The sequence below is a fragment of the Devosia sp. LjRoot3 genome, from assembly GCF_964252865.1.
Lineage (GTDB): Bacteria > Pseudomonadota > Alphaproteobacteria > Rhizobiales > Devosiaceae > Devosia.
The window spans coordinates 113780-224588 of sequence record NZ_CAXUPK020000005.1 but is presented as its reverse complement, the minus strand read 5'-3'; the positions used below and the strand labels follow the sequence as shown (position 1 = coordinate 224588).

General features: G+C 61.6%; 120 protein-coding genes and 1 tRNA gene (2 of these 121 cut by a window edge). 59 read left to right on the top strand and 62 right to left on the bottom strand.

The features are described from left to right. From ACSQ2A_RS18425 to ACSQ2A_RS18410, 4 genes are all read right to left on the bottom strand, one after another. Positions 1-365, bottom strand: the 5' portion of a protein-coding gene (locus tag ACSQ2A_RS18425; RefSeq protein WP_436073404.1) for an SDR family NAD(P)-dependent oxidoreductase. The gene continues 391 nt to the left of window position 1, outside the view; 365 of the gene's 756 nt are visible here — the first part of the coding sequence; the start codon lies at positions 363-365; its stop codon lies beyond the left edge, outside the window. A gap of 103 nt (positions 366-468) precedes the next feature. Next, a complete protein-coding gene (locus ACSQ2A_RS18420) occupies positions 469-936 on the bottom strand; it encodes a CYTH domain-containing protein (RefSeq protein WP_436073403.1) in 468 nt (155 codons plus the stop codon). Between the two features lie 2 nt (positions 937-938). Further along, positions 939-1823, bottom strand: a complete 885-nt coding sequence (locus tag ACSQ2A_RS18415; protein ID WP_436073402.1) for a CHAD domain-containing protein — start codon at positions 1821-1823, stop codon at positions 939-941. 4 nt (positions 1824-1827) lie between these two features. Then, positions 1828-2364: a methylated-DNA--[protein]-cysteine S-methyltransferase gene (locus tag ACSQ2A_RS18410; protein ID WP_436073401.1), complete on the bottom strand. Its 537-nt coding sequence runs from the start codon at positions 2362-2364 to the stop codon at positions 1828-1830. A 76-nt stretch (positions 2365-2440) separates the two neighbouring features. Here ACSQ2A_RS18410 and ACSQ2A_RS18405 point away from each other — a divergent pair, with 76 nt between their 5' ends. Further along, entirely contained in the window at positions 2441-3112 is a 672-nt protein-coding gene (locus ACSQ2A_RS18405) for an RluA family pseudouridine synthase (RefSeq protein WP_436073400.1), read from the top strand. Here the strand turns inward: ACSQ2A_RS18405 and ACSQ2A_RS18400 are convergent, their stop codons facing one another. After that, complete coding sequence (locus ACSQ2A_RS18400) at positions 3113-3391, bottom strand: hypothetical protein (protein ID WP_436073399.1); 279 nt, start codon at positions 3389-3391, stop codon at positions 3113-3115. Beyond that, positions 3391-3771 (bottom strand): RidA family protein, encoded by a 381-nt coding sequence (locus ACSQ2A_RS18395; protein WP_035083308.1) that lies wholly within the window; start codon positions 3769-3771, stop codon positions 3391-3393. Before ACSQ2A_RS18395 ends, ACSQ2A_RS18400 begins: the two co-directional genes overlap by 1 nt. A 79-nt stretch (positions 3772-3850) precedes the next feature. Between ACSQ2A_RS18395 and ACSQ2A_RS18390 the strand changes: the two genes are divergently transcribed. From ACSQ2A_RS18390 to ACSQ2A_RS18380, 3 genes are all read left to right on the top strand, one after another. Further along, positions 3851-3935, top strand: a tRNA-Leu gene (locus tag ACSQ2A_RS18390). A 29-nt stretch (positions 3936-3964) separates the two neighbouring features. Further along, complete coding sequence (locus tag ACSQ2A_RS18385; protein WP_436073398.1) at positions 3965-4642, top strand: spermidine synthase; 678 nt, start codon at positions 3965-3967, stop codon at positions 4640-4642. Between the two features lie 133 nt (positions 4643-4775). Then, complete coding sequence (locus ACSQ2A_RS18380) at positions 4776-5642, top strand: hypothetical protein (protein WP_436073397.1); 867 nt, start codon at positions 4776-4778, stop codon at positions 5640-5642. A gap of 220 nt (positions 5643-5862) precedes the next feature. Here the strand turns inward: ACSQ2A_RS18380 and gpt are convergent, their stop codons facing one another. Continuing rightward, positions 5863-6369: a xanthine phosphoribosyltransferase gene (gpt, locus tag ACSQ2A_RS18375; protein ID WP_436073594.1), complete on the bottom strand. Its 507-nt coding sequence runs from the start codon at positions 6367-6369 to the stop codon at positions 5863-5865. A gap of 71 nt (positions 6370-6440) precedes the next feature. Next, positions 6441-7211 (bottom strand): competence/damage-inducible protein A, encoded by a 771-nt coding sequence (locus ACSQ2A_RS18370; protein WP_436073396.1) that lies wholly within the window; start codon positions 7209-7211, stop codon positions 6441-6443. A 121-nt stretch (positions 7212-7332) separates the two neighbouring features. On the opposite strand from ACSQ2A_RS18370, the gene map reads away from it, so the two are divergent. Together map and radC are read left to right on the top strand one after the other, a co-directional pair. After that, positions 7333-8163, top strand: coding sequence for a type I methionyl aminopeptidase (gene map, locus ACSQ2A_RS18365; protein WP_295411695.1), 831 nt, complete (start codon positions 7333-7335; stop codon positions 8161-8163). A gap of 35 nt (positions 8164-8198) precedes the next feature. After that, positions 8199-8891: a RadC family protein gene (radC, locus tag ACSQ2A_RS18360; protein WP_295412262.1), complete on the top strand. Its 693-nt coding sequence runs from the start codon at positions 8199-8201 to the stop codon at positions 8889-8891. Here radC and ACSQ2A_RS18355 read toward each other — a convergent pair. From ACSQ2A_RS18355 to dgt, 3 genes are all read right to left on the bottom strand, one after another. Next, positions 8883-10142, bottom strand: coding sequence for a GNAT family N-acetyltransferase (locus tag ACSQ2A_RS18355; protein ID WP_436073395.1), 1260 nt, complete (start codon positions 10140-10142; stop codon positions 8883-8885). The two genes, radC and ACSQ2A_RS18355, sit on opposite strands and share 9 nt — an antisense overlap. 118 nt (positions 10143-10260) lie before the next feature. Further along, positions 10261-10998 carry a cytochrome c biogenesis CcdA family protein gene (locus tag ACSQ2A_RS18350; protein WP_295411693.1) on the bottom strand — a complete coding sequence of 246 codons (738 nt, stop codon included), beginning with the start codon at positions 10996-10998 and terminating at the stop codon, positions 10261-10263. A 463-nt stretch (positions 10999-11461) separates the two neighbouring features. Beyond that, the gene (dgt, locus tag ACSQ2A_RS18345; protein ID WP_436073394.1) at positions 11462-12805 is read right to left on the bottom strand and encodes a dGTP triphosphohydrolase; all 1344 of its coding nucleotides are present in this window, start codon (positions 12803-12805) and stop codon (positions 11462-11464) included. Positions 12806-13020: 215 nt separating this feature from the next. Here dgt and rpe point away from each other — a divergent pair, with 215 nt between their 5' ends. Genes rpe through ACSQ2A_RS18325 form a run of 4 tightly spaced genes read left to right on the top strand, consistent with a single transcriptional unit; the run spans position 13021 to position 16027 of the window. Next, positions 13021-13701: a ribulose-phosphate 3-epimerase gene (gene rpe, locus ACSQ2A_RS18340; protein ID WP_436073393.1), complete on the top strand. Its 681-nt coding sequence runs from the start codon at positions 13021-13023 to the stop codon at positions 13699-13701. A 30-nt stretch (positions 13702-13731) separates the two neighbouring features. After that, positions 13732-15063 carry an adenylosuccinate lyase gene (purB, locus tag ACSQ2A_RS18335; protein ID WP_436073392.1) on the top strand — a complete coding sequence of 444 codons (1332 nt, stop codon included), beginning with the start codon at positions 13732-13734 and terminating at the stop codon, positions 15061-15063. Next, entirely contained in the window at positions 15060-15611 is a 552-nt protein-coding gene (locus ACSQ2A_RS18330) for an RBBP9/YdeN family alpha/beta hydrolase (protein ID WP_436073391.1), read from the top strand. The genes purB and ACSQ2A_RS18330 overlap by 4 nt, the downstream gene beginning before the upstream one ends. Beyond that, entirely contained in the window at positions 15608-16027 is a 420-nt protein-coding gene (locus ACSQ2A_RS18325; RefSeq protein ID WP_436073390.1) for a GNAT family N-acetyltransferase, read from the top strand. Before ACSQ2A_RS18330 ends, ACSQ2A_RS18325 begins: the two co-directional genes overlap by 4 nt. 56 nt (positions 16028-16083) lie before the next feature. Here the strand turns inward: ACSQ2A_RS18325 and ACSQ2A_RS18320 are convergent, their stop codons facing one another. Beyond that, a complete protein-coding gene (locus ACSQ2A_RS18320; RefSeq protein ID WP_295411688.1) occupies positions 16084-16407 on the bottom strand; it encodes a DUF1476 domain-containing protein in 324 nt (107 codons plus the stop codon). 230 nt (positions 16408-16637) lie between these two features. On the opposite strand from ACSQ2A_RS18320, the gene purC reads away from it, so the two are divergent. From purC to grxD, 13 genes are all read left to right on the top strand, one after another. Further along, a complete protein-coding gene (purC, locus tag ACSQ2A_RS18315; protein ID WP_056307427.1) occupies positions 16638-17402 on the top strand; it encodes a phosphoribosylaminoimidazolesuccinocarboxamide synthase in 765 nt (254 codons plus the stop codon). 17 nt (positions 17403-17419) lie between these two features. Beyond that, positions 17420-17662, top strand: coding sequence for a phosphoribosylformylglycinamidine synthase subunit PurS (purS, locus tag ACSQ2A_RS18310; protein WP_056307425.1), 243 nt, complete (start codon positions 17420-17422; stop codon positions 17660-17662). A 260-nt stretch (positions 17663-17922) separates the two neighbouring features. Next, entirely contained in the window at positions 17923-18990 is a 1068-nt protein-coding gene (locus ACSQ2A_RS18305; protein WP_436073389.1) for an acyltransferase family protein, read from the top strand. Positions 18991-19192: 202 nt separating this feature from the next. Then, positions 19193-19861 (top strand): phosphoribosylformylglycinamidine synthase subunit PurQ, encoded by a 669-nt coding sequence (purQ, locus tag ACSQ2A_RS18300; RefSeq protein ID WP_436073388.1) that lies wholly within the window; start codon positions 19193-19195, stop codon positions 19859-19861. A 33-nt stretch (positions 19862-19894) separates the two neighbouring features. Next, complete coding sequence (locus tag ACSQ2A_RS18295) at positions 19895-20506, top strand: DJ-1/PfpI family protein (protein ID WP_436073387.1); 612 nt, start codon at positions 19895-19897, stop codon at positions 20504-20506. After that, on the top strand, positions 20503-22728 hold the full coding sequence (gene purL, locus ACSQ2A_RS18290) for a phosphoribosylformylglycinamidine synthase subunit PurL (RefSeq protein ID WP_436073386.1): 2226 nt from the start codon (positions 20503-20505) through the stop codon (positions 22726-22728). The genes ACSQ2A_RS18295 and purL overlap by 4 nt, the downstream gene beginning before the upstream one ends. An 81-nt stretch (positions 22729-22809) precedes the next feature. Then, positions 22810-23403 (top strand): hypothetical protein, encoded by a 594-nt coding sequence (locus ACSQ2A_RS18285; RefSeq protein ID WP_436073385.1) that lies wholly within the window; start codon positions 22810-22812, stop codon positions 23401-23403. Between the two features lie 88 nt (positions 23404-23491). Then, positions 23492-23725 carry a BolA/IbaG family iron-sulfur metabolism protein gene (locus ACSQ2A_RS18280; RefSeq protein WP_035083355.1) on the top strand — a complete coding sequence of 78 codons (234 nt, stop codon included), beginning with the start codon at positions 23492-23494 and terminating at the stop codon, positions 23723-23725. Between the two features lie 5 nt (positions 23726-23730). Next, positions 23731-24054 (top strand): DUF6665 family protein, encoded by a 324-nt coding sequence (locus ACSQ2A_RS18275; RefSeq protein ID WP_436073384.1) that lies wholly within the window; start codon positions 23731-23733, stop codon positions 24052-24054. Further along, on the top strand, positions 24051-24452 hold the full coding sequence (locus ACSQ2A_RS18270; RefSeq protein ID WP_436073383.1) for an HIT family protein: 402 nt from the start codon (positions 24051-24053) through the stop codon (positions 24450-24452). The genes ACSQ2A_RS18275 and ACSQ2A_RS18270 overlap by 4 nt, the downstream gene beginning before the upstream one ends. Continuing rightward, positions 24430-25071, top strand: a complete 642-nt coding sequence (locus tag ACSQ2A_RS18265; protein ID WP_436073382.1) for an HAD family hydrolase — start codon at positions 24430-24432, stop codon at positions 25069-25071. The genes ACSQ2A_RS18270 and ACSQ2A_RS18265 overlap by 23 nt, the downstream gene beginning before the upstream one ends. 20 nt (positions 25072-25091) lie before the next feature. Next, positions 25092-25631: a hypothetical protein gene (locus tag ACSQ2A_RS18260; protein ID WP_436073381.1), complete on the top strand. Its 540-nt coding sequence runs from the start codon at positions 25092-25094 to the stop codon at positions 25629-25631. A gap of 110 nt (positions 25632-25741) precedes the next feature. Beyond that, on the top strand, positions 25742-26077 hold the full coding sequence (grxD, locus tag ACSQ2A_RS18255; protein ID WP_295411678.1) for a Grx4 family monothiol glutaredoxin: 336 nt from the start codon (positions 25742-25744) through the stop codon (positions 26075-26077). Between the two features lie 33 nt (positions 26078-26110). On the opposite strand, the gene ACSQ2A_RS18250 is transcribed toward grxD, so the two are convergent. Next, a complete protein-coding gene (locus ACSQ2A_RS18250) occupies positions 26111-27082 on the bottom strand; it encodes a GNAT family N-acetyltransferase (protein WP_436073380.1) in 972 nt (323 codons plus the stop codon). A 129-nt stretch (positions 27083-27211) separates the two neighbouring features. On the opposite strand from ACSQ2A_RS18250, the gene ACSQ2A_RS18245 reads away from it, so the two are divergent. Both ACSQ2A_RS18245 and ACSQ2A_RS18240 read left to right on the top strand, forming a co-directional pair. Further along, positions 27212-28429, top strand: a complete 1218-nt coding sequence (locus tag ACSQ2A_RS18245) for an MFS transporter (RefSeq protein ID WP_436073379.1) — start codon at positions 27212-27214, stop codon at positions 28427-28429. A gap of 122 nt (positions 28430-28551) precedes the next feature. Continuing rightward, positions 28552-29808 (top strand): multidrug effflux MFS transporter, encoded by a 1257-nt coding sequence (locus ACSQ2A_RS18240; protein ID WP_436073378.1) that lies wholly within the window; start codon positions 28552-28554, stop codon positions 29806-29808. 41 nt (positions 29809-29849) lie between these two features. On the opposite strand, the gene ACSQ2A_RS18235 is transcribed toward ACSQ2A_RS18240, so the two are convergent. From ACSQ2A_RS18235 to ACSQ2A_RS18225, 3 genes are read right to left on the bottom strand one after another with little or no spacing between them, the layout of a single operon-like run. Further along, positions 29850-30479, bottom strand: coding sequence for an ATP-dependent Clp protease proteolytic subunit (locus tag ACSQ2A_RS18235; RefSeq protein ID WP_436073377.1), 630 nt, complete (start codon positions 30477-30479; stop codon positions 29850-29852). A gap of 54 nt (positions 30480-30533) precedes the next feature. Further along, complete coding sequence (locus tag ACSQ2A_RS18230; RefSeq protein WP_436073376.1) at positions 30534-30872, bottom strand: SRPBCC family protein; 339 nt, start codon at positions 30870-30872, stop codon at positions 30534-30536. Further along, positions 30869-31183: an ArsR/SmtB family transcription factor gene (locus ACSQ2A_RS18225; protein WP_436073375.1), complete on the bottom strand. Its 315-nt coding sequence runs from the start codon at positions 31181-31183 to the stop codon at positions 30869-30871. The genes ACSQ2A_RS18230 and ACSQ2A_RS18225 overlap by 4 nt, the downstream gene beginning before the upstream one ends. Positions 31184-31278: 95 nt before the next feature. On the opposite strand from ACSQ2A_RS18225, the gene ACSQ2A_RS18220 reads away from it, so the two are divergent. Further along, a complete protein-coding gene (locus ACSQ2A_RS18220) occupies positions 31279-32472 on the top strand; it encodes a pyridoxal-phosphate-dependent aminotransferase family protein (RefSeq protein WP_436073374.1) in 1194 nt (397 codons plus the stop codon). On the opposite strand, the gene ACSQ2A_RS18215 is transcribed toward ACSQ2A_RS18220, so the two are convergent. Continuing rightward, positions 32469-33281 (bottom strand): inositol monophosphatase family protein, encoded by an 813-nt coding sequence (locus ACSQ2A_RS18215; RefSeq protein WP_436073373.1) that lies wholly within the window; start codon positions 33279-33281, stop codon positions 32469-32471. The genes ACSQ2A_RS18220 and ACSQ2A_RS18215 overlap by 4 nt on opposite strands. Before the next feature lie 6 nt (positions 33282-33287). After that, positions 33288-34142 carry a tRNA 2-thiocytidine(32) synthetase TtcA gene (ttcA, locus tag ACSQ2A_RS18210; protein WP_436073593.1) on the bottom strand — a complete coding sequence of 285 codons (855 nt, stop codon included), beginning with the start codon at positions 34140-34142 and terminating at the stop codon, positions 33288-33290. Between the two features lie 178 nt (positions 34143-34320). On the opposite strand from ttcA, the gene ACSQ2A_RS18205 reads away from it, so the two are divergent. Further along, on the top strand, positions 34321-35727 hold the full coding sequence (locus tag ACSQ2A_RS18205; RefSeq protein ID WP_436073372.1) for a peptide transporter: 1407 nt from the start codon (positions 34321-34323) through the stop codon (positions 35725-35727). A 182-nt stretch (positions 35728-35909) separates the two neighbouring features. Here ACSQ2A_RS18205 and rpsD read toward each other — a convergent pair whose 3' ends face one another. The 6 genes from rpsD to ACSQ2A_RS18175 all read right to left on the bottom strand — a co-directional run bounded on the left by rpsD (position 35910) and on the right by ACSQ2A_RS18175 (position 41886). Continuing rightward, positions 35910-36527, bottom strand: coding sequence for a 30S ribosomal protein S4 (rpsD, locus tag ACSQ2A_RS18200; protein ID WP_436073371.1), 618 nt, complete (start codon positions 36525-36527; stop codon positions 35910-35912). A gap of 175 nt (positions 36528-36702) precedes the next feature. After that, on the bottom strand, positions 36703-37941 hold the full coding sequence (locus tag ACSQ2A_RS18195; RefSeq protein ID WP_295411669.1) for an MFS transporter: 1239 nt from the start codon (positions 37939-37941) through the stop codon (positions 36703-36705). A 69-nt stretch (positions 37942-38010) separates the two neighbouring features. Further along, positions 38011-38823, bottom strand: coding sequence for an RNA methyltransferase (locus ACSQ2A_RS18190; RefSeq protein ID WP_436073370.1), 813 nt, complete (start codon positions 38821-38823; stop codon positions 38011-38013). 19 nt (positions 38824-38842) lie between these two features. Then, positions 38843-40282: a diguanylate cyclase gene (locus ACSQ2A_RS18185; RefSeq protein WP_436073369.1), complete on the bottom strand. Its 1440-nt coding sequence runs from the start codon at positions 40280-40282 to the stop codon at positions 38843-38845. 196 nt (positions 40283-40478) lie between these two features. Next, positions 40479-41054, bottom strand: coding sequence for a GNAT family N-acetyltransferase (locus ACSQ2A_RS18180; RefSeq protein WP_295411666.1), 576 nt, complete (start codon positions 41052-41054; stop codon positions 40479-40481). 268 nt (positions 41055-41322) lie between these two features. Then, entirely contained in the window at positions 41323-41886 is a 564-nt protein-coding gene (locus ACSQ2A_RS18175; protein ID WP_436073368.1) for a GNAT family N-acetyltransferase, read from the bottom strand. A gap of 90 nt (positions 41887-41976) precedes the next feature. Between ACSQ2A_RS18175 and ACSQ2A_RS18170 the strand changes: the two genes are divergently transcribed. The 3 genes from ACSQ2A_RS18170 to ACSQ2A_RS18160 all read left to right on the top strand — a co-directional run bounded on the left by ACSQ2A_RS18170 (position 41977) and on the right by ACSQ2A_RS18160 (position 44083). Next, a complete protein-coding gene (locus ACSQ2A_RS18170) occupies positions 41977-42420 on the top strand; it encodes a GFA family protein (protein ID WP_436073367.1) in 444 nt (147 codons plus the stop codon). After that, positions 42417-42752 carry a TfoX/Sxy family protein gene (locus tag ACSQ2A_RS18165; RefSeq protein WP_436073366.1) on the top strand — a complete coding sequence of 112 codons (336 nt, stop codon included), beginning with the start codon at positions 42417-42419 and terminating at the stop codon, positions 42750-42752. Before ACSQ2A_RS18170 ends, ACSQ2A_RS18165 begins: the two co-directional genes overlap by 4 nt. 119 nt (positions 42753-42871) lie before the next feature. Beyond that, positions 42872-44083, top strand: coding sequence for an NADP-dependent isocitrate dehydrogenase (locus ACSQ2A_RS18160; RefSeq protein WP_035083395.1), 1212 nt, complete (start codon positions 42872-42874; stop codon positions 44081-44083). A 70-nt stretch (positions 44084-44153) separates the two neighbouring features. Here ACSQ2A_RS18160 and ACSQ2A_RS18155 read toward each other — a convergent pair whose 3' ends face one another. After that, a complete protein-coding gene (locus tag ACSQ2A_RS18155) occupies positions 44154-45839 on the bottom strand; it encodes a vWA domain-containing protein (protein ID WP_436073365.1) in 1686 nt (561 codons plus the stop codon). Between the two features lie 167 nt (positions 45840-46006). Here ACSQ2A_RS18155 and ACSQ2A_RS18150 point away from each other — a divergent pair, with 167 nt between their 5' ends. Then, complete coding sequence (locus ACSQ2A_RS18150; RefSeq protein ID WP_436073364.1) at positions 46007-46996, top strand: glycerophosphodiester phosphodiesterase family protein; 990 nt, start codon at positions 46007-46009, stop codon at positions 46994-46996. A 92-nt stretch (positions 46997-47088) separates the two neighbouring features. Further along, positions 47089-47973 (top strand): DMT family transporter, encoded by an 885-nt coding sequence (locus tag ACSQ2A_RS18145; protein ID WP_436073363.1) that lies wholly within the window; start codon positions 47089-47091, stop codon positions 47971-47973. 111 nt (positions 47974-48084) lie between these two features. Here ACSQ2A_RS18145 and alaS read toward each other — a convergent pair whose 3' ends face one another. From alaS to recA, 3 genes are all read right to left on the bottom strand, one after another. Further along, on the bottom strand, positions 48085-50724 hold the full coding sequence (alaS, locus tag ACSQ2A_RS18140) for an alanine--tRNA ligase (RefSeq protein ID WP_436073362.1): 2640 nt from the start codon (positions 50722-50724) through the stop codon (positions 48085-48087). 259 nt (positions 50725-50983) lie between these two features. After that, the gene (locus ACSQ2A_RS18135) at positions 50984-51328 is read right to left on the bottom strand and encodes an endonuclease domain-containing protein (protein ID WP_436073361.1); all 345 of its coding nucleotides are present in this window, start codon (positions 51326-51328) and stop codon (positions 50984-50986) included. A 133-nt stretch (positions 51329-51461) separates the two neighbouring features. Next, the gene (gene recA / locus ACSQ2A_RS18130; protein ID WP_295411658.1) at positions 51462-52538 is read right to left on the bottom strand and encodes a recombinase RecA; all 1077 of its coding nucleotides are present in this window, start codon (positions 52536-52538) and stop codon (positions 51462-51464) included. Between the two features lie 278 nt (positions 52539-52816). Between recA and araD1 the strand changes: the two genes are divergently transcribed. From araD1 to ACSQ2A_RS18105, 5 genes are all read left to right on the top strand, one after another. Then, positions 52817-53809, top strand: coding sequence for an AraD1 family protein (gene araD1, locus ACSQ2A_RS18125; RefSeq protein WP_436073360.1), 993 nt, complete (start codon positions 52817-52819; stop codon positions 53807-53809). A 75-nt stretch (positions 53810-53884) separates the two neighbouring features. Next, positions 53885-54907 (top strand): aldo/keto reductase, encoded by a 1023-nt coding sequence (locus tag ACSQ2A_RS18120; protein WP_436073359.1) that lies wholly within the window; start codon positions 53885-53887, stop codon positions 54905-54907. A gap of 58 nt (positions 54908-54965) precedes the next feature. Further along, positions 54966-55319, top strand: coding sequence for an ArsR/SmtB family transcription factor (locus ACSQ2A_RS18115; protein ID WP_436073358.1), 354 nt, complete (start codon positions 54966-54968; stop codon positions 55317-55319). A 10-nt stretch (positions 55320-55329) separates the two neighbouring features. Further along, on the top strand, positions 55330-55818 hold the full coding sequence (locus ACSQ2A_RS18110) for an SRPBCC domain-containing protein (protein WP_436073357.1): 489 nt from the start codon (positions 55330-55332) through the stop codon (positions 55816-55818). Between the two features lie 2 nt (positions 55819-55820). Further along, positions 55821-56465 carry a glutathione S-transferase family protein gene (locus tag ACSQ2A_RS18105; RefSeq protein WP_436073356.1) on the top strand — a complete coding sequence of 215 codons (645 nt, stop codon included), beginning with the start codon at positions 55821-55823 and terminating at the stop codon, positions 56463-56465. An 89-nt stretch (positions 56466-56554) separates the two neighbouring features. On the opposite strand, the gene ACSQ2A_RS18100 is transcribed toward ACSQ2A_RS18105, so the two are convergent. Further along, positions 56555-56950 (bottom strand): DUF2237 family protein, encoded by a 396-nt coding sequence (locus ACSQ2A_RS18100; RefSeq protein WP_436073355.1) that lies wholly within the window; start codon positions 56948-56950, stop codon positions 56555-56557. Between the two features lie 250 nt (positions 56951-57200). Next, on the bottom strand, positions 57201-59771 hold the full coding sequence (gene cckA / locus ACSQ2A_RS18095; RefSeq protein ID WP_436073354.1) for a cell cycle histidine kinase CckA: 2571 nt from the start codon (positions 59769-59771) through the stop codon (positions 57201-57203). Positions 59772-59979: 208 nt separating this feature from the next. Between cckA and ACSQ2A_RS18090 the strand changes: the two genes are divergently transcribed. Both ACSQ2A_RS18090 and ACSQ2A_RS18085 read left to right on the top strand, forming a co-directional pair. Next, a complete protein-coding gene (locus ACSQ2A_RS18090) occupies positions 59980-60513 on the top strand; it encodes an AAA family ATPase (RefSeq protein ID WP_436073592.1) in 534 nt (177 codons plus the stop codon). Between the two features lie 73 nt (positions 60514-60586). Continuing rightward, positions 60587-61321: a CPBP family glutamic-type intramembrane protease gene (locus ACSQ2A_RS18085; protein WP_436073353.1), complete on the top strand. Its 735-nt coding sequence runs from the start codon at positions 60587-60589 to the stop codon at positions 61319-61321. Here the strand turns inward: ACSQ2A_RS18085 and ACSQ2A_RS18080 are convergent. From ACSQ2A_RS18080 to ACSQ2A_RS18050, 7 genes are all read right to left on the bottom strand, one after another. Next, on the bottom strand, positions 61318-62007 hold the full coding sequence (locus tag ACSQ2A_RS18080; RefSeq protein WP_436073352.1) for a permease: 690 nt from the start codon (positions 62005-62007) through the stop codon (positions 61318-61320). The genes ACSQ2A_RS18085 and ACSQ2A_RS18080 overlap by 4 nt on opposite strands. Positions 62008-62016: 9 nt before the next feature. Then, a complete protein-coding gene (gene flhB, locus ACSQ2A_RS18075) occupies positions 62017-63102 on the bottom strand; it encodes a flagellar biosynthesis protein FlhB (RefSeq protein ID WP_295411648.1) in 1086 nt (361 codons plus the stop codon). 3 nt (positions 63103-63105) lie between these two features. Then, positions 63106-63876, bottom strand: coding sequence for a flagellar biosynthetic protein FliR (gene fliR / locus ACSQ2A_RS18070; RefSeq protein ID WP_295411647.1), 771 nt, complete (start codon positions 63874-63876; stop codon positions 63106-63108). Further along, complete coding sequence (gene fliQ, locus ACSQ2A_RS18065) at positions 63876-64142, bottom strand: flagellar biosynthesis protein FliQ (protein WP_295411646.1); 267 nt, start codon at positions 64140-64142, stop codon at positions 63876-63878. The genes fliR and fliQ overlap by 1 nt, the downstream gene beginning before the upstream one ends. A 197-nt stretch (positions 64143-64339) precedes the next feature. After that, entirely contained in the window at positions 64340-64834 is a 495-nt protein-coding gene (locus ACSQ2A_RS18060; RefSeq protein WP_295411645.1) for a flagellar hook-basal body complex protein FliE, read from the bottom strand. Positions 64835-64854: 20 nt separating this feature from the next. Beyond that, positions 64855-65265 carry a flagellar basal body rod protein FlgC gene (gene flgC, locus ACSQ2A_RS18055; RefSeq protein ID WP_295411644.1) on the bottom strand — a complete coding sequence of 137 codons (411 nt, stop codon included), beginning with the start codon at positions 65263-65265 and terminating at the stop codon, positions 64855-64857. A 15-nt stretch (positions 65266-65280) separates the two neighbouring features. Further along, positions 65281-65688 (bottom strand): flagellar basal-body rod protein FlgB, encoded by a 408-nt coding sequence (locus ACSQ2A_RS18050; RefSeq protein ID WP_295411643.1) that lies wholly within the window; start codon positions 65686-65688, stop codon positions 65281-65283. A 176-nt stretch (positions 65689-65864) separates the two neighbouring features. Between ACSQ2A_RS18050 and ACSQ2A_RS18045 the strand changes: the two genes are divergently transcribed. Both ACSQ2A_RS18045 and fliP read left to right on the top strand, forming a co-directional pair. Then, positions 65865-66518, top strand: a complete 654-nt coding sequence (locus tag ACSQ2A_RS18045; protein ID WP_295411642.1) for a flagellar biosynthetic protein FliO — start codon at positions 65865-65867, stop codon at positions 66516-66518. A gap of 73 nt (positions 66519-66591) precedes the next feature. Continuing rightward, positions 66592-67275, top strand: coding sequence for a flagellar type III secretion system pore protein FliP (gene fliP / locus ACSQ2A_RS18040; protein WP_295412254.1), 684 nt, complete (start codon positions 66592-66594; stop codon positions 67273-67275). A gap of 52 nt (positions 67276-67327) precedes the next feature. Here the strand turns inward: fliP and ACSQ2A_RS18035 are convergent, their stop codons facing one another. Beyond that, a complete protein-coding gene (locus ACSQ2A_RS18035) occupies positions 67328-67927 on the bottom strand; it encodes a hypothetical protein (protein WP_436073351.1) in 600 nt (199 codons plus the stop codon). 135 nt (positions 67928-68062) lie between these two features. On the opposite strand from ACSQ2A_RS18035, the gene ACSQ2A_RS18030 reads away from it, so the two are divergent. After that, on the top strand, positions 68063-68197 hold the full coding sequence (locus ACSQ2A_RS18030) for a hypothetical protein (protein WP_436073350.1): 135 nt from the start codon (positions 68063-68065) through the stop codon (positions 68195-68197). A gap of 130 nt (positions 68198-68327) precedes the next feature. Here ACSQ2A_RS18030 and ACSQ2A_RS18025 read toward each other — a convergent pair whose 3' ends face one another. The 7 genes from ACSQ2A_RS18025 to ACSQ2A_RS17995 form a co-directional block, all read right to left on the bottom strand. Beyond that, positions 68328-69161 carry an aldo/keto reductase gene (locus ACSQ2A_RS18025; RefSeq protein ID WP_436073349.1) on the bottom strand — a complete coding sequence of 278 codons (834 nt, stop codon included), beginning with the start codon at positions 69159-69161 and terminating at the stop codon, positions 68328-68330. A 78-nt stretch (positions 69162-69239) separates the two neighbouring features. Beyond that, positions 69240-70874, bottom strand: a complete 1635-nt coding sequence (locus ACSQ2A_RS18020; RefSeq protein WP_436073348.1) for a carboxylesterase/lipase family protein — start codon at positions 70872-70874, stop codon at positions 69240-69242. Between the two features lie 63 nt (positions 70875-70937). Beyond that, positions 70938-72017: an ABC transporter ATP-binding protein gene (locus ACSQ2A_RS18015; protein ID WP_436073347.1), complete on the bottom strand. Its 1080-nt coding sequence runs from the start codon at positions 72015-72017 to the stop codon at positions 70938-70940. A 27-nt stretch (positions 72018-72044) separates the two neighbouring features. Next, entirely contained in the window at positions 72045-72872 is an 828-nt protein-coding gene (locus ACSQ2A_RS18010) for a carbohydrate ABC transporter permease (RefSeq protein ID WP_436073346.1), read from the bottom strand. Next, positions 72869-73783 carry a carbohydrate ABC transporter permease gene (locus ACSQ2A_RS18005; protein WP_436073345.1) on the bottom strand — a complete coding sequence of 305 codons (915 nt, stop codon included), beginning with the start codon at positions 73781-73783 and terminating at the stop codon, positions 72869-72871. Before ACSQ2A_RS18005 ends, ACSQ2A_RS18010 begins: the two co-directional genes overlap by 4 nt. A gap of 61 nt (positions 73784-73844) precedes the next feature. Continuing rightward, positions 73845-75140, bottom strand: a complete 1296-nt coding sequence (locus tag ACSQ2A_RS18000; RefSeq protein ID WP_436073344.1) for an ABC transporter substrate-binding protein — start codon at positions 75138-75140, stop codon at positions 73845-73847. A 26-nt stretch (positions 75141-75166) separates the two neighbouring features. Next, a complete protein-coding gene (locus tag ACSQ2A_RS17995) occupies positions 75167-77515 on the bottom strand; it encodes a family 78 glycoside hydrolase catalytic domain (RefSeq protein WP_436073591.1) in 2349 nt (782 codons plus the stop codon). Between the two features lie 86 nt (positions 77516-77601). On the opposite strand from ACSQ2A_RS17995, the gene ACSQ2A_RS17990 reads away from it, so the two are divergent. Next, positions 77602-78687, top strand: coding sequence for a LacI family DNA-binding transcriptional regulator (locus ACSQ2A_RS17990; RefSeq protein ID WP_436073343.1), 1086 nt, complete (start codon positions 77602-77604; stop codon positions 78685-78687). 90 nt (positions 78688-78777) lie between these two features. Here the strand turns inward: ACSQ2A_RS17990 and ACSQ2A_RS17985 are convergent, their stop codons facing one another. Further along, a complete protein-coding gene (locus tag ACSQ2A_RS17985; protein ID WP_436073342.1) occupies positions 78778-79032 on the bottom strand; it encodes a hypothetical protein in 255 nt (84 codons plus the stop codon). A 38-nt stretch (positions 79033-79070) separates the two neighbouring features. Between ACSQ2A_RS17985 and ACSQ2A_RS17980 the strand changes: the two genes are divergently transcribed. After that, a complete protein-coding gene (locus tag ACSQ2A_RS17980) occupies positions 79071-79370 on the top strand; it encodes a hypothetical protein (RefSeq protein ID WP_436073341.1) in 300 nt (99 codons plus the stop codon). 220 nt (positions 79371-79590) lie between these two features. After that, positions 79591-80295 carry a DUF6065 family protein gene (locus ACSQ2A_RS17975; protein WP_436073340.1) on the top strand — a complete coding sequence of 235 codons (705 nt, stop codon included), beginning with the start codon at positions 79591-79593 and terminating at the stop codon, positions 80293-80295. A gap of 2 nt (positions 80296-80297) precedes the next feature. On the opposite strand, the gene ACSQ2A_RS17970 is transcribed toward ACSQ2A_RS17975, so the two are convergent. Continuing rightward, positions 80298-81578, bottom strand: coding sequence for a S8 family serine peptidase (locus ACSQ2A_RS17970; RefSeq protein WP_436073339.1), 1281 nt, complete (start codon positions 81576-81578; stop codon positions 80298-80300). Positions 81579-81704: 126 nt separating this feature from the next. Here ACSQ2A_RS17970 and ACSQ2A_RS17965 point away from each other — a divergent pair, with 126 nt between their 5' ends. The 3 genes from ACSQ2A_RS17965 to ACSQ2A_RS17955 all read left to right on the top strand — a co-directional run bounded on the left by ACSQ2A_RS17965 (position 81705) and on the right by ACSQ2A_RS17955 (position 83599). Beyond that, positions 81705-82205, top strand: a complete 501-nt coding sequence (locus ACSQ2A_RS17965) for an RNA polymerase sigma factor (protein ID WP_295411628.1) — start codon at positions 81705-81707, stop codon at positions 82203-82205. Positions 82206-82216: 11 nt separating this feature from the next. Further along, complete coding sequence (locus ACSQ2A_RS17960; RefSeq protein ID WP_436073338.1) at positions 82217-82933, top strand: anti-sigma factor family protein; 717 nt, start codon at positions 82217-82219, stop codon at positions 82931-82933. 126 nt (positions 82934-83059) lie between these two features. Beyond that, complete coding sequence (locus tag ACSQ2A_RS17955) at positions 83060-83599, top strand: GNAT family N-acetyltransferase (protein WP_436073337.1); 540 nt, start codon at positions 83060-83062, stop codon at positions 83597-83599. A gap of 113 nt (positions 83600-83712) precedes the next feature. Here the strand turns inward: ACSQ2A_RS17955 and ACSQ2A_RS17950 are convergent, their stop codons facing one another. Next, positions 83713-84888, bottom strand: coding sequence for an MFS transporter (locus ACSQ2A_RS17950; RefSeq protein ID WP_436073336.1), 1176 nt, complete (start codon positions 84886-84888; stop codon positions 83713-83715). A gap of 15 nt (positions 84889-84903) precedes the next feature. Then, on the bottom strand, positions 84904-85938 hold the full coding sequence (locus ACSQ2A_RS17945) for an aldo/keto reductase (RefSeq protein ID WP_436073335.1): 1035 nt from the start codon (positions 85936-85938) through the stop codon (positions 84904-84906). Positions 85939-86026: 88 nt separating this feature from the next. Here ACSQ2A_RS17945 and ACSQ2A_RS17940 point away from each other — a divergent pair, with 88 nt between their 5' ends. Beyond that, the gene (locus tag ACSQ2A_RS17940) at positions 86027-86932 is read left to right on the top strand and encodes a LysR family transcriptional regulator (protein WP_436073334.1); all 906 of its coding nucleotides are present in this window, start codon (positions 86027-86029) and stop codon (positions 86930-86932) included. A 100-nt stretch (positions 86933-87032) separates the two neighbouring features. On the opposite strand, the gene ACSQ2A_RS17935 is transcribed toward ACSQ2A_RS17940, so the two are convergent. The 6 genes from ACSQ2A_RS17935 to ACSQ2A_RS17910 are packed head-to-tail and all read right to left on the bottom strand — an operon-like array spanning position 87033 to position 93592. Continuing rightward, positions 87033-88865 carry an ABC transporter substrate-binding protein gene (locus ACSQ2A_RS17935; protein WP_436073333.1) on the bottom strand — a complete coding sequence of 611 codons (1833 nt, stop codon included), beginning with the start codon at positions 88863-88865 and terminating at the stop codon, positions 87033-87035. A gap of 58 nt (positions 88866-88923) precedes the next feature. Further along, complete coding sequence (locus ACSQ2A_RS17930; RefSeq protein ID WP_436073332.1) at positions 88924-89814, bottom strand: ABC transporter ATP-binding protein; 891 nt, start codon at positions 89812-89814, stop codon at positions 88924-88926. Beyond that, a complete protein-coding gene (locus ACSQ2A_RS17925; protein ID WP_436073331.1) occupies positions 89811-90635 on the bottom strand; it encodes an ABC transporter ATP-binding protein in 825 nt (274 codons plus the stop codon). The genes ACSQ2A_RS17930 and ACSQ2A_RS17925 overlap by 4 nt, the downstream gene beginning before the upstream one ends. Further along, a complete protein-coding gene (locus tag ACSQ2A_RS17920; protein ID WP_436073330.1) occupies positions 90632-91471 on the bottom strand; it encodes an ABC transporter permease in 840 nt (279 codons plus the stop codon). Before ACSQ2A_RS17920 ends, ACSQ2A_RS17925 begins: the two co-directional genes overlap by 4 nt. Positions 91472-91475: 4 nt before the next feature. Then, positions 91476-92474 (bottom strand): ABC transporter permease, encoded by a 999-nt coding sequence (locus ACSQ2A_RS17915; protein ID WP_295411618.1) that lies wholly within the window; start codon positions 92472-92474, stop codon positions 91476-91478. A 2-nt stretch (positions 92475-92476) separates the two neighbouring features. After that, positions 92477-93592 carry a glycoside hydrolase family 172 protein gene (locus tag ACSQ2A_RS17910; RefSeq protein ID WP_436073329.1) on the bottom strand — a complete coding sequence of 372 codons (1116 nt, stop codon included), beginning with the start codon at positions 93590-93592 and terminating at the stop codon, positions 92477-92479. 359 nt (positions 93593-93951) lie between these two features. On the opposite strand from ACSQ2A_RS17910, the gene ACSQ2A_RS17905 reads away from it, so the two are divergent. After that, positions 93952-94956: a LacI family DNA-binding transcriptional regulator gene (locus ACSQ2A_RS17905; RefSeq protein ID WP_436073328.1), complete on the top strand. Its 1005-nt coding sequence runs from the start codon at positions 93952-93954 to the stop codon at positions 94954-94956. A gap of 72 nt (positions 94957-95028) precedes the next feature. Here ACSQ2A_RS17905 and ACSQ2A_RS17900 read toward each other — a convergent pair whose 3' ends face one another. From ACSQ2A_RS17900 to ACSQ2A_RS17880, 5 genes are all read right to left on the bottom strand, one after another. Next, the gene (locus ACSQ2A_RS17900) at positions 95029-98376 is read right to left on the bottom strand and encodes a hypothetical protein (protein WP_436073327.1); all 3348 of its coding nucleotides are present in this window, start codon (positions 98374-98376) and stop codon (positions 95029-95031) included. Between the two features lie 280 nt (positions 98377-98656). Continuing rightward, the gene (locus ACSQ2A_RS17895; RefSeq protein ID WP_436073326.1) at positions 98657-99709 is read right to left on the bottom strand and encodes a MotE family protein; all 1053 of its coding nucleotides are present in this window, start codon (positions 99707-99709) and stop codon (positions 98657-98659) included. Then, positions 99706-100155 (bottom strand): DUF6468 domain-containing protein, encoded by a 450-nt coding sequence (locus ACSQ2A_RS17890; RefSeq protein ID WP_295411613.1) that lies wholly within the window; start codon positions 100153-100155, stop codon positions 99706-99708. Before ACSQ2A_RS17890 ends, ACSQ2A_RS17895 begins: the two co-directional genes overlap by 4 nt. 14 nt (positions 100156-100169) lie before the next feature. Then, complete coding sequence (gene fliM / locus ACSQ2A_RS17885; protein ID WP_295411612.1) at positions 100170-101336, bottom strand: flagellar motor switch protein FliM; 1167 nt, start codon at positions 101334-101336, stop codon at positions 100170-100172. After that, the gene (locus ACSQ2A_RS17880) at positions 101336-101860 is read right to left on the bottom strand and encodes a flagellar basal body-associated FliL family protein (RefSeq protein WP_436073325.1); all 525 of its coding nucleotides are present in this window, start codon (positions 101858-101860) and stop codon (positions 101336-101338) included. The genes fliM and ACSQ2A_RS17880 overlap by 1 nt, the downstream gene beginning before the upstream one ends. 290 nt (positions 101861-102150) lie before the next feature. Between ACSQ2A_RS17880 and flgF the strand changes: the two genes are divergently transcribed. The 9 genes from flgF to ACSQ2A_RS17835 all read left to right on the top strand — a co-directional run bounded on the left by flgF (position 102151) and on the right by ACSQ2A_RS17835 (position 109596). Then, a complete protein-coding gene (flgF, locus tag ACSQ2A_RS17875; RefSeq protein WP_295412250.1) occupies positions 102151-102888 on the top strand; it encodes a flagellar basal-body rod protein FlgF in 738 nt (245 codons plus the stop codon). 15 nt (positions 102889-102903) lie between these two features. Beyond that, positions 102904-103689, top strand: a complete 786-nt coding sequence (flgG, locus tag ACSQ2A_RS17870; protein WP_295411610.1) for a flagellar basal-body rod protein FlgG — start codon at positions 102904-102906, stop codon at positions 103687-103689. 12 nt (positions 103690-103701) lie between these two features. Further along, entirely contained in the window at positions 103702-104649 is a 948-nt protein-coding gene (gene flgA, locus ACSQ2A_RS17865) for a flagellar basal body P-ring formation chaperone FlgA (protein WP_436073324.1), read from the top strand. Positions 104650-104664: 15 nt separating this feature from the next. Next, complete coding sequence (gene flgH, locus ACSQ2A_RS17860) at positions 104665-105402, top strand: flagellar basal body L-ring protein FlgH (RefSeq protein WP_436073323.1); 738 nt, start codon at positions 104665-104667, stop codon at positions 105400-105402. Between the two features lie 211 nt (positions 105403-105613). Further along, the gene (locus tag ACSQ2A_RS17855) at positions 105614-107113 is read left to right on the top strand and encodes a carboxypeptidase M32 (RefSeq protein ID WP_436073322.1); all 1500 of its coding nucleotides are present in this window, start codon (positions 105614-105616) and stop codon (positions 107111-107113) included. A gap of 412 nt (positions 107114-107525) precedes the next feature. Beyond that, entirely contained in the window at positions 107526-107963 is a 438-nt protein-coding gene (locus ACSQ2A_RS17850; protein ID WP_436073321.1) for a curlin, read from the top strand. Positions 107964-108018: 55 nt separating this feature from the next. After that, on the top strand, positions 108019-108396 hold the full coding sequence (gene csgH, locus ACSQ2A_RS17845) for a curli-like amyloid fiber formation chaperone CsgH (RefSeq protein ID WP_436073320.1): 378 nt from the start codon (positions 108019-108021) through the stop codon (positions 108394-108396). A gap of 225 nt (positions 108397-108621) precedes the next feature. After that, positions 108622-109029, top strand: coding sequence for a curlin (locus ACSQ2A_RS17840; RefSeq protein WP_436073319.1), 408 nt, complete (start codon positions 108622-108624; stop codon positions 109027-109029). A gap of 147 nt (positions 109030-109176) precedes the next feature. Next, positions 109177-109596 carry a YciI family protein gene (locus ACSQ2A_RS17835; protein ID WP_295411603.1) on the top strand — a complete coding sequence of 140 codons (420 nt, stop codon included), beginning with the start codon at positions 109177-109179 and terminating at the stop codon, positions 109594-109596. A 167-nt stretch (positions 109597-109763) separates the two neighbouring features. Here ACSQ2A_RS17835 and dksA read toward each other — a convergent pair whose 3' ends face one another. Both dksA and ACSQ2A_RS17825 read right to left on the bottom strand, forming a co-directional pair. Beyond that, positions 109764-110180 (bottom strand): RNA polymerase-binding protein DksA, encoded by a 417-nt coding sequence (gene dksA / locus ACSQ2A_RS17830; RefSeq protein WP_295411602.1) that lies wholly within the window; start codon positions 110178-110180, stop codon positions 109764-109766. A gap of 231 nt (positions 110181-110411) precedes the next feature. Beyond that, positions 110412-110809 carry the 3' portion of a flagellar assembly protein FliX gene (locus tag ACSQ2A_RS17825; RefSeq protein WP_295411601.1) on the bottom strand. 22 nt of this gene lie beyond the right edge of the window, so only the last 398 of its 420 coding nucleotides appear in the window; its start codon lies beyond the right edge, outside the window; it ends in the stop codon at positions 110412-110414.

Below are 110809 nucleotides of genomic sequence, written 5' to 3'. Positions count from 1 at the left end.
TAGAAGACGGAGTTGAGATTGACGTCGATGACCTTGTGCCAGTCTTCGAATGTGTAGTCCCCGGCTTTGGCAGCCTTGCCGCCGATACCGGCATTGTTCACTGCGAGATTGAGCGAACCATAGGTGTCGATGGCGAACTGCACGGCCTTTTCGACCTGATCGACCTTGGACACATCGACCGCAACCGCGGCTGCTTCGCCGCCAGCGGCCTTGACCGCATCAACGACAGTCTGGGCACCATCGAGCTTGAGATCGGCCACCACGACCTTGGCTCCGCGCGCCGCGAGCTGCTTGACCACGGCTTCGCCGATGCCAGAAGCACCGCCCGTTACAAACGCAACCTTGCCTGCAAAATCCTGGGACATAGCATTCTCCTGTTGGTTCCCCTGGAGATATGCGCCCATTGCGACAGCACAACCATGATCGAGATCAAATGCGCTGAACGAACTGTTCAAGCGGAATTCGCAGTTATTCGGGAATTCCGGGGGTTCGCGACAGGCTGGCATTGGCGTAGCGATCGTCATCCGACACTTCGCGGCCAAGCCACGCCGGCAGATGGACATGCTCATCGATCGAGCCCATCTCGACCTCGGCGAGGACAAGGCCGGCATGCTGGCCTTCGAAGACGTCGACTTCCCAGGTATGAGCCTCGAAGGGCACCTGGTAGCGGCGCTTCTCGATGATGTTGGGCTTTGCCATTTCCATCAGTTCGCGCGCATCTTCGAGCGGAATGGCATATTCGAATTCGGCGCGGGCGATGCCTTCGGGCTTGCCTTTGAGCGTGAGGACGGCCTCGCGGTCGTCATAGATGCGTACCCGAACGGTGGCCTTGGCGCTGGTCGACAGATAGCCCTGCTGCAGGCGGGCCGAGCTTTCCACATTCGACTTCCAGCCGTCGCCGGATATGAGGAATTTGCGCTCGATTTCCTGGGCCATATTCAGGTGTCCTTTGGAAGCAGCTTCCAGAATTTTTCGAACCGGGCGACCAGTTCGGCGGGGCTTTCGACAGTCAGTTGCCGGCCTAGGGCGAAGGCCTTGCCGGCGAGGACTGCCTTGCGCTCGTCGATCACCTTTGCCAGCGACTCGTCAAGTGGGCCGGCAAGCGCGGTAAGGCGCTCGGTCAGTACGGCCAGGTTGTGATGATCGCCGAGATACTCGCCCATCGTATCGCATTGATCCCGGCGCGCGCCCAACCTGTCGGGGGCGCAGTCTTCGAAGAGACCGACATGGAACCAGTGGCCCTTGGCGTCCTTGCGCCAATCGTGAAAGGCCTCGTCGTGGCCCGTCCGTTCCGCTGCTTTCATGCGCTTGCGGAGGTGCGCATAGGTATTGCCGAGGCCGGGCGCGAGCAAGGCAAAGCCCCTGCCCTTGACGGTCCAGCGCTCGATGCGCTGCTGCGCCGCAACCATGGCATCACCAAAGCCGATGAGCAGCGCCGCCCGATCCTGCTCGCTGGCCACCTGGCGCGCGTTTTCCTCGAGTTTCCGGCGCAGTCGCTCGGTCGTTTCGGCTGAGACTGCCTTCAGCGCGCCTTGCTTTTCGAGGGCAACGAAGGTTTCGAGAATGACGGCAGCGTCGCGAGCAGCTGAGAGCGCATCGGCGGCATTGCCAAAGGCCGCGTTCTCCTTGTCAAAATGGGGAAAATTCGGACGCACTAGCCGCAGCAAGCCGCGGATCTTCTTGCAGCGCCGCCGCAGCCCATGGACGGTTTTGTCGAAATCACCGTCCGCCCGGCTCTCCACCAAAGCGGCCTCGACCTGCTCGGCGGCAATTTTGCGCACCTGACGGGCTACTCGGCTGCGCTGGCTGAAAGAGAACCCCATGGCTTCAGAAGACGAACCGCATCTGGCCGGGGGGAGCGCCGAGGCTGACACCCTCCAGCGCCAGCATGGTTCGCTTGGTCGACGTACCGCCGGGAGCAGAAAAGCCCCCTGCCTTGCCGCCGGCCGCAAGAACGCGATGGCACGGGATGATGAGCGGGATCGGATTGGCCCCCATTGCCTGGCCGACAGCGCGCGACAGGCCGACATCGCCCAATTGCCGGGCTATGTCGCCATAGGTGCTCGTGGCGCCCCAGCCGATGGTGAGAAGGATCGCGTAGCATTGCCGATGAAAATCGGGCACGCCTTCCAGATCGAGGGGCGTGGCGGAAAAATCGATCTGCTGGCCATCGGCATAGTCCTCGATTTGATCGAGGACAGCGGCAATGGCGCGATCTGGGGTGCCGGGTTCCGCACCCAGTTTTGCAAGACGCTCCTGCACCTCCGCCGGCTCGCCGCCGGGCAGGAAGACGCGCCGAATGCCGCGGTCTGTCCAGACCAGGGCAAATTCGCCGAGCGCAGTTGCGAAAGTGGTGCTGTGCATGAGGCCATCATAGCGCGCAGGCCGGGGCGCGGCAAACGCTTGGTCAAATGGCAAAACCTCTGCTAGAGGGGCGTCCATGCCCGGTCCCATGCCCACATTGCTCGACTATTTCCCGCCCACCGATCCCTATCTCAACGTCCTCCACGTGGACGACGACATTCTGGTGGTCGACAAGCAGAGCGGGCTTCTCAGTGTCCCCGGCAAGGACCCGAGCCTTTGGGACTGCATCGAATATCGCGCGCGGCAGAAATGGCCGACGGCGGGCATGTGCCATCGGCTCGACAAGGATACGTCAGGCGTTTTGGTGATGGCGCTCAACAAGCGTGCCCATGGCCGCATCGGCAGCCAGTTCGAGCACCGGCAGACGACCAAAAGCTATGTGGCGCGGGTTTCAGGCGTGATCGCCGAGGACAGGGGCGTCATCGACCTGCCGCTCGCGACCGACTGGGAAAACAAGCCGCGCCAGCGCGTCGACTATGAAAATGGCCGCCACGCCAAGACCGAATGGGAAGTCATCGAGCGCGAGGCCAATGCGACGCGGGTAAAGCTCGTGCCACTGACCGGGCGCACGCACCAATTGCGCGTGCACATGAAGGCGCTGGGCCATGTCATCCTCGGCGACGCCTTCTATGCCGAGGGCGATGATTTCAAGGCCGCGGACCGGCTGCAGCTCCATGCGGCGGAACTGGGCTTCACCCATCCCACCACGGGCGAATTCATGACCTTCGTGGCGCCGATGCCGTTCTGATCAGTCTTCAAACGCCACTTCGATGCGCTGGAAGAGGCTGCCCTCCTTCATCGTATCGAGCCACTTGCGGAAATCGGGCACATCCTTGAACCCGGCGCGCTTGGCGTCGGCATCGGTAACGTCGTCGGCACTCATGTCGGTGATCGACTTGATGGACAGCAGGCCCAGCTTGGTCTTGAGCGTGCCGCCGGGCTTTACGGTGGGACGGTTCCAGCGGCGGAAGATGACGTCGACCTTGCCAGCCTTGATGTCTTCCAGGAGAGCGAGTTTGAGGAGCATCAGTCCAGTACCGCCGTGGCTGTGATTTCGATTTTCAGGCCCTTCGCCAGCAGTTCCTTGACGACCACGGTCGCGCGAACCGGAAACGGCTGCTGGGTGAAGAATTCGCGATAAACGGCATTCATGCCGGCCGCATCGGCGCTGTCGGTGAGGAAAATCTGCACCATGACCAGATTGGCCAGCGTGCCGCCGGCGGCCTTGACGCCGATCTCGATATTCTGGATGCAGCGGCGGGCCTGGGCCTCGATGCCGCCTTCGACGATGTCGCCGGTGACCGGGTCTTCGGCGATGGCGACGAGCCAAACATGCTTGCCGGCGCGCACGGCGTCATTGATCGGCGCGGAGGATGGCGCGATGCCGGTTTCGATGCGTTCGATCATCTCGTCTCCGGGGTTGAGAATCGTCTGGGCGCAATTGTCTTGCGCATCGCCTTGTGACAAACACGGGCCACCGAGCCAAGCGGGCGTGGTGAAACTGGTAGACACAAGGGACTTAAAATCCCTCGGCTAACGCTGTACGGGTTCGATTCCCGTCGCCCGCACCATCCCTCACACAGCAAGTTTCGAGACGCTCATGAGACCGTGGATACATCTCGATACGGCAAATGTTCCGGGCGACAAGACGCAGCTCAAACTGATGCAGCGCGGCGACGAATTCTCCATCATGCTCGGCACCAATGAGTTGATGAACAGCCGCCTCAGCGGTTCGGAAGAAGCTCTCGCAACGCTCAGCGCCGAGCGCATCGGCGGCAGGGCAAAGGCGCGGGTTCTTATCGGCGGCCTCGGCATGGGTTTTACCCTGCGCGCGGCGTTGGGGTGCTTTGGGGCGGATAGCGAAATCGTCGTGGCGGAACTAGTGCCCGAGATCATTGCCTGGGCTCGCGGTCCGCTGACCCCAGTTTTCGGCACCTGCCTCGATGATCCGCGGGTGAAAATCATCAATGACGATGTCGGCAAGGTGATCGCTGCGGGCAAAGATGCCTACGACGCCATCCTGCTCGATGTCGACAATGGGCCGGATGGAGTGAGCCGGGAGCAGAACGACCAGCTCTATGGGCTGGCGGCGCTCCGGAAATCTTGGGCGGCGTTGCGCCCGGGGGGCGTGCTGGCGGTTTGGTCGGCCCATCCTAGCGCGCCGTTCACCAAGCGACTGGCTGCGGCGGGTTTTGCGGTGGATGAGGTGAATGTGCGGGCACGCAGCGGCGGTAAGGGCGCGCGACATGTCATTTGGCTGGGGACGAAGGGGCGGTAGGCGGTCTTGGTGAACGCGCCGATGGAGCTTGTTGTCGCCACTCTCGGAATCGCAAAACCGACCCTACTCAGCACTAGGCCAACTAACACTATCGTGCGAGGGTGCTCATATTGAGTGCATGAGGGCAGAGTAGTTGGTCGATTTCTGGGGATGGCTTAACTCGCTCCCTACGGCTCTTCAGCCGCAGGTGTTTACCGCCGCGACCCAATTCAGCATCTTTGTTCTCGGATTTCTAACCATACTTGGAACTGCTTGGGCAAATAGGCGCAATACCTTAAAGGCCGCGCGTGACGCCCAGAAGCTCGAAATCTACAACTTGGCGCTTGGAAAGATACAGACCGCCGCGGATGCCCAAAGAAAAGTCAGTTCGTACCTGACCAGAGCCAATATGGCGATCCGAGTGCACGCCGACCTCGTACAGCAAGGCATCCCTTCGTCCATTCCCTCACAGCGGTTCCCCGAGTTTTCGAGCCTTCACTTTGAACAAGGACGAGCCGCTGGTGAGGTGCATTTATTTCTAGAAGAATGGGCAATTATTGACCCGCGTCTCGAGGCATTTCGAATGGCGTTCGGCTTCCAGAGTCACACCGTGAGCGTGGCGTTTGCTGCATTGAGCAGAACGCTAATGACGCAGCTTCCTACGGATAACCCGCAGGGTGGCACCTTCCCCTATGCGGCTTCTCAAGGTCGGCATATCGACGACCTTGGAATCCTTGTCGAAGCGTATCAGCGGGAGAGTGGCCTCGTGGGAGCCTACCTCGGGGATTTGAATGTGGAACTACAGCAACTCTTGCTTGGACATTTGTTCAAAGGCCGAATTGTGAGGCGCGACGCGCCCGACCCCACCCAGTTTGCTATAAGACTGGATCGTCACCGGGAGATCATCCGGCACTTTCAGTCGACCGAGTTCTTCAAGAATGGTGCTCGGCTTGATAGCGAACTGCGAGCGGCCCATAGACCGAAAAGGTTGAGCTGGTGGCAACGGCTGCTGCAAACGTAGGCCGCTAACTCCCGGCGCTGAACTGGCGCCGCAGAAATCAGGAGAGCGACAGGGTACCGTTTCTGCTGCCACCGAAGCTACGCGCGATGCCGTACGAACTTGTGCTGTACGCGCGTGCCACTAGTCGCACGCATTGCGTTCCACCCCGCCATATCCCGCCCCCGCTTTGATGCGGAGGCAGGGTCTCATGGCCGCTTGGGGCGGGGATAAGTGGGATAGATCAGTCGGTGCCGCCGGAGATCGGGGCGACGTAGGCGACGTCGAGGTCCCAGGGGAAGAAAATCCAGGTGTCCTGGCTGACTTCGGTAATAAAAGTGTCGACGAGTTCGCGGCCCTTGGGCTTGGCGTAGACGGTGGCGAAGTGGGCGCCGGGGAGCATTTCGCGGACGACGCGGGCGGTGTTGCCGGTGTCGACCAGGTCATCGACGATGAGTATCTTGCCGCCGTTCTTGACGATGTCGAGGACGGGCCGGCTGATTTCCTTCAAAACCTTGATGCCGCTCTGGTTCTGGTGATCGTAGCTCTTCACCGCGACGGTTTCGACCGTGCGGATATTGAGTTCGCGGGCGACGATGGCGGCCGGGACGAGGCCACCGCGGGCAATGGCGACCACGGCGTCAAAAGTGCCCATGCCGGCGAGGCGCCAGGCGAGCGCGCGGCTATCGCGGTGAAACTGGTCCCAGGTGACGGGAAACGACTTCTGGTTGGGATTGCTCAACGCATTGATCTCCGGAGGGGCGGCGGGCGCCAAAAACGGGTTTGGGCACCGTCCTTATCAAAGGACGGGCCGGACGCCAATCATTCCCCGTCGGGAGGCGCGATTCCGGCCTTTGCGTGGGCCGCAGCGACCATGGCGCGGACCTTTTCCCCAGCTTCCGCAAGCAGGGCCTCGTCGGAGGAGCGCAGGACCAGTTCGGTCATGACGCGATCCTTGCCCATCTGGGGATAGGAGCCCATTTTCACATCGGGATATTCGTTCTGCAGCGCGGCGAGCGGCCCGCCGAGCGTGCCTTCGCCGACGGCAGCTTTCACCGTGATGGACTGGACCTTCTTGCTGCCCTTGAGCGTGGGCGTCAGGGCTTCGAGCATGGCGCGCATGATGACGGGTACGCCGGCCATGACATGCACATTGCCGATGCGGAAGCCGGGGGCGGCGCTGACGGAATTGACGATGAGATCGGCGCCTTCGGGAATGCGGGCCATGCGCAGGCGCGCTTCGTTGACCTCGGTGCCGGTTTCCTTCCAGCGCGCTTCGAGCATGGCGCGGGCCTGGGCGTTGATCGGCAGGGCGACGCCAAAGGCTTTGGCGATGGCGTCGGCGGTGATGTCGTCATGCGTCGGGCCGATGCCGCCGGTGGTGAAGACATAGGTGTAGCGCTGGCGCAGGGCGTTGACGGCCTCGACGATGGACTCTTCGACGTCGCTGACGACGCGCACTTCTGTCAGGTCGATTCCCAGATCCGTGCAGAAATCGGCGACGGCGCCGATATTGACGTCCTTGGTCCTTCCGGACAGGATTTCATCGCCGATCACCAAAAGGCCGGCTGTCACACGAGTTTGGGTCGACATTGATTGTTCCGGTTCTATGAAGAACGAGGAATGCCCCCGGCCTTGTCCGCCGTCAAGCTGGTGAAGCTCTTTCAATCGGACGAGCAACTGACTAGATTTGGGCATTCCCTTGGAGTCCTTGATGGTTACCTACGTCGACGCATCCGCCAAATCTCGCCGTACCCCCGGAGTTATCCCGCTGCATGGCGAGGATGGCTTTGCGGGCATGCGCAAGGCCGGGGCGCTGACGGCCCAGGCGCTCGATATTCTGACGGAGTATGTCGAACCCGGCGTGCCCACGGCCAAGCTCGACCAGATTGCTTATGAGTTCGCCCGCGACAATGGCGCGGTGCCGGCGACGCTGTTCTACAAGGGGTATCGGCACTCGGTCTGTACCTCGATCAATCACGTGGTCTGCCACGGTATTCCCGATGACCGGGGCCTGCGCGAGGGCGACATCGTCAATGTCGACCTGACACTGATCGTCGATGGCTGGTATGGCGACTCGAGCCGCATGTATCCGGTGGGCGAAATCTCGCGGAAGGCCGAGCGGCTGATCGAAGTGACCTATGCCGGGCTCGAAGCGGGGCTGGCGGCGGCGAAGCCCGGTAATACGACGGGCGATATCGGCGCGGCTATTCAGGCTGTGGCTGAGGGCGAACGCATGAGCGTCGTCCGCGATTTCGTGGGCCATGGCGTCGGCCGCCTGTTCCATGACGAGCCAAATATCCTGCATTTCGGGACGCCGGGTACGGGTGTGCCGCTGAAGCCGGGAATGATTTTCACCATCGAGCCCATGATCAATCTGGGCAAGCCGCACGTGAAAATCCTTTCGGATGGCTGGACGGCGGTGACGCGCGACCGGACGCTGTCGGCACAGTGCGAGCACTCGATCGGCATCACCGAAACCGGCCACGAGATTTTCACGCTCTCACCGGGCGGCCTCTTCAATCCACTCGCAACGCGGAAGTAGTCTTGAGCGACAAGCCCGAGAGCAGACCCAATGGCATGGCGGAAGCGCCGATAAAGCCGCACTATCTTGGGCATCGCGAGCGGGCGCGTGAACGCTTCAATACAGTGGGCGGCAATGCGCTGGCCGATTACGAACTTCTCGAGCTTCTGCTTCACATGATCTTGCCGCAGCGGGACACCAAGGCGCTGGCCAAGGACCTGTTGGCGCGTTTTGGGTCCGTCTCGGAAGTGCTGGGGGCGTCCCCTGCCCGGCTGGCCGAGGTCAAGGGCCTGGGCGAAACGTCCATTACTCATCTCAAAGTGGTGCAGGCCGTAGCGCAGCGCTTTGGGCGTGATCAGATCGATGTCGAAAAGCCGATCCTGTCGTCATGGTCCGAGCTGATCGACTACTGCCGCAGCGCCATGGCCTATGAGAGCGTCGAGCAGTTTCGCATTCTGTTTCTCGACAAGAAGAACAGGCTGATCGCCGACGAGGTGCAGCAGGTTGGCACGGTAGATCATACGCCGGTCTATCCGCGCGAGGTGATCCGGCGGACGTTGGAACTGTCGGCTTCAGCGCTGATCCTGGTGCACAATCATCCATCGGGCGATCCATCGCCCTCGGCAGCCGACGTGCGGATGACGCGGGAAATCGCTGAGATTTCCAAACAGATGGGGATTACGCTCCATGACCACATCATCATCGGGCGCGCCGGGCACGCTTCGATGCGGGGGCTCAAGCTAATCTGACGGCTGCTGCTGTTGCTGCTGGCGGCCAAAAAGCTTGTCGGTGAACTGGCGGAAGTGGCGCAGCGCTGATTTCACGCGCGGGCTGGCTTTGGCCTGGGCGCGGAGCTTCTGGAACTGCTGGTGGAAGCCGACTGACAGACGGCCTTTCACGGTGAGGCCGATATAGTGCTGGCGGAGCGGCGTCTGCACATTGCACCAGTGGCGCTTTTCGTCGGTGAAACCGGAGCCCATGTCGAACATGGCAAAGCCGGAATCGAACACGGTCTGCATGACGCGCAGCAGGCATTGCTTGCCCGGCGAACCCGCCTGAATGGCCGGGTCGTCGCTCATTGAGGAGATGAGGCAGAACATGCGGTTGCCGTGCACGACATTGTAGCGCACCGCGACGATCTCGCCATTGAGGCGGAGGATGTGGAGACGGATGTCGAGGCCGGAGCCGGGCTGCATGGCCTTGTGGTAGAAGTCGATGAGATTGTCGCAGACAAAGGTGTCGCGGATGCCCTGCGCGTGGAAACGCGCTGAACGCTGGCGGAACATGACGTCGATGGCAGCCTTGCCGGCCACCGGATCGGTAACCAGATCGAAACCGATTTCACCGAGGGCGGCGAGACGGTCGCCCTGCTGCCGATCGTGTTTGCGGCGGCTGCGGCTGCGCTGGAGCTTGTCGCAGTCTTCCCAAGAAGAAAATTCCGAGCGGTAGAGGGTGTCTACTTCCAGGGGCGAACCGAGTTCGTCGAAAAGACCACCAAAACCGGTGATTTCGCCCGGAATGGCGCGAAGATAGACGGCGTCAGCGTCGTTCAGTTGGCCGATAATGGTTTGCCAGAGCTGCGCACGGCCCTCTGGCCCGAGCAGCGCCAGCTTGTGATAGTCTGAGATCGGCGCGTAGCAACCAACCTGCGAGCGCGGGAACCAGGTGTAGACGGTGATGCCCATCTGGCGGCGACGATGCAGCGGCAGAAGGGCGACCGGCTCGCCGTCTACTTCCCCGACGACGAAGCACTGATCCTTGGGCGCAATGCCGCGATCGGCGATCCAGAGGCGGATGAAGTCAAAACTCTGTCCGGGGGATTCGACGCCATCGGCCGTGAGGGAGCGCCAGACGGCTTCGACCTCGCCGATGTCATGCGTGCGGCGGGCAGTCATGGCAGAGCCAAGACGCGCCGAAGTGCCGGCCTGAAGACCGGCCGCTTCGCCGTTTTCAGCGAGCGCGCGCAACAATGGCTGGTTTCCCACGTCGGCCGTGTCCATCTTCCCCGTCCAAATGACGCCGCCAGTCTTGGCGCATTGGAGTAAATCGGGGCTGAAGATCGCGCAGAAATTGTTCTCAGACCTGCGGAAAGTTTTGGACGGTTAATGAAACCCTGCCTCAGCCGAAGTTCGCCAGCACAGGGAAGGTTTCGAGGAACCAGTAGGAAATGCGGGTGAAGTTACCGGTGAGGAACAGGATGCCGGTGACCACCAACAGACCGCCCATGACCTTCTCCACCGTATGAAGATGGCGCTTGAACGACTGGAAAAAGGTCAGGAAGGGGCCGATGGCGATGCCGGCGAGGAAGAAGGGAATGCCGAGGCCGAGCGAATAAAGACCAAGGAGCGAAGCGCCTTCCCAGGCCGTTTCGCGGCTGGCGGCAACGGACAGAATGGCGGCAAGCACCGGGCCGATGCAGGGCGTCCAGCCGATGGCGAAGGCAAGGCCGAGGAGAAAGCCGCCGAGCGGACCAGAGGCGACGCCGGGACCATTGTGGCGCATCTGCCGGTCAAGAAAGCCGATGCGATAGACCCCGAGGAAATGCAGGCCCATGGCGATGATGACGACGCCGGCAACCGGCGTCATGATCGGCAGGAGCTGGCGGAAAACCTGGCCGAAGGCGGTCGCCGTAGCGCCCAGCGCTATGAAGACGACCGAAAAGCCAAGGATGAAGAAGAGCGAGGTGATGGCGACCTTGAAGGTCAGCTTGCCCGCACCGGTATCGGCCTCGGCCCGCAATTGGTCGAAACTGGCGCCGCTCATATAGGTGAGATAGGGCGGCACAAGCGGCAGGACGCAAGGGCTGAGAAAGCTCAGGATGCCCGCACCAATGATCAAAGGCAGAGAGAATTCCACGGCGACGCTCCAAAGTCCGGCATCTGTGTAGCGCGGCGGCGGCATAAAGCAATTGGCCTTCCCGTCGCATCGCACGGAAGTGAGCGGCGGTTGGCCGTCGGAATCAGATAGGGCATGACAGCTCGATTCGATGGGCATAGGCTCACCCTGTCGCTGTCCTTGCCGTGGCTTCAGCGACGACAGTCAAATGCCCTGCAAGAGGTTCAAGCTGCTGCCACAAAACCGAAGGTGACCGCAGTGAGTTCATTTTCAGTTTTGACGATCAGTTGCCCGCATTGCGGCCATACCAATTCAATCACGACCGATAGCCTGCCCTTGGGCACCGTCCTCGGCTGCTCGCACTGCCGACGGGAAGTCGCCCAGTGGCAGGGGGAAACTACCGGATTTCAGCCTGTGCCCTTGCCGGACCGGAGCGCGCCGGACAGAGTACCGCGCCATGTGTCCGAAGCGGCGACGCTCTAAGCTAATGCCCTGACAGCATTTTGGAGATGCGCAGGGCATAGCGATCGGTCATGCCTGACGTGTAGTCTGCCAGGGAGTGCAATGCCTGGGCGGGCGTCGCCAGGTTGCGCAGGTCGAGATCGAGGGCACGTACCAGTTGCTGCGAACGCGATCCTAGGCGCTCGGCGTTCCAACCTGCCACGGCGAGATCTTCAAAGACCGGCAGAATGCCAGACATGACATTGTAGATGATCCGGCGGCCGGAGATTTCGAGTTCGGTTTTGCGGCGGGCAGTAAAGATGTGGTCGGAGGACAGTTTACGCATGTTCTCGAAGATCGGCGCCATTTCGCAGACTTCCGTAAGCGCGCCGGAGAATGTGCCCGCGAGAATTTCCTGGTGGTGAGCCTTGAATGCCTCCACGCAGCTCTCGATGGCCTCGCCGATGGCCATGGCTCGCAGCATGGCCACATGCTCGGCCTGGCTTCTGTCTCCGGCGCTCGCATCACGCGGCTTGGCGGCCGTCACCAATATGTCGACGACCTCCTTGTAGGAGAGCTCGCCGGTGGTGAAGGCGTCCTCGATATCGACGATATTGTAGCAAATGTCGTCTGCGGCCTCGACGACGAAGACCAGCGGGTGGCGGCGCCACCATTTTTGGTCGCCGACATGCTCCTCGGGCAGCCCGAGGGTGGTTGCGACATCTGCGAATAGCGCCTCCTCGCTGCTGAAAACGCCGAATTTCTTGAGGCCTACATAGCTGGCGTCGCCCTGGGCCTTGACCGCGGCTCGGGTCCTGGCGGTCACGGGATATTTCATGAAGGCGCCGAGCGTTGCCTTGGAGAGGCGCATGCCGCCATCGTTGCGGCGCATTTCGAGGCGCGTGAGGATACGAAAGCCCTGGGCATTGCCTTCGAAGGCGGTGAATTCGGGCCTTAGATCGGCCTCGACATCACCGGCCAGGCCCCTGCCCGCGGCAAACTGCTCAGCGAACCAGGCGCCCATGGCGTCTTCGCCGGAATGGCCGAACGGTGGATTGCCGATGTCATGCGCAACACTGGCGGCCTGCACGATATTGGCGAGGTTGTGTTCCTCGCCGGGCTTGAGGAACTGCTGCTCGACCAGCCAATGCCCGATACGCATGGCGAGGGACCGGCCGACGCTGCTGACCTCGATGGAGTGAATCAGGCGATGGTGCACATGGTCGTGCTCGTAGAGCGGCTGAACCTGGGTTTTGTTGGCGAGGCGCCGGAAGGGTGCGGAGAAAATGATGCGATCATGATCCTGCACGAAAATCGACCGGCTGGCCTGGGAAGAGGGCTTCTTGTCGCCGAGACGGTCCTCGGAAATCAGGCGGTTCCATTCCATGGCAGGTCCTCACGCAGGCGGGCAGCTATGGATATGAACCGCCAGGGACGCTGGAGTCCTGCCGAAGCTCGGTCTTTTCAACAGCTATGCGCCCGTGCGGATATGGAACCGCCGTTGCCACGAAAGGCTAGATAGAGTCCGCTTGCCCAAGCGCGCCTGCCGCCCTATAGCCAGACCGATTGCCTGAAAACGCTCTGTCGCTGAGGTGCCTCCTGATGTCGGCCCGTCCTCTTCGCATCGCTCCTTCGATCCTCTCCGCGGACTTTTCGCGGCTGGGAGACGAAGTGGCAGCCATCGTCGCCGGCGGCGCGGACTATATCCATATCGACGTGATGGACGGGCATTTCGTCCCCAATATCAGCTTTGGCGCGCCGATCATGAAGTCGATCCGTGGTGTCACCAACAAGGTGTTCGACTGCCACCTGATGATCGCGCCCACGGACGCCTATCTGGCTGATTTCGCCAAAGGCGGCGCGGATATCATCACCGTGCATGCTGAGGCCGGACCGCACCTTCATCGGTCGCTGCAGGCCATTCGCGGGCTTGGCAAGAAGGCCGGCGTGGCGCTTAACCCAGCGACGCCCGTTTCGGCGATCCAGCACGTGATCGACAATGTCGACCTGGTGCTGATCATGAGCGTCAATCCCGGCTTTGGCGGCCAGAGCTTTATTCCTGAGTCGATCAACAAGATCAGGCAGGCCAAGGCGCTGATCGGCGGGCGCGCTATCGATCTCGAGGTCGATGGCGGCGTGAGCGCGGAGAATGCGCGAGAAATCGTCGATGCCGGGGCCAATGTGCTCGTGGCCGGTTCCGCCGTTTATGGCGGCAATGATCCCAAAACCTATGCCGGCCGCATTGCGGCCATTCGTGATGCGGCGACCGGCCGTATCGCATGACTCCACTTTTGAACTGCCGAGGCTAAACCCATGATTCCGCGCTATTCCCGTCCCGAAATGGTTGCCAACTGGTCGGCCGAGACCCGTTTTGCCATCTGGTTCGAGATTGAAGCCCATGCCACGAGCAAGCTGGCGGAACTGGGCGTCGTGCCGAAGGAGAGCGCCGACAAGATCTGGAACGTGATGAACGCCCGCAAGGCGGAGATGGGCGACTATGGCTTTGACGTGGAGCGTATCGACGAGATCGAACGCACGACCAAGCACGACGTTATCGCCTTCCTGACGCATCTTTCGGAAATCGTCGGGCCGGATGCGCGCTTCGTGCATCAGGGCATGACCTCTTCGGACATTCTGGACACGACGCTGTCGGTGCAGATGAAGCGGGCGGCGGACATTCTGCTCGCCGATATCGACGCTTTGCTTGCCGCGCTCAAGCGCCGGGCCATGGAGCACAAGAAAACCATCACTATCGGCCGCAGCCACGGCATCCACGCCGAGCCGACGACTTTTGGCGTGAAGCTGGCCGAAGCCTATGCGGAATTTACTCGCAACCGGGCCCGCCTTGTTGCCGCGCGCGATGAGATCGCGACGGCGGCGATTTCTGGGGCCATCGGCACCTTTGCCAATATCGATCCGCAGGTCGAAGAGTATGTGGCCGAGAAGCTCGGGCTTTCCGTCGAGCCGGTGTCGACGCAGGTGATCCCGCGCGATCGCCACGCCATGTTCTTCGCGACGCTCGGCGTAATCGCTTCGTCGATCGAGCGCGTCGCCGTGGAAATCCGCCACCTGCAGCGCACCGAAGTGCTGGAAGCCGAAGAATATTTCTCGCCGGGCCAGAAGGGCTCGTCGGCAATGCCGCACAAGCGTAACCCGGTGCTTACGGAAAACCTCACTGGTCTTGCCCGCCTCGTGCGCGGCATGGTGGTGCCGGCGCTGGAAAACGTGGCGCTGTGGCATGAGCGCGATATCTCGCACTCTTCGGTCGAGCGCATGATCGGGCCGGATGCGACGGTGACGCTGGACTTTGCGCTGGCACGCCTCACGAGCGTGATCGACAAGCTCGTCGTCTATCCCGAAAACATGCGCAAGAATCTGGACCTGCTTGGCGGTCTCCATAATTCGCAGCGCGTGCTGCTGGCGCTGACTCAGGCCGGCTATAGCCGCGAAGATTCCTATGCTGCCGTGCAGCGCAATGCCATGAAGGTCTGGGAGCACCGGGGTGACCGCACCGGGCTTTTCGCCCAAAATCTCAAGTCCGATCCTGAGGTGACGCTGAGCGACGCGCAGATCGACGACATGTTCGACGACGGCTATCACCTCAAGCATGTCGACACGATCTTCGCCCGAGTTTTCGGCGCATGAGGATTGTTGACACCGACATCCTGATCCTGCCGGGTCTTGGCAATTCCGGCCCGGGCCACTGGCAGGTGCGCTGGGCAGAAAAGATGTCGACGGCCGCCATTGTCGAGCAGGCCGACTGGGATGAGCCCGATCCGGAAGACTGGATCGATACCATCATCCAAGCCGTCAAACTGGCCAAGCGGCCCGTTGTTCTGGTTGCCCATTCGCTCGCCTGCATCGCTCTGGTGCAGGCCGCGTCGCGTTTCCAGGAAGGCGTCGTGAAGGGCGCTTTGCTGGTTTCCCCGCCCGACGTCGAGCTTAATCCGGACGTGCCGGAAGAGGCCAAATGCTTCGGGCCAGTGTCGCGCGATCCCCTGCCCTTCCCGTCGCTGCTGGTGATTTCCTCGACTGACCCGTTCTGCTCTCTGGAGCGGGCCGCTGACTATGCGGCGGCCTGGGGTTCGGATTTCCATCAGGCGGGCGACGCCGGGCATATTAATGTCTATTCGGGCCATGGCCCTTGGCCCGAAGGCCTGATGATGTTTACGCGGTTGATGCAACGCCTATGACTGACGCCTATTCCCTTGCGGCCGAAATACCTTCCGTCGATGACTATCTGCGACTGCGCATTGTCGCCGGGCTGAGCCCCAAGACGCACGAGGGCGCCAGCATTGGCCTGCCCAATAGCTGGTTCGGCGTCACGCTGAAGTTCGAGGGCAAGGCGGTTGGAATGGGCCGTGTCATCGGCGATGGCGGGACGGCGTTCCAGATCGTCGATATCGCCGTGGAGCCAGCCCATCAGGGTAAGGGGTTGGGCAAGCGTATCATGACGGCGTTGATGGACAGGCTGAACAATGAGGCTCCTGAGGGCGCCTATGTCAGCCTCATCGCCGACGGCGACGCGCGGCATCTCTATGCCAAATACGGCTTCGAGCCGGTCATGCCTGCCTCGATCGGCATGGCGACACGCGTCAAACCCGCCTGAAAACAAAAAGGGAGCCGACAAAGCCGGCTCCCTCCGAATCTCTTGTGTCGGCCAGATCAGCCTTCCGCGGCGATCTGCTCGTTAGCGACGGTCACCAGGGTCGCCATCTTCTGACGAATCACGTCGTCGCCGATGGAAATGCCCTTGGCCTTGAGGTCGCTCGAAACCTTGCGGAACACGTCCTCATCGCCGGCTTCCTCGAAATCGGCAGCCACAACTTCAGCGGCATAGGCCTTGGCTTCGTCGCCCGAAAGGCTCATCAACTCTGCCGCCCAGATGCCGAGCAGCTTGTTGCGCCGTGCCTCGGCCTTGAATTTCTTTTCAGAATCGAAAGCAAACTTGGCTTCCTGGCCCTTCTGACGCTCGTCGAACCCGCTCATGGTCTCTCCCATATGGCTTTGCCTGCCGGTCGCCCGGCCGTTCTCCACCGACATAGGCGGTTGGAACACGCAAATCAACGGAAAGCCGCGGGGATGCGACCTTGTGTGGCGGTTACCACAGTCTGCTGCGGCGCCAATTGGGCCGACACGAAAGAGCTTGCAATTCCGTGCCATTCTGGCGCATGAAGCGCGCCTAAACGGTGCACTTTTTCACGGCAGCGGAAACCCCCATGAATCGTCGACGCAAAATCTATGAGGGCAAGGGCAAGATCCTTTTTGAGGGTCCTGAACCGGGCACTCTGGTCCAGTATTTCAAGGACGACACCACGGCCGGAGACGGCGCTCGTCTTGAGATCATCGACGGCAAGGGCGTGCTGAACAACCGAATCTCCGAATTCGTGTTCACCAAGCTCAACACCATGGGCATCCCGACCCACTTCCTGCGCCGCATCAACATGCGCGAGCAGCTGATCAAGGAAGTCGAGATCATCCCGCTCGAAGTGGTCGTGCGCAATTACGCCGCCGGCTCGCTCTGCAAGCGCCTGGGTCTCGAAGCGGGCACGCAGCTGCCCCGCTCGATCATCGAATTCTACTACAAGGACGATGCGCTCAAGGATCCGATGGTTTCGGAAGAGCATATCACCGCTTTCGGCTGGGCCACCCCGGCCGAGCTCGACGACATCATGAGCCTCGCCATCCGCGTCAACGACTTCCTGACCGGGCTGTTCATGGGCGTCGGCATCCAGCTCATCGACTTCAAGATCGAATGCGGCCGCCTCTATGAAGGCGACCTGATGCGCATCGTGCTGGCTGACGAAATCAGCCCGGACAATTGCCGTCTGTGGGACATCAAGACTCGCAACAAGATGGACAAGGATCGCTTCCGCGAAAACCTCGGCGGTCTCGTCGAAAGCTATCGCGAAGTGGCCCAGCGCCTCGGCATCCTCGTTGAAAACGACAATGCGCTGACCACCGGTCCGCGACTCGTTCAGTAGCTTTTCGGGAAGACACCATGAAAGCGCGCGTTACCGTCACGCTCAAGGCTGGCGTTCTCGATCCCCAGGGCCAGGCCATTGAAGGCTCCCTGGCCTCCCTCGGCTTTGGCGGCGTCAAGGGCGTCCGCCAGGGCAAGGTTTTTGATCTCGTTCTCGACGGCACCGATGTGGAAGCCGCACGGACGCAGTTGACCGGCATGTGCGAGAAGCTGCTCGCCAATACCGTGATCGAAAACTACCAGATCGAAATCTCTAATTAACGCTTAATTGCGATAACAGATTACGCGCCGCAGATGGCGCAGGACCGTATGCACATGCGTAAGACCCAGATTGCTCTCTCAGTAATGTTTTTCGCCTCGATCGGCCTGCTTTTCGCAGCTTACGCCTCGGTTCCCGTCTGACGGACGGCCTTAGGGCATTTCTTACCAAGCCAACAATTGTCTAGAAGCTGACTGCTGGCCTTAACCGGCTGGTGTCGAGCGTTTGCTATCGTGCGCCGAAATCGCATGGGAGCGCGACAATGGCCGTGGGCAAGCAAAGACTTGATTGGGTTGATATGGCCAAGGGCCTGTCGATCTTTCTCGTCGTCATCATGTATTGTGCATCGAGCGTGGGTGAGGATACCGGCCAGACCGGTTTCCTGCACTGGACCATCGCCTTTGCCATGCCCTTCCGCATGCCCGAATTCTTCCTGATTTCGGGGCTGTTCCTGAGCCAGGTCATCGACCGGCCATGGCGTGCCTATACCGATCGCCGGATCGTCCACTACTTCTATTTCTACGCGCTCTGGGCGGTGATCCACATCGTCTTCAAGGTGGCGCTTATCGGCCGCGATCCCGTGGGCGCGCTGAGCTATCTCGCCTGGGCGGTAGTCGAGCCCTATGGCGTGCTGTGGTTCATCTACATGCTCGGCATCTTCGGGCTCACGAGCAAGCTGCTACACCAGTTCAAGGTGCCGCATTGGGCGGCGCTGTTGGTGGGGGCGGTGCTGCAGATGGCAGCGGTTCATACCGGCAGCTACCTCATCGACCAGTTCTGCGCCTATTTCGTCTATTTCTACGCCGGCTATGTCTTTGCGCCGCAGATCTTCCGGATCGCCGATTGGTCGTTCGGCCATGTCGGCGCAGCGCTTGGCGTGCTTGCGGCATGGGCGGTCGTAAATGCCGTTCTCGTCTTCACACCGGGCTTCCGTCTCGATCCCGTGCATATCCAGATGGGTTGGGGCGCCCTGCCCGGCGTTCATCTTCTGGCTGCGCTGGCCGGCTCAGTGGCCATCTGCATTGCTTCGGCGCTTCTGGTTCGCCTGCCTTGGATGAATTGGCTGCGCTGGATGGGCACCAAATCTCTGGTCGTCTACGTGGCGTTCGTCCTCCCCATGGGCATTGCGCGCACCCTGCTGCTTGCCGTGGGCATCGAGGAGCCCAACCTCGTGAGCCTCATCATCATGGTCGTCGCGATTGGCTCGCCACTGGTGTTGTGGTGGATCACGGAAAAGGTTGGCTTTGGCAAGTTCCTGTTCGAGCGTCCGGCCTGGGCGCATCTGCCGGGTTCGCAATCGGCCAGGCCCGTGGCCGCGCCCGCCGAATAGGAGCCATTCGCCGACAAGATACAAAATCCCTGCGAAAGCGGGGATTTTGCTTTAGGCACATGCAGATGCGCGGGGGCAGACGGCGCGGCCCGCGATGCAGCGCTGTCACAAAGTCATGGGGAATCCCCCAGCCCCCTTGCCTTTTCGAGCAAGACTGATCACAAGGGCCTCGCATCAGTTCAGACACAGCAAGGATCGCCCGATGAAGGCCGCCGTCATCGTGTTTCCCGGACTCAATCGCGACCGCGACATGATCGCGGCGCTGACCAAGATCGGGGGCGTGGCGCCTGCCGAGGTCTGGCATCAGGACGCCGACATCCCTGATGTCGACCTGATCGTCATCCCGGGTGGTTTTTCCTACGGTGACTATCTGCGCTGCGGCGCCATCGCTGCCCGGTCTCCGATGATGGACAAGATCCGCGAACGTGCCGCCAAGGGCGTGAAGGTTCTGGGTGTCTGCAATGGCTTCCAGATCCTGATCGAGGCAGGCCTGCTGCCGGGCGCCCTGATGCGCAACACCTCGCTGAAATTCGTCTGCCGCGAAGTGAAGCTCGAAGTCACCAATACCGACAACGTCTTCACCAATGGCTACACCAAGGGCCAGATCATTCGCTGCCCGGTGGCTCACCATGACGGCAACTATTTCGCCGATGCCGAGACGCTGGCGACCCTTGAAGGCGATGGGCGCGTTGCCTTCCGCTATGCCGAGGGCACCAATCCCAACGGCTCGATCAACAATATCGCCGGCATTCTCAACGCGGAAAAGAATGTGCTCGGCCTGATGCCCCACCCGGAGAACCTCATCGAGGCTGCACATGGCGGCATTGATGGGCGCGCGCTGTTTGCGGCGCTCCTCGACAAGGCGGCCTGAGGCCAACGGCCTCAATCGCAGTGGGAGAGCAGCATGGTTGATGCAAACAATCCACTCAATGTCGGCATCGTCGTTTTTCCCGACGTCGAGGAACTGGACTTCGTTGGCCCCTGGGAAGTCTTCACCATGGCCGCGCAGCTGGGCGCACCTCTCAAAGCCTTCACGCTCGCATGGCCGGAAAAGGCACTGCGCTGCGCCAAGGGCCTGCGCATCGAAGCCGACTACGACTTTTCCGATGCCCCACACGCCGATCTGGTGATTGTGCCGGGTGGCAAGGGCACGCGTACCGTCATCATGGATGACGCGTTCATCGATACTCTGCGCGACTATCTGGCCGCGGCTAAGTGGCAGGCGTCCGTCTGCACCGGCGCAGCCCTGCTGGGCCAGACCGGCTTCCTTGATGGCAAGCGGGCGACGACCAACCACGCCGCCATGGACTGGGTCCGCAGCATGGCCGTCAAAGCCTACTTCTCCGCTGACGAACGCTATGTCCGCCATGGCAGCGTCGTCACCAGCGGCGGTGTTTCCGCCGGCATCGATATGTCGCTGTGGTTCGTCGGCCATCTCTTCGGCCACGACCTTGCCCATGAGACGCAGCGCGCCATGGAATATTACCCCGAGCCCCCCTACGGAACGACCCGATGACCCTTCGTAACGACATCGAAATCACCCCGCAGCTGGTCGCCGACCACGGGCTCAAGGCGGATGAATATCAGAAGATTCTCGACCTGATCGGTCGCGAGCCGACCTATACCGAGCTCGGCATTTTCTCGGCGATGTGGAACGAGCACTGCTCTTACAAGAGCTCGAAGAAATGGCTGCGCACGCTGCCGACCCAGGGGCCGCGCGTGATCCAGGGGCCGGGGGAAAATGCCGGCGTCGTCGATATTGGCGATGGTCAGGCAGTCGTCTTCAAGATGGAATCGCACAACCACCCGAGCTTCATCGAGCCCTATCAGGGCGCGGCGACCGGCGTGGGCGGTATTCTGCGCGACGTCTTCACCATGGGTGCCCGCCCGGTCGCGGCGATGAACGCGCTGCGCTTTGGCGCACCTGAGCACGAAAAGACGCGGCACCTGGTGCACGGCGTCGTGGCCGGCGTTGGCGGCTATGGCAATTCCTTCGGCGTGCCGACTGTGGCCGGCGAAGTCGAGTTCGACGCGCGCTACAACGGCAACAACCTCGTCAACGCCTTTGCTGCCGGCCTCGCCGACACCGACAAGATTTTCTACTCCAAGGCCGAAGGCGTCGGCCTGCCGGTCGTCTATCTCGGCGCCAAGACGGGCCGCGATGGCGTTGGCGGCGCGACCATGGCCTCGGCCGAGTTCGGCGACGACATCGAGGAAAAGCGCCCGACCGTGCAGGTCGGCGACCCCTTCACCGAAAAGCGCCTGCTGGAAGCCTGCCTTGAGCTGATGGCGACCGGTGCCGTCATTGCCATTCAGGACATGGGTGCTGCTGGCCTCACCTGTTCGGCCGTCGAAATGGGCGCCAAGGGCGACCTCGGCATCGAGCTGAACCTCGACAAGGTGCCGGTGCGCGAAGAGCATATGACGGCCTATGAAATGATGCTCTCCGAATCCCAGGAGCGCATGCTCATGGTGCTGCATCCGGAAAAAGAACCGGAGGCCCGCGCTGTATTCGAAAAGTGGGCACTCGACTTTGCCACCGTCGGCAAGACCACCGACGACCTGCGTTTCCGCGTACTCTGGCAGGGCGAGGAAGTCGCCAATCTGCCGATCAAGGAACTCGGCGACGAGGCTCCAGAATATGATCGTCCTTGGGTCGAGCCGAAGATTCCGGCGGCGCTCGCAGCCAATGACGTGCCGCAGATGGACGTTGCCGATGCGCTTCTGAAGCTCGTTGGCGGCCACCAGTGCTCGTCGCGCCGCTGGGTCTACGAGCAATACGACACGATGATCCAGGGCAACAGCATTCAGCGTCCGGGCGGCGATGCCGGCGTGATCCGTGTGCTCGGCCATGACAGCAAGGGCCTCGCGTTTACCTCGGACGTCAATCCGCGCTATTGCGAAGCCAACCCCTATGAGGGCGGCAAGCAGGCCGTGGCCGAATGCTGGCGTAACCTCACCGCTACCGGTGCAGAGCCGCTGGCAGCGACCGACAACCTCAATTTCGGCAATCCCGAGCGCCCGGAAATCATGGGCCAGCTGGTGAAGGCCGTGGGTGGCATTGGCGATGCCTGCCGTGCGCTCGATTTCCCGATCGTGTCGGGCAATGTCTCGCTCTACAACGAAACCAATGGCCGCGGCATTCTGCCGACGCCGACCATTGGCGGCGTTGGCCTCTTGCCCGATTGGCAGAAGAGCGTCCGCATCGGCTTTACCGAAGCCAACCAGCCGATCCTGCTCATCGGCGGTCCGGCCCTGCGCGGAACGCATCTCGGTCAGTCGATCTATCTGCGCGACCTCTTCGATCGCCGCGATGGCGATGCCCCGCATGTGGACCTTGCTGCCGAACGCAAGACTGGCGACTTCGTCCGCAAGCTGATCCGTTCGGGCGTGGTTACCGCTTGTCACGATCTGTCGGATGGCGGCCTCGGTGTTGCCCTGGCCGAAATGGCGATTTCCGGCGGCATCGGCGCGACTGTCGTGGATGTCGAAGGCCACGATCCGCTGCTGCAGTATTTCGGTGAAGACCAGGGCCGCTATCTCCTGACGCTCAACCTCGATCCGCAGGGCGAGGAGATTGTTGCGCTCTGGGAAGAGGCAAAGTCGCTTGGCATCGAGGCGCCGTGGATCGGCACGACCGGCGGTACGGACCTCGTTCTGGGCAAGGCCAAGCCGGTTTCGGTGGCCGCGCTGACATCGGCCCACGAAGACTGGTTCCCCAACTATATGTCGGCTTGATTAGCGCTTAGCCGGCGCCTGCCATATGATCGCCGCTCTTTGGTACGCCAAAGGGCGGCGTAGTATTTTCTGGAGCGTCTGATGAGATCGAAGCGTTTTCTGGCGATCGTCGTGGGTTTGGGCGCAGCAGCCATGCCGGTTGCAGCGCTTGGTCAGAGCGTCAACGTCACGCGCTCCATCTTTGCCGACCAGCCCTACACGCTGATCTATCCCGAAGCGATGATCGCCGCTGGCGGTGCCGGCGAGCCCCTGACGATCAACCATCCCGACGCGCCGCTGCAATGCGATCTTAGCGTTGTGCCGGTGGAGGACGGAGACTGGACGGCCGACTCAGCACTGTCGAGCCTCGACACCACCGCCGTGGCCACCGCGTGGTCCGAAACATTCCCCGGCTTTGTCCTGGGCAATACCGGCACCACACAATATCAGGACGCGACGGCGCTCATTTACGAAGGCACGAGCGAAAGCTCGCCTATGAACGTACCTGTGACGCTGGTGCACACCGAAACGGTCGCCTCGGGCCGCGGCTATGCGCTCGACTGCATCTACGCCACCTCGGTTGCCGAGCAGATTCGCCCGGTCGTCGATTTCATCGTGGCCAATTTCGCTACACGCTCTGACGCAGAATGCTGCATCGGCGCCACCGCCGAAACGGAGTCGGCCCCGGCGCAATAGCACCGGCCCGATATTGAAGCTGCCGCACTCGCGTGCCATATCAAGGACATGCGCCGGAAACGGCAGAAACGAGCACGGGAGACTGCACATGCCAATGGACGCCACCGAGATCGAGCGCCGCATCAAGGCTGCCCTGCCCGATGCTGAAATCGAAATTCGCGACCTTGCCGGCGACGGCGATCACTGGGCAGCCTCCGTGATTTCCGAGAGCTTTCGAGGCAAGACTCGCGTGCAGCAGCACAAGATGGTCTATGACAGCCTGCAGGGCGACATGGGCGGTGCACTGCATGCATTGGCCCTCCAAACCAGCATACCCGAATAAGCTGAATGTCAGGCCTGCGCGAGTCGCTCGACCTGATCCGCATGGTTCGGCCCGAGGCCGGTACTGCGGCAATTGACCATGAAATTGCGGCCGAGCGGGCCAGCTCGCTCGGCGCGGCAGAAGCCAGAGTCATCAAGACGCTGAAGGCATTGGCCGAAGCATCGGCCAATCGAGAGGTCGTCCTCGACGATGCTCGGGACGCCGTGTGGTCCTATTTCGTGCAACGCGAACTGGTCGGTTTCCGCCGGCATGCGGACGTTATTCTAGCGCTCGCCATTCCCGGCGACGTTCTCGTCGGGCTCGGAGCCAGGCCGGCGCGGCGGCCATGACTGAACCGGGTTGCAGGTTCTGCCGGGCCAATGGCCTCTTGTCCGACAGCGCTGTGCTCGAAACGCAGTATTTTTATGTCCTCGCCAGCCGTGATCCCGCCTTGCAGCGCGCCGGCATGATCGTGCCTCACCGCCATAGCGAAAACCCCTTCGAGATGACGCCTGAGGAATGGGCCGACTTCGGCCCGGCGCTCGCGGCCGCTCGTGAGCATTTCTCGAGCCATCAGCCCGATGGCTACACTTTGGGCTGGAATGTCGGTGCGGTTGGCGGACAGAACGTATTCCACACGCATCTTCACATCATCCCGCGCTTTGCGGGCGAAGCGCTCGAGGGCAAGGGCATCCGATATGCGTTCAAGCAGCAGGGGGCAAAGCATGACACGCGCGGTGATCTTTGATGTCGATGGTGTGCTTGTCCACGGCTACCACGCCCGCCCCGACCTGCACGAAACCTTCGATGACAAGCTCCGCGGCCTCGGCATCAACGCGGACCGCTTTCAGCGGGAATTCATCCACGACATCTTCATGAAGCGCGTGCTTATCGGCGAGGTCCCCATGGTAGAAGCACTCGACCGGCGCTTGCGGGCCTTTGGCTACAAGGGTTCAACGATGACCGTGCTCGATCTCTGGATGAGCCATGACTGCTTTCCGAACTCGACCATGATCGAGACCGTCCAGAAGCTGAAGGCGCATCCGGAAATCAGGCTCTATCTGGCCACCAATCAGGACCACAGCCGCGCGCAGTTTCTTTGGCAGTCCCTGGGCCTCAAGGACATTTTTGAGGACATGTTCTACTCGGCCCGATTTGGCCGGACCAAAGCGCATAAGAAGTTCTACGAGATGGCAGAGGAAAGGATGCCGTCCTCCGAACTGCCACCCTTGTTCTTCGACGACACACCAAAAGTCGTTGACGCAGCACACAAACATGGCTGGGAGGCAGTTTTGTTCGATACAGTCGCAGACTGTGCCAACCACCCCTGGATTGCCGCGCGGCTCAAGACGACCGCGCCGGCCTGAACCAGCCCTTGGAGTTGACGATGATCCGCCTGGCCCTTGCCGCCGCTGCATTTGCTGCGTTCGCCGTGCCCACATTTGCCCAGGAAGCCCTGTGCTTCCAGAACGGGAATTTCCTCGTCATCGCCCAGGAGCGCTCCGAGGACGTCGGCATGAACATCCTTGCCCGCGCTCCGGCCCGCGGCAAGATCAAGTGCGAGTATGCCGAGCGTGAGGGCGATTTCCTCGTCAATCCGGACGGAGAACCGCTTTGGTATCAGGGCCTTGCGGGCAACTATCTGGTACTGACCCGCTCGACCGGGCCTGACGGCGATATTGTCATCTATGACCTTGCCAATCAGAACCTTTTCATCGACGAACCGGCCGATGACGAAGTGACAGTGGCTGACGAGACCGTGACTTACTGGCAGCGGACCAAGGCGGGAACGGCCAAGAACTGCCCCGAATTTGGCGAGTACACAGCGAACGGCCTTGGGGCGATCATTGCCGAAGAGCGAGTGCTTGATGTCGCCTCCGGCGAAGTGACGGCAACCGGCGAAAAGCGCTGCACCGCGACACAATGACAAACATCGCCATCCGCCGATGGCCGATCTCGACAGCGCCACAGTCCTGTCCTATTTAATGACTGAGTTCCGCCGGGCCTTGACCCCGGTTTACTGAAAGGCTCCTCCCCATGACCGATATCAACGCCTTTATCGATGAGAAGGTGAAGAACAACGACGTGTTCCTTTTCATGAAGGGCACGCCCGATTTCCCGCAGTGCGGCTTCTCCGGCCAGGTCGTTCAGATCCTGAACTATCTCGGCATCGACTATGACAGCGCCAACGTGCTCGAAAGCGCCGAACTGCGCGATGGCATCAAGGCCTATTCCAACTGGCCGACCATTCCGCAGCTCTATGTAAAGGGCGAATTCATCGGCGGCGCCGATATCACCCGCGAAATGTTCCAGTCGGGCGAATTGCAGACGCACCTGCAGCAGGCCGGCATCGCAGTCAAGCAGAGCGCCTGATCGCTCGCTTGTCGGGAATTTGAAGGCCCTGCCCTAGCCCGGCGGGGCCTTTTGCTTTTCGAGGCGGGCGACGGCAGCAAGCATCCGCGGATGCTTCACAAGATCAGCCAGTGCCCAATTGTGCACCAGCCAGGACGGGCTGCCGTGCCAGCGGTCGTCAACAAGGCGATCAATGACGTCGAGCGCAAGGTCTGCCTCACCTGCGCAGGCAAGCGCACAGGCGGCATGAAATCCGAGCCAGACGATCTCATCCCGTCCGGCGAGGAAGTGCTGGGCGAGACCTAGCCACTCCCCGGTTGTCAGATCGCCGCAGTTTTCGGCCGGCAGCGAAGCGCTGAAGGCTGTGGTGGGAATGGGCTCCCCGGCGCCCACGCTACGGGCAAGGGCGATAGAACCGCGGTTGGAGGCGTGGCAATGCCAACCCATGTGGCAGACACCGGCAGCGCTGGCCGCCAGGAGGGTCGCCCTAAGCGCGTGGCCGGCAAGTCCACGACGGCGATGATCAGCGTGTGTCCAGACGCCGATCTCGGCCCGGTTGCCCAGAATGACATCGGGCAGGCAGCGAGAGACTTCTTGTTCGCCAAAGAAGACGCGGTGGCCAAAGTTGGCCGCCTCCCGGACGATCCGGTAACCCGCGGGCAAAGCCTGCGGGGGCGAGACATCAAGTGGCAACGAGAACACTAGCCGAGGATGCCGAAGCAAATAGGCACTGGGCAGCGCCGATGGCACTGGCTCTGTGCCGGTGACGTGGAGATAGACCCAATCGTCGAGGTGATCCGCCAATGCCTGAGCGACATCAGGAGACAACTCAGCACCGCCAAGCAGATAGGTGCCCTCTGGCCCATCGAGCACAGCAAGCGTGGGTTGCTCCACATCATCGACGTGTATCGCCCCTTCGGCCATCCCTTCGATGACGGCGGCAATGCTGAGGTGGATTTCACCGGCCGCCGCCGAGAGGGTTCTTAGTCGCCTGTAGTTCTTGGGGTGAAGCTCAACAAGGTTCATGCGTTTTGTTCCCACCCCCACCGGACAGGGTCAAGTCATCACGGGAACTGATGGAGCCCATTCGAGAATATCGCTTTGCGTGATGACGACCCGGGCGTACTAAAAGACTCTATCGTCCGGATGATCCCCATGAATACTTCCGCCCTTCGCCCCGCAGTACCGCTGCTCGTGCTGATCATCGCCGGCTGCATCGTGGCAGCCATCGGCAATGGCGTCCGCACCAGTTTTGGCCTCTTTACCCTGCCAATGACAGGTGACCTCGGGCTGACGCGCGAGAGCTGGGGCATGGCCATGGCAATCCAGAATCTGGCCTGGGGCATCGCCCAGCCTTTTGCCGGCGCCTATGCCGACCGCGTCGGCACGGGTCGCACCATCGCCATCGGCGCGGCAATCTATGCCATCGGCGTTCTTGGCATGGCGTTTTCCCCCAATGCCGGCTGGCTCACCCTGACGGCGGGCATCATCACCGGCGTCGGCATTGCCATCTGTTCATTTTCGGTGGTCATGGCCGCCTTTGGCCGGTCCGTACCGATGGAAAAGCGCTCGCTGATATTCGGCGTCGCCACGGCGGCTTCGTCCTTCGGCCAGTTCGCCTTCGCGCCTGTCAGCCAGGGCTTCATCAATGCATTCGGCTGGCAATCCGCCCTCATCTATCTCGCCATGGCATTGCTGCTCGTCATTCCCCTGAGCTACGCCTTGCGCGGGCGCACCGAAAACCCGGTCGGTCACGCCGACTTGCCTTTCATGCAGGCGCTCGCCAGGGCCTGGGGTCATGGTTCGTACCGCCTGCTTGTCATCGGTTTCTTCGTTTGCGGCTTTCACCTCGCCTTCATCAACGTCCACATGCCCGCCTATCTCGTGCAATGCGGACTCTCGCCTGAAGTCGGCAGCTGGACGATCGCCGTCATCGGTCTTTTCAATATCGTCGGCTCGCTGCTCGCCGGCTATCTGGGCGGCAAATGGCCCAAGCAGCTGCTTCTGGCGTCCATCTATTTCCTGCGCGCCGTGGCGATCGGCCTCTTCCTGCTCATCCCGGTGAGCGAAATCACCGCCTATGCCTTTGCGGCCGCCATGGGCCTTCTATGGCTTTCGACCGTGCCGTTGACCGCGGGCCTCGTAACCCTGTTCTTCGGCGCCCGCTATATGGGCCTGCTCTATGGCGTGGCTTTCTTCAGCCACCAGCTCGGCTCCTTTGTCGGCGTATGGCTTGGCGGATTCGCATTTGACGTGACCGGCTCCTATGCCCTGGTCTGGTATCTCGGCATCGTTCTGGGTCTTGCCTCCGCGGCGCTGCATATCCCGATCAACGAACGCAGTGTGCCGAGCTTTGCCCTCAAGCCCGCCTGAGGACAAATTTCCAATTATCGTCATTTGACGATATAGACTTGCCAATGCGGCCGGACAGGTTCATGGTCCGGCCGTAATTCTGCCGCCCCTCCCCCTGGGCGCCCCTATTCTGAGCAATAATCATGTCCGACCATTTCACTCGGGTGCTTTCGCGCCCCGAATTCATTGCCCTTATGGCCGCGCTGATGGCGCTCAATGCCCTTGCCATCGACGTCATGCTGCCGGCGCTGCCCTATATGGGCGAGGCCCTGGGTGTCGCCAACGAGAACGAACGCCAGTTCGTCGTCTCCTCCTACATGCTGGGCATGGGTATAGCCGTGCTCGCTTTCGGCCCGCTGTCTGATCGCTTCGGCCGCCGCGCGCCGCTGCTTGTCGGCATGGGCATCTACATCGTTGCCGCGATCGCTGCGATTTTCGCGCCGACCTTCGGCGCCCTGCTGCTGCTGCGCTTCATCCAGGGCATGGGCGCGGCCAGCGTGCGCGTGATCACCATGTCCGTGGTGCGCGACCGGTATTCCGGCCGGGAAATGGCCGAAGTCATGTCGCTGACCTTCATGGTGTTCATGGCCATTCCGATCATCGCGCCCGGTGTTGGTCAGATCCTGCTGCTGACTGGCCCCTGGCAGACGATCTTCATCTTCATGGGTGTGCTCGCCGCCGCCTTCTGGCTCTGGACCTACAAGCGCCTGCCGGAAACGCTGGCTCTGGACAAGCGTCGCCCGCTGACCTTGTCGGGCATCGCGACGAGCTTCAAAATCGTCTTCACCAACCGCCCGGCGATTTCCTACGGCCTGGCCGGCATGTTCCTGTTCGGGGCGCTGTTTGGCTTCATCAGCTCAAGCCAGCAGATCTATGTCGACATCTACGGGCTCGGCGTCTACTTCCCGGTCGCCTTCGCTGCCATGGCTGGCCTGATGGCGGTGTCGTCCTTCACCAATTCGCGCATCGTCCGGCGCCTCGGGATGCGTCGCCTGTCCCATGGTGCCATGCTGTCCTTCACCGTTTTCAGTGGTATCTGGCTGGCTCTGGCGCTTGCGGGTTTCATGCCTCTTTGGCTGTTCTTCCCGCTGCTTGCCGTCATCATGTTCAGCTTCGGCTGGGCCTCGTCGAACATGAATTCGCTGTCCATGGAGCCGCTGGGCGCCGTGGCGGGCACGGCATCCTCGGTCTTCGGTTTCATCCAGACCGTGGGCGGCGCGTTGATCGGCGGCTATACCGGCCAGCATTTTGACGGCACCACCGTGCCGGCGGCAACGGGTTATTTCGCCATGGGCGTGCTGGCGCTGATCTGCATTCTCATTGCCGAGAAGGGCAAACTCTTCGGCGTTGGTGAGCAATATGCCCATGCCAAGGGCGAACCCGTGATGGAAGCCCACTAAGCAACAAGCCACCCGGTTTCGCCGGGTGGCTTTTTTCTTGGCTAGTTTGCCGGCTCGGCGCTCGGCAGCGCCAGTTGGCTGCGGTCGGAATAGACGTGATCGACAAGGCCCCAGGCCTTGGCGTCCTCCGGGGCCATATACCGATCGCGCTCCAAGGCGGCTTCGACCTCTTCGTATGTCCGTCCACAATGCCTGGCATAGATGTTGTTGGTCAGGCGCTTGAGCCGCATGCTCTCTTCGGCATGGATCATGATGTCGGTAACCTTGCCCTGATAGCCGCCTGAGGGCTGGTGCATCATGATCGACGTATTCGGCAGGCTGGCGCGCTGGCCAGCTTCGCCCGCGGCGAGGATGAGCGTCGCTGCCGAGGCGGCCATGCCCATGCAGAGCGTGCCGACCGGAGCCTTGATGAACTGCATTGTGTCGTACATGGAGAGCGCCGCAGTTACGACGCCGCCGGGCGAGTTGATATACATGTAGATCGGCTTGGTCGGCGCTTCGGCCTCGAGGAACAGCAGCTGGGCACAGACCAGCGAGGCCATATTGTCCTCGACCTCGCCATTCACAAAAATGATCCGCTCGCGCAGCAGCCGAGAGTAAATGTCGAAAGCCCGTTCGCCGCGGCTCGATTGTTCCACGACCATGGGGACGAGTTGCATCATGTCGCGCATAGGCGACCTCCGTTCGGTTGGAGATTTGAAATTATTCGGCGGTGCGTGTGGGCCTTAGGCGGCCAGCATCATCACCGGTTCATTGCTGTTGGCCGGCACTGGCAGTGCCATCGGCGCATGCGTCAGGCGAAACCAGGTGCCGCCGTCTTCGCGTGGCGAAATCTCGAAGGTGACGAGACTCTCTTCGGGTTCCGCCGCCACGCCTTCGCCCGGCTCGCGCCAGCGATAGGTGAGGCTCCGGTTTTCATCGGATGCCACCACGGAAATCTCCGCGTCTGCCGGTGGCTGCAGCCAGCGTTCGAGATATTCGGGGATGGAAAGCGCCCGCCAGACCTTTTCAGGCGGAGCATCGAGGGCAGTTTCGAACACCAGCGTGTCGGCGTCGTCCTTCATTGGTCCATCTCCCTGAGCAGATCCCTAAGGTTGTCGATGCGGCTCGGCCAGAAATCGCGATAGCGGGCCAGCCAGCCGTGCAGAGGCGCAAAGCCGTCGGGATCGACGCGATAGTGTGCGAACCGTCCCTCGCGGCGTTCGCTGATCAGTCCCGCGCCCTTGAGCACGGCGATGTGCTGCGACATGGCCGGCTGCGAAATGGCAAAGCCCTCGCGCAGGTCGGTCGCCGTCAACTCATCGCCGGACAGCCGCTCGAGAATCGCGCGGCGCGTCGGATCGGCCAGGACTTTGAATATCTCTGCTTCGTTCATGCATATACATAAGCATAGACTTATGAGTCGTGACAAGAGGGTTGCGGGCCGCCCGGTCCACGCTAGGCTGGGGCATCTTCCCTCCGGATTCTCCCATGACTGGTCGCACCTATCTCGCCATTCCCGGCCCTTCGGTCGTTCCTGAACGCGTGCTCAATGCCATGCACCGCGCTTCGCCCAATATCTACGAGGGCGAAGTGGTGGGGATGATGGACACGCTGATGGCCGACCTCCGGCGCGTGGCGATGACGCGCCACAACGCGGCCATCTATATCGCCAATGGCCACGGCGCCTGGGAGGCGGCCAATGCCAACCTGTTCTCGCGTGGCGACAAGGCATTGCAGGTGGCGACCGGCACGTTCGGTTGGGGTTGGGCCAGCTCCGCCCAGCGCATGGGTGTGGATGTCGAAGTGCTCGACTGCGGCAAATCCGGCGCCGCTGACCCGGCGCTCGTAGCGCAGCGGCTCCGAGACGACAGAGAGCATAGCATCAAGGTGCTGATGGTCACGCATGTCGACACGGCCTCTTCGGCCAAGAACGACGTGCCTGCCATGCGCAAGGCTCTGGACGAGGCGGGTCACCCTGCCCTCCTCGCCGTCGATGCCGTCGCCAGCCTTGGCTGCGACGAACTGCGCATGGATGACTGGGGAATCGATCTGCTGGTCGGCGCCAGCCAGAAGGGCCTGATGATGCCGCCGGGGCTGGCCTTCCTCTGGTTCTCGGACAAGGCGCGGCAGCGCTGCGCCAATGGCGATCTCAGGACGCCTTATTGGGATTGGGAACCGCGTACGGTCGGCGCCGAGTTCTGGCTGTATTTCGGCGGCACGGCACCGACACATCATCTTTTCGGCATGCGCGAAGCGCTGACGATGATTCTCGATGAGGAAGGCCTCGAAAAGGTCTGGGCACGCCATGCGCGCCTTGCCCGCTCGGTCTGGACCGCCATGGACGCCTGGAGTGCCGACAATGCCGACATCGGGCTCAACATCGCGTTGCCGAGCGCCCGCGGCCATTCAGTGACGGCCGCACGGCTCGCCAATGGCGGCGCCAAGCGGTTGCGGACATGGCTGGAAACGGAGGCCGGCGTAACGCTTGGCGTCGGCCTCGGCATGGCCAAATCGGACGAACCCGCCTATGGCGACTTCTTCCGTATCGGCCATATGGGACATGTGAATGCCCATATGGTCCTGGGTGTACTTGCGAGCATCGAGGCCGGTTTGACAGTGCTCGACATTCCGCATGGCGCCGGGGCCGTAGAGGCTGCGGCTAAGGCTTTCGGAAGCGCCTAGACGACAAAAATCTCGCGCCGCAGCTCGTCCCAGTTCTCCTTGCTCGGCGCTACGAGCAGGCCGCCATCAATGTGGCTGGCCTTGTATTCCGATCCATCGAAGCGGGCGACATGGGCGCCGGCTTCGCGCATCATCAGCGCTCCAGCGACATGGTCCCAGGGCATGAGCTTGTTGTACATCAGGAAATGCGCGTGGCCGCCTGCGGCCATGCGGTATTCGTGGCCGGCGCAGCGGTAATTGGCGAACATTTTTACCTTGGCCAGATTGCCCAGAACCTGACTGCGCACCTCTGGCGGCAGATAGGAAACCGAAGCGAGGCCACCCATTTCGGCAAGCGCGGTCGGCTCGGCGAATTTCTGGCGCACGCGACGTCCGTCGGGGAAAACGTGCCACGTGCCGCAGCCGCGCTCGGTCATCAGGAAATCGTCGCCCATTGGATCGTAAATGACGCCTGCGACGGTCTCGCCATTCTCGACCACCGCCGCCATGACGGCGAAGAGCGGCAGGCCAGAAGCGAAATTGTAGGTGCCGTCGACCGGGTCGACATAGATCACGGTGCGGTCTGCGAAGTGCCCGTTGAGGAGGTTCGGATTGGCGGAGACAGCTTCCTCGCCGATCACCACCGTGTTGGGCGAATGCGCATTGATTGCGGCGGTAATGGCGCGCTCGGCGCTTTCATCGGCTTCGGTCACGAGGTCGAAGGCATTGGCCTTGGAGCGCACCGTGCCATCGTCGAGCCGGCGGAAGCGCGGCATGATTTCGTCCTTGGCGGCCTGTCGGAGGATGGCGGCCAAGCGTTCGATATTCATGCGTCTCTATTCCTTCTGATTGAGGGTCAGACCCGCGAAATCGAAAAGCTTCGGGTCGAGCATATGGCTGGGATTGATGTTGCCTAGCGCACGGATCATGACGTCCTTGCGACCGGGCATGCGCTTTTCGATGTCGGTCAGCATGGCCTTCATGGCATTGCGCTCAAGACCTTCCTGCGAGCCGCAGAGATCGCAAGGAATGATCGGGAATTGCATGGCGTCCGAAAACTTCTGCAGGTCTTCCTCGGCGCAATAGATCAGCGGCCGCAAGACGGCGAGATCGCCTTCGTCATTGACGAGCTTTGCCGGCATGGCCGCGAGCTTGCCGCCATGGAACATGTTCATGAAGAAGGTTTCGAGGCTGTCGTCGCGATGATGCCCGAGCACCAGGGCAGTGCAGCCCTCTTCGCGGGCGATGCGATAGAGATTGCCGCGGCGCAGGCGCGAGCAGAGCGAGCAGTAGGTCGCGCCGGCCGGCAGCTTGTCGGTCACGATCGAATAGGTGTCCTGATATTCGATGCGGTGCTCGATCCCCAGCCCTTCGAGGAATTCGGGAAGGATATGCTTGGGGAAATTCGGCTGGCCCTGATCGAGATTGCAGGCGAGCAGTTCGACCGGCAGCAGGCCGCGCCATTTGAGGTCCAGCAGCAGCGCGAGAAGCCCGTAGCTGTCCTTGCCGCCGGAAAGGGCGATCAGCCACTTCTCGCCTGGGCGTACCATGGCGAATTTTTCCAGCGCCTCGCGTGTATTGCGGATCAGGCGCTTGCGCAGCTTGTTGAACTCAACCGAGCGCGGCGCATTCGCATAGATCGGGTGCGCGCCGGATTCGCTGTCATCAGCGGGCGTGGCGGGGGCTTCCATCACCGCGGTCATGGCGAAACTCTCTCTGAAATCTTTACGTAGCTGATAGCGCCTCAAGACGCAGAGGGGAAGCGAAAGCGAGTTAGGCAAACCTTACCAAACCTTAACTTCCCGTCCTTGTTTTACGCCTATTGCCACAGTTAGATGACACATCCTCCTGACACCCTGGAGTCTCCCGGTGTTCCGCTCTTTTTTCCCAGTACCCAAGATATTCTTCTCGTCGGCGATCATATGGATGCTGCTGACGACGCTGATTTTCCAGTTCGCCGGCGAACCCGTGCGCAACGTCATCAGCATCGACCGCTTCCTGTCGCCAACGATCTGTTCGCCCGACCAGGTGCCCGCGGCCGAAACGCCGGTTGCTCCAGCGCCAGATGCCCTGCCCGTGCCGGAAGGCGGTCCGCAGGCGACCGATCCCAACGCGCCGGCTCCAGTCACCCAGCAAGCCGCTGCACCGGCGGCGACCGCAACTGCCGTAGCCAACTGCGTCGTCGAGGACACCAATTTCCTCAATGGCGCACGCATCTGGGAATACTGGTACATCCTGCTTTGCACCGCGGTCTTCTGTGCCTTCTGGTACTTTTACAAGCGGAACCAATGGTACTGGTGGAGCGTCGTTGGCAGCTCGGTTCTATTCCTCGCCACCTATAGCCAGGTGCAGCTCAGCGCCTTCGTGAACGACTGGCAGGGCAATTTCTTCAACGTGCTGCAACGGGCCCTGAACGAGCCGGGAGCGGTCAGCCCTGAGGAATATTGGCCCTATGTGATCACGATGATGGCGGTGCTGCTGCCCAACATCATCTTCCTCGTCATCCTCGCCTTCTTCAACTCGCACTACGTGTTCCGTTGGCGCAAGGCGATGACATCCTACTACATGGAGTATTGGCCAAGACTGCGCGAGACCGAAGGCGCTGCCCAGCGCGTGCAGGAAGACACGATGCGCTTTGCCTCCATCGTCGAAGACCTCGGCACCAGCTTCCTCGGCTCGCTGCTGACGCTCGTCGTGTTCCTGCCCATTCTCTGGACTCTCAGCCAGTCGGTAACGGAAATCCCGATGATCGGTGCTGTGCCCGGTAGCCTTGTCTGGGTGGCACTTGTCGTTGCCGCTTTCGGTACTGCGCTTCTCTGGGGTGTCGGCATCAAGCTGCCGGGGCTCAACTTCGAAAACCAGAAGGTTGAAGCGGCACTTCGCAAGGAACTCGTTTATGGCGAGGACCACGGCGACCGTGCCGACCCGCCGGCATTCCGGGAACTCTTCGCCAATGTGCAGAGAAACTATTTCCGGCTCTACTTCCACTACACCTACTTCAACCTGGCGCGTTACGCCTACCTGCAGGTGGCCGGCTATGTGCCGCTACTAACGCTCTCACCCTCGATTCTGGCCGGCACGATTACGCTCGGCGTTTACCAGCAGGTGCAGAATGCGTTTGGTGAAGTGGCTGGCTCGTTCCAGTTCTTCGCCCGCGCCTGGACGACGATTATCGAATTGCAGTCGATCCACATGCGTCTGAAGCTTTTCGAGAGCTACATCCCGCAGGACCAGGAACCGATCAAGGAAGAGCTGAGCAGCGCCGCCACGATCTAGTCGCGAGCGGCCTGCTAGCCGTTATCGTCACCACCGGGCTTGTCCCGGTGGTCCCAGCGAAGGCGAGATTGATTACCGAGACAAGCCCGGCAATGACAACTGGTTTGGGGGGCTGGTGTGCAAGCCTCAAAACAAAAAAGGCCGCCCCGAGGGGCGGCCTTTCAGTTTCAAACTCGTTTCGCTTAGCGCGAGTAGAATTCGACAACGAGGTTCGGTTCCATCTGGACCGGGTACGGCACGTCCGACAGAGCGGGCACGCGGCCGAAAGTGGCGACCAGCTTGTTGTGGTCGACTTCCACGTAATCCGGCACGTCGCGTTCGGCGAGCTGGACGGCTTCGAGAACGACGGTGAGCTGCTTGGAGCGTTCACGCACTTCGATCTTGTCGCCGACCTTGACCTGGTAGGACGGAATGTTCACGCGCTTGCCGTTGACGAGAACGTGGCCATGGGACACGAACTGACGGGCGGCGAAGACGGTGGCAACGAACTTTGCACGGTAGACGATGGCGTCCAGGCGGCTTTCGAGCAGACCGATCAGGTTTTCGCCAGTGTCGCCCTTACGGCGGTTGGCTTCGTCATAAAGACGACGGAAACCCTTTTCGGTGATCGAGCCATAATAGCCCTTCAGCTTCTGCTTGGCGCGCAGCTGCAGACCGTAGTCCGAAAGCTTGCCCTTACGACGCTGACCGTGCTGGCCGGGGCCATAGGCACGTGCGTTGAGAGGGGACTTCGGACGGCCCCAGATGTTTTCGCCAAGACGGCGGTCAATCTTGTACTTTACAGAATGACGCTTCGACATCGCGTATCCCTTTCTTTGTTAGAATGGATCGCGCCCTCCTTTGCCCTTGTCTCCAAGAGCCGACAGATTCCTAAAAATTCAGGAGATCCCGGGTGCGCCTATAGACCCTAAGGTCGGATAGGTGGGCGCTTGATAGTGTCCAAGTGCCATCAAGTCAAGCCAAAGGCCCGGTTTTCTAGGCCATTCGCTTGTCGATATGCCGCTGCTCGCGCAGTTGCGGGAAGATGCGGCTCCAGACCACCGCAACAATCATGGCACCGAAGCCGCCGATGACCACTGCGGGCACCGGACCGAGCAGATGCGCCACTGTGCCGGCGCGGAATTCGCCCAGTTCGTTCGAGGCGCCGATGAACACCGAATTGACCGCATTGACGCGGCCGCGGACCTCTTCGGGCGTCCAAAGCTGCATGATGGTTTCGCGGATGGTGACGCTGACCATGTCCGAGGCGCCAACCAGCGCAAGGGCGGGAATGGACAGCCAGACGGTCGTCGAAAAACCGAAAATCACCGTGAAGGCGCCGAACAGGCCGACGAACAGGAACAGGATCTTGCCGGCATGGTCGCGCACCGGGAAGCGGGTCAGGTAGAGTGCCATGAGAATGGCGCCAATGCCCGGCGCGGCGCGCAGCAGCCCGAGTTCAACCGGGCCGGCATGCAGGATGTCCTTGGTATAGACCGGCAGCAGCGCCACGGCCCCGCCCATCAGCACCGCAAACATGTCGAGCGAAATGGCGCCGAGCACCACCTTGTTCGAGAAGATATAGCGGAAGCCGCCAAAGATGGTTTCAAGGCTCGTCGCCTGATGCGACTCGCGTTGGACGGGCTTGGGGATCAGCAGCACCGTCACGACAGCGCAGAGCAGGAGCACCGCGCCGGTGCCAAAGGCGAAGGTCGGCGAGATACCATAGAGCAGGCCACCAGCGGCCGGGCCGGTGATCGAGGCAAACTGCCAGGCAGAGGCATTGACGGTAATGGCGTTGGAGAGAGCCTGAGGCGGCACCAGATTGGGCGCCAGCGACTGCGCAGCCGGCCCCCAGAAGGCGCGGGCCGTGCCGAGGAAGATCAGCACTACGAAAATCGGCCAGACCTCGTGGGCTTCAGCATTGACCAGGGTCAGGAATGCCAGGGCACAGATCAGCTCGACCGAAAGGCAGATCGCCATGATGCCGCGGCGATTGAAGCGATCCGCCGTCAGCCCCGTGACCAGGATCAGCAGCAGCGCCGGCAGGAACAGGCAGAGCCCCACCAGCCCCAGCAGGAAGGCGTTGCCGGTAACGTCATAAATCTGCCAGGCGATGGACACCGACATGATCTGGACCGCAAAGCTCACCAGCAGCGTGGTGAGCCAGAAAAAGCGGAAACCGATATAGGTGAAGGCGAGTTTCGACGGCTCTGTGGGCTGGGGCGTGCTCATGATGCCCCGGCATGACACTTTGCCGCAGCAAGGTCAAAGGCGGAATCGTACCGAACGGTTCGCCAGGGCTTATTCCGTAGCTGGTTTGTCGGTTGCGGGCTTCTGCCGATTGGGATTCGGCCGCTGGTGGCGCCGGTCGATGGACGAGATGACCCCGCGCAGCGTCCGGATTTCCTGGCTGGTGAACCGGCCACGGGTCAGCGCCGTGCGCAGGTTGTTGACCATGCTGGGGCGCTTGTCGGGCGTGGTGAAAAAGCCGGTCTGGTCCAGCACGCCTTCGAGGTGCTGAAAGAGCCCCGTGAGTTCCTCGCGTGGCGCGGCCTCATCGAGCCCTTCGCTGAACGGCAAGGCCGTGCCGGCCCCGCCATGCCGGCGCCATTCATAGGACATCAGCAACACGGCCTGGGCGATATTGAGCGAGGCAAAGGCCGGCTCGACCGGCAGCGTGACGATAGCGTCGGACATGGCGACCTCGTCATTGAGGAGGCCCCAGCGCTCGCGCCCGAACAAGAGGCCGGCGCCCTGCCCTGCGGCAATATGCTGGGCCATCTTGATGGAGGCTTCCTCGGGGCCCAGCACTTCCTTCTGCATATCGCGCGACCTGGCGGTCGTTGCGTAGACGAGCTTGAGATCGGCAATCGCCTCTTCGAGCGTTTCGAAGACGCGAACCCGTTCCAGCACGTGATCGGCGCGCGAGGCGGCGGCTACGGCCTTCTCGTTGGGCCAGCCATCGCGAGGGCGCACAAGGCGCAAATCCCACAGGCCGAAATTGGCCATGGCGCGCGCGGTAGTGCCGATGTTTTCACCAAGCTGGGGCTCGCACAGGATGATCGCAGGGCATGCCCCGAGAGTAGGTTCCAGCGATCGATCCGTACCGGCCATGTGCTTGTCTCTTCTTGCGTCAGGCGGGCATTTCGACAAACTCCACCCGATTGCGGCCCGCATGTTTGGCCTCATACATGGTCTGATCTGCGAACGAAAGCATTTCGGACATTGGCACCAGAGCCATCGGCGAGGTGGCCACGCCGATGCTGACGGTCAGCTCGAGGACTTCGCCACCAGGCAATGCTGTCTGCATGCGCTCGACCTGACGGCGCAGCCTGTTGGCCACGGCCTGCGCTTCCTGCGAGCCCGCTCCGGGCAACAGCAGCGAAAACTCTTCCCCGCCCAGCCGGCCGAACATGTCGCCATTGCGGATCGAGGCGCGCACTACCGCCGAAAGCGAAACCAGCGCCAGGTCGCCGGCCGCATGTCCGAAGGCATCGTTCACACGCTTGAAGTGGTCGACATCGAACAGAATGACGGAAACCGGCTGCCGTGCATCCCTGAGCCTTGCAAGCACGTTCTCGGCCTCGCGCAGGAACGTACCGCGATTGAGAGCATCGGTGAGGCTGTCGTAAGTTGCAGCACGCTCTATTTCGGCGAACTGCCGGCGGCGGTCCGCAGTGGCACTGGCGACCAGCACCGGCCCCAGAGCGATCATCGCAACGCCGAGTTGAACGGCGGCAATCAGTTCATCGCTCAGCCCATTCACCCCGAGACCATAGACGCCGAGTTTGACGGCAAACATTGTTGCGCCGGAATAGAGGAGCACCAGGAAACAGGTGAGCGGCAGTGGCACGACGAGCGCGCACCAGATCAGGGCCGGCACCGGGAAGACGATGGCGATGGGGTTTAGGATCAGAATCCCGAACCCTGCGCTAGCCAAAAGCGCGATGGCCGGCGGCACCACTGGATGGCGCAGGAGCGCGTTCCAGCCTCTGAAGCGGGGACGCGGCAAGGGCCAGGGTAGTGCCAGGATGCCCGGCAACAACACCAGATAGTTCATCAGTTCCGACGAAAACCATGTCCGCCAGCCGTCGAAATAGTCGCCATCACCCAGGCTGACCCAAGCAGGGCCACCCGCCACACCGGCGACAGCGGCAGCGACGATCGCGCTGCCAATGAACGAAAGGACAGCACGCACGCGCGTCAGGTCGCGGTCCTGCGTCTCCAGCGAACAGAAGACAAAAGCAAAGGCCACGGCACCGATCATGTTTGCCGCCGTCATTTGCAGTCCTAGCCAGGCGGGGTCACCGGCAACAAAGCCGGCTGCCTGGTAGCCGAGCAGCGCTCCAACCAGAACCAACAGCCTGTTCGATTGCCGTGCGCGAACGAGCAGCCCCGCCAGGATTGAATTCGCCGGCCAGAACATGGCCAGGAACTCCACGGGACGCGAATAGACGCCAGCAAGGGCGGCAGCGCAAATGACTATGGCAACAAGGAAAACCAGCCGCACCCGATTGGTGCCGATGGTTTGAGGCGAGCCGCCCACTGCGGGCGTCGTTGGTCGTGAGAACATGAGGGGCCTACTGACGCGTTTAACGTGAGCCGTCCTGCCTGTGCCTGGCCCCCTCGAACCATGCATTTGAAGAAAAACGTCTCATCGTCAGTAGATCAACCAAACCTCTGGCATGCATCACAAATGCAGGCCAGCCATGCAATTTCTCCCTATGGCGGGCTGATCAGAACACGATAATCATTACGCGCGCGTGAGGTCAGGCCACCCGATCACGCAGCGGCAGCGGATGCACCTTGGAAGTAGCCTGCCATTCGCGGTCGAGAATGGCGAAGTGCAATTCTTCGTCCCATTCCCCCTGGAACAGGGCATGCTCGCGATAATGCGCCTCGAGCCGCATGCCGAGTTTTTGCATCAGCTTTGCCGAGTGATGATTGCGCCCGTCGCAGCGCACGAAGACACGATGAATACCGTAATGTCCAAAGGCAAGATCGAGCATTGCCGTCAGCGCTTCGGTGAGAAAGCCGCCGCCTGCATAGGCGGGATCAATGGCGAAAAGCAGTTCGCCCTGCCCGGCCGTGGCATCTGACCAATGCAGCGACACATGCCCAAGCACCGCCTTGTCGCCCTTGCGCTGCATGGCGAGCGTCAGCGTATCGCCAGGACGCTGCAGGCAGACCTGGCCGCGCATGATTTCGACAGCGGCGGCGACATCTTCCTGATATCGCGTGGGCCGAACGAGATAGCGCTGCACCGCGGGCAGCATGTGGTAACGACCGACAAGCGCGACATCAGCGCGCTCGAAATGCCGCAGTTCCAGACGGTCTGTAGCCAAAGGAAATTGCAGTCCAGTCATGATGGTCAACGCCCCTCGGTAAAGCTGTTTGAACACTCTCCGCAGACAACGGCACGCCGGGTTGGAAGTTCCTGCTATCCTTCGTGAAATTTGTACTTCAAAAGCGACGGAACAAGCAGCTTCGCGCGTCCGCCAATGGGCAGGACTCGGGCGCTACTAACTCGTTTTTGCGCATGTCATTGGTCCCGAAACCGACACCCACTTTCGGGAGGCATGCTTGGGGGAAAACGCGATAATCGACTACGGCTCAACCGCCGGTACGCCATTCGCGACGAAGCACAGCATAGACGAATTCCTCGTCCCATCCACCCTTGAACAGCGCGTGCTCGCGAAAATGTGCCTCGCGTCGCATGCCCAACCGTTCCATCAGGCGCCACGAGGACGCGTTGCGCGCGTCGCAGCGGGCAAAAATGCGATGCAGATCAGCGCCTTGAAAGCCGAGGTCGAGAAGCGCACCGGCAGCCTCCGTCGCATAACCCCGTCCGTGATGATCCGGATGAAAAATCCAGCCGATTTCGCCTTGCCTAGCGTCTTCTGACCGCCAGATCAGCGACAGTTCACCGATCAGGGTATCAGACTCACTCAGCACCGCTGCGAGGACGATTTTGTCGCCCTCAGCGGACCAACTGGTCTGCAAGATGCGCTGCTGCACGGCCAGCGCGCATTCTTCGCGACTGAGGGCGGTGTCAAAAAGATAGAGCGCCACATCCTCGCGGCCGCGATAGTCCAGAACGGCATCGACATCGCCGCGCGTGAACGGACGAAGTGTCAGGCGTTGCGTGCTGACCGGCAGGTCGGGATAAAATCCCATGAGGCTCCCCGTTTTGGCGCGAGAGTTTCTTCGACCGCGGGCCTTCTGGCAAGACTTGCGGCGCCGCGGGTCCCATGCGAGCCTCCTGCCATGACCAGCCAAGCCAACACCGAACTCAATCAGAGCGGCCGCTGCGACTGTGGAGCCATCGTGCTTCATGTCCATGGACGCATCGTGTCCATGTTCCACTGCTCCTGCGAAAACTGTCAGCGGACCAGTGGCGCCGGCCATTCCTCGGTTGCTCTGTTCCACACCGAAGCCCTGCGCATCGTCGGCGCCACCAAGGCATTTTCCCGCCCCGCCGAGTCGGGCGCCACCTTCACGCGCCACTTCTGCCCCGAATGCGGCACGACCGTTTTTGCGCAAAGCTCCCGCGCACCGGCCCTGCGCATCGTTCCAGTGGGCGTTTTTGCCGGCGACAACGCCTGGTTCAAACCCAATCAGCTGATCTTTTCCCGCAGCTACCAGAGTTGGGATCTGGTGGCCGACCACCTGCCCTGGCACGAAACCTATCGGCGGGACGGCGATCAATGAGCATGGCGACCGACGAACTCGCGGAGCGCATCCGGGCCCTGTTGCCGGCGCGCGTTCATTGCCTTGAGAAGAAAATGTTCGGCGGCATCGCCTTCATGCATCAGGGCAATATGCTCGTCGCGCCACTCAAGGATGGCAGCATGCTGGCGCGGGTCGGCAAGGACGGAATGGAAGACGCCCTCGCCCTGCCCGGCGCTTCGATAATGGATATGGGCGGCCGCACCATGGGCGGTTTCGTAGTGGTTTCGGGGGATGCAATCGAGGACGACGACGACCTGAGCCAATGGCTGCAGCGCTGCCTGCGCTTCGTCCAAACTCTGCCGCAAAAATAGAGGCACCAAGCGGGCATGCCCCCTTGCCCGACCTGTCTTTGCGCTTTTCGCGTGTGATGCTATAGGGGCAACCGAAACCGGCCGAGGGGCCAAACCAAGGATTCTTAGGGAGTTATCCGATGAGCAAGATCAAAGTCGCCAATCCGGTGGTGGACCTCGACGGCGATGAAATGACCCGCATCATCTGGCAGGCGATCAAGGACAAGCTGATCCATCCCTACCTCGACCTCGACATCAAGTATTACGACCTGTCGATCCAGAACCGCGACGCCACCAATGACCAGGTGACCGTGGATTCGGCCAATGCCATCCGCGAATATGGCGTCGGCATCAAGTGCGCCACCATCACCCCCGATGAGCAGCGCGTCGAAGAGTTCGGCCTCAAGAAGATGTGGAAGTCGCCCAACGGCACCATCCGCAACATCCTCGGCGGCGTGATCTTCCGCGAACCCATCATCTGCAAGAACGTGCCGCGCCTCGTTCCCGGCTGGACCCAGCCGATCATCGTCGGCCGTCACGCCTTTGGCGACCAGTACCGCGCCACCGACTTCACCTTCCCCGGCAAGGGCAAGCTGACCATCAAGTTCGCCGGTGAAGACGGCACCGTGATCGAGCACGAAGTGTTCCAGGCCCCGGGCGCCGGTGTTGCCATGGCCATGTACAACCTCGACGACTCGATCCGCGACTTCGCCTATTCGAGCTTCAACTACGGTCTCGCCCGCGGCGTGCCGGTGTACCTGTCGACCAAGAACACCATTCTCAAGGCCTATGACGGCCGCTTCAAGGACATCTTCCAGGAGATCTACGAGAAGGAATTCAAGGAGCAGTTCGAAGCCAAGAAGATCTGGTACGAACACCGCCTGATCGACGACATGGTCGCTTCGGCTCTCAAGTGGTCCGGCGGCTATGTCTGGGCTTGCAAGAACTATGACGGCGACGTGCAGTCCGACATCGTGGCCCAGGGCTTTGGCTCGCTCGGCCTGATGACCTCGGTTCTGGCGACGCCCGATGGCAAGATCGTCGAAGCCGAAGCTGCCCATGGCACCGTGACCCGTCACTACCGCCAGCACCAGCAGGGCAAGGAAACGTCGACCAACTCGACCGCTTCGATCTTCGCCTGGACCCGTGGCCTCGCACACCGCGCCAAGCTCGACGACAATGCCGAACTGGCCAAGTTCGCTGCGACCCTCGAAAAGGTCACCGTCGACACGATCGAAGAAGGCAAGATGACCAAGGATCTCTCCCTGCTCGTCGGTCCGGATCAGCCGTGGCTCTCGACGCTCGGCTTCCTCGATGCCATCGACCAGAACCTGCAGAAGGCCATGGCATAAGCCACGCTATTCTCTGAATGACAAAGGCCGGGTCTTGCGACCCGGCCTTTTTTGTTTTGGCCTGAGACGCCTACTTCTTCTTGCCGCCCTCGGCCGCGACTTCGATAGTCAGCTCGAAGCGTTCGCCCGCCTTGATCGTCACCGGCGTTTCGCTTTCGACATCGTCCTTCCGGCTGAAGACGACATAGTCGCCGGCCGCCAGAGTGGTCTGGAAACTGGGGCCATAGCCATAGTCGAAGGACTTGCGATTGCCCGCGATATCCTTGGTGGAACTGAAGATTTCGACATATTCGTCGGTCGGAGTCGTCACCGACAGAACACCGGCATCGAGCGAGACCGGCACGTCGGTGCGTTCCGCAGATGCAACGCTGAACGGGACCTGCCCGCTCGCCCCGCCAAGGCGATAGTCCATGACATAATCGCCGGCCGGCAGCTCATAGTCCTGCTCGCCATTGTAGCCATAGGCCACCGACTTGCGCGTGCCATCCAGCGCCACCTTGGCCTCGAAAATCTCCATGAAGATGTCATCTTCGACCTTGGCGCCCGGAGCATATTCGGTGGTGAAGAAGACAAGACCCGTGCCGAGGACGACGTCTTCCTCCACGGTCTCGCCAGCCTTGGGCGTGTAGCTGCGGCTGACCTGAGCCTCGCCAATGGTCACGATGGCTTCGAGGGAACCGGCCGGGACGACGATATCCACATCGCCATATTCATAGGCGAGATATTCGCCGTTGAGCTTGATCTCGGTGGAAGCATCGTCGGACACTTCGGCACCCTCGCTCGACCTCGGATGAAGCTTCAGGATCGCGGCATTCAGCACGAAGTGCGGCTTGGCGATCTTGCCATCCTGAATGGTGATCGGCTGGGTTGCCGAGGCCGAACCGATCTCGACCTTGAGGATGTATTCGCCGGGCTCCAGCGTGCCTTCGAAGCGGGAATAGTAGTCGGTGCCGACATATTCGCCCTCGCCACCTTCGGCATTCGGCTTGTACCAGCTCCAGACAATGTCATAGGTCTCATCGACCAGATCCGGCCCGCCTTCGGCAAACGAGACGGTTGGCTTAAGATTGTGGGCGGCGACCGGTTCCGGCTCGGGTGCAGGCTCCGGCGCCGGTTCCGGTGCAACTTCAACCACTTGCGCCACGGCCTTCGTCAATGCATCGACAAGCCCAGCCCCATCAGCAGCAGACAGATACTGCCCACCGGTATTCTCGGCGAGGCAGGCGACCTGCTGGCCGTCCTCGTCGGACAGGCCAAAACCGAGCACATGCGTTGTAAAATCAATGCCCTGCCCTTCAAGCTCGGTCGCCAGCTGGCACGGGTCGACTTCGCAGGTTTCGAGGCCATCGGTGATCAGGATGACGGTGGCCTTCTCCTCGGTGAACCGCAGGTTTTCGGCGGCGAGGCGCACGGCATCGGAAATCGGCGTCATGCCCTTGGGATTGATCCCTTCCGCCGCCTCGGCGATCGCGGCGCCCGTGCCGACTGTCGGCTCGACCAGCATTTCGATATCGCCGCAATTGCCTTTTTCGCGATGACCATAGGTCATGAAGCCGAGTTCGAGATCGTCAGGCAGGTCGGCCAACACGGCAGACAGGGTTTCGCGCGCAATGGTGATGCGCGCCTTGCCATCGATCTGCGCCCACATCGAGCCCGACCCATCAAGCACGATGACGGCGCGTTCCGCGGCCACGGCCGGCACGGCAAGGCCGATGGCCGCCACGGCGCCCAAGGCAAATTTCTTCCAGAACTGCATAGTGATAGCCCTCCAACAACGCAGCCCAGGGGCCGCCCGAATTCAGCTAGCCTTCTTGCGCCTGAAGCAGGAATGAACGCGACGTTCATGCCGCCTTGCCCCCGGCGTAGGGCGCAATCTTGCCAGACTTTGCCGCTCTCGTGCATCTCAGTGTGGGGGAAAGATTCGTGAGAAAACGTTGGCTGCTGCTGCCTGCCGTGCTGTTGATCGGCTGGGTCTATGTGTTCAACGCCAGCTGGCGCGTGCCCATGCCCGAGGGTGACGGGATCAAGCTGATCGCCCATCGTGGTGTGCACCAGACCTATCATCGCGAAGGGCTTGAGAACGACACCTGCACCGCAGAGCGCATCGATCCGCCGCGTCATGATTACCTCGAAAATACAATAGCTTCGATGGAAATGGCCTTCGCGGCTGGCGCCGATATCGTCGAATTGGACGTGCACCCGACAACCGACGGTCAGTTCGCGGTGATGCATGACTGGACGGTCGACTGTCGGACCGAAGGCGCGGGTGAAACGCGCAGCCACAGCATGGCCGACCTGAAGGCGCTCGACATCGGCTATGGCTATACCGCGGATAACGGAACGAGCTATCCATTCCGCGGCAAATTTGCAGGCCAAATGCCTGAACTAAAAGAGGTATTTGCGGCCCTGCCCGGCCAGGAATTCCTCGTGAATTTCAAGAGCCGCGAAGCGCGCGAGGGCGATATGCTCGCCGATCTCCTCACCCAATACCCAGAATGGCGGCCCGCCGTCTGGGGTGCCTATGGCGGTGACGAACCAACTTACCGCGCCGCCGACCTGATCGACGGCCTGCATGTCTGGTCACGTCGCAGCCTCGTCGACTGCCTGGCGCAGTACGAACTCCTCGGCTGGGCCGGCGTGATGCCGGAAGCCTGCAGGAAAACGCAGGTGATGATCCCGATCAACGTCGCGCCCTTCCTTTGGGGCTGGCCCAATCTCCTCCTCACCCGGCTCAAGGACGCAGGCAGCGAGGTCATTCTGCTCGGCCCCTATGGCGCCGGCGATCCCGGAACGGCCGGCATCGACGATCTCGAGACGCTGGAACAGGTGCCGGAGAATTTCCCGGGCTATGTCTGGACCAATCGCATTGAAGTCATCGGCCCGGCGCTCGGCCGCGGAAACTGGGCGGATTAGAGCCGCTTTTGTCATGACGGAGCGGGAAATGGCTTGTATGCTAGCGTCATTCCCGCCCGAATCCCTCCTTTTCTGACTTTCGTGGTACTGCGATGCCCGTCGGCGTCATTCTGGCCTTTTTGGCCTATGCCAGCTTTTCCGTAGCCGATGCTCTCATCAAGGCGACGGGCCCGGCCATGTCGGTCTTCGAGATCGCCTTTTTCACCACCAGCTTTTCCATCATTCCGGCGATGCTAACGAAGCGCGGGGAGCGCTGGCGCGACATCTACAAGTTGCATCACCCCTGGCTCGTGCATCTGCGCTGCGCGACGGCTATCACCGGCACGGCCTGCGTGATGTTTGCCTTCACGCACATTCCCTTTGCCGACGTCTATGCCATTGGTTTTACAACGCCTTTGTTCGTGACGCTGCTTTCGGTATTGCTGCTGCGCGAGTTCGTCGCCGTGCATCGTTGGGTACTGCTGTTCATCAGCTTCCTGGGGGTGGTGCTGGTGATCCGTCCGGGCCTGCGCGAACTTGAACTCGGCCACTACGTGATGATGGTTGCCGCCTGCCTCGGCGCCGTGACAACGACCGTTTTGCGGCATGTCGCGCAGAAGGAGCGCCGCGTCAGCCTGGTTGGCCTGCAGGTGCTTTATTCGGGCATTTTCAATGCGATACTGATGATCCCGACCTTCGTCATCCCCTCGCCTGAGCAATTGGCGATCCTGCTCGGGATAGGCCTTCTTGGCGGCGTTGGCGGCCTGTTACTCATCCAGGCGAGCAAGCAGACGCCGGCCAATCTCATTGCGCCGGTTCAGTATAGCCAGCTGATCTGGGCTATCCTTTTTGGAGCCCTGTTCTTCGGCGAGTATCCGGACTGGATCGCGATCGTGGGCATGCTGATCGTGGTCGGCGCAGGCCTGATGAACGTGTTGAGCGAAAAGCGGCCGATCCGCTGGAAGCCGCGTGTCTTCTTCTTCCGTATCGGCGAATAGCGCCCCGTTTCCGCTAGCAGACTGTTGGCATCGAGCGTAACGCGAAGCCCTAAATGCGAAAGCCGCGGCATGGCCGCGGCTTGCACTATCCGAACATGGATCTTTTGCTGATTAGATCAGCGCGCGGATCGCCGCGACAGCGTCGTCGGCCTTGCTCGCATCCGGCCCGCCACCCTGAGCCATATCGGGACGGCCGCCGCCGCCCTGACCGCCGAGTGCGGCGGTTGCTGACTTGATCAGCGTGCCGGCGGCATACTTGCCGGTGAGATCGTCGGTGACGCCGATGGCCACGGTGCCCTTGCCGTCTTCGCCCTTGAGAACGATGACGACAACGCCGGAGCCGATGCGCTTCTTTTCGGCATCGACGACGGTCTTGATGTCCTTGGCGGCGACGCCTTCGACGACGCGGCCGACAAAGGTCACGCCATTGACGGTTTCGGTGGCATTGCCGCCTTCGCTGCTACCGCCGAGAGCCAGCTTCTGACGGGCATCGCTGAGGGCCTTTTCGGCGCTCTTGAGCTGGTTCTGCAGCGCTTCGATACGGTCGAGCACTTCGTGAGTGCCAGAACGCAGGAGACCAGCGGCCGAGGAAACGATGTTGACGTTGGTATTGCCGCGATGACGTGCGGCCTTGCCGGTGAGCGCTTCGATGCGGCGGACGCCGGCAGCCGAAGCCGTTTCGGTGACGATGGAGACGAGGCCGATATCGCCGGTGCGGCGCACATGCGTGCCGCCGCAGAGTTCGACAGACCAGCCGAGGCCGTTGCCCGTCGGCTCGCCCATGGAAACGACACGGACTTCATCGCCGTACTTTTCGCCGAACAGCGCGCGAGCGCCCGACTCCTTGGCTTCCTCGACACCCATCAGGCGGGTTTCGACCGATGTGTTCTGCAGGATGATTTCGTTGGCGATGTCTTCGACTTCGGCGATTTCCTGAGGGGTCATCGGCTTGGTGTGCACAAAGTCGAAGCGCAGGCGATCGGACGACACCATGGAACCCTTCTGGGCGACGTGATCGCCGAGCACGAGGCGCAGGGCTTCGTGCAGCAGGTGGGTTGCCGAGTGGTTCGAACGGATCGACGAGCGGCGCTCGTGGTCGACGATGAGCTCGACGGCCTGTCCGACCTTGAGGGTGCCCTCGGTGACCTTCACCTTGTGGCTGAAAACGCCGTGATGCTTGCCGGTGTCCAGAACTTCGGCCGCAAAGCCTTCGCCCTTGATCACGCCGGAATCACCGACCTGGCCGCCGCTTTCGCCGTAGAACGGAGTCTGGTTGACGACGACGAGGCCTTCCTGGCCGGCCGCGATGGCAGCGACTTCAGCGCCATCGATAAGGAGGGCCTTGATCTCGCCTTCGGCGGTCTCGGTTTCGTAGCCAAGGAATTCGGTCGGGCCGAGCTTGTCGGCAAGGCCGTACCAGACGGTGTCGGTCGCGGCTTCGCCCGAGCCGGCCCAGTTCTTGCGGGCTTCGGCCTTCTGCTGGGCCATGGCGGCATCGAAGCCAGCCTGGTCGACCGTGATGTTGCGGTTACGCAGCGCGTCCTGCGTCAGATCGAGCGGGAAACCGTAGGTGTCGTAGAGCTTGAAGGCAGCAGCGCCATTGAGCACGTCGCCTTCGCCGAGACCGGCGGTTTCGGCTTCGAGAATCTGTAGACCGCGACCGAGGGTCTTGAGGAAGCGACCTTCTTCGAGACGGACGGTTTCGGCGATCATGGCTTCGCCACGACTCAGTTCCGGATAGGCCTGGCCCATTTCGCGGACCAGGGTCGGCACGAGCTTGAAGATCGTCGGCTCATTGGCGCCGAGCAGGGTCGCATGGCGCATGGCGCGGCGCATGATGCGGCGGAGGACGTAGCCGCGGCCTTCATTGGAGGGCAGCACGCCTTCGGCAATAAGGAAGCTCATCGAGCGCAGGTGATCGGCAATCACGCGCAGGCTGCGATTGCCGGGGCCGTTGATGTCGGCATTGGTGGCATTCGCGGCTGCTGAGATCAGCGCCTTGAAAAGGTCGATGTCGTAGTTGTCGTGCACGCCCTGCATGACGGCGGCGACGCGTTCGAGACCCATGCCGGTATCAATGGACGGACGCGGCAGGCCCGTGCGCGAACCATCGGCATGCTGTTCGAACTGCATGAAGACGAGGTTCCAGATTTCGATCCAGCGATCGCCATCTTCATCCGTCGAACCCGGAGGGCCGCCCCAGACCTTGTCGCCATGATCATAGAAGATTTCCGAGCACGGACCGCAGGGGCCGGTATCGCCCATCTGCCAGAAGTTGGACTTTGCGCCGAGGCGCACGATGCGATCCTCGGAGAGGCCGGCGATCTTCTTCCAAAGCTCCATCGCCTCGTCATCGTCTTCATAGACAGTGACCATCAGCTTTTCGCGCGGCAGGCCCCAATCCTTGGTGAGGAGGTTCCAGGCGAGTTCAATGGCGCGGTCCTTGAAGTAGTCGCCGAACGAGAAATTGCCCAGCATTTCAAAGAAGGTGTGATGGCGCGCGGTGAAGCCGACATTGTCGAGATCGTTATGCTTGCCGCCGGCGCGAACGCATTTCTGGGCCGTGGTCGCGGTCGAATAGGGCCGCTTTTCGACGCCGGTAAAGACGTTCTTGAACTGCACCATGCCCGCATTGGTGAACATCAGCGTCGGATCATTGCGCGGCACGAGCGGGCTCGACGCAACGGCTTCATGGCCATTGCGGGCAAAGTAATCGACAAAGCTCGAACGGAGATCGTTTACGCTGGTCATCAACTAGCTTTCATGCGGAACGGACACGGCGCGCGTCCAATAGAAACGTGGCTTTCTATCGTGGCATCAGCCGAAATGTCCAGCTTTGCGGCGATATTGAGGTGGGAGAAAGTAGGGTCCGGTGCTTGTCACACCCCCACCCTCGTTCCCTCCTCACAAGGGGGAGGGAGGCGATGGGGTCGGCAACAGAGCAAACCGAGGCCTCTCTGCACACCGAACATCTAGGATCATGCGTCTCCCTCCCCCTCGTGGGGAGGGATCAAGGGTGGGGGGCGGCAAGCGCCGATAAAATGGCTTCCAACACCCCATCGAGATTGGTCATCACCTCGGTGTTGGTAAAGCGGATCACACGAAACCCGTCCGCAGAAATCCGCCGATCGCGGCGCTCATCATATGTTTGGGCACCAGCTACAAAATGAGTGTCGCCATCGACCTCAATCGCAAGTTTTGAGCCGTGGCACAGAAAATCCACGTAGTAGGGGCCGATCTGAGCTTGTCGGCGAAAGTGATGGCCCTGCTCTCGCAGTTCACGGAGGGCCAACCAAAGCTTTGCTTCTGGTCCCGGCATTGATTTCCGAAGCTGACGCGAGCGTTCGATGGTCACCGGCACCCCCACCCTCATTCCCTCCCCACAAGGGGGAGGGAGGCGCTAGACGAACTTTCAGCGAACAACCTAACCTAGAAAAAGACCCCCGCTTTTGGCGAGGGTCGGGAGATTGCATGGGATCGAGAGAGGCTTATTCGTCGCTGCCTGCATCGTCGTCGCCGCCGGCGACCAGGAGGACTTCGCCGAGGAGGCCTGAGCTTTCACGAACGCCCTGCTCGATGGTGGCGGCGATCTCAGGATTATCCTTGAGGAACTGACGGGCGTTTTCGCGGCCCTGGCCGAGGCGCTGGCTATCCCAGGAGAACCAGGCGCCGGACTTGTCAACGATGCCAGATTTTACACCGAGATCGAGCAATTCGCCGGTCTTGGAAATGCCTTCGCCATACATGATGTCGAATTCGACCTGGCGGAACGGCGGGGCAAGCTTGTTCTTGACCACCTTTACGCGGGTCTGGTTGCCCACGATCTCTTCGCGATCCTTGAGCGCGCCGATGCGGCGGATGTCGAGACGAACCGAGGCGTAGAATTTCAGCGCATTGCCGCCCGTGGTGGTTTCCGGCGAACCGTACATCACGCCGATCTTCATTCGGATCTGATTGATGAAGATGACGAGGCACTTCGACTTGGAAATCGAGGAGGTCAGCTTGCGCATGGCCTGGCTCATCAGGCGGGCCTGAAGACCGGGCAGAGCATCGCCCATTTCGCCTTCGAGTTCGGCGCGCGGGGTGAGCGCAGCAACCGAGTCGACGACGAGAACGTCGATGGCGCCGGAACGAACCAGCGTATCGGTGATTTCGAGAGCCTGTTCACCAGCGTCCGGTTGGGAAATGAGCAGGTCGTCGACATTGACGCCGAGCTTGCGGGCATAGATCGGGTCGAGCGCGTGTTCCGCGTCAACAAAGGCGCAGATGCCGCCGGCCTTCTGGGCTTCGGCAATGACATGCAGCGCCAGAGTGGTCTTGCCCGAGCTTTCCGGCCCGAAAATCTCGACGATGCGCCCCTTGGGCAGGCCGCCAATGCCAAGCGCAATATCGAGGCCGAGCGAACCCGTTGAAATCGATTCCACCTCGATCGAAGATGCTTCGCCAAGGCGCATGATCGAGCCCTTGCCGAAATTCCGTTCGATCTGGCTCAGCGCCGCAGCAAGAGCCTTGTCCTTATCCATCGATCCACCCTCAACAACGCGAAGCGGCGAGTTAGCAGCCATCATCTCTCTCCTTATTTCACGCTCTCGAGGGTCACGCAACGCGCCGGTTCGAGAGATCAATGTCCATTCATTGTGCTTATTTTGTTCTCATTTCGTTTCACTATTGTCAAGGGACAAAAAGAGAACATTCTATAGCGTCATTGGATGCCCTCCTAAGCTGATTCCCCGCTCGGTGGTGAGGTGATTTCCAAAAGTATGATTTTTGACTGGACAGGGTGTGGCCGGTTGCGTTTTATGCCGCCAAGCCGCTGAGAAGGCCCCAGGAGGCAAGGAAAGTCATGCACCTCATCCAGTATTTCGACGCCAATGGCGCGCGCGCCGTCGCCGTGACGCAGAACGGGGAAACCCGCCAGGTGCAGGGCGCGGCCAGCGTCTATGAGCTTGCGCAGGCTGCGCTGGCCAGTGGTGGCCTCGCTGCCGCGGTTGCCGCGCGCGGGCTTGGCGCGGTCGTCGACAAGGCAGCGTTGCTGGCCGAGGGCCGGCTTCTGTCCCCGATCGACCATCCCGATCCGACGCACTTGCACGTGACTGGCACGGGCCTCACGCATCTCGGTTCGGCCGCGACGCGCGACGCCATGCACAAGGCCAATGGCGAGAAGCCGGCGGGCGAACTGACCGACAGCATGAAAATGTTCCGTATGGGCCTTGAGAACGGCAAGCCGAAGAACGGCGAAAAGGGCGTGCAGCCCGAGTGGTTCTACAAGGGCAACGGACACATCGTCGCCAATCCGGGTCATGCCATCCCTTCCCCGTCCTTTGCGCTCGACGCGGGCGAAGAGCCGGAAATCGCGGGCATTTACCTGATCGACGCCAATGGACAGCCGCGCCGCCTGGGCTTTGCGCTGGCCAATGAATTTTCGGACCATGTGACCGAGCGGATCAACTATTTGTACCTGGCCCATTCCAAGCTGCGCGCCTGCTCTTTCGGGCCGGAACTGCGGGTGGGCGATCTGCCGAACCACATCGAGGGCAAGTCGCGCATTCTCCGCGACGGCAAGGTGTTGTGGGAAAAGCCGTTCCTGTCCGGCGAGGACAATATGAGCCACACCATCGCCAATCTCGAATATCACCACTTCAAGTATGGCCTTTTCTGCCAGCCGGGCGATGTGCACGTGCATTGCTTCGGTACGGCGACGCTGAGTTTTGCTGACGGCATTTCCACCAGGGAAGGCGACGCCTTTGAAATCGAGGAGAGCCAGTTCGGCCTGCCGCTGCGCAATCCGGTGCATGTGGAAGACGAAAAGCCCGTTGTGATCAACGGCCTCTACTAAGGTCGATCGCGCGGGCGCCTTTACTCGCCGCAACTAACATGTCAGTTAGTTTGCCGCGAATTGAGGAGCCCGCGCATGACCACCCGTACTTTCGAAAAGCGCCGTATCGGCCAGACCGCGCTTGAGGTCACGACGCTGGGGCTAGGCGCGGCGACGCTGTCCGGCAGCTTTCGTCCGGTGCCGCCCGAACAGGCGCGAGCGACGGTTCTGCACGCGATCGACAGCGGCATAACCTATGTGGATACGGCGCCGCACTACGGCTTCGGCCGTTCAGAGCATTTCGTGGGCGACGCGCTGCGCGAGCGACCGGGCAAGGCAGTTCTTTCCACCAAGGTCGGCCGCCTGATGAAGGCCGAGCGCAATGCCTTCGACCATGGCACGGAATTCGTGGATCCCTTCCCGTTCCGCCGGGTCTACGATTATTCCTACGACGGTATCATGCGCTCGCATGAGGACAGCCTGCAGCGGCTGGGCCTGAGCCACGTCGACATTCTCTATGTGCATGATCTCGGCGCGGGCACGCATGGGGTCGAAGGCAACAAGCCCTACTGGGAACAGTTCACCACCGGCGGCGGCTACCGCGCCCTGCGCGAATTGCGCGAGAGCGGCGCCGTCTCGGCCATCGGGCTGGGCGTCAACGAATGGCAGGTGTTGATGCAGGCCTTTGAATTGGGCGACTGGGACGTTTTCATGCTGGCGGGGCGCTATACCCTGCTCGAACAGACCTCGCTCTCGCCCTTCATGGAAACCTGCATCAAGCGCAAGGCGTCAGTGGTGGTAGCTGGACCATTCAATTCCGGCATTCTCGTCGGCGGCGACACGTTCGACTACAAGAAGGCGCCGGACGAGGTGGTGGCGCGCGTGCGCATCATCGAGGGCGTGTGCCGCGAATTCGGCGTTCCTCTGCCGGCGGCGGCGCTGCAGTTTCCGCTCACCCACCCTGCCGTGTGCAATGTCGTGCCGGGGCCGCGTTCGCCGGAAGAGCTTGATGGCATCCTGGCTTGGTGGGATGCCAAGATTCCGGATGAGCTTTGGACGACCCTGGCGGCAAAGGGGCTGCTCGCCGCGGGCACGCCTATTCCCGGCGGCACTGCTTGACGACGCGCCAATCGCTCCGCTATACATAACCAAATAGTTTTGTACGGAGCCTCTTGGAATGGCCGATACCGCGCGGCTGGACGCGACCTTTCACGCCCTATCCGATCCGACGCGCCGGGCCATCCTGGCGCGGTTGGCGCGAGAGGGCGATGTGACGGTCATGGATCTGGCCGAACCATTCGCCATGAGCCAGCCGGCGATTTCGAAGCACCTCAAGGTTTTGGAGAAGGCGGGGCTGGTGTCGCGGGGGCGCGATGCGCAGAAGCGCCCGGTGCATCTTGAGGCGCAGCCGCTGGCCGAGGTGACCGGCTGGTTGATTGAATATCGGAAATATTGGCAGGCACAGTTCGAGCGGCTCGACGATCTGCTGGAGGAGTTGCAGCAGCTCGAAAGGCTGGCGGGTAAAAACTAGGGAGAGACAAATGCAGTTTGGCGATCCGCTTTCGGTGACGTCTCCAAGCGATACGCAATTGGTGATCGAGCGCGCTTTCGTGGCGCCGCCACACCTGGTCTATGCCTGCTATACGCAGCCGAACCTGATCCGGCGCTGGCTGACGGGGCCGGATGGCTGGACCATGCCGGTTTGTACTTATGACGCGCGCGAAGGCGGCGGCTATCGGTTCGAGTGGCATGGACCGGACAATGCGTTCATGGCGGTCGAAGGCAAGATCGGCGCCCTCGACGCGATCCGCTATATCGACGCCGAGGAACGGTTTGACGCCGGCGTGATGGGCCCCGCCTATCGCTCGGAACTGGAATTCCGGCTGCAGGACAAGGGCACGCTGGTGGTCAACAGCTTTACCTACGAGTCCATGGCGCATCGCGACATGGTGGTGGCAACCGGCATGGCCGAGGGCATGGAGTTCAGCTTCAAGAGCCTCGATCGGCTGCTGGCGAGCGAGCAGGCCTAGGGATGCTGACGGTTTGGGGCCGGAAAACGTCATCCAATGTGCAGGCGCTGATGTGGTGCATCGGCGAGCTTGGGCTTGCCTATGAGCGGCACGATGTCGGCCATCGCTATGGCGGGAACGACACGCCGGAATTTCTGGCGATGAATCCGAATGGCACGGTGCCGGTGCTGCAGGACGGGATTGGGGAGCCGATCTGGGAGACCGGGGCGATCCTGCGTTATCTCGCGGCGCGCTATGGGGCGCCGGGTTTCTGGCCGAGTGATCCGGCAATGCGAGCGCCGGTTGATCAGTGGGCGGAATGGGCGAAGATCAACGTGACACTGTCATTCACCGGGCCGGTGTTCTGGCGGGTGGTGCGGACGGCGCCGTCAAAGCGCGATCCGGTGGCGATCGAGGCGGCGCTGGCAAAGCTCAATGGCGTCTTGGCGATTGCGGAGGCGCAGTTAGGGCGGCATGCGTTTCTGGCGGGAGCGGAGTTCACGCCGGCCGACATCCAGTTCGGGCATGTGCTCTATCGCTATTTTGATATCGATATCGCGCGGCAGGAGTGGCCCAATATCGAGCGCTACTATCAAGGCCTGACGCAGCGGGCGCCGTTCCGCGAGCATGTCATGGTGTCGTATGAGGAATTGCGGGTGGTGGACTAGGAGTGGTCCGCGGCTCCCCAGAATGGATTGCCGGGACAAGCCCGGCAATGACGATGGTGGGGAGAGCCCGGCACCCTCACGCTGAATAGTCAGTTCAAATCCAGCGCATAACCCTTTAGAATTCCAAGCGGAACGAGATCGAGAACCTTTCGGTTCGTCGCATGGAGATAGACCCGCGGGGCCATGCCGGCTTCGTGGGCTTGTAGCCAGCGGACGGCGACGAGGCACCAGCGGTTGCCGGGGACAAGGCCGGGAAAGGCGAATTCCGGGCGTGGGGTCGAGAGGTCGTTGCCGACCGATTTCGAAAAGGTCAGGAACTCCGCTGTGGTCTCGATGCAGATGATATGGACAGCTGCGTTCTCAGGGCCAGCGGCGCAGTAGCCGGTGCGGAAGAAGCCGGTCAGGGGATCGTCCGAGCAGGGCTGCAGCAGTTCGCCGAGGACGTTGTACTCTTCAGAGCCTTCCAAACTGGGCTGGGTCGTCACATCGGGCTCCTGGGACGTCACAAATATTCGCGGTCGACCAGTACCATAGCACAGTAGTCAGTGTGGCGAGGCGATTTGCGCGGCGGCGTCTGCTTCGGGCGCATGAGGCTTTCAACACGCACCGCGTCATTCCCGCGAAAGCGGGAATCTTTGTTTCCGGCTGGAAGGAGATTCCCGCTTTCGCGGGAATGACGCAGTGGGGGTGGAGACAATCAGAGACCGCTGGGCAGGGGGCTGAAGGTTCCCTGCCCTAGCCGTCGAGCTTATCCTGGCGCTGGAGCACTTCCTTGACCTTGGAATTGATCTGGTCGAGCGAATAGGGCTTGGGCAGGAAATCGACGCTCTGGTCGTCTTCGATGTCGCGGCGCACGCTTTCTTCGGCATAGCCGGAGACGAAGATGATCTTCAAATTCGTCATCTTGTCGCGAATGACCTTGAGCATGGTCGGGCCGTCCATTTCGGGCATGACCACATCGGAGATGATGAGATCGACCTCGTAGTCGAGGTCTTCCAGCACTTCCAGCGCTTCTTCGCCACCATCGGCTTCGAAGACTTCGTAGCCCGTGGTGCGCAGGGCGCGGGCGGAGAAGGCCCTTACGCTTTCCTCGTCTTCCACAAGAAGGATGCGTTCGTGGCCGGTGAGATCCTTGGCCGGCGCGGCGGCGGCGATTGTCTTGGCCGCGACTTCTTCAGCGGTCGGGACGTAGCGCGGCAGGAAGATCTTGAAGGTCGTGCCCACGCCGACGGTCGAGACCGGATAAATGAAACCTTCGGTCTGCTTGACGATGCCATAGACCGTGGAAAGGCCGAGGCCAGTGCCCTTGCCCAGTTCCTTGGTGGTGAAGAAGGGTTCGAAGATCTTGGCCATGACCTCGGGCGACATGCCGGTGCCGGTGTCCTGCACGTCGATCAGGACGTAGTCGGCCGGGACCATGCCTTCGAATTTATACTCGCGGGCATCGTCCTCGGTGACATTGCTGGTGCGGACGGTGATCGAGCCACCATCGGGCATGGCGTCGCGGGCATTGACGACGAGATTGATGATGACCTGCTCGAGCTGCACGACGTCGGCGCGGACGGGCCAGATATTGCGGCCGTGCTCGACGGACAGCTGGTTCTTTTCGCCGATCATGCGCTTCAAAAGCACCGTCAGGTCATCGACGATCAACGGTAGCTCAAGCACCTGCGGGCGCAGGGTCTGGCGGCGCGAGAAGGCCAGGAGCTGACGGGTGAGGCCCGCAGCGCGATTGGCGTTCTGCTTGATCTGCATGAGCTCGCTGAAGGACGGATCGCCCGGCTTGTGCTTGAGCAGCAGGAGGTCCGAGAAGCCGATGATGGCGGTGAGCAGATTGTTGAAATCGTGCGCGACGCCGCCAGCGAGCTGGCCGACGGCCTGCATCTTCTGGCTCTGGGCGAACTGGGCTTCGAGCTTGCGTTGGTCGGTCATATCGAGGGCATAGACATTGACCTGCTCGGGCGAGCCGGCGCTGACTTCCGAAGCCGAGATATAGAGGCGGACGGCGCTGTCGCCTTCGACGCTGAGCTGGGCATCGACGGGCTCGACCTCGGTGCGCTGGGCCGTGGCGTCCGACAAGGCCTTGGCCAGCTTGTCGCGGCTGCCTTCGCCGATGAGATCGTGCAGCGGCTGCAGTTCCAGGCTTTTTTCCTCGCCGGACCAGCGGAAGATGCGGCCGAAGGGCGCATTGGTGCGCACAATGCGGCCTTCCCCGTCGAGAGTGGCGATAGCAAAGGGCGTGTCGTTGAAGAAGCGCGAGAAGCGGACTTCGGCGGCGCGGAGTTCTTCCTCGTTTTCGGGAGCGCTGGAGCGGTCGAGCACGAGGGTGCGGGTTTCGCCCAGTTCGCCATCGGCAAGGCGGGCGGCGCGGTGCAGGAGGCGGACCGGCAAGGCGGTGCCATTGCGGCGCACGAGGTCGATATCGATGATCTCGGTGGTGATCTCACCATCGCGGCGGCCGCGCATCAACAGGGTCGCTCCATCGCCACGGACGACATCGCTGAGGCTAAGCTGGCCGGCATTGAATTCGGCAAGGTCATAGCCCAGCCAATCGGCCAGGGTGGAATTGAGATACTGAATGCGGCCATGCGCATCGGCAGAGAAGAAGCCTGCCGGCGAGTGATCGAGATAGTCGATGGCGCGTTGCAGGTCGAGGAAGGCGGTTTCGTTGTTTTCGCGGTCGCGGGTGATGTCCTCGACGGTCCAGCCGACGATGGGCTTGCTGGTTTCGTCGGTCGGCGGCAACGGGCGCACCGAGACGCGATACCAGAAGGCGCGGTTGGTTTCGGTCTGCGAGCCGCCGAGGCCACCGACAATGCGGATATCCTCGATGGCATTGCGGCCATCCTTGGCGGCGCGGGTCAGCCGGTACATGGCTTCGCCGGCATCGGCCTGGCCCGAAAAGAGCCGCGGCACGCTGACGGGCACGCCATTGTTGAGTGCGCCGGCAAAAGTGCCATAATGGGCATTGGCATAGGCAATCTTGCCATCGCGATCGGCAACAACGATGCCGCGGCCGACCGTGTCGACCAGGGCCCGCGCAATGGTGCGACGCTCTTCGGCGGCGGCGAAGCGGAAAAGCCCCGCGGCAAGGCCGAAGAGGAAAAACACCCCGGCCACGGCCAGAAGGCCGACAAAAACCATGACCACTTCAGGCGGCAGACGATCACCAAACAGGGCAAAGGTGGCTGCGGCGCCGATGATGACGAGGCCAAGCGCGGCGACGCGCCAAAGGCCGGCTCCACCCCGGGGCGAGGCGACCAGCGGATCGGGATAGTTGTCCTCGCCGAGCGGGGTCGTGGCCATGGGTCGAAAGCTCCAGCGTTAGGACCAATCGCCTCTCGCCCGATGCTGAGGCGAGAATACGGCTGGTCCCCAACCTGCCCCGATTCGGGACACTCCCTCTGGTCTATCAAATGGGTCGCCGCCATGGGAGTGCGAAGGCGGTTTTTCACACGACGAGACCGAACCGAAGGCGATTTGCACACCCCAATCTTACGCGAGGAGACGAAAAATAGATCGCTTCATCATCATTTCAGGCTGTTCGGGCGGCGGGAAATCAACGCTGCTTGAAGAACTGGCGCGCCGGGGCTTCTCGGTGATCGAAGAGCCGGGGCGGCGCATCGTGGCGGCAGAACTGGCGGGAGACGGCAAGGCCCTGCCCTGGATCGACGCCGAAGCATTCCTGCGCAAGGCCATCGCGCTTTCACTGGAAGACCTGCAGCGGGCGAGAGCCCTGCCCGGCCGGGTTTTCTTTGACCGCGGCCTGCTCGATGCGGCTTCGGCGCTGGCGGCGATGTCAGGCGAGCCGGTCCTGCAGCAACTTGCGGGGCAATGGCAGTTCCACGCCCAGGTGTTCCTCACCCCGCCGTGGCCGGAAATCTACCGGCAGGATGCCGAGCGGCAGCATGGGCTCGATGCGGCAATCGAGGAATATGAGCGCTTGCTGAGGGATTATCCGGCGCTGGGATACAAAGTGGTGGAATTGCCGAAGGTCTCGGTGGGTGAGCGGGCGGACTTACTGCTGGATCGCGTGGCGCAGCCGTGACATGGCCTAACGCCTTGGCCGTCTTGCCAATATTTTCCCGCCGGAGTTAGATGGGCCGCGCAGGGGGCCCAAAATGAGCACAAAGATCGATCTGCCCTATTATGCGGGCGAGCCGGTGGCGATTTCGCCGACCGGATGGCTGCTCATCGTGGCTACCGTCGTGGTCGCATTTTTGCAGCTCATCATGCTGCCCCTGCCGACACCTCCGCTCAATTTCATTCCGGCCATTCTCTTCACGGGGCTGCCGCTGCTGGCCTTGATGGCGGTAACTGGCTGGCGCAAGCCGGCGCTGTTCCGGTCGGTCGGACTCAAGGAGATCGGCATCGGCATCGGCTTTGGGCTGCTGACAATGCTGTCGTCAGCGATAGTCGGCTTCGCCCTCGCCAATTCCATCGGCGCAGCCGCGAATCCGGCCGTCGAAGGCCTCTTGGCATTTGGCACAGTCGATCTGCTGCTGTTCCTGGCGCGGACCTTTATCCAGCTCATCGGCGAGGAAGTGGTGTCTATCCTGCCTCTGTTGGCCGTGTTGTGGCTTTGCGTGAGCAAGTTCGGATTGTCGCGGCGCGTCGGGCTCGTCATCGCGGTTGTGGTTTCGACGCTCTGGTTCGCCGCGATGCATCTGCCGACCTACAACTGGAATTTTGTCCAGTGCGTCGGCATCATCGGTTCGGCGCGCATCGTGCTGACGCTGGCCTATCTCTTCACCCGCAATCTCTGGGTGTCCTCGATCGCCCATATCTTCAATGATTGGGTGCTCTTCCTGACCAGTTTTGCGATCGGTCACCTGCCGGTGGGCATCGAAGGCTAGGCCGGTAGCGGAACCGAGCCGCTGGCCAGCCCCACAACGAGGGCGGCCAGAAGGAAAAATGGCACGGCGAAGATGAGCGCGGTGACCACGATGATCGCCGATATGAAGGGGCGCAGCTTCGCGCTGCGGGCAAGCCAGAGCGTTTCGACCACGGCATACCAGACAAGGCCCGCGACAAGGACGAGGCCACCGGTCCACAACATCGGCGCGGAAGGATCATCGCCGCTGAAGAATTGCAGGCCAAGGCTGATGAGGACCACGAAGGGCACCGCGGCGTAGCACTGGCTGTAGAAGATCGGCTTGAACGTGGTGCGCGTGAGGCGGGCCTTGTTGGCCCTGAGCTGGATGATGCCGAAGACCAGCGGAAAGAGGCTGAAGGCCACGGCGCGGAAGACCAGCAGGTTCCAGTCGTCCGCGAGCAGGCCCGTGAGGATGTGAGCACTTGCCGGATCGGACAGTTGGCCGAGGCTGTGCAGGACGATGAGCGAGATGAGCAGCAGGACCGGCGGGCTCAGGCCATCGTCGAATTGCCGGTCTTCGTCTTCAAGCAATTGCTGCTCGGCATAAGAGAGCATGTGCAGCGGCCGGCGGACGATGCGCCAGAGAGTCAGGGGATAGAAGACGAACCAGCTGATGAGTTCGTAGAGCAATTCCTCAAGCGATTTGAGGAGCTTCATGAAATCCATGGTGCCGCCCTACCCCCGCGCCTTCCAGCTCTGGCCGTGCTTGAGGCGCATGACGAAGCCGATGATTTCGGCGACGGCCTTGTAGTGATCGGCGGGAATATCCTCGTCGACTTCGACAGCGGCAAAGAGCGCGCGGGCCAGAGGCGGGTTCTCGATGATCGGCACTTCGTTTTCCTTGGCGACGGCGCGGATGCGCAGCGCCACGGCATCGGCACCCTTGGCGACGCATTTGGGCGCGCCCATGCCCTTGTCGTATTTGAGGGCGACGGCGTAGTGGGTCGGGTTGGTGACGACCACCGTGGCCTCGGGCACGGCCTGCATCATACGCTTGCGGGCACGCTCCTGGCGTAGCTGGCGGATGCGGCCCTTCACATGCGGATCGCCTTCCATCTGCTTGTATTCTTCGCGGGTTTCCTGGACCGTCATCATCTGCCGCTTCCACCATTTCTGGCGGGTGTAGAAATAGTCGGCGCCGGCAATGACGGTGACCACGATGAGCACGGCGGTGAGGATCTTGATCCCCAGCTCCTGGAAATCCATCAGGATGATGATGGGATCGGCCGTCATCATGGTGTCGAGGCGGTCGCGCTCGGGCCAGACCACCATGACCACGACGATGCCGACCACGGCGATTTTCAGCAGGCCCTTGCCGAAATTGACCAGAGCGTCGCTGGAAAAGAGGCGCTTAGCGCCCGCGAGCGGCGAGATTTTCGAGAATTTTGGCGTGATCGGCTCGGTCGAGAACAGCGGCCGATGCTGCACGAGATTGGCGAGGATGCCGCAGATATAGAGGACGGCCAGCGGGGCCAGCACCGCGCCGATCATGGAGAATGCCAGGCCGTTGAAGAAGGCTGAGAAGCCCGCCCCTTCGACGTCGAAGCGGTCGGCATTCATCATGATGATCTGCAGGGGATCGCTGATCTGCACCGAGACCCAGGGCGCCATCGAGGCGAAGACGATGGTCGTGCCGATCAGCATGAACCAGGTGGTGACCTCCTGGCTCTTGGCGACATCGCCCTTCTTGTGGGCTTCCTCGAGCTTTTTATGGGAGGGATCTTCTGTTTTGCTGTCCTGCTCCGGTGCGTCGTCGGACATCGACTACCCCCGCCACATGGCCAGATGATTTTCGAAGGCGGTGAGATACCACCCCATCATCATCATGAGCAAAAGAGCAAACAGAACCAGGCCGGCCAGAATATTGGCGGGCATGAGGATGAAATAGACCTGCAAAGCGGGCATCAGCCGCGACAGGATGCCGGCGCCAAGGTTGAAGACGAGACCGAAGACGATGAAGGGCGCGGACATCTGCACGCCCACGGAAAAGGCGCCGGCAACGGTCTTGAGCGCCAATTGCATGGCGTCTTCTGACATGATCGGCATGGTCGGCGAGAAGACGGTGTAGCTGTCGTAGATGGCCGCCAACGCCATATGGTGCAGGTCGGTGGCAAAGATCAGCGTGATGCCGAGGAATGACAGGAAGCTGGTGAAAACCGCGCTCTGCATGCCCTGCTGGGTCGGATCGGCCGCCATGGCGCCGGAAAGACCCGCCTGGAAGGCGACGACGGCGCCGGCGATCTGGGTTGCCATGGTGGTAATGCGCACGATGCCGCCGATGATCAGCCCCACTGCCAACTCATGAAAGAGTAGCGCCACCATGCCCGGAATATCGGGCGGCATGGGGGGCATGATGCTGGACAGCAGCGGATAGAGCACGAAAGTGAACGTGAGCCCGAAGGCGAGGCGCAGCCGCATCGGGATCGTGTCTTCGCCCAAGGCCGGCATCAGCATCAGCATGGCGCCGATGCGTGCGAACAAAATGAGATAGGTAAAGGCCGCCGCAGGTGCCCAGTCGAGGTTGAGCGTAAACATCAGCCGCCGACGATGATCATATCGACAACCCGCGTCATGTAGGCCGACATGGTTGCGCCGAGGAACGGCAGCGTCAGCAACATGGTGATGAAGATGGCTATGATCTTGGGAACGAAGACCAGGGTTTGTTCCTGGATTTGCGTCAGGGCCTGAAACAGCGCGATGACCACGCCGACGACCAGACCGACAAGCATCATCGGCAAGGACACGATGATCAGCGTCCAGATACCCTGATTGGCGATGTCGAGAACTTCGGCGCCGGTCACGACTCAATTTCCTTTGCGGTCACGCACAAATGGTAACTGATTCCTGAATAGGCCGCGAATTCTAAGCCCGATTGCCTCACAGCTACCGCTGTCACCCCGGCGCAGGCCGGGGTCCGGCCCCGATCTCAGGACGGGCCCCGGCCTTTGCCGGGGTGACAATCGAGATTGGGGTGGCGTCAGATGAAGGCGAAGTACCTTTAGATCGGCATGCTCATGATCGATTCATAGGACTGGATCACGCGGTCGCGGATCGTCACGATGCTCTCGATCGCAAATTCGGTCTGGGACATGGCGGTGACCATGTCGACCACGTTTGCCTTGCCATTGACCATGTCGATGGCCATCTGGTCCGAGTTCCGGCCCTGATCGACGACACCCTGGACCGACTGGGCCAGCATGGCAGCAAAATCATTGCCCTGGTTGCCCGGATTGGTGCCAAGCTGCGCGCCGGGCTGGGAAGCCTGGGTCAGCATGCGCGTTGCCGCATCGCTGAGCGTGGCGATGGCGGTCGGATCGGCAGCGCGACCGCTTTCGGTCACGGACTGGACCGACTGGGCCAGCATCTGCGCGAAGTTGGGACCGCCGGCAACGCCGGCGATGGCGGCTTCCGCCTCAGGGCGGCTGAGCTGCGAAGCGAGGCGGCTGGCATTGCCATAGGCCGCGGCTGCGATATTGAATGGTGTTGACGCCACGATAATAGCCCCCAGAACCGTTAGCCGCGCAGGATGTCGAGCGTTTGCCCGAGCATCTGGCGAGTGACGGAAACGACGTTGAGATTGGCCTCATAGCTGCGCTGGGCCTCGCGCATGTCCATCGTCTCGATCAGTGTGTTGACGTTGGGATATTGAACGTAACCGTTCGCATCGGCGGCCGGGTGGCCGGGCTCGTAGCGATTGTTGAAGTCGCTCTGGTCATAGGCCAGCTTGCCCATGGTCACGACGCGACCGCCAAGCTCGTTGTTCATCACCGTTTCAAAGGTGGGAACGCGGCGGCGATAGGGCTCGCCGCCCGGCGTTGAGGCCGTGGAGTCGGCGTTGGCAATGTTTTCGGCGATGACGCGCATGCGGGCGGACTGTGCGTGCAGGCCCGTGGCGGCGATGCCGATAGAGGTATTGAAATCCATGCTTCAGGCCCTTTCTTATGCGGTCTTGCCGAGTGCGGTCTTCAGGATCTTGACCGATTTCTGGTAGAGGGAGGTCGCGGCCTGATAGTCCATCATATTGGTCGTGACCTTCATCATCTCGTCTTCGAGGGTGATGCCGTTTCCCTTCGGCGTGATCTCGAAATTGACCATCTTGTCGTCGGTAAAACTTGTGCCGCCGCCGATAGAGGTCGAAAAGTGCCTGGGCTGAGTCGTCGCAGTGCTGACGACCGGTGCCTGCACGACGCTGAAACGATCTTCGAAATTGTATTGCTTCAGGTCGCGACCCTTGAAGCCAGGATTGTCCGCATTGGCGACGTTTTCGGCCAGAAGACCCTGACGAGCCTGATGCCAGCGCATCTTGTCCGTCAGCGCCGAAAACACCGGCATGTCCATCAACCCCATCGCGACTACTCCTGAGTCCAAGTCAGATGGGCAAAACCTGCCTAATCAGGGTTAAAGAAGCGTTAATAGTGACCGCATGCTGTCCTAAAATGCCTCGCATTCTGCATGATTGCCTGATTTGACTGGGCAGAAAATGCCCGACAGAGTCGGGAAGGCCACTCTAGGAGTTAGAATCAGTGCAGTTCATCACCAGCCTCTTCGGCGGAAGCGGCAACACCTACCTGACCGCACTCTTCGCCCTTGGCGCCGTCATCGTCCTTATTCTTCTGGGCGTGTGGCTGCTCAAGCTGCTGTTCCGCGTATCGAGCAATGGCGTGCGCGGCCGCAACAAGCGCCTCGCCATCGTGGACAGCCTCGTGGTCGACCAGAAGCGGCAATTGCTGATCGTTCGGCGCGACAATGTCGAACATCTGATCCTGACCGGCGGCAATCAGGACCTGGTGGTGGAATCCGGCATCGTGCCGCCCGAGCCGCCGGCAGCGCAGACCACGCGCCGCCCCGTTCCGATGATCGGCCGCAAGGCCAGCAATGACGCCAAGCCTGTCGAAACCAAGCCTGCCGCCGCAATCGTGACCACCGTCGCCGGCCCCGGCGCTGCCATCGACCGCGCCCGCGAGGCCAACAAGGCACGCGAACAGGCGCCGGGCCGCTCGCTGCGCCATACGGGCCTGCTGCGCCCCGTCTCCACGCAAGACACGCTGCCAGCCGGGTATAAGCCGGACATTTCGCCCGCGACCGAGACCGACTCAGCTACAGAAGACGCAGGACGAGCGGTTAACGAAAGCGTAACGCGTGATCACGAAGCGCAGGGCGAAAACAACCGAAACTAGTGCTGCGCGGGCGCGCCTCAAGAAGCGCGCCCTTATCGGTCTTGTTGTAGCGGCAGGCCTGTCGCTGGCCGCCATGGGCGTTGCCCAGGCGCAGGAACTCTCGATCGGCTTTGGCGACGACACGGCTCTGGCCGAACGCGCCATCCAGCTCATTGGCCTGCTGACGATCCTGTCGCTGGCGCCATCCATCCTCGTGATGGTGACGAGTTTTACGCGCATCGTCGTCGTGCTCTCGCTGCTGCGTACAGCCATTGGCCTCCAGACCGCGCCACCGAACTCGGTGATGATCTCGCTGGCGCTGTTCCTCACCTTCTTCATCATGCAGCCGACCTTGGAGCAGAGCTACAATAACGGCATCGCGCCGCTACTGGCCGGCGAAATCGAGATTTCCGAGGCCTTTGAGCCGACTGTAGCGCCGCTCCACGCCTTCATGCGCGCCAATGTGCGCGAGCAGGATCTGTCGCTGTTCTACGACCTGACCGAGGCGGAAATCCCGGCCGAACCGGAAGCCATTCCGCTGCAGCTTCTCATTCCGGCCTTCCTGATCTCGGAACTGCGCCGCGCCTTCGAAATCGGGTTTTTGCTCTTCTTGCCGTTTGTCATCATCGACATGGTCGTCGCTTCGGTGCTGATGAGCATGGGTATGATGATGCTGCCGCCGGTGGTGATCTCCCTGCCCTTCAAGCTGATCTTCTTCGTGCTTGTGGACGGCTGGTATCTGGTGGTCGGCTCGCTGGTGCGAAGTTTTACGAGCTAGCGCGGGGCGTCGGTTTCGGGGGATGTGACCGCGACATCGGTTCTACGCCCGCTCAATTGGCGCAGTAGGACTGGACGTACCGCTCCAGCTCCAAAGCAAGATCCTCGTTCTGATCACCCGTAACGCGAACACCGAAATGAGGCGAGATTCCAGCGGTCAGCTCCGCACCGCAGTACTCTGTCACCTCTCGAGACTTCAGCCCGCTCTTGGCAAAAAACTCCGAGGAAAGTTCTTCGAACTTTGAAAACCTCTCTGGCAGATCATTTGGGTACCGTTCCATTATATCTGACGAGAACCCTGAGTATGCGTTCAACCACATTGCCACTTCGGGGTCGAACTGGAACTCCAGGACAATATAGCCGTCAAGGAACGCAGATACTCTGGAGGAAATATGTTCCGTGATCTCGGAAAGGTGCAATATCTCGGTATGGGACCTCAGCATATAGCTATGTCGCGGATCGTCGCACGTAATATCCGTATCTGTGGACACGGTTAGAACACAGGACTTCAGCGTTATTTGTTGGAATGGGGCTCCGTTGAGCTTAGTAGTAAGACGCTGCTCAAATCGAGCTTGCGGTGACAGTTCCTGAGCAAGCGTCGGCGGCGCGATTGTGACAGCCAGTACCAGCAAATGACCGAGAGCCGGGTTCATAGCGAGATCACCTAGTGCTCAAAGGAAATCCTAGAAGATTTCGCACGTGTCCACATCAGTGACAATGATGCAGGCACAAGGGGGCAGATAGGTTCTTCTTCTTTGCTTTCAGTTCTCTCGACGGGAAGTGAGGCCATGGACATCATAATCAGCGCTCTCATCGAGCAACTGGAGAAGCGTGGCTACAAGACGTTGGCCTTCCTGGTGTTCACCGTGGCGACTGTCGTCGGCCTTGGTTTTTGGCTGTTCAGTGTCCATTTTCTCGGTTGAAGATGAAGCAAGACGCTCACCCGACTCCCACCTGTCGGGCCCCCAGCGCGCGGCGCCAGGGGTGGAAAGCAGACCGACTGCTCCTGGCCACCTGCATACGTGAGGGCCACGCGCAGTCGGATAAGGTGATTCAGAACTCTTCGTGGGTGGCGGGATTACCGTCAAAAATGCGGCCGGCAGGACGGGTCAGGCCCGCGACGGCGCGCATGTGGTCGGCGCTGAGTTCGAAGTCTTGAATGGCCAGGTTCTCGGTTTGACGCTTGGCATTGGCGGATTTGGGGATAGGCAGTACGCCGAGCTGCAGATGCCAGCGCAGGACGACCTGTGCAGGTGTCCGTCCCAGTTCCTGCGCGATGGCCAAAATGGCCGGCTCCTGAAGCAGCGCCGTCCCCTTGCCGATTGGTGTCCACGCCTGAGTGAGAATTCCGCGCTTCCGGTCGGCCGCTCGTTGCTCTTCCTGGTTGAAGTACGGATGTAGTTCGACCTGGTTGACGCTTGGCGTCACACCGGTCTTCTCGATGAGCACATCGAGATATTCAGGCAGGAAGTTCGAGACGCCGATCGAGCGGACCAGGCCACGTTCGCGCGCGTCGACCATGCCCTCCCAGGCCTCAAGATACAGACCCTGGCTCGGATTGGGCCAGTGAATGAGATAGAGGTCGAGATAGTCGAGCCCGGTCCGGAGCAGCGACTCTTCGATGGTGCGCACCACCGAACTCTTCTTGTGATGCCGCCCGGGGAGTTTGGAAGCGACGCGAATGTCCTCTCGGGCGATACCTGACATTTTCACGGCACGGCCAACCGCGCCTTCGTTCTCGTAGTTCACCGCCGAGTCGAGCAGCCGGTATCCCTCCTGCAGCGCAGCGGACATGGCCTCTGCGCCGGCATATCCCCAGAGGCTGTAGGTTCCGAGGCCAATGGTTGGCAGAGTGGTCCCGTCGTTGAGCGTATAGTGTTCAGGCACAGCGCTTCCTCATAGTCGCAAATTCATAGGGTCCCATGGCGGCCGATGCCGAGCCCGATCCCGGCCGCCCCGGTTGCGTCACGACGCAGTCGATTCCCAGTAGAGACGCTCGGCTTTGTCTAGATCCTCGACTATCCGGCATTCCGCGTCGAGCCACATGGTCGGCCGCTTTTCCAGGTCGTAGGCCGGCCAATCCACGACGCCTTCGGCATGGGGAACGCCTGTGCGCGCAAAGCCCGCCCATAGGGCGCTCATCTGAGCCGAGGTCGCCAGCCGTTCCTCAGACTGATCGGAATACATGTAGAAGTCGAGGTTCTTGTCGGTATTGGCGAACTTGATGTTGATGTCGGCCGCGTGCGGCGAGCCGATCGGATAGTCGGTTTCGGGGATGGTCACCGGGCTATGATAGCCGAGGTGATACATGAATACCGGCGCCCCGCCCTGCTCGACCTTGGCTTCCGCTATCTTGACCGCGTCTTTCCAGATGGCGGACGTGGTGATGGCGAAATAAAGCTGCGACGGGCTGGCGTCTGGCCGGGAGGCGCGGAAGGCAGCGATGATGCCGTCGAGCTTGTCACCCTGATACGTACTGCTCAGACGCTCGCGCAACCCAGCGTCATCCATGGCAAACACATCCTTGGGGCCGAACGAAGCGAAGAACACGGTTTCGTCGCGCGTCGTGCCGCAGATCAGCGGCTTGGTCTTGGAGAACTCGGCCACACCATCGGCGAAGGGGTTTTGCGTGATGACATCGCCATCGACGAAAGAACCGAACCCCGGAACCGGGTCCGGATCACCCCAAGGCGCCAAGCCTCGGGCATTGCCCGCTTCCTGGGCCTCGAGCAGGCGTGCCGCAGGGATGTCCTGCAACTGGTCAATGGCTTCGGTAAGACCTAGCCATTTCAACGTTTCCTGGGCCCGCTCGGTCGCCTGCTCGCGCGTCGGGAAGCGCAGGGGTGCAGCACTTTCGATGGAAGCTTTCTGGAAGAGCGATGCCGCGCCGGGCATAGTGTAAATGGCCGCGGTCTTGGAGCCGCCGCCGCTTTCGCCCCAGACCATGATGTTATCGGGGTCGCCACCGAAATTCTCGATATTGTCGCGCGTCCATTGCAGGGCCGCCTGGATATCGAGCATGCCGGCATTGGCGGCGTAGTCACCATCGGCGAGGTCACCGAGGAACAGGTAGCCCAAAAGTCCAAGTCGATGGTTGGACTCAACGACGACGACATCATAGAGCCGGGCCAGGTTTGTGCCGTCCTGACCGGTGGCCCCGCCAGAGCCGATCATGTAGCCGCCGCCATGATTGTAGAACATCACGGGTCGGCGCTTGCCGTCGGCGGCAGGTGTCCAGACGTTGAGATAGAGGCAATCTTCCGATGGGGCCGGCATGCGGCCATTGCCGTTGGGACCCATCTCGCCACCGGCGACCTGGAATGACGGGTTGCCGAACTTGAGCGCGTCTCGCACGCCACTCCATGCCGCAGGGGCGGTCGGCGCCCTGAAACGCAAAGCCCCGGTCGGCGGGGCGCCATAAGGGATGCCCAGGAACTTGGCGATGCCGTCTTCGCTGCGACCCGCAACGCGGCCATACACGGTTTTCGCTTCGATCGTTTTCTCCTCCTGAGAAAAGCCAAGTCTGGGGAATGCTGTGGCGCCGAACATGGCCGCCGCGGAAATCAGTGCGGTGCGTCTCGTTATCGTTCCGATAGGCATAGTCTCTCCTTCACCGTGCGCAGCGCGCAAAATGTCGATCCAAACTGTATTTTGCATTGTGGGTCAGAGGTGGCGGGCCAACCCCTGGCCATCGAAGATTACGGCGTCGGCGGGGTCGAAGCCGAGCGCGATACCATTTCCGATTTGCAGCGGCTGGTCCCCATCGAGAACGGCCATCAACTGCCCGCCGGTCGGCAGTTCCACATTGACGTTGGTCTCGTTGCCCAGTCGCTCGACGAGCGCAACACGCCCAACCAATGGGCCGCTGCTGCTGATCTGGAGGGCATGAGGTCGGATACCCAATGTCACTGTCGTACCAGGCGAAATGCCCGACGCGTTCGCTGCGACATCGGTGACCGCCAGATCCTTGCTGGAGACGGTCACCTTGCCGTTGGACACTGCCTCGACGGCGACCGGTAACAGGTTCATTTTGGGCGAACCGATGAAGCCAGCCACGAAAAGATTGGCCGGCCTCTGGTAAAGCTCGATGGGGCTGCCGACCTGCTGCACGACACCGGCGTCCAGAACCACGATCTTGTCGGCAAGAACCATGGCCTCGACCTGGTCGTGGGTCACATAGATCATGCTGGCACCAAGGTTCTGGTGGAGTTTTGCAATTTCCATGCGCGTGTCGACACGCAGTGCCGCGTCGAGATTGGACAGCGGTTCATCGAAGAGGAACACCTCCGGCTGCCGCACGATGGCGCGGCCGATGGCGACTCGCTGGCGTTGACCACCGGAGAGCTGGCCAGGCTTGCGGTCCAGCAGATGCTCCATCTGCAGGATGCGGGCTGCCTCCCGGATCTTCTGGTCTCGAACATCCTTTGGGGTCTTCGCCAGTTTGAGACCGAAGCCGACATTGTCGTAGACCGTCATATGCGGGTAGAGCGCGTAGGACTGAAAGACCATGGCGATCGATCGGTCCCGCGGCTCGACCTGGTTCATCACCTTGCCGCCGATCCTGAGTTCGCCACCGGTGATATCTTCCAGCCCGGCGATCATGCGCAGCAGGGTTGACTTGCCGCACCCGCTCGGTCCCACGAAGACGACGAACTCTCCATGCTCGATAGTCAGGTCGACCCCTTTGATCACCTCGACATTGCCGTAGCTTTTTCGCAACTGCCGTAATTCAAGTCCGGCCATGGCCGTCTCCTCGATTTTGAGTGTGCCCTAGCCCTTGACCGCGCCGGCGGTCATGCCCGCGACGATCTGCCGGTTGAAGAACAGGAAAACGATCAGCGGCGGAATGGTGATGAGCAGGATGTTGGTGAACAGGAGGTTGTAGCTCGTGTTGAACTGGCTCTGGAAATTGTAGAGCGTCAGCTGCACAGTCGCGTTCTGGTTGCCCGGCAGGTAGTAAAGCGGGTTCGTGAAGTCGTTGAAGATGCCGACCGACTGCACCACGATATTGGTCACCGTCACTGGCCAGAGCAGCGGCAGGATGATCCGGAAGAACACATCCAGCGGGCGCGCTCCATCGATCACCGCGGCCTCGTCCAGTTCGCGCGGAATGGTGGCGATGAAGGCGCGGTAGAGGATGATCGAGAATGGCAGGTTGTAGGCCACCTGGATCAGGATCATGCCGTGCAGCGTGCCGAAGAGCTTCAGCCCTTGCAGCAGCCAGATGGTCGGGACCACGGCGGGCGGGATCATAAGGCCGGCGAGGATCAGGAATTCGATCGGGCCATTCCACCGGCTGTTGCGGCGGGCGAGCACGAAACCGACCATGGCTGCAAAGACGATGAGCAGCGTCACGCTGGTGACCGTCATGATGGTCGAATTGACGAAGGCCGTCACCATCATCCAGTTGCGGGTCGATACGACCGCCACGAGGTTGTCCCATAGGTGAAAACCGTTGGGCCAGGAAAAGTCCCGCAACGATGCCTGTTGGCGATCCTTGAACGACATCAGGATGATGAACAGGAACGGGATAACGAAGACGAAGAAGCTGAAGACGATGGCGGCGAGGCCGCCGATCACCGAGGCGCGGTTTTTCATTCGTGGCCTCGCTTGCGATTGAGGAGCATGGTCAGCGGCACGACGAGCACGGCGATGAGGATGAAGAGCACCACATTGCCTGCGGTCGACAGGCCGAAGAAACCCGCCTGGTACTGCTTGTAGATCACCGAAGCGATCGTATCGGAGGCAAAGCCGGGGCCACCTTTTGTCATGGCCCAGATGAGATCGAAGGTGCGGAGACCGCCGATAAAGGACAGGGTTATGACCGTTGCCGTTGCCGGCCGGCTCAGCGGCAAAGTGACGAACCAGAAATTCTGCCACGGTGTGGCGCCGTCGATGCGAGCCGCCTCATAATAGTCCTTGGGGATGGCGACGAGGCCGGCGATGTAGATGACCGTGGCGAGACCGACGCCCTTCCAGACATCGACGAGAGCCACCGAGAACAGTGCCAGGTTGGGGTTGGTGAGCCAGCCCGGTCCCTTCACGCCTAGCAGCGCCAGCCCCTCATTGATCATGCCGTTGGTCGGATGCATGAGCACGGTGAAGGTGATGCCAACCCCTATGGTCGAAACCAGCACCGGAAAGAACACCACCGACCGGAGATAGCCGCGGGCGACGATCCTGCTGGTCAGCAACAACGCCAAGGCCATACCCAGCACGACCTTCATGCTGGAGGTGACGACGGCGTAGATGACGGTGTTGACGAGACCCTTGACGAGAAACGGCTCGCGGAAGAACTGCGCGAAATTCTCGAAGCCGATGAAAGTCGCGTCGAACAGCGTCCAGCGCGTCAAACTGAAATAAAGGGATGAAATCGTCGGCAGCAGAAACAGCACTGAGTAAATCACCGCCGCCGGGAGCAGGAACCATCCTGGATAGGCCGTCTCGCGCTTGCCAGCACTTACCGGCCCGCGGCCAATCGTGGCCTCGGTCGCAGTCGCTACAGACATAATCTCCTCCGATTTGGGCGAGGTGGCGGGCCCATTACCAGCCCGCCACCCCTGCAGTCGCTTACCAGCCAGGGAGGCCGAGCTGCTGCGCCTGCTTCTTCACGTCCTCATCGTAGAGGGCCGCAGCATCTTCAGGAGTGCGAATGCCGGAGCCTACTTCGACCGTGATGTTCTCGAGGTTCGGCCCCTTGACCGGCGACAGGAATTCCAGCGCCGGGGCGGTGCGACCGTCGGCGGTGAAGTAGGTCTGGAGATCGGCCACCGCAGGCGGTACGTCGGCCGGCAGTTCGCAACCCTGGATCAGGAACGGGCCGGTGATGGCATTGATCTTGACCCAGGGGTCGCAGCCGCCTTCCTTGCTCGCGACGAACGCCACGAGCTTCTTCGCCGCTTCCTGGTTGGGGCTGCTGGCGGAGATGTACAGCGCCGTCGGCATCCAGACGGTGGTGCCATTTTTTGCGGCATCGTTGCCCGGCAGGGCAAAATATCCGACGTCACCAACGAGGTCTGGGTAGTTCTGTGCGATCGTTCCGACTGCAAAAGTGAGCATCGGATAGTGTGCGCCTTCGCCCTGGGCCAGCATGCGCAGGCCATCGTCGAGCACGGCCGCACCGAAATCTTCGTTGAGGTCGCCAGCGTTGAACACGTCGGCCTGCTTCTGGAAGCCGCCCATGGCTGCCGGATTGCCTGCATATTTGGCTTCGTTGGCAGTGTACTTGGTGGCGAAATCGGGCTCGGCCGCCTGCACGTTAAAATAGTCGGCGAGGACGAAGAGCTGCGAGGTCCAGGTGTCGCCGAAGGTCTGGATGACAGGAGCCTTGCCCGCTTCCTTGATCTTGGCGTTGTTGGCCATGAACTCGTCCCAGGTGGTGGGGACCGAGAGGCCAAGCTCTTCATAGATCTTCTTGTTGTAAAGAATGCCGCCGCCCATGGCCTGGCCATAGGGAACGCCATGCAGGGTGCCGTCGGTGGCGGTCACGGTCTGTTTGAAGCTGTCGAGGATAGTGGCCATGTAAGGCTCGGCCGAGAGATCCGTCGTCGTCTGGATCGGGTTGATCGCCTGGAATAGCGAGCCCGTATTGTAGACGAACACGTCATTCATCGTGCCGGTCGCAAGACGGCTCTTGACCATGTTGTCGCGCTCGGTGCCGCCGGGTCCAACCTCAATTTCGACGCTGATATCGGGGTTGGCAGCCTCGAAGGCGGCGACCATTTCCTCGGTATAGGCGACGGCGGCCTGGTCGTTTGGCGAAAACAGCGTCAGGCTCGTCTGCGCCACTGCAATGCCGACCATGCCTGTCATGGCCATGAGGCCAGCGGTCAGACCCACAAGGGCCTTCCTTGTATTCATAGTCATAAACTCCTCCCTTGCCCTTTCGGGCTTCATGCATGCCAGTTGATGCGGAACCTGGCTGTGTGCGTTCCGGGCGCGATCTGGCAGCGCGCCTTCCCTCCCTCGATGGCGGCCAGCGGCTGGCCATCGATTGAGATTTCGAAATACCGGTCCGACACCACGAGCTCCCCCTCGCTGCGATCCGGTACGGTGAATGTGTAGGTGACGGTGTCGCCTTCGATCGCCCAGTCGGCCGCGATCCTGCCGGCGACGCTGTCGTGATGGGCACTGACGGGCGAGAGGCTCGGTATGATGATCGGCTCAAAGACGACCCGCTCAAAACCGGGCGCCTCGGGGTCCGGCCGGAAGCCCGCTACCGCCTCGAAGAGCCACTGGCAGACGGCGCCATAGGCATAGTGGTTGTAGGAGTTCATGGTCGGCTCGAAGATCGAACCGTCCGCTTTGATCCCATCCCAGCGCTCCCAGATCGTCGTCGCGCCACGCTTTACCTGCGCCAACCAGCCGGGCACCTCTTCCTGCAGGAAGACGCTGGCAGCCATTTCCGGTTCGCCGATCTTCACGAGAGCGGGCAGCAGCGCCGGAGTGCCGATGAAGCCGGTGCCGATCCGGCCGCGGGCGCGCGCGATCGTCGCCTTGAACCATTTCTTCGCGGCCTTGATGTGCTGCTCCGGGATCAGGTCATGAAGGAATGCCAACGCGTATGAGCTTTGATCGTCGTAAAGCAGGCGTCCGGCCGGGGTAATAAACTCACCAGCGAACGCAGCCTTCACGGCTTCGGCCCGGGCAGCGAAGTGCCTTGCTTCCTCTGGCCGACCGATCGTCTCGGCGATGCGGGCGATCTGAGTTGACGAGATATAGAGATAGATCGTGGCCGCCGCATCGTCGCCCATCGTCGGCACGGCTTTGAGGTGATCGTTCTGCGGCTGCAGCCAGTCCCCGAAACTAAAACCCTTCACGCCCCAGCCCGAGGGCGGACGAACGATGGGGCCATCGCTGATCGCCCAGACATAGTCGTTCCAGCGCTTCATCGCCGAAAAGGCTTCTTCGAGGATGGCGCGATCGCCGTAATGGGTGAACAAGGTCCATGGAATGACGCTGATGGCGTCGCCCCAACCGGTCGAGCCGCTGAATGTGCTGCCGTCGGGTGGACGTTTCAACCGAAGCGGATTGGGCGAGACGTGGGCGATAGCGCCGTCCGGGTCCTGGTCGACAATCATCTCACGCACGAATTTGGCGAGGAAAGCGTGACTGTCGGCAAGGAAGCAGGCCGTGGGTGCAAAAACCTGCGCGTCGCCAGTCCATCCGAGCCGCTCATCGCGCTGCGGGCAGTCCGTCGGAATGTCGATGAAATTGCCGCGCTGCGACCAGATGGTGTTCTGGACCAGGCGGTCTACCAGCGGATTGGCGGAGGTGAAGCTTGCCGTCGGATTGGGTACCGAGGTGATCGGGATCGCTTCAATCGCGTCGATGGTGGCATTGCCCGAGATCGTGGCGCGTGCGTAGCGGAAACCCTGGAAGGTGAAGGTTGGCCGGTAGGTCTCGCTCCCCTGCCCGGCAAAGGTGTATTCGACGACGGCTTCGGCGCTGCGGAAATTGACGTTGTAGAAATTGCCATCCTTGTCGAGGATTTCGGCGTGCTCGAACAGAACCGAGGCACCCGCATCTCCATGGCCGGCAAAGGCAATATAGCCGCCGATATTCTGGCCGAAATCATAGACCGTCCGGCCTTCCGCATCGCGCCAGGATCGGATGGACTGAAGCGCCGGCAGTTCCTGGACCGGGGCACATTCCTGCGCGACCAGCACGCGCTGGTCGAAGTCCACGACTTCTACCCCGTGGGTTGCCGCTGGACGCATCCTGGCGTCGTATGTTTCGCCGAAATAGATGCCCGACTTCCGGACCGGAGTCGCCCCGCTCCGCCAGGTGCCGTCAGTGGCCAGCAGAACCTGCCCTTCCGGCGCCCGCCGCAATTCCGCAAAGGCACCGATCTTTTCGCCCCAGATATTGGCGAGCCCATTGCCGGTCCACATCAAAGGCGAACGAAACCAGCCATCGCCCAGCGAAATCTCGATGACGTTCGTGCCGGGCTTCAACAGGTCCGCTACGGCATATTCCTGGATGGCAAGGCGGGCATCGTAATTGGTCCAGCCCGGTGAAAGCACTTCGGCGCCGACGCGGCGACCATTGATCGAGGCGCGGTAAAGGCCCCAGGCGGTGGCGAACAGCGTTTCGGAGCCCTGGACGTCATCGAGCTCGAACGACGTCGATACGAACGACCCGTGTCGCCCGACGCCTTGATCGGACAGCGGGTGGATCATACGAGCGGTCCAGCCATCAGGGCGAGCGAAAGGGTTCGCAGCCGAGCGCGGCAACGTCATGTCGTTCAAGATGAAATCCTCCCTGGCGCGTTGGTTCGCGTCAGTGTGCAGTGTTGTACGTGCAGCGTTGTACAACTAAGTTTGGATTGCAAGAGGGAATTTTATCGGCACATTGTGCGGCGCCAGAAATTGATGAAAGAGAGCCGGCAATGGCCAAGGCCCCGCGAGAAAAAAACGTCACCATCCATGACGTTGCAAAGGACGCTGGCGTCTCGTTTTCCGCGGTTTCCAAGGTGCTGCGCAACGCCTATGGCGTCAGCGATGCACTGCGCGATAAGGTGAACGTCTCGATTGCCAAGCTCGGCTACACGCCCAGCATGTCTGCGCGAGGGATCAGCGGCGGCAGGACCTTCGTCATCGGCGTGATCTTCCCCGACATGCGCAATCCATTCTTTGCCGACATCCTGGCAGGCATCTCATCGGCGCTTGAACGCACGACCTACCAAATGGTCCAGGGCATCGTGCAGCATTCATCCGAGGCTGCTCTCGTCCAATCCATGACCAGCATGCAGCTCGATGGCCTGATCATCGTCGGCAGCGTCAGCACATCTCAGGCCCTATCGGCGTTGGCCGCGAGAATCCCGCTGGTCCTCATTGGCCACCATCTGCCCGAAGTTTCGGCTTTCGATACGGTCAACAATGACGATGCTGAAAGCGGACGCCTCGCTGTGCGCCACTTCGTCGAAAACGGCTACCGCAAGATTGCCATGCTCAGCCTCGACTCCACGAACGGCACCGTGATCCAGAGACGAGAGGAAGGCTACATCGAGGCCATGAAAGCGGCAGACCTGGGCAAGAACATCGACATCGTCCGCACGCCACAGAATCTGCGCGAAATCCAGGGCGCCGCTCAGCGCCTCTTATCCGGCCCAGGTCGAAAAGACGCAATATTCTGCTGGACCGACTATGTGGCGCTAGAGGCCCTCAGCGTTGCCGGCATAAGCGGCCTCGCTGTCCCGCGGGAAGTTGGGGTCATCGGCCATGACAACACCATGTACTGCGCCTTCGACCAGAATTCGCTGACGAGCATCGACCAGTCGGGCGAGCAACTTGGACTGCAGGCTACGAGGCTTTTGGTCGAAAGGATCGAGGGGCGACAGAAGGCCGAGCACTTCCTTGTCCATCCCCGACTGGTGGCGCGCCGCAGTTCTGCACCGCCGCAGAAGGTGTGATCCGGCAACCTGCTGCGCCAGATGGGCGCAAGAATGGGGAATGTCCGAAATGACTGTGCATCCGCGCCACCGCGCGAATGCACCTGACGATCAGTCGTCGTCGTCGTCGTCATCGTCCCAACGATCATCATCGTCGTCGTCCCAGTCGTCGTCGTCACCCTGCCAGGCAGGACTGCCATGACGCCACCAGAACGGGCGGTCATTATCGTCCGCAACGAGGATGTTGCGGGCTTCAGGTTCCGGCACGATGGCCTGCACTGCTTCGATCCCCAGTCCAAAGCTGACGCTTGGGGTCACGAGCAACATGGCGAAACCGATGCCGATCGACTTGAAAATGGTCTTCATGATTTAGGTTCCGCTATCAATCATCGTCGTCGGACGAGTTGGACGAGGAGTTTGAACTCGAGTTCGACGAGGAATTGCTGCTCGAATTGGAAGACGAGTTGCTCGACGAATTCGAGGAACTGTTGCTGCTGGAGTTGGACGAGCTGTTGGAGCTCGAATTCGACGAGCTATTCGAGTTGGAGTTGGAGGACGAGTTGCTGCTCGAATTGGAGCTCGACCCCAAGTGGTTTTTCCAGGTGCCGTTGTTGACATCGTACAGCAGTCCTGTGCGCCTGGAGTCGGCGACCTGCAGGTTCTGGGCCGGGGTAAATACCGGCACGGGGTCATCGACGCCATAGGCCTGGGCCGGCGCATTTGCGGCCATGAGGCCGGCAACGGCCAGGGTGGTGATGGTGATGGTCTTGCCCATTGGACATGTCCTTTTTCTGCTCGGAGCCATGTCGCTCCACAGGGAAAGACGCAGGACAGCGCCACCTATTCCCAAAAATTTTCGTTGCCGCAGAAGGGAATAAACGGCGAGCCCCTGCGTCTTGCGAGCATAGAACGAAGGAACTCGCCATGTTCGCCAGCCCAAAAGCCAAGATCCGCTTTCTCTGCACACCGGAAGACGAGGGCGTCATCGCTCCGCCCATCCCGTCAAAAGGCCACCTGCCCGACTGGTTTCGCAAACTCCCCGCCGTCGACCAGAGCAAGCTAGCGCCCAATGATACCGGCCTCACGGTCAAGCGGTGCATGCCTTTCCTTGATGCGATGATGACCGGCTACATCATTCCGCTGGCCGCCACCGTGCGCCTCGAAATTCGAGATGGCGGCAAGACGGTCACGGCCGGCTGGGATTTTGACAGGACCATGGTTAGCAACCACGGGAGCCATCAGGTTGCCGGCCATCCGCAAGGCGACATGCCGCCCTGCAAGTTCCACAACTACTGGTCCATTCGCACGCCCAAGGGCTGGAGCTGCCTGTTCGTGCCGCTGCTCAACCGGCCCAATTCGGTCTTCGAGCCGGTGGCCGGGATCGTCGACACCGACACCTATGTAGCCCCGATCCATTTTCCGTTCTTCGCGCGTGGCGCCGATGGCCTGCACGAAATCGAGAAGGGTACGCCGCTGATCCAGGTGATCCCGTTCAGGCGTGACAGCACCATGCTCGAAGCCGAGATCGGCAGCGAATCCCGCAGCGAGGCTGCCGAGCGGCACAAAGTGTCCCGCAATACGATCGCGAGCACCGGCTGGTACCGGCGCTTTGCGCGCGCTGCGCGCTGAAATCAGCAGGGCGAAGGGATGCGCACCAGCCCCCAGCCGAAGACGGCATCCCGGCCGGGCTCACCGAGATCGAGGCTGGCCGCGACGAGTGCATCCATGGCGGCCGGCGGCTCGACACCCTTGGCCAGGGCTGCCGCCAGCGCCGTGGTGACGAAAGGGACGGCGAAGGACGTGCCTGTCTGTGGGCGGATGCCCGAGATCGAAGCCGCCGTGGAGATGTCGACGCCGGGCGCGGCAAAACTCACGTGTTCGCCCTGCACTGCCCGGCGATAGATGTTTTGCCGGCGGTCGACGGCCGTGACCGCGACGACATCGGGATATGCGGCGGGATACATCGCCTCGGCCCGCGGCCCCGCATTGCCGACGGCGGCGACGACCGGGATGCCGGCGGTCTGAATTCGAGAAATGGCGTCAGCGAGGATGGCATTGTCGGGCCCGGCGAGGCTGAGACTGGCAACATCCACATCGGCTGTAGCCAGACGATCGAGGGCGTCTGCCAGGGCGAATACATCGCTTCGCTCGTCCTGACCAACGCGGCCGAAGGGATCGACAACGAACACCTCGGCGGCCGGCGCCAGGCCGGGCACCCGACCACTGCCAACGAACATGGCGACGACGGCGGTGCCGTGCTTCAACTCCGATGGCTCCGCATCCACACTGCCGATCGTCTCGAGCGTCAGGCGCGCTTCGCTCAGCATGGGGTGGTCTAGATTGACGCCGGTATCGATGACGCCGATATGAGGCGAGAAAACGCAGGTAGCGCCGACGGAAAGCGGCGGCCAATCGACGGCCTCCCAATGTTCGCACATGGCGCCCTCGCATCCGACGGGTACCGCCTGGCTCCGATAGTAGGAGTTGGGCGCGACGAGCGCTTCGGGCGAGGCTTCGCGCACCGCGGCCAGGGCTGCTTCGACATCGAGGTCATCGGGCAATTCCAGCAGCAGCCGGCCACTGCTTTCCGAGATGATCAAAAACCCCGCGGCGAGCAGGACGTCCCTGCCCGCGGCATCAAGGCTTGCGACAACCACCTGATCGTCGGCCTGTTCTGGCAATGGCACAGCGACCGGCGCAGGACGCCGGACGATCCGGCCGCCCATCCATGGCTGGTCGTCATCATCGTCATCGTCGCTCGAACCCGAGTCCCAATCGTCATCGTCATGATCGTCGTCGTCATCCTGCGCATAGGCCGAGGCAACGAGAAGGGGCGCGGCGAGGAGCCCGGGGACTGCAACGAGACCGAGCGCGACGAGCAAGGCGCGGAGCGAAGTGGTGGGGCTGGACAATATGCGCTTCCTTCAACAATCGGGTCTTGCAAGGCTAGACGTCTGAGACATCAGAATATTCTATGCAGCACACAAAAAAGCGACAGGCGCGGGAATAAACCCCATCACCCATCCGTCTTGCAGCATATGAGCACCATAGCTTCCAGCCTCGTCCCCATGCTGCCGCGCCTTCGGCGCTATGCGCTCGCCCTTTGCAAGGTGGGCGACATTGCAGACGATCTCGTGCAGACCGCCTGCGAAAAGGCCCTGGCCAGCCAGCGTCAAACGCTTGACCTCTCCTTTGATGCCTGGATGTTTCGCATCCTGCGCAATAGCTGGATCGACCGGCTTCGCCGCCAGAAGACGCGGGGCGAGGAGATCGACATCGTCGAGCACAGCGATATTGGAGCGTTCGATGGCGCCTCCATTCCGGAAAACCGCCTGGTGCTGAAAAAGACCATGGAGGCCATCGGCCGCCTGCCGCAGGACCAGCGCGAATTGCTGCTGCTGGTCTGCGTGGAAGAGCTGAGCTACCGCGACGCGGCCGAGGTGCTCGACCTGCCTATCGGTACCGTCATGAGTCGGCTCGCGCGGGCCCGTCGAAAACTCGCCGAGGATGTCGGCATAGAAGCGGGGCAATTGCTGTGAAGGACCAAAGCATGCAGCGCGATTTTTCCGACGAAACCCTGATGGCCTTCGCAGATGGCGTTCTCGATGAACCACAGTTTTCGCAGGTCGCAGAGGCCATCGAAAGCGATGAGACCCTGGCAGCGCGACTCGAAGCCCTTGTCACCGGTTCGGCGCTCGCTCGACGTGGGTTTGACGAAATCCTCGCGCCTGTCTCGCCGGAGTTGGAAGCGGCCGTGCGGGAGACGATCAAGGCGGCGGAGCGCAAGCCGTTCTGGAAATTCTCCTGGAGCAGCTGGATCTATCCCGCGGGCGCCTTTGCTGCCGCAGTCGTTGCTTTTGTCGTGGTTATTCCGTTCATCGGCCTATGGCAGGCATCTCCCACGCCGTCATCCATGGCCGAGCTGAGCGGCCAGGAGGTTGCCGTTGTGCTCAACACCCTGCCCTCTGGCGGCACCACTACCTTGGCCAGCGGTACCGTCATCAATCCAATCGCGACCTTCACCAATGGCGACCAGCAGGTCTGCCGTGAATTCGAAACCCAAGGCAGCGCAAGTTATCTCGTCGTCGCCTGCCGCGCCGGTTCGTCCTGGGCTGTTCAGCTTGCGCTCGCGACCGCGAACGAAGACGGCAACTACCGGCCGGCGTCAGGTTTTGAAGTACTGGACTCCTATCTGGAGTCGGTCGGTGCCGGAGAGCCGCTGACGGGTGATGACGAGCTGACCGCCCTTCGCGGCATCTCGCCGTGAAAGTAACGATGGCGTTGGAACGAAGCATCGTGCCCCGGACGTTAGCTCGAGGTGGTTTGCTGACGGTCCGCATTTCGGCGAGGATGGCGTTGAAGCAGACTAGACTCACAGACCTTAGAGGCTCAATTGCCCCCATGGCTCTATTCTCAAACCATAACGCTGCGCCCCGCCCGGCCTGCAGACGTAGCTGCCCGTTTCGCCATCGGACCTGAGCCGGACAACAATCTACGGCTTTATGGGGTCGATCCGGCAACCGCCCAGCCATTCACAATGGAGCGCGCTGAGTACTGGACGAAATCGCTTATCGATCATCCTTATGCATGGGTAATCGAGAGAGACGGCCTACTCGGATCGGCACGTTTGGATCGCGTCGACTTTGTTGACCGGCGGGCATCCTTTGCGATCGGCCTGCTGAAATCCAAAAATATCGGCAAGGGTATTGGCACTGAGGCGACACGTGCAGTGCTGACTTATGCCTTCTCAGAACTCAAGCTTCACAGGGTGTCGCTTCGAGTGTTGGCGATCAATGAGAGAGCAATTCGCTCGTACAAGAAGTGCGGGTTCCAAGTCGAGGGGCGTGAACGCGAGACGGCATTTCTCGATGGTAGGTGGCACGACGACCTCATTATGGGCCTACTCGAACATGAGTTACGCTTGGGCGTATGACGGCGTCGCGCGCGTCTGCTGCCAGTGCGTCATTTCCCGTGCAGCAAAGTCCGCGATATGGATCGGACGCATTCCTTACGGAATGCGCCCCTCCGGTCGTTCGTGACCAAGTCTCAAGTGCTGCAAAGCTGCCGATCGTCCGGCACGGGTGCCCCGCGAACCGCGATCAGAACAGCGACCAGCCCGATGGCCGAGGTCGCTGCGCCCGCCAGTGCCACAGCGTGATAGCCAAGCCCGGACGCGATGACAGCTCCACCAAGCGCCGCGCCGATGGCGTTGCCCAGGTTGAACGCGCCAATATTGACCGACGAGGCTAGGTTGGGCGCGTCCACCGCAGCCGACATGACTCGGACCTGAAGCGGCGGCACCAGCGCGAAGCTCGCCACACCCCACAGAAAGATGATGATCGGCGTCGGCGCAATAAAGGGCATCAACAATGCGAAGGCGATGAGGATCGCGGTCAGCCCGCCCAGCGTCACGATCAGCGTGCGGTCGACCGACCGGTCGGCGAAGCGGCCACCCAGCCAGTTGCCCACCGTCATGCCCACGCCATAGGTTACAAGCATCGCCGTCACGAAGCCGAGCGAAGCGTGCGTCGCCTCGCGCAGGATCGGCGCGATATAGGTGAAGACGGTGAACATCGCACTCGAACCGACGACGGTAAGAGCAAGTGCTCCCAGCACCGGTCCGCGTCTCAGCGCGCGCAATTCGGCAAGCGCGTTGCCGCTCTTCGGAGCGGGCAGCGCCGGCAGTGTCAGCCGAAGTGCGACCATGGTGACAATGCCGAGCCCGGCAATCCCCCAGAAGGCCATTCGCCAGCCGAGATGCTCGCCTCCCCAGGTCGCGAGCGGCACGCCGACGACATTGGCGATGGTCAGCCCCATGAACATCGCCGCGACCGCGCCGGCCCTGCGCTCGGGCGGCACCAGGCTGGCCGCTACGATCGATCCGACGCCAAAAAACGCGCCATGGTTGAGGGAGGTGACGATCCTCGCGACCAGAAACATGCCGTAGCCGGTTGAAACCGCTGCCAGCAGATTGCCAAGGGTGAAGATGCCGGCCAGCGCGATCAGCAGCGTGCGGCGTGGCACACGGCCGGTCGTGAGCGTCATCAACGGCGCGCCGATCATCACGCCTAGTGCGTAGGCGCTGATGAGCAGCCCCGCGACAGGGATGGAGACGCCGAGATCGGTTGCAATGACCGGCAACAAACCCATCGGCGCGAATTCCGTCACGCCGATGCCGAAGGCGCCGACCGATAGGGCGATCAGCCCAAGGTTGAGTTTCATGGCAGGAGTTCCTTGTCAGACTATCGCCGGGTTCAGGCGGGCGAAGCCCTCCTGCTGCCGATACGGGGTGTGCGGATAGGGCGGCAGCAGGTCGCTTGCGTTGTCGAGCGCTGTCATCTGCTCGGGCGTGAGCTTCCAGCCCACGGCGCCGAGATTCTGGCGCAGCTGTTCCTCGTTGCGCGCCCCGACAATGACCGACGAGACAGTTGGGCGTTGAAGTAGCCAATTGATCGCGATCTGCGGGACGGTCTTGCCCGTCTCGCGCGCGATATCTTCCAGCGCATCGATCACCCGGTAGAGGTGTTCTTCTTCGACAGGTGGGGCGAACTGTTCGGTCTCCTGAAGGCGGCTGCCTGCGGGGATCGGGCGGCCGCGTCCGATGCGGCCGGTCAGCCGACCCCAGCCGAGGGGACTCCAGACCAGCGCGCCCACGCCCTGATCGACGGCGAGCGGCATTAGCTCCGCTTCATAGGCACGACCGATCAGCGAGTAATAGACCTGGTGCGCAACAAGGCGCTGCAAGCCCTGCCGATCTGCGACCGCCTGTGCTTTCATGAGCTGCCAGCCGGGATAGTTGGAAACGCCGGCATAGCGCAGCTTGCCTGCCGCGATCAGCATATCGAGCGTGCCCATCAACTCCTCGACCGGGGTGAAAGCATCGAAGGCGTGCAGCTGCAGCAAGTCGATATAGTCGGTGCCCAGCCGCCGCAACGCATCCTCGACCACACGGATCAGCCGCGCGCGAGACGCGCCCCAGTCCTGCGGACCATCGCCCATCGGCAGACCGGTCTTGGTCGAAATCAACACCGCATCGCGCCGGCCCTTGATGGCCTCACCCAGCACCTCCTCAGACGCACCGTTCGAGTAGACATCGGCGGTGTCGAACAATGCGACGCCTGCGTCCATGCAAATGTCGATCAGCCGTCGAGCCTCCGCAGCGTCGCTCTGTCCCCAGGCGCTGAACAGCGGCCCCTTGCCGCCGAAGGTGCCGGTGCCAAAGCTGAGCGCGGGCACTCGCAGTCCTGACGCCCCCAATTGCCTATATTCCATGGCTCACCCTTTCGGTTACGATATAGACGCATAGATGGACGCAAGGGCCGCGCTGGAATAGTGCGCAGTGGAGCTAAGGATTTTTGCAATGCAAGCAAAAGCGATGGATGGGACAGATCGCGCACGCGCGCTGGAGATATTCACCGCGGTGGTCGATCTCGGCAGCTTCTCGGCGGCAGGCCGCCAGTTCGACCTCACCCCCTCCGCAGTCAGCCGCACGGTCGACCGGATCGAAACACGGCTTGGCGTGCGGCTGCTGCTGCGCTCGACCCGCACGCTCACCCTGACAGCGGAGGGTCGCGCCTATCTCCAGGCTGCGCGACGAATCCTCGCCGACCTGAACGATGCCGAGCAGCAGATCGCCGACCAGGGGGCGCCCCGCGGGCGGCTTCGGGTCAACGCGGCGCAATCGCACGGCCGGCTATGCATAGTTCCACTGCTCGGTGAATTCGTGCGGCTCTATCCGCATATCCTTGTCGACATCGCTTTGTCGGATACGCTGACCGACGTGGCCGGTGGCGAGGCGGATGTGGCGATCCGCTTCGGCCCGCTCGCCGACAGCGGGCTCATGGCGCGCAAGCTAGGCGAGACGGGCCGCGTGATCGTTGCCTCGCCGGACTATCTGGCGCACGCTGGCACCCCGCGCGCGCCGGAGGATCTCCACCATCACAACTGCCTCAACTTCAATTTCCGCCGGGCCGAGCCGATCTGGCCGTTCCGGCGCGACGGAGAGGATTTCGCACTGTCGGTGAAGGGTACGATCGAGGCGAATAGCGGCGAGACACTTGGTGAACTCGCCGCTCAAGGGGTTGGGATCGCTCGCGTTGGCCGCTTCAGCGTCATCAACGAGATCGAAAACGGCCGGTTAGTCCCACTTCTTGAGGACTACAACCCCGGCGATGTCGAGCACATCCACGCCGTTTTTGTCGGCGGAGCCAACATTCCAGCCCGCGTTCGCGTTTTTGTGGACTTCCTGGTGGACAAGCTGCGCTGAACTGTCTGTCGGAGGAGCGGCCGGGGGGACCCGGCCGCTCCTATTCGCCCTACTGCGCGGCAGCGGGTTCGAGCTTGGCGGCGATGAACTTGAAGTTGCTCTACCACCACCACGGGCCTTCGTAGTAGTTGTCGGCGGAGGGGTAGTTCGTCCAATAGGTCTCGTTGACGGGGACGAACTTGGACGTACCGAACATTTCGATGGCTGGCAGGCCCTCGACGAGCTCCTTGAGGATGTCGGTACCGAGCGGCACGATCTGCGGGTCGTCGGCCGGGATGGTGCGCAACTTGTCGATCAGGGCACTGAGTTCGTCATCGACATAGCGGCCCTGATTGGACGAAGCGGGCGTGCCATTCTCACGGACATAGTCCTTGTGCCAGCCCTCCATGCGTACAAACGGATCCGGTACGATTCCGCAAGACATGCCCCAATAGGAGCCCACTTCATAGTCGCCGGTATTTTCAGCGGTGAAGAAGGCACCGGCCTGCATCTGCTGCACCTGGGCGGGGATGCCGAACTGCGTCCATTCATTGGCAACAGCGAAGGCGAGGCGCTGGGATTGTACCTCGAAATCGGCCGGCGCCAGGATGTTGATGGTGAACGGGGTACCGTCGGGCTTCTTCCAGACTCCGCCATCATTGGTGAAGCCCACGTCGAGCAGCAGCTTGGTTGCCTGTGCCGGATCATGCTTCCACCAGCCAACGCCGAGGAGTTCGCGCAAAGCTTCAGGGTCTTCGGGAATATTCTCAACCCCTTCCGAGCGCAGCCGCTCGCCGAGGCGCACGGCATAGTCGGGGTCAAAGGGCTTGTAGCCGTCCTCGAGCGCGAATTCGCTGAGCCATTGGGCCATGGGCTGGTGGTAGGTGTCCATCAGCACAGTGGTCGGCGGCATGGCGAGGGGAGAAGCGCGCATCATGCCCGAGAAGGTCGCGATGCTGGCTTGTTCGGCATTGATGGCGAGGGCCAGAGCCCAGCGTGTGCGGGCGTCGTCATAGGGCGCTTTCGATGTGTTGAAATGCATGCCGCGCTCGCAGGGATCGTCGAGATTGGCATAGGGGAAGTCGGTGAACCAGCCGCGCACCTTGTCGTTCTGGCTGCGCAGGATATCGAGGCTTTCGGGCGAGATATCGGTGAGAATGTCGATCTCGTTGGACGCCATGGCGAGGACGCGGCGCTCCTCCGTGCCATAGCTGCGGAACAGCACATATTGCGGCTTGGGCTCGCCCACGATCTGACCGACATCGGAATTCTGCCAGTCTTCGCGCTTCTCCCAAAGGAACCAGGTGCCGTTCGGATCGTGGTCCTTGTATTTGTAGGCGCTGATGCTCACCGGCGGAAAATTGGGGAATGTTGCCGGGTCCTGCCCCTCCCAGACGTGCTGAGGCACGACGTGGAAAGGATTGCCGTAGATGACGGAGCCAAGGACGATCGAGAGGCGTGGTGTCGGCTTGGTCGTAGTGATCTCGACGGTATGGTCATCCACCTTGGTTATCGAGGCGATCTGCGCCGCATAGGCAGCGCTATAGCCAAGCGCCGGGGTATTGCGCAGCATCTGGTCAGTAAAGATCACGTCGTCGGCAGTGAAGGCTTCGCCATCGCTCCAGGTCAGCCCCTGCCGCAGCGGCACGGTAAAGACGGTGAAATCCGCGTTGGGGATGGGCATTTCGGCTGCGAGGTCCGGAATCTGCGAGCCCTTGGCCGTGTCGATGTCATAGAGCAGCGCGCCGGCCATCTGGTGATAGCCGTGGTTGGTGGTCACGCCCTGCTGATACATGTTCATGTTGGTCGGATTGCCGACGCGGGCGTTGAGCATGTCGACGATCAGCGTCTCTGCGCGTGGCGTTCCGACATCGGTCATTTCCTGGGCCCAGGCCGGCGCGAGGGCGCCGGAAAAGGCGGTGCCGCCCATGAGTATGGCGAGCCCGACTGCCATCAAGGTTCTCTTCGGGCGGTGCGCTTGAATTAGTGACATGATTTCTCCTCCGTTTGTTTCAGGCGTTAGCCGGCGGCTGGATTGATCCAGTCTTTTGCCGGGATGATTGGGATGGATAGGCACGGTCGATGGCGTCGAGCTCGCTCCAGCGCTCCCCCACTGTGGGGATCGCTGCCATGAGTTCGCGCGTATAGGCCTCGCTCGGATGATCGAGGATGTCGGTGGGCACGCCGCTCTCCACCACGCGGCCGCGGTTCATGATCGCCACCTGATCGGAGAGGTAGTAGGCCGTGGAGAGGTCGTGGGTGATGTAGATGAACGAGACGCCCTGCTCTTCCACGATGGTGCGGAAGAGATTGACGATGGACATGCGCAGGCTCGCATCAACCATCGAGACCGGCTCGTCGGCCACGATCAGCTTCGGCTGCGGGATGAGGGCTCGCGCCACGCTGATGCGCTGCAATTCGCCACCCGAGAACTGGCGGATGTATTTGCCGCGGATACGATCGAGGCTGAGATTGACCGAACGCAACGCCCTGTCAGCCAGGCGATCTGCCTCTTCGACCGATTTGGCTACTTTGAGATTGAGCGCGGTGCGCCTGAGATAGTCCTCGATCGGCAGATAGGCACTGAAGGCTTCAAAGGGGTTCTGGAAGATCGGCTGCACCAGCCGGCGGAATTCGAGATTGTCGATCCGCCCTTCCTTGCCGGTCAGCGGGCGTCCCATGAGGCGAATGTCGCCTGCGCTCGGTTCCACCAGTCGCAGCACCATGCGCGCAAGCGTGGTCTTGCCCGAGCCCGATTCCCCGACGATGGAGAAAACCTGGGGCTTTGCCGGAAGAACGAAGGACACATCGTCAACGGCCTTGAAGACCGTGCCGCTGAAGAACCCGCCCTTGCGATAGGACCGGCTGACATTGCGAACTTCAAGAATGGGAGCGTCGCTCATGCGCCCGCTCCCACCCGATCCACCGCTCGCTGGCCGTGGAGGCGCGGCAACGAGGCGATGAGATTGCGGGTATAGTCGTGCTGAGGATTGGCGAAGATGTCGGCGGTGCGCCCGGCCTCAACGATCCGGCCCTTGTACATGATCACCAGCCTGTCGGTGATCTGGTAGTGGACGCCGAGATCGTGGCTGACCAGGACGAGCGTATTCTGCAGCCGCCGCTGGATTTCGACCATCATGAGAAGGATCTTTTTCTGCACCACCACATCGAGTGCCGTCGTGGGTTCGTCGGCGAGGATGAGGCGTGGATTGACGAAGGCAGCGATGGCGACAAGCACGCGCTGCCGCATGCCGCCCGAAAGCTGGTGCGGATAGGCGTCGAGCACGTTTTCCTCGAGCCCGAACCCGGCAAGGAAGGTGGCAATCCTCTGGCGCAACGCCTTGCGACCGCCGCCACGCTCGCGCTTGGGCAGGCCATCGATCACCTGCTGCTCGATCTTCATGAGCGGGTTGAGAACGCTCATCGAGCCCTGCGGGATGTAGCTGATCTGGTCCCACCAGAGATCGCGGAACTGGCTCGATGGTTTTTCGATCACCTGGCCGGTCGCGGCATCAGTGAAGCGGCCTTTGATGGTGCCCGACTTGATGCCAAGGCCGGTGGAAAAGTCGCCATAGACGGCCCGCATCAAGGTTGATTTGCCCGATCCGGATTCCCCGGCAATGCCGATGATTTCGTTGTCGCCGATTGTGAGGCTCACTTGGTCGACTGCGGTGATGAAACCGGCCGTGCCATAGCCGACAGTGACGTTGTCGATGCTGATCATACGCTCATCCTCCGGGCGGCGGACTTCATGGAGAGGCCCGAGGAGACAAGGAAGAGACCAATGAAAAGGAGGACGATGGCGATCACGGGAGAACCGATCCAGACATATTTGCCGCCGAGCAGCGCCTGATAGTTGATGGCCCAGTAGATCATGGTGCCGAGCGTTGCCTGTTGGGCGCTCGAGAGACCGATCACGGCAAGGGCGCTCTCGGTGGAGATGCCGACGAGAACCGTGTTGATGAAATTGGCCGCCGACCAGCCCGCGATATAGGGGAAGATGTGCCGCACGAGGATGCGGGTGCTCGACTCCCCGCAAAACCATGCGACGTTGATGAACTCGCGCTCTCGCATGGTGAGCGCCACGGCGCGCACCTGGCGGGCCGGATAGGGCCAGTTGAAGACAACGAGCAGCAGGCCGACGATCGGCAGCGCCAACTGCCCACCGAAGAGGGCCGCCATCAGGATCAGGATGGGTAACGTCGGGATGCAGAGCAAGGCATCCATGAAGAAGCTCAGAACCCGATCAAGCCAGCCTCCGGCATAGCCCGCGGCCAAGCCGAGGAACACGCCGATAACAGTCGAGAGCCCGGCGACGATCAGCCCAAGGATGATCGAATTGCGTAGCGCGTAAGTGAGGAGCCAGAACACGTCCTGGCCGAGGCTGGTCGTCCCGAGCCAATAGGCTGCGCTGGGGTTCTGGTTGCGCGGGGCCGAATACCAGACGAGGGGATCGCCGGGTGCCAGCCAGGGCAGGATGCCACCGACGACGATACAGACTGCCAGGAGCAGAAGGCCGAGATAGAGCCGGAACGGCGCATGAGTGAAGAAGCTGCGCATCGGTCTACCTGTGCCGGATACGAGGATCGAGAAGGGGATAGATGAGGTCGATGATCATGGTCGCGGTGGCAACCGCGATCACCGACAGGCTGATCGTGCCCATGAGCAGGTTGAAGTCGCCCTGCAGCACGGCGGTGTAGATGAGGAGCCCCAAACCCGGATAATCGAAGAGGATTTCGGTGATCAGCGAGCCGTTGAACATCAGCCCAATCTGCAGGGCGAGAAAGGTGATCTGCGGCAGGAGGGCATTGGGGAGGATATAGCGGGTAAGGATGCGGCCATCGCTCAGGCCCTTGAGCCGGGCATAGCGCGCGAACTCCTCTTCCTTGAGGGCCGTCGTTTGTGCCTTGACGCTGATCACCCACCAGCCGAACACCACGATGACGATGGACATGGCCGGCAGGAACGAGTTCCAGACAATGCTGGAGACCAGCTCCCAACTCCAGGGCGCACCGCGAATGGTGGTGGTGAGCGGAAAGATCTTCCAGACATAGGAAAAGAGGATCGAGAGCACGAGCGCCAGGATGTAGTAGGGGATCGGATAGAGGCAGATCGCGATCCCCTCCATCACCCGCGAGCTATTGCTGTTGGGCCGCCAGCCGGAGAGCAGGCCGACGAAATTGCCCAAGACCCAGGCAATCAATGTCGAGCTCAGCAGGAGACCGAAGGTCCAGGGCAGCGCATTCCAGATCAGCTCCATCACCGGGGTCGGATACATCGAGAGCGATGGCCCGAAATCGGCGCTGAAGATGATGCGATTGACGAAGGCGCCGTATTGTTCCCACAGCGAGCCGCCGAGCCCAAAAGTGTCGATCAGGGACTGGCGCAGTTTGTCGACCTGTGCGGGGTCCATATAGGCGCCCTGCGAGGCAACCTTGGCCAGCATGGCCTCCACCGGATCGGTGGGGCCAAGGCGCGGCACGAAGAACAGCACGGTGAGCGCGAAGACGATCACCAGCGCATAGACCACGAGCCGCCCAGCAATGTAGCGGAGCAGATGCATGGTCAGATGATCTCGAGATAGTCGCGGTCGGGCAGTTGCGAGAATGGCGCCGCCGGCAGGGTCTGGTACCAGAAGGCGACCGAGGCGATATCGTCCTGCAAGGGCAGATAGCGGCGGCGCTGCTTTTCCGTGCGCCAGCCCAGGGCCTGGATCGTCACACGCAGATCGCTGTCGAAGCGGATCGGGTCATGGATATGCCAGCGATACATGCCGAAGCGCGTCTGGCTCTGATAGGTGCCATCAGGGCGCAGCACCTGCGGCAAGCCGGCATAGGGCGTGGTGAACTCGCGGTAGCGGCTGTCCATGGTGGCATCCACAACCCCGCCGTCGAAATTATACGCACCACAGAAATAGTCTTCCGTGCCGGTGCCACAGATGGTGGGGAATTCCTTGTCCCCATCCATGAAGAATTTTATCTCGCCCTCGCCCCACCAGCCAGCATTGTTGACGCCCCAGGCCATATAGGTGCCGACATACTGGCCCTTGCCCGTCACACCATCAAGGATGGTGTAGTCCTCCTTGAAAGGCAGCGGATTGGTGCGACGGAACTGAGCATGGAAATAGGCGGCGTCTTCGGGCACATCGGCCAGCGCATAATTGACCTGATAGTAAATGATGCCAAAATCATCGGGGTCGCGGTTTTCGATGGTGATGCGGGCGCGCTTCTTGAACGGCATCTGCCAGTAGCAGTTGAACGCGCGGCCGGGATTGACGCAGACGGCGAGCGAAGTGACCTGCGCAAAGCGGTTCCAGCCCGAGCAGAAAAAATCGCCGATCGGCGCTTCCACCGAAGGATGCTCCTGATCGTCCCAGTAGATGCGCAGGATCAGGTCGCGCCAGCGCAGGTTGGCCGTGGTCAGCCATATCTGCTGGATGGCACCAGGCCCTTCTATGTCGGCGAGGACGCGCGTTTCCTTGGCTTCGATACGAATGGAGGGCGAGACTTTCCAGCCCTGCCCGAGGCCGCGGGCGCATTCGGCACCCGTGCCCTCGGTGGCCATGCCGCCCCTGCCCTTTTCACCGGTGAAATTCTCCGGTGAAATGGAGCGCGTCTTGGCTTGAGACAGGCGATAAAGATTACCCAGATTGACGTCGAGGCCGGAAAAGGGAGCGTTCATGTGGTATTCCGCAGCGTTAGGGCAACAACCATCCGGTCGCGCGCCGATGGGCGCTCGTTGCGATGGCTCGATGAAGCAAAGACATGACTGCGCAGCGCCGGGCGGCAGCTGCGAGAGACATTTGCGATGAAGAAGAAGAGGTCGGCCGAGGCCTTACGTGACAGAGTCGAAATGCAACATCGATGTCCTCCCGATGGCGAGATGGATTGCCGGCTTCTTGTCCGTGCTAACCCATTTCCATCCCGTCGACAGCGTCTGGCCGCCATCCGACGCAGTCACCATAACAAGCAATTTCGCTTTTGCAAATGCATTCACAAATCAATTTGCAAATCGATTTTGCCAATGATAGCGATCCCTGTATGACAACGATTTCCAAGGTTGCCGAACGCGCGGGCGTCTCCCGCACCACCGTTTCGCATGTGCTCAATCACGCTGACCGCGTGTCCGAGCACCTTCGCACCCGCGTCCTCGCGGCGATCGACGAAATGGGCTATGTGCCCAATCCCCAGGCCCAGAGCCTGCGTACTGGCCGCACCAATATCGTGGCCCTACTCATCCCCGATATCCGTAACCCATTCTACCCGGAGCTGGTCAAAACGGCGCAATCGGACCTCGAGGCCATCGGCCTCGACACCATGATCTTCAACTCGGACGTGCCTGGTGGGCACCCCCAAGACCACAACCGCGAATATCTCCGGCAGATCCGCAACAAGCGCGTTGATGGCCTTATCGTCGGCGACTTCGCGCTCCACCGCATGCATGACGAGCTACTCAAGCTCGATATTCCTACCGTCTTTATCGGAGACCTTCCGAATCGGGCCGTTGACAGCGTCAAGATCGACGATTTCGGCGGAGGCTATGCCATGGGAAAGCTACTTGCCTCCAAGGGACACCGTCGTGTTGCTCACGTCACCGGGCCAGCGCATTTCGCCGAGGCAATGGCGCGGGCGGATGGCCTTGAGAAGGGTCTTGCCGATGGCGGCGCTCCTCCTTTTGCCGATCTGCGATACGAAGGCACCTATCTCGCCCCCTCGGGCGAGGAGGCGGTGGACTGGCTGGTAGAAACTCACAAGGGCGACATGCCCAGCGCCATTTTCTTCGCCAACTATCTCATGGCGATGGCGGGCCTGGCGCGCCTGCACGATCACAACATCCGAGTGCCCGAAGACATCGCCGTCGCGGTCTTCGGCGACCAGCCCGAAATGCGCTACGTGCGCCCCACCCTGACGAGAGTGGGGGTTGCGCCATCTGCACTCGCGCATCGGGCCGTTGCAATGCTCATCGAACGACTGAACGGGGTCTACACGGGCGAGGTCAGAGCCGAAGTTTTGGAATGCGCCGTGAGAGAGTACGCCAGCGCCTGACAATGGTCGCGACCTCGCCTTCGTCGAAGCCGAATTCGGCTCCGTCCCGGCCTATCTCGCCCTGATCGGCCCCTACTCGCTGAGCGAAGCCACCGAGCCGGCGTCCTCTTCCGTTGCCGATACCGGCGTCAGGGCGCCCTGGCTTTCGTAGACTTCGCGATAGGCGGCGAGGAAGGTTTCGAGGCCGTCGACGGCGGCGATCTGTTGAGCCACCTGGCGGAACTGGGTGCTCGTGACTTCGATCGGGCCGGTGACATAGTCAAACATCGGCCATTCCGGAGAATTGACCATGGCGTCGGAATACTTTGAGCGCAGGCGCGCGAGGCCGGCAGCGTCGTTGGAGAGAGCGTAGCCGACGCCGGCCTGCAGGATGCCCATGCGGGCGGCCTTGGTGAGCGGAACACCGGCAGGGGTCGCGCCGTAAAGGGCTTCGATGAACTGGCCGGCCTGGGCGTAGCGCTTGGCCTGCCAATGCGCGTCGATGCGCATGAGTTCGACATCCTGGCCGGTGAGCTCGCGCACGAGATCGAGCGCGAGCTGGTCGCGGCCGCCATCGAGCAGTGCGCGGGCTTCGAGGATTCGGCGCTGGCGGGCCAGCGTGCCGGAGAGGTCCGGCAGGCGCGTATCGTTGAGCACGCGCATGGCTTCGGCCGGCTTGTGCTCGGCAAGGTAGATGACGGCGAGGTCGGAGGCGACTTCGGTGCGGGCAACGCCGCGCAGACGGTTGTCGAGCTGGTATTGCAGCAGCTCGGCAGCCTGGGGCAAGAGGTCAACGCGCACGAGACGGCGCGCGAGATTGCGGATCATTTCGTCGCCGCGGGCGCCGGGCGGCGTCAACTGGCGGAAATCGTAATAGATACCAAGCGCTTCGACGGGGCCGATGGAGTCGGCGAGACCGTTGAGGAAGAGGTCGTTGAACATGCGCTGAGCGTGGTCGCTCAGGGCCTGTACGTCGCGGCTTTCCGGATCGCTGGCAACAGCAGCCATGACCGATTCAAAACCCTGGCGATATTCGCCGGTGCGGAAATAGAGATCGGCCAGCATGCCCTGCATATCGGCGCCGAGGGCGTCGCCGCGCCAGAGCAGCGCTTCGGCGGCAAGGGTCTGCGCGCCACGCACGACATCGAGGCGCTTCTGCTTATCGAGAATACCGAGCGTGCGGTAAACCGCTTCGGCGCGAGCCGGACGGACTTCGGTGGCGATGGCCTGGCCATACATGTCGATGGCCGCGTCAAGACGACCCTGTTCTTCGGCAATGCGGCCGGAGAGCAGGCTGAATTCGCCAACCTGATCTTCGCTGAGCGCAGCAAAGACCACGTCGCCGATCATTTCCTGCGCCTGATCGGCATAGTGTTCTTCGACGGCCGCGCGGGTGGCGGCCAGCAGGAACATTTCGCGCGCCCAGGACGGGTAGCTGTCGATGATGGAATAGGCCTGGGTCGCATCGGCGCGGGCGCCCGCATAGTCGCCGTTCTGCGAGCGGGCGATGGCGCGCCAGAACATGGCGTCGACGTCCTGGTCCATGCCCGAGGCATTGAGGCGCATCAGCGCGTCCTTGGGGCGGCCGGCCATGATATTGGCGACGGCTTCGCTCATCTGGACCTTGCTGAGCACTTCCTCGTTGCGCTGGGTCTCGCTGATCACGCGCAGGATGCCCAGCGCCTCGTGAGAAAGCCCATTGGCGATGAAGAAATTGGCGAGGTCGAGCCGTGCCGTATCGCGGGCACGACCATCGCTGGCGGCTGCGGCGGCTTCGAGCTCGTCACGCTGCTTGGCGAAAAGGGCAAAATCGGGCTGCTGCAGCGGATCGAAATCGATGAAGCTGGCGCGCTGGCTCGGGGCCGACGAGGGAAGGTCCTGGCGGAGCGTGTCGGTGGACGACACTTCCAGCCCCTCGTCTGCCGTGATGACCGCGAGGGCGTTTTCGAGCGCCACTTCGAGATTGTCGGCCTTGGGGCGGATCACGAGGCCATGGACGCTCTGCAGGGCGGAGAAATCCACATAGTCGAGCGAACGGGTAATGCCGCGGGCGGGCGGATAGGCGGTGATGACGCTGAGATGATCGCCGACCAGCGGATCCTGGAAATCGTGGACGCGGCCGGGGCGCACGAGATTGGCGACCATTTCGAAGTCGCCGCGCATGTCGCGACGACGGGTCAGCTCCATGGGTTCGGTCGGCGCCATCATGACGTCGCCGAGCGAAAGAACCCAGGCCTGGCCCTCGGAGCCGATGGTGGCGAGCCGATCCTGCGAGAGGTCGATACGAACGACCTGCGCATCGTCGACCGTGGTGACGACGAATTCGCTCGAAATGGCGGAGAGCTTTTCGAGCTCCTCGGGAAGCTGGATGGCGCTGTGCGTATCAAAGACCATCCAGACGGAATCGCCGCGGCGGAAAATCGCGGAGGGCGTTTCCTGCACGAAGGGGAAGACGACGCGCACGGTGCTGCCCAGCGTCGTGATGAAGGGGGTGATCTTTTCAGGGTCGGTGGCGGTCAGGTCGCTACCTGTCGCAGCCACGCCGGGCTGCTGCCCCTCGACGGCCGGCGCGCCAGCAGGCGCTTCCGTGGCCAGGGCGGCGGCGGAGAATTCAGGGAGCCCCTCGCCCGCAATATCGATGTCGAGGACATACTGGTTGGGTCCGGTCGAATAGAATCGCGGGGTTACGCCGCGGCCGAACTTCAGCTCGACGGCGCTGCCATCGAGGGTGACCTCATTTTTCGCCGAGACGATTTCGGACGGCAGATCGGTCAGCAGCTCGCGCAGGTCGATACCGACCGGCCATTCGAAATCGATGCGGCCTTGCTCGCCGGAAAAGTCGAATTCGCCGCCGGTGGGAATGGTCCAATCGAACTGCAAGCGCATGAAGGTTGGATTGCGGCCGATGCGGAGACTGGCGATCGGGTTCTGCTCGGCGACGACCTGCGCCTTGCGCTTCTGGTCATCGCGTAGCGCGATGCGCTGGGCCTTCTCGGCCATTTCGTCGAGCACATCCTGCGGCAGCGGTGGGGGCGAACCCTGCCAGTCGGGCGGCAGAAGGTCGATGAACAGCTTGGTGCCTGCTTCGGTGCGGTTGAAATTGAGCGTGGTACGAAGACCGATGCGCAGGCCCGTGCCGGTCGGGTCGAGCCGCGCCACGGACAGATATTCGGGCATGATCGAAGCAACGTCCGGAAGCACGAGGGAGATCGGCTCGTCGAATTCGAGCGACAGCACGCCATTGCTCATGCGCATGGCATAAGCCGGCATGGTGTCCCGGTCCGGGAAGCTGACGACGAGACGGCCGTAGCCCTCTTCCTGGGTGGCGAAGAACTGCGCCTGTTCCTGGGCCATGGCCACAGAGACGGACAGGAGGCTGACCGACAGCAATGCCGCAGCAAGAATATTCCGCGGCTTCAGCCAACCCGGGTTGATCGTCATTGTCACGACTTCCATCTGCCCTGGCGCACAAGACGAGGCACCAGATTCTACTGTCGGCAGCTTAGGCAGACATGCTTAACGCGCGATTACGCCTGAGCATTTCGGGGCGAAAGAAAAGCGCCGAAGCAGGAGGCAGAGCCCGATGGCACGGCCTTTCCCAACGTCATTCCCGCGAAAGCAGGAATCGCAGTGCGGTGCCTGAAACAGCGATTCCCGCTTTCGCGGGAATGACACCGTGGGAGATGTGAAGGGGCGGTGACAGCCGCCCCTTCACTTGATCTTACTGGCCGACGATCTGCGGCAGGGCCGCGAGATCTGCCGCCTGCATCTCTTCGGGATTCTCCGAAGTCTCGGAAGCGAGTCGCACGGTCAATTCCTGCGCCCGCGCCGTATCCATCGCTGCGAGAATCGGCGCCATCTTGCGCGGCGACATCATCTTGGCGACACGCACCAGAATGTCGATTTCGAGCTGATTGAAGATGCCTGCAGCGTCCTTGGGTTTCATCGTCTGATACATGGAGACGATGGAGGTGAACTGCTCTTCTTCAAGCCTCTTGCGCTCTTCGACCAGGGTCGCGATCTGCGCTTCGAGGGCCTGGAGCGTGGCCGTCCGTTCATTGGCGCGCTGTTCGGCTGCGTCGATGAGCGAGGCGCGCAGGGCAAGTTCCTGCTCGTAGGTTTCAAGTTCGGTACGACGCGCGGCCAGACGATCGAGCAGGACTTGCTCGGTGAGCGTCGGGTCGGAGCCGCCGATGTCGACATTGCCGGTCGGCGTCGACAATTGCGGCACGGCATCGACCTGCGGCGGACAATCGCCCGAGACGACCGTGAGCTGGCCACCTTCGGATTCGCCGACGGCACGCGGAGCGCAGCCATTGAAATCGGCAACACTATTGCTGCCGCCATGCTCTCCGCTGGCAGGAGCGGCCTCGACATTGGCTTCGGCGACCTGAACCACCTCGCCTTCGGCAACCGGGGCAGTGCCGTGCTCGCCTTCAGGCGCAGGCGCCGCGCCATGGGCACCTTCAGCAGCAGGCGGGGCACCATGACCACCGGCCTCGGCCGCAGCCTGCTGGCCAAGCGTGGGAGCAGTATCGCCCAGGGTCGGGGCAGCATCCGAAAGCGTCGGCTGCTGCAAAGTGGCAGTTGCGGTGGGCGCTGCCGCGTCGCCGCCATGGCCGCCCGCAGCCTCGCCGCCACCACCACCGGCCGCCATGGCCGGGGTGACGCCCGAGAGAGCGTAGTGCCCCTGGGTAACCAGACCCACGGTCTTGAGGACCAGGAGGGCTGCCACCATCAGGATAACGACAGGGAGCAGGCGAATCCGGTTCACGCGGCAACTCCACGATTACTGACGCGCGTCGAAAGCTGTTCGAGCGCGGCGCGCACCTTGTTGGGCTGCTTGCCGTCCATACGGTCGGCCTGTTCGGCCGCCTGCGTCGGCGTGGCAAGCACGGGGTGCTGGCGGGCGACATTGGTCAGGCGCACGATGCGCTGCATCATGGCGGCGCCGGAATTGATGTGGTTGGCAAGCTCGATACCGAAACGCTCGGCTTCTTCGAGGCGCGAGCTCAGCGTCATGTCCGCTTCGACGGCGGTAGACTTGAGTTCCTTGATCGCCTGATTGGCGAGGTTGGTGGCCGTGACCAGATCGCCCACCATCAGCTTGAGCGCTTCGCGGTCAGCGTGAAGATGTGCCAGGCGGCGGTTGAGAATAACGCAATAGCCCAGGGTAAGCGCCATGAGCACTGCGACCGCAGCTTCAATGAACAATCCCATCGACAAGCCCAACATCATCGACCTTCCATAGATTCATCAATAGCCTCAAAGGCCGCCATAGTGACTTTCGGCGGATTGAGGGGGCGGGTGACCCGCACTGAAACGTAATTTCCGATATGGCCCATAATGGCCTCGGTAAGCTCGACATCGCCGCAACGCAGCAGGACCGGATCGCTCGGCGAACGCTCGAACATCACCGTATCGCCGACATTGAGCGCCAGAAGCCGCGACAGGGGCAATTCCTGTTCGTGGAGGACGGCGTCGATCTCGACGTCGGCCTGATAGATTTCCGTTGCCAGGTGCCCTTCCCAGATCGGGTCGCGGCCGAACTTTTCACCCATGAACATCTGCAGGAGCTGTTCGCGGATGGGTTCGATGGTGGCGTAGGGCAGAAGGATTTCGACCTTGCCGCCGCGGTCATCCATTTCGATGCGGAGTTCGATCAGGATGGCGGCGTTGTTCGGCCGGGAGATGGCTGCAAAGCGCGGATTGGTTTCCATGCGCTCGAGCTTGAAATTGATCTGGGTGACCGGCTCGAAGGCGCGCTTGGTGTCTTCAAGGATCACCTCGATGAGGCGCTGGGCCAGAGCCTGTTCGATGGTCGTATAGGGACGACCCTCGATGCGCACCGTGACGCCGCTGCGACGGCCACCCAGCAGCACGTCGATCATCGAATAGATGAGGTTGGAGTCGACGGTGAGGAGGCCGTAATTCTCCCATTCCTCCGCCTTGATGACCGAGAGAATGGCCGGCAGCGGGATGGAATTGAGATAGTCGCCGAAACGCACCGACGAGATGGAGTCGAGCGAGACTTCCACGTTGTCGCTAGTGAAATTACGCAGCGAAGTCGTCGCCAGACGCACGAGGCGGTCGAAGACGATTTCGAGCATCGGCAGACGCTCGTAGCTGACGAGCGCATTGTTGATCAGCGCCTGAACGCCGCTGAGCTCGACATTGCTGGCTGTGGCCGCGTCGAAGCCGAGTAGATTGTCGATCTCGTCCTGATTGAGGACGCGATCCACGCCGCCATCAGCGGCCGCATCCTGGCTGGCCTTGAGCATGGCAGCCCAGTCTTCTTCGCCGCCATCCTCACCCGGGATGTCGAAGGAAGAGCTCGGAGCGTCGATGGTGTCGAGGCCCCAGTCTTCCGAGAGTTTGTCTTGATCGGAAGGACCAGCCATCACTGCACCAGGATTTCCTTGAACAGAATGCTTTCGATGCGGGCCGGATAGACGGCAAGGTTCACGCGGCGCAGCAGCTCTTCCTTGAGGCGGTAGACGCCGGCCGAGCCTTCGAGGTCGGACTTGCGCAGCTCGCGCATATAGACCTGGAAGGCATCGATGACCTTGGCGAGCTTGGGCTGGATCTCGGTCATCATGGTCTCATCGGCCACTTCGAGCGCCACGGTGAGCTTCATGTAGTTCTGCACGCCATCGACGCTCTGCAGGTTCACCATCATCGGTTCGAGATTGAAGATGAAGGTATCGGCAGCCCCTGCCCCGTGCTCGCCCGCAGCGGCACCGTGCTCGCCGGCCGGAGCGGCATGCGCATCGGCTGCCGGAGCAGAGCTGCCCGAGGACATGAAGAAGAAGAGCCCGGCGCCTGCAAGAAGGACCACAACGGCCGCAGCGCCAATAATAATGAAAAGCTTGTTGACGCCCTTCTTGGCTGGCGCTTCACCGCCAACTTCCGCTTCCGTCGCCATAATGCCCCCGCAAGAGATAGTCTTGAGACCAGACGATTCCGGCCGCATGTCCACCTAATGCCATCTTGGTTAACGACTGGTTACTTTTAGCCCCAACCCGGCAAGTTCTGCCGAGTAGTTATTGCCGCCACACCAAAAGCACCCTCGGCAGAATTAACCTATGTAGCCACCTAACGTGTTGAAATTACACATTTTGTGGATCTGGCATGGTTTCTGCAATTCGAGAGGCGAGGCGGCAGGCTTGGGGAAGCAGGCCATCTCGGGGACTTAAGAAACCGGGGATCGAGATGATCGAGAACGCACAACTCATCAGCCTGTCGCGCCAGATGGCGCTGCAGCGCCACATGGACATGGTGGCGAACAATATCGCCAACGTTAACACCACAGGCTTCAAGGCCGAACAGCTTCTGTTCGAAGAATACAAGATGCCGGTTGCCGCCCATGGAGATTTTGCGGGCGACGATCGTACGCTCTCTTACGTCCAGGACTGGGCGACCGTGCAGGACTTTTCCGACGGCGCCATGGTCCAGACCGGTTCGCCCCTCGATGTCGCCATTGCCGGCGACGGCTTCTTTGCCGTTGAGACGGCCGGCGGCGAACGCTGGACCCGCTCCGGCGCTTTCCAGCTCAACAATGCCGGTACGCTGGTCGACCTTTCGGGCAATCCGGTGCTCGGCGACGGCGGCCAGATCCAGTTCGGCCCAGAAGAAACCGACATCACCATCGGCGCGGATGGTTCGATCTCGTCCAGCGCCGGCGCCAAGGGCCGGCTGCGCATCGTCGAATTCGAAGAGCAGCAGGCTCTCGTTCGCGAAGGCAATAACCTGATGTCCGGTGGCACGCCGATCGCCGCCACCAATTCGCGCGTACTGCAGGGCTTTACCGAAAAGTCCAACGTCTCGGGCGTGGCGGAAATGTCGGAGATGATCCGCGTGACCCGCGCCTACGAATCCATCGCCTCGCTGGGCCAGAAGCAGGACGACATGCGTCGCGATGCCATCAAGCGCCTCGGCTCCGTTTCCGCCTGACATTGAGGACCCGCCATGAAAGCTCTTTACATCGCATCGACCGGCATGAGCGCGCAGGAACGCAATGTCGAAGTCATCTCCAACAATATCGCCAACATGCGCACGCCCGGCTTCAAGCGCCAGCGTGCCGAGTTTGAAGACCTGCTCTACCAGCAGATTTCCCGCGCCGGGTCGCAGACTTCGGACCAGGGCACGCTGGTGCCGGCCGGCCTCGAAATCGGTTCGGGTGTGCGCACTGTCGCAACGCCCCGCGTGATGAGCCAGGGCAGCGTGAGCATGACCGAGCGCGAGCTCGACGTCGCGATCCGCGGCGAAGGCTTCTTCATGGTCGATCTGCCCGATGGCCGGACCGCCTATACTCGCGACGGTTCGTTCGAGCGCAGCCAGGACGGCACGCTGGTCAATTCGAGCGGCTACCAGATCACGGGCGGCATCACCATTCCGGGTGACGCCACCGGCGTTTCGATCTCGCCCGATGGCACGGTTGAAGCCTTCGTCGGCACCGCCGGCGAGCCTGTCCAGCTTGGCCAGCTCCAGATGGCACGCTTCGTGAACAAGTCGGGCCTCGAATCGATGGGCGACAACCTGTTCCTTGAAACCGCGGCCAGCGGCCCTGCCCAGATCGGCGTGGCAAACACCGACGGCACCGGCAACCTGATGCAGAACTATCTCGAAATGGCCAACGTCAATTCGGTGACCGAAATCGCCGACCTGATCGCTGCTCAGCGCGCTTATGAGATGAACGCTCGCGTCATCTCCGGCGCCGACCAGATGATGCAGGCCACGAGCCAGCTCCGGTAATAGGAGGCAAAGGTGAGCCATTTTTCCAAACTGGCCCTGGTGAGCATGCTTTCGCTCACAGCCGCCACCGTCGAGGCAGCGCCCGCGCTGCGCGGCGACGTCACGGTGACCACTCAGGTCGTCACTGTGGCCGACATGTTCGACGATGCCGGCCCGCTGGCCGAGACGGCTATCTTCAGCGCACCGGCACCGGGCACGACCGGCAAGGTGGATATCGCTGCCATCCGCTCCGCGGCCGCCCGCATCGGCATCACCAGCTTCGAGGCCAATGGCCTTTCGGCGGTGAATGTGACGCGTGCCGGCATGATCGTGGATGAGGCCCAGCTCAAGGACCTGGTGATGGCGGACCTTTCGGCCCGTGGTCTCGTCGGTCCCGGCGTCAACACCACGCTGCAGTTCTCGCGCTTCATTGACCCCATCCAGGTTTCGACCAGCGGCGTCGCCGTACGGCTCGACAGCCTGCGCTACACCGCCGGCGGTCGCGACTTTTCCGCCCGCTTTATCCTCGCCGACAACAAGACCGTGCTCGACCTGGGCGGCACGATCGACATGACCGTCGAGATGCCGCACCTGGCGGCAAACCTGGCGGCCGGCACGATCCTCCTGCCCGAACATCTGGTTATGCGCCCGGTGCCGGCAGGACAGGCCAATGCCTACGCCTTTGCGCCCATCGAGCAGCTTGTCGGCATGGCGCTCAACCGCCAGAGCCGCGAAGGCATGCTGCTACGCCTGAGCGATGTCAGCGCGCCACTGGCCGTCACCAAGAATGATCTGGTGACCATCATCTATCGGCGCGGCCCCATGACCCTGACGGTCAAGGGCCAGGCCATCACCAGTGCCAGCAGCGGTTCCAGCCTGCAGGTGCTCAATCTCATGTCCAAGCGCGTGATCAGCGCGACGGCCGTAGCGCCGGGCACGGTCGAAGTGACCGGTGCGCCCGTGTCGCTTGCCGGCCTCTAATCGGGATCGATAGCTATGAAAACCTTCAAGATCGTCACCCTGCTTACCCTGACGGCAGCCCTCGGCGCCTGCAACACGATGGATCGCCTCGCCAATGTCGGGAATGCCCCGCCGCTGACGCAGATCCAGGATCCGACCGCCATGGCCGGCTACCAGCCCGTGCGCATGCCGATGCCCGAGCCGATCGCCGACACCTATCAGTCGAACTCGCTCTACCGCACCTCGGCCCGCGGCTTCTTCAAGGACGAGCGCGCGCACCGCGTCGGCGACATCCTGACCGTCAAGGTCATGGTCGATGACAGCGCCAAGATCAGCAATACGACGAACCGTAACCGCTCCTCGACCAATTCGGCCGGCATGGGCGGGATCTTTGGATCGGCCGTTGAAAATCTCTCCGGCGGCGCCATCGACCCGGCCGCAGCGATCGACCTGACCTCGGGCATCAACGATGCCGGCGCCGGCTCGGTGAACCGCTCGGAAGCGCTGGAAACCTCCATTGCCGCCGTGATCACCCAGGTGCTACCGAACGGCAATCTCGTGATCGAAGGGCGCCAGGAAGTGCGCGTGAACTTCGAAGTGCGCGACCTGATCGTCTCGGGCATCGTACGCCCGTCGGACATCCAGGCGAACAATACGATCGCCTCGACCAAGATCGCCGAAGCCCGCATTTCCTATGGCGGCCGCGGCCAGATCACCGACGTGCAGCAGCCGCGCTACGGCCAGCAGGTCCTCGACGCCATCCTGCCGTTCTAACAATCACAGAATTCGGCGGCGCGTCGTCCCCATTGCGTGCCGTCGTTCCCCCGGGCCGATCCAGAAGGGTCGCCCGGCCGATCGGCAGAAGCCATACGGCCTATATGAGGCGCAGCTCCCCGGCTGCGCCTCTGCCCCTTTTTGGGGGCGGGCACATTGATCCCCCGCCATCTCTATGGAAAACATCTCCCGACCTTTAGGAGACCAATCCATGTCCTTCCAGAAACTCGACGCCCTTGGCCGCAAGCTTGAGGCGCTGGAGCACGCGTTGTCCATTCTCGGGGCCGACGAGGCGACCCATATGGCAGTGGGCGGTGGCGACAAGCGCGCCGAGGCCATGGCGAATCTGGCCGGCATGTATCACGCCCAGGCGACGGCGCCTGAGATCGGCGACTGGATTGCCAAGGCGAAAAGCGAAGATCTCGATGCCGACCAGAAGCTGGCCGTGGCCGAGTTCGAGCGCAGCTATATCAATGCAACCTGCCTGCCCACCGAGTTCGTCGAGCGGCGGACGGCGGCGACCATGCGCTCGGAGCAGCTCTGGCGCGATCTGCGGGCGAAGGGCGATTGGGACACGTTCCTGCCGGCGCTCGAAGGGGTGGTGGCGCTGGTGCGAGAAGAGGCGCAGTTGCGTGCCGATGTGCTCAAGCTCGCGCCCTATGATGCCCTTATGGATCAATATGATCCGGGCAATCGCGTAACCGGAATCGATCCGATCTTTGCGGATTTGAAGAGCTTCCTGAAGGGCTTTGTGCCCGAGGCTTTGGCGGTGCAGGAGGAGCGGTTGGCCAAGCGCCCGCGCAAGCAGCTCAATGGCCCCTACCCCATTGAAAAGCAGCGCGAACTTGGTCTCGCCGCGATGCGCGCCGTGGGCTTTGATTTCACCCATGGTTCACTGGCCGTATCGCATCACCCGTTCTGCGGTGGTGTGCCGACCGACGTGCGCATGACCACGCGCTATCGGACGGATGAGTTTTTGTCCTCGCTGATGGGTGTGCTGCATGAGACGGGTCATGCGCTCTATGAGCAGGGCCTGCCCAAGGACTGGTCGCACTGGCCGCTGGGCAAGGCGCGCGGCATGGGCATGCATGAAAGCCAGAGCCTGTTCGTGGAAATGCAGCTCTCGCGCAGCCCCGAATTCTGGGAATACCTGCTGCCGCTGGTCGGCCAGCATCTCGGCGAAGATGCAATTCCCGGCTGGGAGATCGCCGATATTCTCAACGAAGTGAACCATGTCGAGCGCGGCTATATTCGTGTCGATGCCGACGAGGTCACTTATCCGCTCCATGTCATCCTGCGCTATGAGCTGGAACAGGAACTGGTGGCGGGCAAGCTGGAGGCGAGCCAGATTCCGGAAGCTTGGGACGCCAAGATGACGGAGTATCTCGGGATTTCGACCATCAACGATCCCAAGGATGGGCCGATGCAGGACGTGCATTGGCCGGGCGGCGCCTTTGGCTATTTTCCGAGCTATACGCTGGGCGCCATGATCGCGGCGCAGCAATGGGCGGCGATGGAAAAGGCCGTGCCGGATGCGCGGGCACAGATGCGGCAGGGTGAGTTCGCGGCCATCAACCAGTGGCGGTCGGACAATATCTGGCAGGCCGCCTCGCGCTATTCGACGCCGGACCTGATCACGCGGGCGACGGGCGAGCCGCTGAATGCGGAGTTCTTCAAGGCGCATTTGAAGCGCCGGTACGGGCGGGCTTGAGGGGTCTTCGCGGTTATTGAGCCGCTGAAATTGAGAGTGCCGTCACCCCCTCCCGGCCTCCCCCATCAAGGGGGAGGTGTCGCATCGAGTTTTGGGGCACCATCTTGCCAAGACCACCGGCCCAGCACCTCCCCCTTGATGGGGGAGGATGGGAGGGGTGCGGGAGCCACAAACATCTGAGCGCGTGAACACCCCTCCCCAGCCCTCCCCGTCAAGGGGAGGGTGCCGCATCGAGTTTGATGAAAGCCTCTTGCGAACAACCACTTACCTCAAACCCCGGAATCATTTCCGCATTTTTCTGCCGATGAACGAATTCTGAATCCCCGCTTCAGATGCCGTTCCGGATCACACGCCTAGAACAGTCTCCATCAACAAGCGGTCGGAGGGACCGCAGCAAACCAGGAGACTTCAAATGATCCGCAAGTTCATCATTACCGCCGTTGCTGCCACCGTTATCGCCGCTTCGGCTGCCCCCGCAGCAATGGCCGGCGGCATCTATATCGACCAGACCGGTTTCGGGAATTCGGTCGGTGGCGGCCAGTCCGGCTGGAACAACACTTTTGCCGCTCAGCAGAACGGCTGGTGGAACAGCGCCGTGAGCCAGCAGTATGGCGGCAACAACGTCTCGGCCATCGGCCAGCAGGGCGTCAACAACTACGGCGACGTCTACCAGAACGGCTGGAACAATCAGGCCGGCGTCGGCCAGTTCGGCAGCAATCACAATGCAGTCGTCACCCAGGACGGCAATGGCAATGTCGCCGCCGGCGTGCAGGTCGGCAACAATTGCAACGCCAATGTCACCCAGCATGGCTCGGGCAATGTGACGGCCTTCGTGCAGGCCTGCCCGTAACCTCTGCGAAACGGGGCCGGCGCCGCCGGCCCCTTCCATTCATCAGGAGGACGACATGCTTCACCCACTCATTCAAACCACCTTCGCGGCCGTCGCTGTTGTCACCGCCCTGGGTTTTGCCGCCAATGCCAATGCAGCAGGTGGCGATTTCGCCTGTGGCGTCATCAGCAAAACCCAGGGCGGGATGCTCGCCCTTGAAGGCACGCTTGTGAGCCCCACTGCCCTGACGGGCGAATACCGCTTCGCACTCAAGAGCGCAGGCGGCGGTGGCTCCACCAATATCAGCCAGGGCGGACAGTTTTCCGCCGCGCCCAATGCCGAGATTTCTCTCGGCCAGGTGATGATCAATGCCGGCTCCAATGTCAGCGTCGATTTCACCGTGACGGCCAATGGCAAGACCTTTGACTGCTCGCAGACCGCTACGCGGACGTGAGCAGGTTTCCAGTTCGTCGCACCCCGTGACGAAGCGGGTCAGGATGACCTTCCCTTGACCCAAGACCTGCCCCGGCTTCGGCCGGGGCTCTTTTTTTGCCGCTGAAGATTCCGTGAACGAAATCTGAATGTGCCGCTCCGAATGGGTTCAGTCGAGGCTGGCTAACCTCGTTTCATGAGCTGGAAGACCAGCACCGGGAACGCACAAACACTTTGGAGAGACCAAATGACCGCCACCTTCACCAAGACCGTCGCCGCCGCCGTCACCGCTCTTCTCATTGGCATTTCGCCCGCCATGGCCGGTGGTCAAATCTCGATCGGCTTCGCCCCCACCGACCCTGACCAGGCCCAGGCGCTTGGTCTTGGCCTGCGCATGTTCTCCGTCGTCCAGGGCATGTCGGCCAATGGCGGCAATGCCTTCCAGAACGGTAATTTCAATTCGGCCGGGTTCAGCCAGAACGGCTCCAACAATTCGGGTCTGATCGTCCAGGACGGCAATGGCCACAACGGCACGATCAGCCAGAACGGCAATAACAATACCTGCGGCCTGTTCCAGTTCGGCGAAGCGACCGACGCTCAGTGCATGCAGAACGGCAATGGCCAGAGCGGCATCACCACCGTGTTCGGCTTCTGAACTTCACTCGCACCATCTCATGCAGACGGGGCCGAAAGGCCCCGTTGTCATTTTTGCGTTTTCGTCTCTCAAATGTCGAAGCAGTCCGGCTAGGATCGTCGCCAAGACGAGCAGGCAATTGCGCACTGCCAACCGAGGAGACATCCGATGCGTGTCGTCGTTTTTGTGAAAGCCACTGTCGATAGCGAAGCCGAAGTCATGCCCGAGGCCCAGATGCTCGAGGAAATGGGCCGCTACAATGAGCAGCTGGTCGATGCCGGGATCATGCTCGGTGGCGATGGGCTGAAACCCAGCAAATATGGCAAGCGCGTCGTCTTCAGCGGCACCGGCCGTTCGGTGATCGACGGGCCCTTTGCCGAAACCAAGGAATTGGTTGCCGGCTACTGGATCTGGGAAGTGCGCGACATGGACGAGGCCGTCGAATGGGTCAAGCGTTGCCCCAATCCCATGTTGACCGACAGCGAGATCGAAATCCGTCCCGCCTTCGAGATGGCAGATTTTGCCGAGCAGATGTCGCCGGAGGCCGAGGCCATCCACGAGCGCAATCGCTCACGCCTCGAAAGCTGAGCCCATACCGCCGCAATTCGACCTGTCGCAGGCACCCGGTATTGAACGAGGGCAGTCTTCCGCGGCACGCGCGTGGAATCTAGAAAAGGCTTTCCGAAGAACGGCTAAGCGGCAAAAGCTGACGCAAAAAAGAAAGCCCGCTCGAAAGCGGGCTTCAAATCTCTGTCTTACTCGTCGCGATAGACCTTTTCGCGCCGCTCGTGCAGCTCCTGCGCCTCGAGGCTGAGCGTGGCGGTCGGGCGGGCGTCGAGGCGGGCGACACCAATCGGGTCGCCGGTTTCTTCGCAGAAGCCGTAGGTACCGTCGTCGATCCGCTTCAGTGCCGAGTCGATCTTGCCGATCAACTTGCGCTGGCGATCGCGCGTCCTCAGCTCCAGTGCCCTGTCGCTTTCCGAGCTCGCCCGGTCGGCCATATCAGGATGGTTCTGGCTTTCTTCCTGAAGGTTTTCCAGAGTTCCGCGGCTTTCCCGCAGGATCTCGTCCTTCCAGGCCAGAAGCTTGTTTCGGAAGTACTCCCGCATCCGCGGGTTCATGAACGGCTCGTTTTCACTCGGCCGGTATTCAATCACTTCAACCGAAGACATCAGCAGACTCAACTCCAATGCACCCCACGGCGGCCTATATATGCCGCAGGTCAACCCCGAGCAAGCGAAGTTCTTAAAGAGCCTTAACTATGAAAAGCCCCTTTGCTTCAGGTGCATAGCGCGAGTCTGACAACATTTTGATGAAGCTTGGGCCCGCCTTTGTCCACAATTTGAACAGCAGCGCGATCTTTTCCGAAAATCAGCGTCCACTTTTCCGGATCATTCGATAGCTCAAAAGTCAGGGAATCGGCCCTGTTTGGCGAGCTCGACGCGGACCCGCAATTCGATATCATCGAGCACGGCGTCGAGCCCTGGCTCGGTGCGATCGCGATAGACACTGAGCTCTTCGATAAGGGCGTCCATACGCTCGGGCGTGATAATGCCGACCAGGAGATCGGCCTTGATGCCGTCGAGAATGTCGAGCAGGTTCGTGCCGCGTTTGACCGCCTTGCGCTTGCCGCCCATGGCATCGCCCACGGACTGAATGGCAAGGATGGCATCGAGCGGGGCCACCTGCGAAACCGGAGCCGCCCGCGCCACGCGGGCCGGAGCCGACACGTCGGCCATGGTGAAGGACTGGCCTGGCGCATATTTCCCGACGGAAGCGCGCGACGCTACACTGCTCATCC

Excerpts from the sequence above, each read along its gene's own strand:
- ACSQ2A_RS18420 (WP_436073403.1), bottom strand. The coding sequence starts at position 936 with ATGGCCCAGGAAATCGAGCGCAAATTCCTCATATCCGGCGACGGCTGG.
- ACSQ2A_RS18415 (WP_436073402.1), bottom strand. The coding sequence starts at position 1,823 with ATGGGGTTCTCTTTCAGCCAGCGCAGCCGAGTAGCCCGTCAGGTGCGC.
- ACSQ2A_RS18410 (WP_436073401.1), bottom strand. The coding sequence starts at position 2,364 with ATGCACAGCACCACTTTCGCAACTGCGCTCGGCGAATTTGCCCTGGTC.
- ACSQ2A_RS18405 (WP_436073400.1), top strand. The coding sequence starts at position 2,441 with ATGCCCGGTCCCATGCCCACATTGCTCGACTATTTCCCGCCCACCGAT.
- ACSQ2A_RS18400 (WP_436073399.1), bottom strand. The coding sequence starts at position 3,391 with ATGCTCCTCAAACTCGCTCTCCTGGAAGACATCAAGGCTGGCAAGGTC.
- ACSQ2A_RS18395 (WP_035083308.1), bottom strand. The coding sequence starts at position 3,771 with ATGATCGAACGCATCGAAACCGGCATCGCGCCATCCTCCGCGCCGATC.
- ACSQ2A_RS18385 (WP_436073398.1), top strand. The coding sequence starts at position 3,965 with ATGAGACCGTGGATACATCTCGATACGGCAAATGTTCCGGGCGACAAG.
- ACSQ2A_RS18370 (WP_436073396.1), bottom strand. The coding sequence starts at position 7,211 with ATGTCGACCCAAACTCGTGTGACAGCCGGCCTTTTGGTGATCGGCGAT.
- map (WP_295411695.1), top strand. The coding sequence starts at position 7,333 with ATGGTTACCTACGTCGACGCATCCGCCAAATCTCGCCGTACCCCCGGA.
- radC (WP_295412262.1), top strand. The coding sequence starts at position 8,199 with ATGGCGGAAGCGCCGATAAAGCCGCACTATCTTGGGCATCGCGAGCGG.
- ACSQ2A_RS18355 (WP_436073395.1), bottom strand. The coding sequence starts at position 10,142 with ATGGACACGGCCGACGTGGGAAACCAGCCATTGTTGCGCGCGCTCGCT.
- dgt (WP_436073394.1), bottom strand. The coding sequence starts at position 12,805 with ATGGAATGGAACCGCCTGATTTCCGAGGACCGTCTCGGCGACAAGAAG.
- rpe (WP_436073393.1), top strand. The coding sequence starts at position 13,021 with ATGTCGGCCCGTCCTCTTCGCATCGCTCCTTCGATCCTCTCCGCGGAC.
- purB (WP_436073392.1), top strand. The coding sequence starts at position 13,732 with ATGATTCCGCGCTATTCCCGTCCCGAAATGGTTGCCAACTGGTCGGCC.
- ACSQ2A_RS18330 (WP_436073391.1), top strand. The coding sequence starts at position 15,060 with ATGAGGATTGTTGACACCGACATCCTGATCCTGCCGGGTCTTGGCAAT.
- ACSQ2A_RS18325 (WP_436073390.1), top strand. The coding sequence starts at position 15,608 with ATGACTGACGCCTATTCCCTTGCGGCCGAAATACCTTCCGTCGATGAC.
- ACSQ2A_RS18320 (WP_295411688.1), bottom strand. The coding sequence starts at position 16,407 with ATGAGCGGGTTCGACGAGCGTCAGAAGGGCCAGGAAGCCAAGTTTGCT.
- purC (WP_056307427.1), top strand. The coding sequence starts at position 16,638 with ATGAATCGTCGACGCAAAATCTATGAGGGCAAGGGCAAGATCCTTTTT.
- purS (WP_056307425.1), top strand. The coding sequence starts at position 17,420 with ATGAAAGCGCGCGTTACCGTCACGCTCAAGGCTGGCGTTCTCGATCCC.
- ACSQ2A_RS18305 (WP_436073389.1), top strand. The coding sequence starts at position 17,923 with ATGGCCGTGGGCAAGCAAAGACTTGATTGGGTTGATATGGCCAAGGGC.
- purQ (WP_436073388.1), top strand. The coding sequence starts at position 19,193 with ATGAAGGCCGCCGTCATCGTGTTTCCCGGACTCAATCGCGACCGCGAC.
- ACSQ2A_RS18295 (WP_436073387.1), top strand. The coding sequence starts at position 19,895 with ATGGTTGATGCAAACAATCCACTCAATGTCGGCATCGTCGTTTTTCCC.
- purL (WP_436073386.1), top strand. The coding sequence starts at position 20,503 with ATGACCCTTCGTAACGACATCGAAATCACCCCGCAGCTGGTCGCCGAC.
- ACSQ2A_RS18285 (WP_436073385.1), top strand. The coding sequence starts at position 22,810 with ATGAGATCGAAGCGTTTTCTGGCGATCGTCGTGGGTTTGGGCGCAGCA.
- ACSQ2A_RS18280 (WP_035083355.1), top strand. The coding sequence starts at position 23,492 with ATGCCAATGGACGCCACCGAGATCGAGCGCCGCATCAAGGCTGCCCTG.
- ACSQ2A_RS18275 (WP_436073384.1), top strand. The coding sequence starts at position 23,731 with ATGTCAGGCCTGCGCGAGTCGCTCGACCTGATCCGCATGGTTCGGCCC.
- ACSQ2A_RS18270 (WP_436073383.1), top strand. The coding sequence starts at position 24,051 with ATGACTGAACCGGGTTGCAGGTTCTGCCGGGCCAATGGCCTCTTGTCC.
- ACSQ2A_RS18265 (WP_436073382.1), top strand. The coding sequence starts at position 24,430 with ATGACACGCGCGGTGATCTTTGATGTCGATGGTGTGCTTGTCCACGGC.
- ACSQ2A_RS18260 (WP_436073381.1), top strand. The coding sequence starts at position 25,092 with ATGATCCGCCTGGCCCTTGCCGCCGCTGCATTTGCTGCGTTCGCCGTG.
- grxD (WP_295411678.1), top strand. The coding sequence starts at position 25,742 with ATGACCGATATCAACGCCTTTATCGATGAGAAGGTGAAGAACAACGAC.
- ACSQ2A_RS18250 (WP_436073380.1), bottom strand. The coding sequence starts at position 27,082 with ATGAACCTTGTTGAGCTTCACCCCAAGAACTACAGGCGACTAAGAACC.
- ACSQ2A_RS18245 (WP_436073379.1), top strand. The coding sequence starts at position 27,212 with ATGAATACTTCCGCCCTTCGCCCCGCAGTACCGCTGCTCGTGCTGATC.
- ACSQ2A_RS18240 (WP_436073378.1), top strand. The coding sequence starts at position 28,552 with ATGTCCGACCATTTCACTCGGGTGCTTTCGCGCCCCGAATTCATTGCC.
- ACSQ2A_RS18235 (WP_436073377.1), bottom strand. The coding sequence starts at position 30,479 with ATGCGCGACATGATGCAACTCGTCCCCATGGTCGTGGAACAATCGAGC.
- ACSQ2A_RS18230 (WP_436073376.1), bottom strand. The coding sequence starts at position 30,872 with ATGAAGGACGACGCCGACACGCTGGTGTTCGAAACTGCCCTCGATGCT.
- ACSQ2A_RS18225 (WP_436073375.1), bottom strand. The coding sequence starts at position 31,183 with ATGAACGAAGCAGAGATATTCAAAGTCCTGGCCGATCCGACGCGCCGC.
- ACSQ2A_RS18220 (WP_436073374.1), top strand. The coding sequence starts at position 31,279 with ATGACTGGTCGCACCTATCTCGCCATTCCCGGCCCTTCGGTCGTTCCT.
- ACSQ2A_RS18215 (WP_436073373.1), bottom strand. The coding sequence starts at position 33,281 with ATGAATATCGAACGCTTGGCCGCCATCCTCCGACAGGCCGCCAAGGAC.
- ttcA (WP_436073593.1), bottom strand. The coding sequence starts at position 34,142 with ATGGAAGCCCCCGCCACGCCCGCTGATGACAGCGAATCCGGCGCGCAC.
- rpsD (WP_436073371.1), bottom strand. The coding sequence starts at position 36,527 with ATGTCGAAGCGTCATTCTGTAAAGTACAAGATTGACCGCCGTCTTGGC.
- ACSQ2A_RS18195 (WP_295411669.1), bottom strand. The coding sequence starts at position 37,941 with ATGAGCACGCCCCAGCCCACAGAGCCGTCGAAACTCGCCTTCACCTAT.
- ACSQ2A_RS18190 (WP_436073370.1), bottom strand. The coding sequence starts at position 38,823 with ATGGCCGGTACGGATCGATCGCTGGAACCTACTCTCGGGGCATGCCCT.
- ACSQ2A_RS18185 (WP_436073369.1), bottom strand. The coding sequence starts at position 40,282 with ATGTTCTCACGACCAACGACGCCCGCAGTGGGCGGCTCGCCTCAAACC.
- ACSQ2A_RS18175 (WP_436073368.1), bottom strand. The coding sequence starts at position 41,886 with ATGGGATTTTATCCCGACCTGCCGGTCAGCACGCAACGCCTGACACTT.
- ACSQ2A_RS18170 (WP_436073367.1), top strand. The coding sequence starts at position 41,977 with ATGACCAGCCAAGCCAACACCGAACTCAATCAGAGCGGCCGCTGCGAC.
- ACSQ2A_RS18165 (WP_436073366.1), top strand. The coding sequence starts at position 42,417 with ATGAGCATGGCGACCGACGAACTCGCGGAGCGCATCCGGGCCCTGTTG.
- ACSQ2A_RS18160 (WP_035083395.1), top strand. The coding sequence starts at position 42,872 with ATGAGCAAGATCAAAGTCGCCAATCCGGTGGTGGACCTCGACGGCGAT.
- ACSQ2A_RS18155 (WP_436073365.1), bottom strand. The coding sequence starts at position 45,839 with ATGCAGTTCTGGAAGAAATTTGCCTTGGGCGCCGTGGCGGCCATCGGC.
- ACSQ2A_RS18145 (WP_436073363.1), top strand. The coding sequence starts at position 47,089 with ATGCCCGTCGGCGTCATTCTGGCCTTTTTGGCCTATGCCAGCTTTTCC.
- alaS (WP_436073362.1), bottom strand. The coding sequence starts at position 50,724 with ATGACCAGCGTAAACGATCTCCGTTCGAGCTTTGTCGATTACTTTGCC.
- recA (WP_295411658.1), bottom strand. The coding sequence starts at position 52,538 with ATGGCTGCTAACTCGCCGCTTCGCGTTGTTGAGGGTGGATCGATGGAT.
- araD1 (WP_436073360.1), top strand. The coding sequence starts at position 52,817 with ATGCACCTCATCCAGTATTTCGACGCCAATGGCGCGCGCGCCGTCGCC.
- ACSQ2A_RS18120 (WP_436073359.1), top strand. The coding sequence starts at position 53,885 with ATGACCACCCGTACTTTCGAAAAGCGCCGTATCGGCCAGACCGCGCTT.
- ACSQ2A_RS18115 (WP_436073358.1), top strand. The coding sequence starts at position 54,966 with ATGGCCGATACCGCGCGGCTGGACGCGACCTTTCACGCCCTATCCGAT.
- ACSQ2A_RS18110 (WP_436073357.1), top strand. The coding sequence starts at position 55,330 with ATGCAGTTTGGCGATCCGCTTTCGGTGACGTCTCCAAGCGATACGCAA.
- ACSQ2A_RS18105 (WP_436073356.1), top strand. The coding sequence starts at position 55,821 with ATGCTGACGGTTTGGGGCCGGAAAACGTCATCCAATGTGCAGGCGCTG.
- cckA (WP_436073354.1), bottom strand. The coding sequence starts at position 59,771 with ATGGCCACGACCCCGCTCGGCGAGGACAACTATCCCGATCCGCTGGTC.
- ACSQ2A_RS18085 (WP_436073353.1), top strand. The coding sequence starts at position 60,587 with ATGAGCACAAAGATCGATCTGCCCTATTATGCGGGCGAGCCGGTGGCG.
- ACSQ2A_RS18080 (WP_436073352.1), bottom strand. The coding sequence starts at position 62,007 with ATGGATTTCATGAAGCTCCTCAAATCGCTTGAGGAATTGCTCTACGAA.
- flhB (WP_295411648.1), bottom strand. The coding sequence starts at position 63,102 with ATGTCCGACGACGCACCGGAGCAGGACAGCAAAACAGAAGATCCCTCC.
- fliR (WP_295411647.1), bottom strand. The coding sequence starts at position 63,876 with ATGTTTACGCTCAACCTCGACTGGGCACCTGCGGCGGCCTTTACCTAT.
- flgC (WP_295411644.1), bottom strand. The coding sequence starts at position 65,265 with ATGGATTTCAATACCTCTATCGGCATCGCCGCCACGGGCCTGCACGCA.
- ACSQ2A_RS18050 (WP_295411643.1), bottom strand. The coding sequence starts at position 65,688 with ATGGGGTTGATGGACATGCCGGTGTTTTCGGCGCTGACGGACAAGATG.
- fliP (WP_295412254.1), top strand. The coding sequence starts at position 66,592 with ATGGGCGTTGCCCAGGCGCAGGAACTCTCGATCGGCTTTGGCGACGAC.
- ACSQ2A_RS18035 (WP_436073351.1), bottom strand. The coding sequence starts at position 67,927 with ATGAACCCGGCTCTCGGTCATTTGCTGGTACTGGCTGTCACAATCGCG.
- ACSQ2A_RS18030 (WP_436073350.1), top strand. The coding sequence starts at position 68,063 with ATGGACATCATAATCAGCGCTCTCATCGAGCAACTGGAGAAGCGTGGC.
- ACSQ2A_RS18020 (WP_436073348.1), bottom strand. The coding sequence starts at position 70,874 with ATGCCTATCGGAACGATAACGAGACGCACCGCACTGATTTCCGCGGCG.
- ACSQ2A_RS18015 (WP_436073347.1), bottom strand. The coding sequence starts at position 72,017 with ATGGCCGGACTTGAATTACGGCAGTTGCGAAAAAGCTACGGCAATGTC.
- ACSQ2A_RS18010 (WP_436073346.1), bottom strand. The coding sequence starts at position 72,872 with ATGAAAAACCGCGCCTCGGTGATCGGCGGCCTCGCCGCCATCGTCTTC.
- ACSQ2A_RS18005 (WP_436073345.1), bottom strand. The coding sequence starts at position 73,783 with ATGTCTGTAGCGACTGCGACCGAGGCCACGATTGGCCGCGGGCCGGTA.
- ACSQ2A_RS18000 (WP_436073344.1), bottom strand. The coding sequence starts at position 75,140 with ATGACTATGAATACAAGGAAGGCCCTTGTGGGTCTGACCGCTGGCCTC.
- ACSQ2A_RS17995 (WP_436073591.1), bottom strand. The coding sequence starts at position 77,515 with ATGACGTTGCCGCGCTCGGCTGCGAACCCTTTCGCTCGCCCTGATGGC.
- ACSQ2A_RS17985 (WP_436073342.1), bottom strand. The coding sequence starts at position 79,032 with ATGAAGACCATTTTCAAGTCGATCGGCATCGGTTTCGCCATGTTGCTC.
- ACSQ2A_RS17975 (WP_436073340.1), top strand. The coding sequence starts at position 79,591 with ATGTTCGCCAGCCCAAAAGCCAAGATCCGCTTTCTCTGCACACCGGAA.
- ACSQ2A_RS17965 (WP_295411628.1), top strand. The coding sequence starts at position 81,705 with ATGAGCACCATAGCTTCCAGCCTCGTCCCCATGCTGCCGCGCCTTCGG.
- ACSQ2A_RS17960 (WP_436073338.1), top strand. The coding sequence starts at position 82,217 with ATGCAGCGCGATTTTTCCGACGAAACCCTGATGGCCTTCGCAGATGGC.
- ACSQ2A_RS17950 (WP_436073336.1), bottom strand. The coding sequence starts at position 84,888 with ATGAAACTCAACCTTGGGCTGATCGCCCTATCGGTCGGCGCCTTCGGC.
- ACSQ2A_RS17945 (WP_436073335.1), bottom strand. The coding sequence starts at position 85,938 with ATGGAATATAGGCAATTGGGGGCGTCAGGACTGCGAGTGCCCGCGCTC.
- ACSQ2A_RS17940 (WP_436073334.1), top strand. The coding sequence starts at position 86,027 with ATGCAAGCAAAAGCGATGGATGGGACAGATCGCGCACGCGCGCTGGAG.
- ACSQ2A_RS17935 (WP_436073333.1), bottom strand. The coding sequence starts at position 88,865 with ATGGCAGTCGGGCTCGCCATACTCATGGGCGGCACCGCCTTTTCCGGC.
- ACSQ2A_RS17930 (WP_436073332.1), bottom strand. The coding sequence starts at position 89,814 with ATGAGCGACGCTCCCATTCTTGAAGTTCGCAATGTCAGCCGGTCCTAT.
- ACSQ2A_RS17925 (WP_436073331.1), bottom strand. The coding sequence starts at position 90,635 with ATGATCAGCATCGACAACGTCACTGTCGGCTATGGCACGGCCGGTTTC.
- ACSQ2A_RS17920 (WP_436073330.1), bottom strand. The coding sequence starts at position 91,471 with ATGCGCAGCTTCTTCACTCATGCGCCGTTCCGGCTCTATCTCGGCCTT.
- ACSQ2A_RS17915 (WP_295411618.1), bottom strand. The coding sequence starts at position 92,474 with ATGCATCTGCTCCGCTACATTGCTGGGCGGCTCGTGGTCTATGCGCTG.
- ACSQ2A_RS17910 (WP_436073329.1), bottom strand. The coding sequence starts at position 93,592 with ATGAACGCTCCCTTTTCCGGCCTCGACGTCAATCTGGGTAATCTTTAT.
- ACSQ2A_RS17905 (WP_436073328.1), top strand. The coding sequence starts at position 93,952 with ATGACAACGATTTCCAAGGTTGCCGAACGCGCGGGCGTCTCCCGCACC.
- ACSQ2A_RS17900 (WP_436073327.1), bottom strand. The coding sequence starts at position 98,376 with ATGACGATCAACCCGGGTTGGCTGAAGCCGCGGAATATTCTTGCTGCG.
- ACSQ2A_RS17890 (WP_295411613.1), bottom strand. The coding sequence starts at position 100,155 with ATGGGATTGTTCATTGAAGCTGCGGTCGCAGTGCTCATGGCGCTTACC.
- fliM (WP_295411612.1), bottom strand. The coding sequence starts at position 101,336 with ATGGCTGGTCCTTCCGATCAAGACAAACTCTCGGAAGACTGGGGCCTC.
- ACSQ2A_RS17880 (WP_436073325.1), bottom strand. The coding sequence starts at position 101,860 with ATGGCGACGGAAGCGGAAGTTGGCGGTGAAGCGCCAGCCAAGAAGGGC.
- flgG (WP_295411610.1), top strand. The coding sequence starts at position 102,904 with ATGAAAGCTCTTTACATCGCATCGACCGGCATGAGCGCGCAGGAACGC.
- flgH (WP_436073323.1), top strand. The coding sequence starts at position 104,665 with ATGAAAACCTTCAAGATCGTCACCCTGCTTACCCTGACGGCAGCCCTC.
- ACSQ2A_RS17855 (WP_436073322.1), top strand. The coding sequence starts at position 105,614 with ATGTCCTTCCAGAAACTCGACGCCCTTGGCCGCAAGCTTGAGGCGCTG.
- ACSQ2A_RS17850 (WP_436073321.1), top strand. The coding sequence starts at position 107,526 with ATGATCCGCAAGTTCATCATTACCGCCGTTGCTGCCACCGTTATCGCC.
- csgH (WP_436073320.1), top strand. The coding sequence starts at position 108,019 with ATGCTTCACCCACTCATTCAAACCACCTTCGCGGCCGTCGCTGTTGTC.
- ACSQ2A_RS17840 (WP_436073319.1), top strand. The coding sequence starts at position 108,622 with ATGACCGCCACCTTCACCAAGACCGTCGCCGCCGCCGTCACCGCTCTT.
- ACSQ2A_RS17835 (WP_295411603.1), top strand. The coding sequence starts at position 109,177 with ATGCGTGTCGTCGTTTTTGTGAAAGCCACTGTCGATAGCGAAGCCGAA.
- dksA (WP_295411602.1), bottom strand. The coding sequence starts at position 110,180 with ATGTCTTCGGTTGAAGTGATTGAATACCGGCCGAGTGAAAACGAGCCG.